The organism is Deinococcus sonorensis KR-87 (assembly GCF_040256395.1).
Lineage (GTDB): Bacteria > Deinococcota > Deinococci > Deinococcales > Deinococcaceae > Deinococcus > Deinococcus sonorensis.
On the sequence record NZ_CP158300.1, the window covers coordinates 113976 to 229318 of the forward strand.

General features: G+C 68.8%; 96 protein-coding genes (2 of these 96 cut by a window edge). 48 read left to right on the top strand and 48 right to left on the bottom strand.

Annotation, left to right across the window (positions count from 1 at the left end; all coding sequences use genetic code 11):
- Positions 1-560, top strand: partial view of a hypothetical protein gene (locus ABOD76_RS20680; protein ID WP_350245602.1) — the 3' portion only. It extends 232 nt beyond the left edge of the window; 560 of the gene's 792 nt are visible here — the last part of the coding sequence; its start codon lies beyond the left edge, outside the window; it ends in the stop codon at positions 558-560.
- Between the two features lie 532 nt (positions 561-1092).
- Here ABOD76_RS20680 and ABOD76_RS20685 read toward each other — a convergent pair.
- Both ABOD76_RS20685 and ABOD76_RS20690 read right to left on the bottom strand, forming a co-directional pair.
- Complete coding sequence (locus ABOD76_RS20685) at positions 1093-1500, bottom strand: hypothetical protein (RefSeq protein WP_350245603.1); 408 nt, start codon at positions 1498-1500, stop codon at positions 1093-1095.
- On the bottom strand, positions 1497-1760 hold the full coding sequence (locus ABOD76_RS20690; RefSeq protein ID WP_350245604.1) for a hypothetical protein: 264 nt from the start codon (positions 1758-1760) through the stop codon (positions 1497-1499). Before ABOD76_RS20690 ends, ABOD76_RS20685 begins: the two co-directional genes overlap by 4 nt.
- A gap of 500 nt (positions 1761-2260) precedes the next feature.
- On the opposite strand from ABOD76_RS20690, the gene ABOD76_RS20695 reads away from it, so the two are divergent.
- Genes ABOD76_RS20695 through ABOD76_RS20705 form a run of 3 tightly spaced genes read left to right on the top strand, consistent with a single transcriptional unit; the run spans position 2261 to position 9967 of the window.
- On the top strand, positions 2261-3664 hold the full coding sequence (locus ABOD76_RS20695) for a hypothetical protein (RefSeq protein ID WP_350245605.1): 1404 nt from the start codon (positions 2261-2263) through the stop codon (positions 3662-3664).
- Positions 3657-7043, top strand: a complete 3387-nt coding sequence (locus tag ABOD76_RS20700) for a hypothetical protein (protein WP_350245606.1) — start codon at positions 3657-3659, stop codon at positions 7041-7043. Before ABOD76_RS20695 ends, ABOD76_RS20700 begins: the two co-directional genes overlap by 8 nt.
- Before the next feature lie 56 nt (positions 7044-7099).
- Complete coding sequence (locus ABOD76_RS20705) at positions 7100-9967, top strand: RNaseH domain-containing protein (protein ID WP_350245607.1); 2868 nt, start codon at positions 7100-7102, stop codon at positions 9965-9967.
- 63 nt (positions 9968-10030) lie between these two features.
- Here ABOD76_RS20705 and ABOD76_RS20710 read toward each other — a convergent pair whose 3' ends face one another.
- The 3 genes from ABOD76_RS20710 to ABOD76_RS20720 all read right to left on the bottom strand — a co-directional run bounded on the left by ABOD76_RS20710 (position 10031) and on the right by ABOD76_RS20720 (position 12466).
- The gene (locus ABOD76_RS20710) at positions 10031-10618 is read right to left on the bottom strand and encodes a hypothetical protein (protein ID WP_350245608.1); all 588 of its coding nucleotides are present in this window, start codon (positions 10616-10618) and stop codon (positions 10031-10033) included.
- 848 nt (positions 10619-11466) lie between these two features.
- The gene (locus ABOD76_RS20715; RefSeq protein ID WP_350245609.1) at positions 11467-11814 is read right to left on the bottom strand and encodes a hypothetical protein; all 348 of its coding nucleotides are present in this window, start codon (positions 11812-11814) and stop codon (positions 11467-11469) included.
- Between the two features lie 241 nt (positions 11815-12055).
- Positions 12056-12466, bottom strand: a complete 411-nt coding sequence (locus ABOD76_RS20720) for a hypothetical protein (RefSeq protein WP_350245610.1) — start codon at positions 12464-12466, stop codon at positions 12056-12058.
- A gap of 554 nt (positions 12467-13020) precedes the next feature.
- Between ABOD76_RS20720 and ABOD76_RS20725 the strand changes: the two genes are divergently transcribed.
- The 3 genes from ABOD76_RS20725 (at position 13021) to ABOD76_RS20735 (ending at position 16352) form a co-directional block, all read left to right on the top strand.
- Positions 13021-14013 (top strand): hypothetical protein, encoded by a 993-nt coding sequence (locus ABOD76_RS20725; protein WP_350245611.1) that lies wholly within the window; start codon positions 13021-13023, stop codon positions 14011-14013.
- A gap of 369 nt (positions 14014-14382) precedes the next feature.
- Entirely contained in the window at positions 14383-15477 is a 1095-nt protein-coding gene (locus ABOD76_RS20730) for a zinc ribbon domain-containing protein (RefSeq protein WP_350245612.1), read from the top strand.
- Positions 15474-16352, top strand: a complete 879-nt coding sequence (locus ABOD76_RS20735) for a phage NrS-1 polymerase family protein (RefSeq protein ID WP_350245613.1) — start codon at positions 15474-15476, stop codon at positions 16350-16352. Before ABOD76_RS20730 ends, ABOD76_RS20735 begins: the two co-directional genes overlap by 4 nt.
- Here the strand turns inward: ABOD76_RS20735 and ABOD76_RS20740 are convergent.
- Positions 16274-16699, bottom strand: coding sequence for a hypothetical protein (locus tag ABOD76_RS20740; RefSeq protein WP_350245614.1), 426 nt, complete (start codon positions 16697-16699; stop codon positions 16274-16276). The two genes, ABOD76_RS20735 and ABOD76_RS20740, sit on opposite strands and share 79 nt — an antisense overlap.
- A gap of 60 nt (positions 16700-16759) precedes the next feature.
- Here ABOD76_RS20740 and ABOD76_RS20745 point away from each other — a divergent pair, with 60 nt between their 5' ends.
- Both ABOD76_RS20745 and ABOD76_RS20750 read left to right on the top strand, forming a co-directional pair.
- Positions 16760-18064: a hypothetical protein gene (locus tag ABOD76_RS20745; RefSeq protein WP_350245615.1), complete on the top strand. Its 1305-nt coding sequence runs from the start codon at positions 16760-16762 to the stop codon at positions 18062-18064.
- Positions 18061-18735: a hypothetical protein gene (locus ABOD76_RS20750; protein WP_350245616.1), complete on the top strand. Its 675-nt coding sequence runs from the start codon at positions 18061-18063 to the stop codon at positions 18733-18735. The genes ABOD76_RS20745 and ABOD76_RS20750 overlap by 4 nt, the downstream gene beginning before the upstream one ends.
- A 3-nt stretch (positions 18736-18738) precedes the next feature.
- Here the strand turns inward: ABOD76_RS20750 and ABOD76_RS20755 are convergent, their stop codons facing one another.
- From ABOD76_RS20755 to ABOD76_RS20765, 3 genes are all read right to left on the bottom strand, one after another.
- Positions 18739-19422, bottom strand: coding sequence for a hypothetical protein (locus ABOD76_RS20755; RefSeq protein WP_350245617.1), 684 nt, complete (start codon positions 19420-19422; stop codon positions 18739-18741).
- Complete coding sequence (locus ABOD76_RS20760; RefSeq protein WP_350245618.1) at positions 19406-20020, bottom strand: hypothetical protein; 615 nt, start codon at positions 20018-20020, stop codon at positions 19406-19408. The genes ABOD76_RS20755 and ABOD76_RS20760 overlap by 17 nt, the downstream gene beginning before the upstream one ends.
- Positions 20021-20123: 103 nt before the next feature.
- Complete coding sequence (locus ABOD76_RS20765) at positions 20124-23621, bottom strand: class I SAM-dependent DNA methyltransferase (RefSeq protein WP_350245619.1); 3498 nt, start codon at positions 23619-23621, stop codon at positions 20124-20126.
- Positions 23622-24359: 738 nt separating this feature from the next.
- Here ABOD76_RS20765 and ABOD76_RS20770 point away from each other — a divergent pair.
- The 3 genes from ABOD76_RS20770 (at position 24360) to ABOD76_RS20780 (ending at position 25920) form a co-directional block, all read left to right on the top strand.
- On the top strand, positions 24360-24569 hold the full coding sequence (locus ABOD76_RS20770; RefSeq protein WP_350245620.1) for a helix-turn-helix domain-containing protein: 210 nt from the start codon (positions 24360-24362) through the stop codon (positions 24567-24569).
- 62 nt (positions 24570-24631) lie between these two features.
- Positions 24632-24760 carry a hypothetical protein gene (locus ABOD76_RS20775; RefSeq protein WP_350245621.1) on the top strand — a complete coding sequence of 43 codons (129 nt, stop codon included), beginning with the start codon at positions 24632-24634 and terminating at the stop codon, positions 24758-24760.
- A gap of 62 nt (positions 24761-24822) precedes the next feature.
- A complete protein-coding gene (locus ABOD76_RS20780) occupies positions 24823-25920 on the top strand; it encodes a tyrosine-type recombinase/integrase (RefSeq protein ID WP_350245622.1) in 1098 nt (365 codons plus the stop codon).
- A 107-nt stretch (positions 25921-26027) separates the two neighbouring features.
- On the opposite strand, the gene ABOD76_RS20785 is transcribed toward ABOD76_RS20780, so the two are convergent.
- From ABOD76_RS20785 to ABOD76_RS20805, 5 genes are read right to left on the bottom strand one after another with little or no spacing between them, the layout of a single operon-like run.
- On the bottom strand, positions 26028-27563 hold the full coding sequence (locus tag ABOD76_RS20785) for an ABC transporter substrate-binding protein (protein WP_350245623.1): 1536 nt from the start codon (positions 27561-27563) through the stop codon (positions 26028-26030).
- A 41-nt stretch (positions 27564-27604) separates the two neighbouring features.
- The gene (locus ABOD76_RS20790; protein WP_350245624.1) at positions 27605-28474 is read right to left on the bottom strand and encodes an ABC transporter permease; all 870 of its coding nucleotides are present in this window, start codon (positions 28472-28474) and stop codon (positions 27605-27607) included.
- Positions 28471-29424 (bottom strand): ABC transporter permease, encoded by a 954-nt coding sequence (locus ABOD76_RS20795; protein WP_350245625.1) that lies wholly within the window; start codon positions 29422-29424, stop codon positions 28471-28473. The genes ABOD76_RS20790 and ABOD76_RS20795 overlap by 4 nt, the downstream gene beginning before the upstream one ends.
- Positions 29421-29699, bottom strand: coding sequence for a cupin domain-containing protein (locus ABOD76_RS20800; protein ID WP_350245626.1), 279 nt, complete (start codon positions 29697-29699; stop codon positions 29421-29423). The genes ABOD76_RS20795 and ABOD76_RS20800 overlap by 4 nt, the downstream gene beginning before the upstream one ends.
- Before the next feature lie 31 nt (positions 29700-29730).
- The gene (locus tag ABOD76_RS20805) at positions 29731-30273 is read right to left on the bottom strand and encodes a helix-turn-helix domain-containing protein (protein WP_350245627.1); all 543 of its coding nucleotides are present in this window, start codon (positions 30271-30273) and stop codon (positions 29731-29733) included.
- A 141-nt stretch (positions 30274-30414) separates the two neighbouring features.
- On the opposite strand from ABOD76_RS20805, the gene ABOD76_RS20810 reads away from it, so the two are divergent.
- On the top strand, positions 30415-31242 hold the full coding sequence (locus ABOD76_RS20810) for an SDR family NAD(P)-dependent oxidoreductase (protein WP_350245628.1): 828 nt from the start codon (positions 30415-30417) through the stop codon (positions 31240-31242).
- A gap of 256 nt (positions 31243-31498) precedes the next feature.
- Entirely contained in the window at positions 31499-33340 is a 1842-nt protein-coding gene (locus ABOD76_RS20815; protein ID WP_350245629.1) for a glycoside hydrolase family 3 protein, read from the top strand.
- A gap of 171 nt (positions 33341-33511) precedes the next feature.
- On the opposite strand, the gene ABOD76_RS20820 is transcribed toward ABOD76_RS20815, so the two are convergent.
- The gene (locus ABOD76_RS20820) at positions 33512-34660 is read right to left on the bottom strand and encodes an acyl-CoA dehydrogenase family protein (protein WP_350245630.1); all 1149 of its coding nucleotides are present in this window, start codon (positions 34658-34660) and stop codon (positions 33512-33514) included.
- A 132-nt stretch (positions 34661-34792) separates the two neighbouring features.
- Here ABOD76_RS20820 and ABOD76_RS20825 point away from each other — a divergent pair, with 132 nt between their 5' ends.
- Positions 34793-37780 (top strand): ATP-binding protein, encoded by a 2988-nt coding sequence (locus tag ABOD76_RS20825; RefSeq protein WP_350245631.1) that lies wholly within the window; start codon positions 34793-34795, stop codon positions 37778-37780.
- A gap of 52 nt (positions 37781-37832) precedes the next feature.
- Here ABOD76_RS20825 and ABOD76_RS20830 read toward each other — a convergent pair whose 3' ends face one another.
- Entirely contained in the window at positions 37833-39689 is a 1857-nt protein-coding gene (locus tag ABOD76_RS20830) for an ABC transporter ATP-binding protein (protein ID WP_350245632.1), read from the bottom strand.
- A 121-nt stretch (positions 39690-39810) separates the two neighbouring features.
- Here ABOD76_RS20830 and ABOD76_RS20835 point away from each other — a divergent pair, with 121 nt between their 5' ends.
- Both ABOD76_RS20835 and ABOD76_RS20840 read left to right on the top strand, forming a co-directional pair.
- Positions 39811-40914 (top strand): EAL domain-containing protein, encoded by a 1104-nt coding sequence (locus ABOD76_RS20835; protein WP_350245633.1) that lies wholly within the window; start codon positions 39811-39813, stop codon positions 40912-40914.
- 82 nt (positions 40915-40996) lie between these two features.
- Positions 40997-42037 (top strand): alcohol dehydrogenase catalytic domain-containing protein, encoded by a 1041-nt coding sequence (locus tag ABOD76_RS20840; RefSeq protein WP_350245634.1) that lies wholly within the window; start codon positions 40997-40999, stop codon positions 42035-42037.
- A gap of 6 nt (positions 42038-42043) precedes the next feature.
- Here the strand turns inward: ABOD76_RS20840 and ABOD76_RS20845 are convergent, their stop codons facing one another.
- Entirely contained in the window at positions 42044-43057 is a 1014-nt protein-coding gene (locus tag ABOD76_RS20845) for a LacI family DNA-binding transcriptional regulator (protein ID WP_350245635.1), read from the bottom strand.
- A 67-nt stretch (positions 43058-43124) separates the two neighbouring features.
- On the bottom strand, positions 43125-44060 hold the full coding sequence (locus ABOD76_RS20850) for an FRG domain-containing protein (RefSeq protein WP_350245636.1): 936 nt from the start codon (positions 44058-44060) through the stop codon (positions 43125-43127).
- Between the two features lie 271 nt (positions 44061-44331).
- Between ABOD76_RS20850 and ABOD76_RS20855 the strand changes: the two genes are divergently transcribed.
- The 7 genes from ABOD76_RS20855 (at position 44332) to ABOD76_RS20885 (ending at position 51959) form a co-directional block, all read left to right on the top strand.
- A complete protein-coding gene (locus ABOD76_RS20855; RefSeq protein ID WP_350245637.1) occupies positions 44332-45978 on the top strand; it encodes a ribulokinase in 1647 nt (548 codons plus the stop codon).
- Entirely contained in the window at positions 45975-46673 is a 699-nt protein-coding gene (locus ABOD76_RS20860; RefSeq protein ID WP_350245638.1) for an L-ribulose-5-phosphate 4-epimerase, read from the top strand. Before ABOD76_RS20855 ends, ABOD76_RS20860 begins: the two co-directional genes overlap by 4 nt.
- Positions 46670-48178 (top strand): L-arabinose isomerase, encoded by a 1509-nt coding sequence (araA, locus tag ABOD76_RS20865; RefSeq protein WP_350245639.1) that lies wholly within the window; start codon positions 46670-46672, stop codon positions 48176-48178. Before ABOD76_RS20860 ends, araA begins: the two co-directional genes overlap by 4 nt.
- A 42-nt stretch (positions 48179-48220) precedes the next feature.
- A complete protein-coding gene (locus ABOD76_RS20870; RefSeq protein WP_350245640.1) occupies positions 48221-49303 on the top strand; it encodes an aldose epimerase family protein in 1083 nt (360 codons plus the stop codon).
- 160 nt (positions 49304-49463) lie between these two features.
- Positions 49464-50675, top strand: coding sequence for a S8 family peptidase (locus ABOD76_RS20875; RefSeq protein ID WP_350245641.1), 1212 nt, complete (start codon positions 49464-49466; stop codon positions 50673-50675).
- Between the two features lie 96 nt (positions 50676-50771).
- Positions 50772-51002, top strand: coding sequence for a hypothetical protein (locus ABOD76_RS20880; protein ID WP_350245642.1), 231 nt, complete (start codon positions 50772-50774; stop codon positions 51000-51002).
- A gap of 57 nt (positions 51003-51059) precedes the next feature.
- Complete coding sequence (locus ABOD76_RS20885) at positions 51060-51959, top strand: diacylglycerol/lipid kinase family protein (protein WP_350245643.1); 900 nt, start codon at positions 51060-51062, stop codon at positions 51957-51959.
- Positions 51960-51969: 10 nt separating this feature from the next.
- Here the strand turns inward: ABOD76_RS20885 and ABOD76_RS20890 are convergent, their stop codons facing one another.
- The 3 genes from ABOD76_RS20890 to ABOD76_RS20900 are packed head-to-tail and all read right to left on the bottom strand — an operon-like array spanning position 51970 to position 54726.
- Positions 51970-53166 carry a zinc-dependent alcohol dehydrogenase gene (locus ABOD76_RS20890; RefSeq protein WP_350245644.1) on the bottom strand — a complete coding sequence of 399 codons (1197 nt, stop codon included), beginning with the start codon at positions 53164-53166 and terminating at the stop codon, positions 51970-51972.
- The gene (locus tag ABOD76_RS20895; RefSeq protein WP_350245645.1) at positions 53163-53873 is read right to left on the bottom strand and encodes an SRPBCC family protein; all 711 of its coding nucleotides are present in this window, start codon (positions 53871-53873) and stop codon (positions 53163-53165) included. The genes ABOD76_RS20890 and ABOD76_RS20895 overlap by 4 nt, the downstream gene beginning before the upstream one ends.
- Positions 53866-54726 (bottom strand): SDR family oxidoreductase, encoded by an 861-nt coding sequence (locus ABOD76_RS20900; protein WP_350245646.1) that lies wholly within the window; start codon positions 54724-54726, stop codon positions 53866-53868. The genes ABOD76_RS20895 and ABOD76_RS20900 overlap by 8 nt, the downstream gene beginning before the upstream one ends.
- A 195-nt stretch (positions 54727-54921) precedes the next feature.
- Between ABOD76_RS20900 and ABOD76_RS20905 the strand changes: the two genes are divergently transcribed.
- The 6 genes from ABOD76_RS20905 (at position 54922) to ABOD76_RS20930 (ending at position 61708) form a co-directional block, all read left to right on the top strand.
- Entirely contained in the window at positions 54922-55920 is a 999-nt protein-coding gene (locus tag ABOD76_RS20905) for an SDR family NAD(P)-dependent oxidoreductase (protein WP_350245647.1), read from the top strand.
- A 62-nt stretch (positions 55921-55982) separates the two neighbouring features.
- Positions 55983-56975 carry a Gfo/Idh/MocA family protein gene (locus ABOD76_RS20910; RefSeq protein WP_350245692.1) on the top strand — a complete coding sequence of 331 codons (993 nt, stop codon included), beginning with the start codon at positions 55983-55985 and terminating at the stop codon, positions 56973-56975.
- Between the two features lie 141 nt (positions 56976-57116).
- On the top strand, positions 57117-58319 hold the full coding sequence (locus tag ABOD76_RS20915) for a sensor histidine kinase (protein WP_350245648.1): 1203 nt from the start codon (positions 57117-57119) through the stop codon (positions 58317-58319).
- Between the two features lie 90 nt (positions 58320-58409).
- Positions 58410-58994 carry a biliverdin-producing heme oxygenase gene (locus tag ABOD76_RS20920; RefSeq protein WP_350245649.1) on the top strand — a complete coding sequence of 195 codons (585 nt, stop codon included), beginning with the start codon at positions 58410-58412 and terminating at the stop codon, positions 58992-58994.
- Positions 58987-61275 carry an ATP-binding protein gene (locus ABOD76_RS20925; RefSeq protein ID WP_350245650.1) on the top strand — a complete coding sequence of 763 codons (2289 nt, stop codon included), beginning with the start codon at positions 58987-58989 and terminating at the stop codon, positions 61273-61275. Before ABOD76_RS20920 ends, ABOD76_RS20925 begins: the two co-directional genes overlap by 8 nt.
- Entirely contained in the window at positions 61268-61708 is a 441-nt protein-coding gene (locus ABOD76_RS20930; RefSeq protein ID WP_350245651.1) for a response regulator, read from the top strand. The genes ABOD76_RS20925 and ABOD76_RS20930 overlap by 8 nt, the downstream gene beginning before the upstream one ends.
- Positions 61709-61768: 60 nt before the next feature.
- Here ABOD76_RS20930 and nikC read toward each other — a convergent pair whose 3' ends face one another.
- The 3 genes from nikC to ABOD76_RS20945 form a co-directional block, all read right to left on the bottom strand.
- A complete protein-coding gene (nikC, locus tag ABOD76_RS20935; protein WP_350245652.1) occupies positions 61769-62623 on the bottom strand; it encodes a nickel transporter permease in 855 nt (284 codons plus the stop codon).
- A complete protein-coding gene (locus ABOD76_RS20940; RefSeq protein WP_350245693.1) occupies positions 62620-63627 on the bottom strand; it encodes an ABC transporter permease in 1008 nt (335 codons plus the stop codon). Before ABOD76_RS20940 ends, nikC begins: the two co-directional genes overlap by 4 nt.
- A gap of 83 nt (positions 63628-63710) precedes the next feature.
- Complete coding sequence (locus tag ABOD76_RS20945; RefSeq protein ID WP_350245653.1) at positions 63711-65324, bottom strand: ABC transporter substrate-binding protein; 1614 nt, start codon at positions 65322-65324, stop codon at positions 63711-63713.
- Positions 65325-65539: 215 nt separating this feature from the next.
- Here ABOD76_RS20945 and ABOD76_RS20950 point away from each other — a divergent pair, with 215 nt between their 5' ends.
- Positions 65540-67492 (top strand): S9 family peptidase, encoded by a 1953-nt coding sequence (locus ABOD76_RS20950; protein ID WP_350245654.1) that lies wholly within the window; start codon positions 65540-65542, stop codon positions 67490-67492.
- A 7-nt stretch (positions 67493-67499) separates the two neighbouring features.
- Here the strand turns inward: ABOD76_RS20950 and xylB are convergent, their stop codons facing one another.
- From xylB to ABOD76_RS20970, 4 genes are all read right to left on the bottom strand, one after another.
- A complete protein-coding gene (xylB, locus tag ABOD76_RS20955; protein WP_350245655.1) occupies positions 67500-68966 on the bottom strand; it encodes a xylulokinase in 1467 nt (488 codons plus the stop codon).
- Between the two features lies 1 nt (position 68967).
- On the bottom strand, positions 68968-70134 hold the full coding sequence (gene xylA, locus ABOD76_RS20960) for a xylose isomerase (RefSeq protein ID WP_350245656.1): 1167 nt from the start codon (positions 70132-70134) through the stop codon (positions 68968-68970).
- Between the two features lie 112 nt (positions 70135-70246).
- The gene (locus ABOD76_RS20965; protein WP_350245657.1) at positions 70247-71269 is read right to left on the bottom strand and encodes a LacI family DNA-binding transcriptional regulator; all 1023 of its coding nucleotides are present in this window, start codon (positions 71267-71269) and stop codon (positions 70247-70249) included.
- Positions 71270-71300: 31 nt separating this feature from the next.
- A complete protein-coding gene (locus ABOD76_RS20970; RefSeq protein WP_350245658.1) occupies positions 71301-72629 on the bottom strand; it encodes a hypothetical protein in 1329 nt (442 codons plus the stop codon).
- Between the two features lie 658 nt (positions 72630-73287).
- Here ABOD76_RS20970 and ABOD76_RS20975 point away from each other — a divergent pair.
- Positions 73288-74706, top strand: a complete 1419-nt coding sequence (locus ABOD76_RS20975; RefSeq protein WP_350245659.1) for a replication initiator protein A — start codon at positions 73288-73290, stop codon at positions 74704-74706.
- Positions 74707-74713: 7 nt separating this feature from the next.
- On the opposite strand, the gene ABOD76_RS20980 is transcribed toward ABOD76_RS20975, so the two are convergent.
- Both ABOD76_RS20980 and ABOD76_RS20985 read right to left on the bottom strand, forming a co-directional pair.
- Entirely contained in the window at positions 74714-75082 is a 369-nt protein-coding gene (locus ABOD76_RS20980) for a hypothetical protein (protein ID WP_350245660.1), read from the bottom strand.
- Positions 75079-75723, bottom strand: coding sequence for a ParA family protein (locus ABOD76_RS20985; protein ID WP_350245661.1), 645 nt, complete (start codon positions 75721-75723; stop codon positions 75079-75081). The genes ABOD76_RS20980 and ABOD76_RS20985 overlap by 4 nt, the downstream gene beginning before the upstream one ends.
- 227 nt (positions 75724-75950) lie before the next feature.
- On the opposite strand from ABOD76_RS20985, the gene ABOD76_RS20990 reads away from it, so the two are divergent.
- Positions 75951-77162 (top strand): zinc-dependent alcohol dehydrogenase, encoded by a 1212-nt coding sequence (locus ABOD76_RS20990; RefSeq protein WP_350245662.1) that lies wholly within the window; start codon positions 75951-75953, stop codon positions 77160-77162.
- A gap of 90 nt (positions 77163-77252) precedes the next feature.
- Here the strand turns inward: ABOD76_RS20990 and ABOD76_RS20995 are convergent, their stop codons facing one another.
- From ABOD76_RS20995 to ABOD76_RS21020, 6 genes are all read right to left on the bottom strand, one after another.
- On the bottom strand, positions 77253-78695 hold the full coding sequence (locus ABOD76_RS20995; protein ID WP_350245663.1) for a hypothetical protein: 1443 nt from the start codon (positions 78693-78695) through the stop codon (positions 77253-77255).
- Between the two features lie 91 nt (positions 78696-78786).
- The gene (gene rhaS, locus ABOD76_RS21000; protein WP_350245664.1) at positions 78787-79788 is read right to left on the bottom strand and encodes a rhamnose ABC transporter substrate-binding protein; all 1002 of its coding nucleotides are present in this window, start codon (positions 79786-79788) and stop codon (positions 78787-78789) included.
- Between the two features lie 59 nt (positions 79789-79847).
- Positions 79848-80840 (bottom strand): ABC transporter permease, encoded by a 993-nt coding sequence (locus ABOD76_RS21005; RefSeq protein ID WP_350245665.1) that lies wholly within the window; start codon positions 80838-80840, stop codon positions 79848-79850.
- Positions 80837-81859, bottom strand: a complete 1023-nt coding sequence (locus ABOD76_RS21010; protein ID WP_350245666.1) for an ABC transporter permease — start codon at positions 81857-81859, stop codon at positions 80837-80839. The genes ABOD76_RS21005 and ABOD76_RS21010 overlap by 4 nt, the downstream gene beginning before the upstream one ends.
- Entirely contained in the window at positions 81856-83397 is a 1542-nt protein-coding gene (locus ABOD76_RS21015; RefSeq protein WP_350245667.1) for a sugar ABC transporter ATP-binding protein, read from the bottom strand. The genes ABOD76_RS21010 and ABOD76_RS21015 overlap by 4 nt, the downstream gene beginning before the upstream one ends.
- A complete protein-coding gene (locus tag ABOD76_RS21020) occupies positions 83390-83731 on the bottom strand; it encodes an L-rhamnose mutarotase (protein WP_350245668.1) in 342 nt (113 codons plus the stop codon). The genes ABOD76_RS21015 and ABOD76_RS21020 overlap by 8 nt, the downstream gene beginning before the upstream one ends.
- Before the next feature lie 166 nt (positions 83732-83897).
- On the opposite strand from ABOD76_RS21020, the gene ABOD76_RS21025 reads away from it, so the two are divergent.
- The 9 genes from ABOD76_RS21025 (at position 83898) to ABOD76_RS21065 (ending at position 94017) form a co-directional block, all read left to right on the top strand.
- Positions 83898-84674 carry a DeoR/GlpR family DNA-binding transcription regulator gene (locus ABOD76_RS21025; protein WP_350245669.1) on the top strand — a complete coding sequence of 259 codons (777 nt, stop codon included), beginning with the start codon at positions 83898-83900 and terminating at the stop codon, positions 84672-84674.
- A gap of 15 nt (positions 84675-84689) precedes the next feature.
- A complete protein-coding gene (gene rhaI / locus ABOD76_RS21030; RefSeq protein WP_350245670.1) occupies positions 84690-85901 on the top strand; it encodes an L-rhamnose isomerase in 1212 nt (403 codons plus the stop codon).
- A 32-nt stretch (positions 85902-85933) separates the two neighbouring features.
- The gene (locus ABOD76_RS21035; protein WP_350245671.1) at positions 85934-88021 is read left to right on the top strand and encodes a bifunctional aldolase/short-chain dehydrogenase; all 2088 of its coding nucleotides are present in this window, start codon (positions 85934-85936) and stop codon (positions 88019-88021) included.
- Positions 88011-89441, top strand: a complete 1431-nt coding sequence (locus ABOD76_RS21040) for a rhamnulokinase (RefSeq protein WP_350245672.1) — start codon at positions 88011-88013, stop codon at positions 89439-89441. Before ABOD76_RS21035 ends, ABOD76_RS21040 begins: the two co-directional genes overlap by 11 nt.
- Positions 89442-89485: 44 nt before the next feature.
- Positions 89486-90223, top strand: coding sequence for a (Fe-S)-binding protein (locus tag ABOD76_RS21045; RefSeq protein WP_350245673.1), 738 nt, complete (start codon positions 89486-89488; stop codon positions 90221-90223).
- Positions 90224-90291: 68 nt separating this feature from the next.
- Entirely contained in the window at positions 90292-91647 is a 1356-nt protein-coding gene (locus ABOD76_RS21050) for a lactate utilization protein B (RefSeq protein ID WP_433961780.1), read from the top strand.
- Positions 91644-92273, top strand: a complete 630-nt coding sequence (locus ABOD76_RS21055) for a LutC/YkgG family protein (RefSeq protein ID WP_350245675.1) — start codon at positions 91644-91646, stop codon at positions 92271-92273. Before ABOD76_RS21050 ends, ABOD76_RS21055 begins: the two co-directional genes overlap by 4 nt.
- A gap of 105 nt (positions 92274-92378) precedes the next feature.
- Complete coding sequence (locus ABOD76_RS21060) at positions 92379-92669, top strand: hypothetical protein (RefSeq protein WP_350245676.1); 291 nt, start codon at positions 92379-92381, stop codon at positions 92667-92669.
- Between the two features lie 115 nt (positions 92670-92784).
- Positions 92785-94017: a sugar efflux transporter gene (locus ABOD76_RS21065; protein WP_350245677.1), complete on the top strand. Its 1233-nt coding sequence runs from the start codon at positions 92785-92787 to the stop codon at positions 94015-94017.
- Between the two features lie 599 nt (positions 94018-94616).
- On the opposite strand, the gene ABOD76_RS21070 is transcribed toward ABOD76_RS21065, so the two are convergent.
- Together ABOD76_RS21070 and ABOD76_RS21075 are read right to left on the bottom strand one after the other, a co-directional pair.
- Positions 94617-95594, bottom strand: coding sequence for an acetylxylan esterase (locus ABOD76_RS21070; protein WP_350245678.1), 978 nt, complete (start codon positions 95592-95594; stop codon positions 94617-94619).
- 54 nt (positions 95595-95648) lie between these two features.
- Complete coding sequence (locus ABOD76_RS21075) at positions 95649-96923, bottom strand: lipopolysaccharide biosynthesis protein (protein WP_350245679.1); 1275 nt, start codon at positions 96921-96923, stop codon at positions 95649-95651.
- A 363-nt stretch (positions 96924-97286) separates the two neighbouring features.
- Between ABOD76_RS21075 and ABOD76_RS21080 the strand changes: the two genes are divergently transcribed.
- The 6 genes from ABOD76_RS21080 to ABOD76_RS21105 are packed head-to-tail and all read left to right on the top strand — an operon-like array spanning position 97287 to position 103237.
- Positions 97287-98561 (top strand): 3-dehydroquinate synthase, encoded by a 1275-nt coding sequence (locus ABOD76_RS21080; protein ID WP_350245680.1) that lies wholly within the window; start codon positions 97287-97289, stop codon positions 98559-98561.
- Complete coding sequence (locus ABOD76_RS21085; protein WP_350245681.1) at positions 98534-98854, top strand: hypothetical protein; 321 nt, start codon at positions 98534-98536, stop codon at positions 98852-98854. The genes ABOD76_RS21080 and ABOD76_RS21085 overlap by 28 nt, the downstream gene beginning before the upstream one ends.
- Positions 98851-99693, top strand: a complete 843-nt coding sequence (locus ABOD76_RS21090) for a TatD family hydrolase (RefSeq protein WP_350245682.1) — start codon at positions 98851-98853, stop codon at positions 99691-99693. Before ABOD76_RS21085 ends, ABOD76_RS21090 begins: the two co-directional genes overlap by 4 nt.
- Before the next feature lie 3 nt (positions 99694-99696).
- Complete coding sequence (eboE, locus tag ABOD76_RS21095; RefSeq protein ID WP_350245683.1) at positions 99697-100902, top strand: metabolite traffic protein EboE; 1206 nt, start codon at positions 99697-99699, stop codon at positions 100900-100902.
- Entirely contained in the window at positions 100892-101791 is a 900-nt protein-coding gene (locus ABOD76_RS21100) for a UbiA family prenyltransferase (RefSeq protein ID WP_350245684.1), read from the top strand. The genes eboE and ABOD76_RS21100 overlap by 11 nt, the downstream gene beginning before the upstream one ends.
- 39 nt (positions 101792-101830) lie before the next feature.
- The gene (locus tag ABOD76_RS21105; protein ID WP_350245694.1) at positions 101831-103237 is read left to right on the top strand and encodes an alkaline phosphatase family protein; all 1407 of its coding nucleotides are present in this window, start codon (positions 101831-101833) and stop codon (positions 103235-103237) included.
- Positions 103238-103306: 69 nt separating this feature from the next.
- Here ABOD76_RS21105 and ABOD76_RS21110 read toward each other — a convergent pair whose 3' ends face one another.
- The 10 genes from ABOD76_RS21110 to ABOD76_RS21155 form a co-directional block, all read right to left on the bottom strand.
- Positions 103307-103750 carry a hypothetical protein gene (locus ABOD76_RS21110; protein ID WP_350245695.1) on the bottom strand — a complete coding sequence of 148 codons (444 nt, stop codon included), beginning with the start codon at positions 103748-103750 and terminating at the stop codon, positions 103307-103309.
- Positions 103751-104061: 311 nt separating this feature from the next.
- On the bottom strand, positions 104062-104961 hold the full coding sequence (locus ABOD76_RS21115; RefSeq protein ID WP_350245685.1) for a carbohydrate kinase family protein: 900 nt from the start codon (positions 104959-104961) through the stop codon (positions 104062-104064).
- Positions 104958-106265: a four-carbon acid sugar kinase family protein gene (locus tag ABOD76_RS21120; RefSeq protein ID WP_350245686.1), complete on the bottom strand. Its 1308-nt coding sequence runs from the start codon at positions 106263-106265 to the stop codon at positions 104958-104960. Before ABOD76_RS21120 ends, ABOD76_RS21115 begins: the two co-directional genes overlap by 4 nt.
- Positions 106262-106957, bottom strand: coding sequence for a class II aldolase/adducin family protein (locus ABOD76_RS21125; RefSeq protein WP_350245696.1), 696 nt, complete (start codon positions 106955-106957; stop codon positions 106262-106264). The genes ABOD76_RS21120 and ABOD76_RS21125 overlap by 4 nt, the downstream gene beginning before the upstream one ends.
- Entirely contained in the window at positions 106957-108264 is a 1308-nt protein-coding gene (locus ABOD76_RS21130; protein ID WP_350245687.1) for an amylo-alpha-1,6-glucosidase, read from the bottom strand. The genes ABOD76_RS21125 and ABOD76_RS21130 overlap by 1 nt, the downstream gene beginning before the upstream one ends.
- Positions 108261-109643, bottom strand: a complete 1383-nt coding sequence (locus ABOD76_RS21135; protein WP_350245688.1) for a beta-N-acetylglucosaminidase domain-containing protein — start codon at positions 109641-109643, stop codon at positions 108261-108263. The genes ABOD76_RS21130 and ABOD76_RS21135 overlap by 4 nt, the downstream gene beginning before the upstream one ends.
- The gene (locus tag ABOD76_RS21140) at positions 109633-111390 is read right to left on the bottom strand and encodes an MBL fold metallo-hydrolase (RefSeq protein ID WP_350245689.1); all 1758 of its coding nucleotides are present in this window, start codon (positions 111388-111390) and stop codon (positions 109633-109635) included. Before ABOD76_RS21140 ends, ABOD76_RS21135 begins: the two co-directional genes overlap by 11 nt.
- A 67-nt stretch (positions 111391-111457) precedes the next feature.
- On the bottom strand, positions 111458-112096 hold the full coding sequence (locus tag ABOD76_RS21145; RefSeq protein ID WP_350245340.1) for a DUF624 domain-containing protein: 639 nt from the start codon (positions 112094-112096) through the stop codon (positions 111458-111460).
- On the bottom strand, positions 112093-114435 hold the full coding sequence (locus ABOD76_RS21150) for a glycoside hydrolase family 2 protein (protein ID WP_350245341.1): 2343 nt from the start codon (positions 114433-114435) through the stop codon (positions 112093-112095). Before ABOD76_RS21150 ends, ABOD76_RS21145 begins: the two co-directional genes overlap by 4 nt.
- A 172-nt stretch (positions 114436-114607) precedes the next feature.
- Positions 114608-115343, bottom strand: partial view of a class II fructose-bisphosphate aldolase gene (locus tag ABOD76_RS21155; protein ID WP_350245342.1) — the 3' portion only. Its footprint extends 173 nt past the window's final position; the window shows 736 of its 909 coding nt (coding positions 174-909); the start codon falls outside the window, past its right edge — the gene reads right to left on this strand; it ends in the stop codon at positions 114608-114610.

Here is a 115343-nt window from a genome sequence, read left to right on the forward strand (position 1 = left end):
CGTTGGGAGAAATCGCCTTCGGCCATTTGACGGATTGGAATGGCGCCTTCTACCGGCCTGGTGTCCTGTTCAGGGTCCAGCTCGAGACGCCTGATCCTGCCTGGCAGGAGAAGGTCAAGGCCGTCCTTGCTGAGGGCGGTGTGACGAATCAGGCATTCGTGACTGATCTGATGTTCTCGCGCGCCACTCCAAAACGAGAAGTCATCACCTACAACGAGCTGAAGTTTGCCAGCCGGACTGAGGTGCGCATCGCGCAGGAGCTTGAGCGGAGAGGTGTGTTGTTCTTCCCCCTGGCGATCGCCGTGAAGGCGAAAACGGGCATACTCCACGAGGATCACCGCGAGGTTGACTTCCTGGTCTGCCAGAACGGTGTGTTCGGGATCCTGGAGATTTCAGGTCCCGCGCACACCGGGCGGTACGAGAAAGATGCCGAGAAGGCGAATTGGTTTAGAGAGGAAGGCATCCTGTGCGTTCAGCATTACACTGCTGAGAACGCCTGGGATAACACGACAGCGGTTATCGACAACTTCCTCGGGATCCTCGCTCAACACAAGCGGTGATTTGCAAAGCCATCGCGGCGCGACACTAGACTGCCGGCATGACGCTCTGGCATATCGAGACAACAGTTGAGGACGGTCCCCCCTGCGGTGACTGCGGCGGGCCAACGAAGATTCTGCGCGAGCCGAGGCAGCCCGATCAGCACTGCTGCATGTCTATGAGCCTGCCACCCTGCCGGGGAACCGAAGGCAACGAGGAGTTGCGCGCAAAAATCATTCGGCTCAGCGGTCTACTAGGTCGCTAGTCGATCCCTAATGCTGACCGGGTGCGCTGCTGCCGACGATGCGCTTCTGGTCCGCCCGGTGTGCTTACTCCCGTAGCTTCTCGGCACATCTCTCTTCTCTGACAACCTGTTGTGCCTGCCCGATGAGGCAGTTCTCTGCTGTGGTCAGGCTGAGCGCCTTTGCGACGCGCTTCAGCGTGTACTCCGCCCGCTCCTGTAGGACGGTTTCCGTGTCCGAGTACTGCCAGCGGGTCACGCGGGACCTCTCAGGTTCATAGCATAACTGCAAGCGCGACGCTGTGCGGGACGTATCACTGTTGCCCGGCGAGCGCCTCGGCCACGCCTGGCGCAAGTTCGAAGACGTGTCGGCCGAGGACACCTCCGCCGGACCAACCGCTGATCAACATGAGCTCCCCGTCCACCAACCGGAGGTCCAGGTACCCGCCGAAACGGTTGTGCGCCTCGATCAGAGACTGGCCGTAGTTCGGGCCCTCAACCCTCCATCCGCTCGGTTCTGCGGCCCGCTGCATCGCTTCTGCCAGCATCGCCCAGCGCTCAGCCCGACCATCAGGCGAGGAGAGCAGGCGCATCTCCAGTTCCAGCTCCGCCGTGAGTGCCGTGGTGATGGCCGTGCGAGCGCGGCGCTCCACACGCGGGAGGTCTTCCACAGCAAGGTCAACCTCGGTCGGCTGACGGTACCGGCGTGTGCGTATGGTCATACGTCCTCCCGCGGAACGCCGACCCAAGTACCATGCACGCTATTCGCTCGGGCCGCCAGCGTGAACCGCTGGCCTGACAGCATCCAGCTGAGGCGCTCGCCGAACAGCATCACGGTCGGTACCGCCCGCGCCCGGAGCTCATCGTCGGCGGCCATCAGCATCTTGCCGTGCAGATCGAGCAGCGCACGTGAGGTAACAGCGCAGTTCAGCCGGTGGCGCAGGCTGGCCGCAATGCGCTGGGCCTGGTTGCAGCGCTTCATGCTGCCTCACACAGGCCCTGTTGAAGCTCGGCGGCAAATTCCTCGAGGCGCAGCCAGACGTGCGCGCGCCAGGGCCGGAGCGGGCAGACCCACCAGGCCGAGCGGCTCCAGCGGTGCGCAATCATCTGCAGCGTGCCTGGGGCGGCATCGCGGATGGCCTGTTCTGTTCACGATTGAATCATGACAAGAGAATACATCTGACACGTACCGTAGAGCTTGACCTCCCAGTGCACGTTCAGCGATGGGTACACGAGATATGGGTTGTTTCCCCCACCGGCGTGCCGCTGACCACGGCGCGGGGTGACCGAGGCTGGTCAGTAGGTGCGCCAGTTGCAACTCACCCCGTTTTCGTTTTTGCCTTGAGTTCATCATCTGACGCCTTTCTCGCAGGTGCGACCGTGGAGGTGTCAAGCTGACACCCCTCATCGCGTATACCTTTCTTTTACACCTGAAGCGTCAAAACATTTGACACGCAAGACGTAAGTGTTTACGCTGGCGGTGTGCCTCTGCCTCCGGATCTGCCCAGCTGGCGCTCGACCCTGTCCGCCGCCCTGACCCGCGCTGAGGCGCTGGCCGCCGAACACCGCCTGCACATGCCGACCGAACGCCTTGCCCGCGACTGGCGCGCCGCCGACCTGCTCACCAAAGACGGACGGCAGTTCACCGGCCGTAACATCCTCGAACTGCTGCGCATCCGCCAGCTGCGCGAACAGGACCTACCGCTGCCGCTGATCCAGCAGGACCTGAAAACGAAAACCGACGAGGCCCTCTGGGACGCCCTGACCGGCGAAGCGCACTCCGCCCCCCCGCTGGCGGGCAGCGAAGCGTTCATCGACGAAACTGCCCGGCTGCTCGCCGCCGGGCTGCTGCGGCAGTTCAAGAACACCCAGAACGGATTGATCGTCGGCATCATCAGTGAGCTGCCGCGCGAACTCCGCCAGGCGCAAACCTGGCTGGCCCGGCTGGCCCTGCGCGCCGGCGAGGAAGACCGCTTCGCCGCGGTGCACCCGCTGATCCACATGTGCACCCGCCCGATGGGCGAGTGGGCCCCCGCACCGCTCGCCCATCACCCTGCGTACCGCGACCTGGTGCTCGTCGACCCGGACTACCTCGTCCCGACCGAGGAGTGCGACGCGCTCGCCGCCCAGGGCGGCCGGGTCGACGACCTGATCGAATCGAGGCTCCACCGCGCGCTGATGGACGCGCTGAGCACCCTGCCGGGCGACGAGCAGGCGGGGGCATACACCCTGATCCGGCGTTTCATCGCCGAGCAGCCGCTCGCCACCGCCGAGGAACTGCGGACACTGCTGCTCGACCCGCACCTGAACGCCCCGCTGAAAAGCCTGATCCACCAGTGCTACGAGCCGGTGCACCCCAGCGAACGCCGCGGGCCGCTGGTGGTCCGCTGCGCCTACTGCCGCGGGCCGATGCATCCGGATGGCCGCTGCCGCCTGGCGAGCTGCCGCGCCGCGCACCGCATCCCGAAGGCCGGCCCGGGCGTGCCGGCCGACACCGCCCGCGTCGCCCGGCCGGAACTGCTGCGCTACTGGGCTGACCCGGCCCTCGAGGAACTGCGCGTCTACCGTGAACTCACCGATTCCGGGCTGCGGGACGTGACGCTCTACCCGCACCTGGACCGCTGCGACGTCTCGGTCGGCGAGCACACCGGCGTGGACGTCAAAGACCACGCCAACCCCGCCCGGCTGGCCAAGACCCTGAGTGACAGCATCGGCGGGCTGAGCCACTACCGCCGGCGGATCCTGGCGGTGGCCGACCGCCGAGCCCGCGAGGACCAGTACATCGACCGGCTGGTGGAGAACCTCAGCGCCTCCACCCGCAGAACGCTGACGGTGCTCAGCGTCACCGACACCATTGCGCTCATCAAGGGAGCCCCGAATGCCTGAGCCGCGCCGCACCGCCCGTCCGACCGCGGTTCAGACCCATCGCAGAACCACGCAGGCCGCATCCTCCACCTCCGGGTTCTTCACCGGCTGGAACGGACAGGAACGCGTCCAGTGGGCCTGCACCCTGCTTGAGCAGCTCGGCGAGACCACCCTCGAAACGCTGCCGCTGCTGCTGTCCGGCATGCGCGTCACCGAACGCACCGTCCAGGCCCAGGGGCACGAGACCGCCTTGCGCAACCTCCGGCGCCGGACCGGGCACCTGCTCACCCCGCGCGCGGTGCGGGTGGCCGTCAAGGCGTTCCTGCGGGCAGTGGACAACGGCACCGCCGAGGCGTCGTTCCGCATCCATCCCGGCGATCTGAGCTTCACCCGCATTCCCGGGCACGAAGCGCGGATCGAAGAAGCCAGGACCATGCTGCACGCCCCGCCCGACCGCCCGCGCCAGAGTCTCAGTGTCGCCCCGCTCGGGGACCTGACCGCCCGGCTTCGGCACCGCACCGACCCTATCGACATTCCCCTTCGCCTGACGGACCTAGATCTGGAGCTGCCAAAGCAGCACGACCTGGAACGCACACCCACCCGGAATCTCACCGTCACCGTGGCGGAACTCGAAGCCACCGCCGACCGGCTCGACCTGCTCGACCAGGCGCCCGAGGCCACCTGGGACCGTGAGCACTGGCGGTCGCGCCTCGACAAGGTGATCAGCCTGCAGCGCGTGACGCCCGGCGGCCTCGCGCATACCGACACGCTCGATCTCACCGGATTGCAGCACCTGATCGGCCTGCCCGGCGCCGGCAAGACCACCCTGATCACCCTGCTGTGCGCCACCCTCGCGGCGCGGGGCCAGCGGGTGTCGGTGTTCTTCACCAGCATCGAAGTCGCCCGCGAGTACCTCGACCGGCTGCGCAACTACAACGTCGGCGCAGCGATGCTCGTCGGGCGCAGCGAAAGCACCCACCGCAAGCACGGCGAACGCCTCGCCGAGCTGATTGCCGCCGAAGGCAATGGCGGCTTCGGCCACACCATGGGCGCGGCGGACCTCTTCGCGCAGACCTGCCCGCTGCCGGCGTTCGCCGTGAACGAAAACGACGCCTGGGCCCGCTGGGCCCCGGAGGACGCCCCGCCGTGCGAGCACATCTACCGCCAGACCGAAAAGGGCAACACGGTCCAGCACCTGTGCCCGGTGTGGAGCCGCTGCGGGCGCATGAAAAACCACCGCGAGCTGGTCACCGCCAGCGTCTGGCTCGGCCACGTGCGCAGCGCCGACACGCCCGTCCCGGCACACACCACGCCCGAGCGGCTGCAGTACTTCGAGCTGATCGCCCGCACCTTCGACCTGGTGATCTTCGATGAGGTCGACGAGACGCAGAAGAAGCTCGACGAGCTCGGCGCGAACAGCCTGAAGCTCGGCGGCAGCCCCGACAGCATCCACGCCGAAGCGCAGAAGGTGACCACCCGCGCCTTGAACGGCAATCCGGCCGTCACCGACCGCCGGATGTACACCCACGCGCACGCCGCGAACAACTTCGAACGCCACCTGATCCGGCTGCACGAGGAGATCAGCACCTTCGAAGACCGCCACCAGGAAGACCTCAGCCTGGCGCTCGAGAACCGGCTGCTGACCACCAACTTCCTGATCCGCGTGGCGCTCAAGCACTTCAAGATCCACGCCAGCAGCGACCGCCGCAGCGGCATCTACGCCTTCTTCGACGGCGCGCTGTACGCCGCATACAACCCGGACCGGCCCCCGCCCTGCCCGGCGGTCGAAGACGCGCTGGGCCTCACGCGTGAGGAACTCCAGCAACGCTGGACCGCCCTGGTCGGCGCCCTGGGGCTGTACTGGACGCAGATGCAGCGCACCGACGACATCGAAGACGAGATGGACGCGGTCGCCGTGCAGTTCGCCCTGCTGCTCGCCCCGGAGCACCAGGCAGTGCTCGCCCCGATCGCCCGGCTGGCCGTCGCGGTCGGCTTCTCCATCGCTGCGTACCAGGAGCTGGTGCGGGCCACCCGCGCGCTCGCCGGGCACGACATCCTCCAGCAGGCGGTGCGCGCCAAGGCCAGTGCGGACCTCGACCTGATGGTCCCGCGGAACCTGCTCGGCACCTTCAGCAGCGTGCTGTACCGCCGCAAGGCCGAGGGCATCGGCTTCGACATCGAGTACCTGGTGCTCGACAGCACCCCAAGGATGCTGCTGCAGCGCCTGCACGAGGAAGGCACGAACGTGCTGCTGACGAGCGCCACCTCCTGGCTGCCGGACGCCTCGGCCTACCACGTGAACGTCCCGCCGAGTTACGTGCTGCGCCCGAAAGCGCAGGACAACACCCGCATCACCCTGAAATTCCGGCCGGTCACCGACCCGCAGCGAAACGAACCGGTGCGCATCAGCGGCACCGGCGTGCACATGAACGCCAACCTCCGGACGGTCGTGCGGGACCTCGCCCGGCCCGACCAGGGCGGCGGCCTGAGCAAACTCGAGCTGTCCATCCGCGCCAGCCGCACCGCGAACGGCCGCACCCGCAAGGCGGCTTTGATCGTCAACTCGTACGATCAGGTCACCGAAGTGATCCGCGAGATCGCCCGGGTCAACCCGAAGCTCGCCGAGCGCGCCCGTGGGGTGCAGCGCGCCAAACCGGACGCCGCTCCGCCCGGCGAGCGCTACGTGCTGCGCGGGCAGGTCGAAAGCCTCGGGCATCAGGACGACGTGGACGTGATCGTCTTCCCGGTCACCGCCCTGGGCCGCGGGGTGAACATCGTCTTCCACACCGACGACAAGGACGATACGGACAATGGCGTGGCCGCGATCGGCACGCTGTACTTCCTGATCCGCCCGCACCCGGTGGTCGGGGACCTGACCCTGATGCTCTCGCGCATCGCCCGCGACACCGAAGCGTTCGACCAGAGCAGCGCCGCCGGGCAGACGCTCGAAGCGCTCAGCGCCGCCCAGCGCCGCGCCCGGGGTGAGTTGTTCGGCAGCGTCATGCGCCTGCTGGCCCGGCCGATGAGCGCCAGCATGCTGCCGTCGGAGTTTGTGCGGCCGTTCGCGGCGAACCTGCTGATCCCGGTGGTGCAGACGATCGGCCGCGCCATCCGCCGCAGCCAGCCGGCTGAAGTGCACTTCGTCGACGCCGCCTGGGCGCCGAAAAGTGCCGCGGGGCAGACGGACGATGAGCGCAGCAGCGTGCTCGTCGGCATGCAACACCTGCTGCGCTCGCTGGTCGGTTCGACCGACCCGGGCCAGCGGGACATCTTCCAGGCGCTGTACGGCCCGTTCGCCGACGCGTTCGCGGACATCGACGGCCTCGGACCCGGCGGGGGCCTCGCCCCCGAGGACGACGAAGACGACCGCTACCTCAGCGGGTTCGACGACGAAGGCTGAACCGCCCGCTGCCAGACGCCCCACCCACGCTCCCCTTCCCGCACCCTGGAGGCCCCATGCCGAAACGCACCGCCACGCCCGCCGCACCTGTCGTCCTGAAGCCCATGGCCTTCGCCTTCGAGCACACCCAAGGGCAGATTCACCTCGCCACCGAAGTCGCCTGGACACCGGAAGCGCACATGCTGGTGAAGTCGATGAGCAGCGACCTGTACACGACGCAGAAGAAAAACCTGCCGACCCAGGACCTGCGGATGACCCTGCAGATCCGCGATGCAGGCGTGATCCGCACCGACACCTCGCTCGGCACGAAAGACAGCAGCACCGTGGCGTTCACCCGCACAGACGTAACCGGAGCCACCGCCGCGGCGAACGCGGCCGCCGCCGACTGGGCCCTGGGGACCCTCATGCCGCTGGTTGAGCCACCGGACCCGCAGGGGAAGCTGATGCCCGGGCGCGCCTCGGAACTGCGCAAGCTGGCATTGAACGGAAAGGCCATGCGGGCCAGAGAGGAACGCATGGCGGTGCTGTCCTGGGAGACCAACCGGCAGACCGGGACCGCGAAAGTGCCGTACGGCAGCCGGCAGTACGCCGCGCTCGCCGATCACGTCGCTGACCTGATCGAAGGGCACGAGATCTACCCGGGGCGCGGCCCGATGCGCCGCGCCATCCGCCGGGACCTCACCTCAAACGAGGTGGACCTGATGACCGACGTGATCACCCTGCCGCACGAGCGCGGGTACGACGTGCGCTTCAGCCTGGGCCTGACAGTCAGCGTCGAAACGTACCCCGGCCGGAAGCTGCCGATCATCAAGCTGCACCACCGGAAGTTCGTCTGGGCCCGCACGCCCACCGCCGGGCGCGAGAAACTCAGCGGGTACGTGCTGCCCGGTAGGGAAGCGCGGGCGCTGCGGTTCGAGCTGAGCAAGGACCTTGAACTCGGCCGGGACTATGCCCTGCTTGCGGACACCTACGGCCTGCCGAACCTCACCAGCGCTCAGCACCTCGCGATGACCGGCGTGTACGGCGAGCACTGGGTGATGATCACCCACAAAAACGGCCGGGCCGAGACCGAAGCGGCCATGACCGGCGTGACGGACCTGGACCGCCGTGACTCGTTCGCCCGCGTGGCTGATCTGGTGGCGCCGTTCGGCTTAACGCCCTGGACCGGCCTGCAGCGGATCGAGACCACCTCCCGCAGCGAAACGGACCTCGACGGCGGCTGGGCCGGTGCGTTCGGAACGAAGAAGAAAAAGGTCAAGTCGAAGAAGGCCCCGTCCCTGTTCGGCGAACCGGCGGAGACGGACACCACGCCCGAAGCGGTCGATCCGAAAAAAGCCGCGACGGCGCTGAGGACCCAGCAGGACAAGCTCAGTGAATGGGCCACGCGGATGCAGGCGAACATCGATGCGCATTACGGCGGCACGCACCAGATCGTGATTGCCTACGGCAAGAACCTTCACGATCAGGCCGCTGAGGCGGAACGGATCCTGCGGACCGTGCTGAAATCCGGCGCAACCATCCTCCTCAAGCGTCTGCCCGACGCGGTGCACGGTCGGATGAGGGACCTCCCGGGCGAGGAGCTGTCCAAACCCGGCGAACGGGCGAAGGTGCGCGCCCAGGCCTGGAAGCCGTTCATCGACATCCTCAATGCCCACCAGAAAGCCCACCCTGAAGCACCGATTCAGAGCGTGCTGATCCTCGCGGACCGCTGGTACGACGGAGTGCACGACGACGTGATCAACAAACGCGTCGCCCGCACCACCCTGAACGCCGCGCTCGGCGTGACGGTGCAGTACCTGCTGCCGATCCGCACCCGCCGCGGCACCAGCGTCCCAGACGAGGACGCCATGAATGACTTCCGAATGCGCACCATGAACGCCTGGCGGGACCTGGCCTGGAAGGGCCTCGGGAAGATGGACGGCATCGAAGAGAAATCCAGAGAGCTGATCGGCACCGCCGACCGGCCGGTGCTGGGCCTCGGCATCATCCGCGTGAACCGCAAGAAGCGCAACAAGAACGACGCGAGCTTCGTGCCGTACGCCATCGAACTCGACCCGGTCACCGGGGCGTGCTCCGGCGCGGTGCTGCTCGGCAAGGGCGACAGCGATCCCACGCCCACCGCGTTCCTGCCGCTGCCGCAGCTGCTCCGCGCGCTCAGCGAATACGGCCCAAGCATCCTCGCACGCGAAAAGAAAGCGTCCGAGACCAACAAGGCCCGGCAGGCGGCCACGCAGAAGTTCATGGCGAATATCCTGATCGAACGCACCAAGGTCCACCCGAGGCTGATCGTGCTCGCCGACGCCGAAACGCTGAACGGCAACTGGTCGTGGCTCAACGACGCGAACGTCAACCCGAACGACATCACCCTCGCCGGGCAGGACCACTTCGAAGGCAACTGCCCGGACGCGGCGTTCATCCGCATCCGCCAGGACGTCTCCCCGAAAGTCGTGCGCGACGCCCCGAAAGTCCGGATCATCGAAAACGGTGTGGAAGTCCCGGCGGCCGTGTGGAGTGACGCGGACCTGTACCGCGTGACCGACGCGAGCGACGACCTCCAGACGTACCTGTCGTTCGGCTCGAAGATCATCCAGCGGCCCCGCGGCATCAGCTCTCACCGGCCGGTGCAGGAAGCCGGGGCGAGCGAACCGCGCGGCCCGTACCTCGACGCGTACCAGACGCCCAACCCGATCGACGTAACCGTCATCCGTTCGGGCGGCCTGGACCCGGACGACCTGGCCCGCTTCGTCGAAGCGCTGCGGCGTGAATTCGCGCACTTCGGCAGCTGGATCATCGCGCCCGGACCGCTGCACTTCGCGTCGGCCCTCAAGGAGTACATTCCCGACTACGACCTGAGCGACGAGGACGAAGAGGCGGCGCAGGACCAGGAAGACACCTTCGACCCTGGAAGCGACCGGCTGTTCTGAGAACAACAGGCAGGACGCCAGCGACACTCGCTGGCGTCCTGCTGCCCGGTGAACTCGGGGGATTCAGGGACGCTGGTCGCTGAAGGTCAGCTGCGGGCGCGGGCCCAGGGTCGCGCCGGTCAGGGTGACGCCCGGCCAGGGCATGACCCTGGGGTATTCGAGCGTGAGAGAGCTGATGCGGCTGCCCCTGCTGACCTTCAGGTACACGTAGCTCCACGTCGGTCGGACGCACAGCACCGTCTCGGCGCAGTGCACCGACTCCCAGCCCTGAACGGTCACCTGCTGCCGCCCGACGTTCCGCGTTTCTCCGCGCTTTAGCGTGTCCTGCTGGCCAGCGGGTCGTCCCTCCGGCTGATCGGTCAAGGTTACGTGGTCGGGCGTCATCCGGACGACGCCGAGTCCCGACCACGGCTGAGGCGGCAGCGGGTCTAGGCTCACGACCGCCATCCGGGTGGTGGACCCGTCCTGAAGCCGCACCTCGGCCACCACATCGCTGATGCAGTTCTCGGTGGGTCCGCAGCGGTGGTCCTCCACCCGCAGGACCGTCATGACCAGGCCGCCCAGGCGGCCGGTTTCTCCCTCCCGCAGGGTGACCTGGGCGGCGCGCACGAGGGTAGTCAGAAGGAACGCGGCCAGGAGCAGGAAGCGCATGAACCCACTCTACAAGGCCGGCCTTCCATGCCCAGGCGGGGGTATCGATGAACTTGGGGGATCGCACGATGACTCGGTGAACGCGGCCGTTCCCCGACACGTCACCCGTACCCTGAAGCTGAGGCACCGCACTGCCGGCCTCGACCGCTCCGTACCAAGGCGAACTGCAGGGCGTGACCGCGTCAGGCGGGTAAGCGCAGACCTACGCTGGACGGGCAAGACGAAGAAGACTCAACCATTGGCCGTTGGTTCATTCCAACCCATGCCGAAATCAATAGAGGCACTTCGGAACGTTCTGAAGGCCCTCGGATTGGAAGTTCACCTGCAGATGAAGACCACCTGGGACGTCAGCCTCGCCGGGCGCATCCAGCGCGTCACCAGCAGCGCATGAGGGCAAGACGCCTTGCCCTGAATGGCGTGCGACCCGGGTTCTTCCGGCCAGGGTGACGTGATCGGTCTTCCCTACCCGGCAGGGATGACTTGGACCGTCACGCCGTGACGCCCGACCCGTTCCGCGTACCCGGCGCCGATGTCCGGTCAGAGCACCTGCGCGGTGGAGAACGCCAACGGGCAGGTCCGTGGCACGCACCAGAAGATGTACTGCAGCTCCGTCAGCCGCTGCCGGTCTTACTTCGCCGGCAGGCGCGTCAACACCAGATGCATCCGCGCGTCCAGAGAAAGGTCCGCGCCCACCGCGTCGAGTACTCGCCACACCCACAGCCGGGCCGGAGGGAGAGCGGCGTTACGTAGCGTGTCCGTGGTGATCGGCTTGCGCTACAGTCGCACCTGCAGACATTCAGGCACTTCTGTTCAACGCTATCCACGTGGCCGCGGGGACGGCGGGCACCTCACTTCGGAGCGGCAGGGATCACGCAGGTTCCAAGGTACAGCTGCACCAGCGCGTTCAGACGCTCAGCGTCACCGGTGTACAGAGCCGCGAGCAGCGGCGACTTCGCCAGCGCTTGCGCCTGCAGGGCGTTGGGAATCGCCTGTTGATTCAGACGCGCCAGATTGTCGGCAATCACCTTTCGGCTGTCCTTAAGGTCGCTCCGCGCCAACGCGATCTCGGAGAACAGCCTCTTGCAATAATCCGATTCCGACACCCTCGGCTGCGCCAGCGCGTCGGGGCTGGTCAGGCTGGCCGGAACGGCTAGCAGAGCGGCGAACAGCAGCATCTGAGCGGTGCGCATGAGCATATCGTCCTCCTGAATCCGCAGAGAAGCGCCGCGAGGAGCCTGTTCCCCACATCCAGGCGATCAGCGCGCCCACGCGGCAACCGGAGAGGCACGTTCAGCAAACACCCGGCGACGCCTGTGCCGCCTGAGTTTCATGAAGGCAAGCTTCATTCAGTTCGGCCCTTTCGTTAGCGTCGCCGATGGGGCAGCGCAGACGAAAGGTCACGCCGCACCGGCGCGCTCCCTCAAGCCCTGCGGGACTTCAGTAGCCGTTGTCGAACGGCTGCGCGTCCATGTATGTGGCGAACGGCACGTCGGAGGTGCTCGTCACGTGCATCACGTACCCGTTCGGGAAAGGCAGGTTCGATCCGGCATTGAGCCATTCGATGCCGCCAACCACGTCCATCGGCGTCTGATGCGCGCAGTCCGGGCCATACGCGGCGACCAAGGCCGGGTACGAATTGACCTCGTAGCCGTACACCCCGAACAGGTTGCCGCGGGTGCTGCCGAGCGTGTCCACGGTAATCCAGGCCTCGCCGTGCGCGGGCAGGAAGAAGGTGGTGCAGGCGTAGTTGAGTGTGGCCTCGGTGACCGGAACAGCCGGGACCGCTGGGGCAGTGACCGTCTGCGGGGCCTTGACCTGGTTGCCGCTGGTGTACGTCACGGCGAGCACGAGCTCATGCACCCCGAGGGTGGCGGGAACGTACGAGGTGCTCCAGCCGCCTGAGCGGCGCCGGGCCGCCCGTCTTCAACAGGCATATCAGGGCGCGCAGCCCGCGTTTCCGCAGCGCGGCGCTTTCGCGCCAGTCTTCCAGGTAGCACCGTCTCAGCCTGAAGCAGCTCGAGTGGCAGCAGGTCCAGGGGCTCGAACACCAGCCACGGCAGCGCTTCACGGCGCTCGAGCTTCTCAGCGCCAGCAGCGTCTGGCACTCAAGACGGCCATCGAGGCAACAGCACCGCGTCCGTAGCATCGAAGTGATGCCGCCGTTTCCCGTCACACCAGCCCCGTACCAACCGACGCCACGTCGGGGTGGTCTGCGCTGCATGACGGGTGGGTGGCGGCATCGCGGTAAACGGCGGCCAGTGCGCCTGCATCACAAGCTGGCCGCAGCGCGCGAGGAACCCGGCTGAAGCTGCCCGACCGAACCGCAGGCTTCCGCCTGTACGCCACGTCCACCGTCCCGACCATCAGTCCGACCTGCCATCACGAGGTCGGAGGGGAAGCTGTTGCCAACAATCACCCGCAAAACCCAGCGTTACAAACGGCTGCCCTGGCTGCTTCCGGACGACACGGTCGTCCCCGACGCCTGCTGGGACAGCCACGGAAACCGGTTGATGCGGGCCAAGCATGGCTTTCCCACCCTGGCCCGGGCGATGTCGGCATGCTTCGACCCGAAAACCGGGACGCTGGACATGGTCTCGCTCCTGTTCGAACACCTGGACCTGCAGGACGGAAATCCGTGGCTTCCCGATCACAACCGCGCGGCCCGGGCGGATCTCAACGATTTCGCAGAATTTCTGCGGCAGGAGGGGAAGCAGCCAGGCGTGCCGATGCTGCTCAACCTGGAACGGCAGGCGGGAGGTCACGGGACGCTCCACGACCATGGGCAAGCACCCGGGTGGGTGGGTCGGCTCATCGTCAAGCACCTGGGCGAGGACGCGATCTTCACGGCGAGTTCCGGGCGGCGCGTGTGGATCGGAGAGGTCAGGCCTCTTGATGGCGGCAAGGAGATCGGCGACCTCTGGACGTACGAGCAGAAGGTCGCCGATGCCGACGCGATCTGCTGGCAAGGCCGCAAGGCGAAGGACTGGCGTGCCGGGCAGAGGCGCTCGATGAAGCGGCGGCAGGAAGCCTGCGATGCCCGTCGGAACGAAGGTCTGTTTCGCCTGCCGTCGACGCGCATCAAAATCGACCTACCGGTGTTGCCTCGGCTCACTTCCCGCCAATTGCGCGCCTTGCGGCGGGTATTGCGCGGCAGTGCGCCAGCCATACCCGCAAGGAACTTTATCGCCTACCTGGACGCCGTGGCCGATTGGTCCGAAGGCCGCGTCCAGCCGCTGGTGATCACCCTGCTCGCGCTGGCGCTGCCCCTCCTGGGAAGCAGCCAGCGCCGAGCCGATGAGGCTTTCATACGCATGCCAAGCAGACCATCTGCCAGGGGTGGCAGGCGTGCGCCAGCACATCGAAGGCGGGTGGGTCGGGCACGGGAGCCGCCCTGAAGCGGCGGCCGTCGCCGCGCCGCACGTCCGAACGTCACCGCTCACCCTGGCCTGGAGGTTCCCAATGTAGTTCCTGTGGCTCCGCCCGAAACTCGGCAGCACCCACCCGTCCTACCCCTGCGGGTAGGACGGGTGGGTGCTGCCGATCGGACCGGACCGGTACGGTCTGGTCCGGTTCGGGCGGAGCCGCATCAGGGCAAGATGCCTTGCCCTGATGTGCTCACGCCGAAGCCACCCTGGCATCGTGACTCTCCAGACGTACCGCGCCAGGGGTAAACCACGTCCAGGACGCTGCAGACAAGCTGCAAGAACACAGAACAGGGTTTGAATCACCAGAGAAAGCCCACAGGTGCTTCGAGGAGCTCAACCATGCAGCCACAGACCTACATCCTGCCCATCGACCGCTCCGCCAACCCCGTCATTGAGCGGTGGGTCAAAGACGGGCAGCTGCGCGCCACGGACGAGCAGTTGCCCGGCACCAACGGCCGCGTCTACGCCCTCTCGCCCGCCCTTCTGTCCACCGTCTGCGCCGCCGACGACTTCCACCTCAACGTCGGCCGGGAGCGCATCGGGGTGCCCATCTACCGGATGCCCGAGTGGGAATACTCGTCAATCGTACGGGCCTCCGACACCTTCCATCAGCACCGGATCGCTCACCTGATTCAACCGCTGCTGGTGAGTCAGCAGGTGTTCCAGGCCGACCGCTGGATCGCGAATGTGATCGACGCCGTAGCGGGCGCGCCGCTCGTCGGCCCGCAGCCCCTGACCGTCGGTGAGCAATGGTCGGACGATGGCCGATTCGTCCCGGAGGCGACCCGGCTGATCCGCCGCCACGCCTTCTGGATGCTTCAGCTCGGCTTTGAGCTGCCGCCGACCCGGGATCTGGACGGTCATGGCTTGGTCCTCGGCATCGACGTCGGGCTGCGCCCGCTGGTGACGGTGGCGCTTGAAGGCGACGGCAGCTGGGCCACCGGCGGAATCGTCCGGTTCACGCCGGCCATCTGGCGGCAGCTTTCGGTCGCGGCGATAGCGGCCGGAGTCGACACGGTACTGGTCAAGCGGACGGCTCGGTTGCTCCGCTATTCGGCAGCCCGAGAGTTGATCGAGGAAGGGTTCCTGGTCCCGGTGGCGCAGACGGCGCGGGCGGTCGTGGCCGAGCGGCTGAACTACGCCGGCTTCGAACGGCACATCGTCCGTCAGATGCGCGAGGAGGCCATCCGCGACTTCCTGACCGCCTGGCTTCCCCAGCGGCTGCACGCCTGGGGCATCCAGTTCGTCCCAACGGATCCTGCCTTCACGTCCCGCGACTGCAGCCGCATCGGTTGCAATCACCGCAATCACCCCAGTGAAGAGGAAGAGCGAATCGAGATCTTCGTGTGCGAGCTCTGCGGGCACTCCATGAACATCCACGCCAACGCGGCGCTGAACATCCTGCGGCGCGGGTTGCCGGAAGTCCGCGGATGATCGACAGATCAGACCGCGATCCCTGGGCCTCCCTGCCCGCCGAGATCCGGGAGCTGACCTGCTGGCTCCCCTGGGTGGCGAGGCGCAGGGCAAATTCGAAGGTAGCGAAAATCCCGGTCCGGCGGCTCGGCCGCAGTCTGTATCCGGTCCGACCGACCGACCCTGATGCATGGTTGACCCACCAGGCCGCTCTGGACGAAGTCACCACCGGTCGGGCCAGCGGGATCGGCGTGTGTCTGCCCACGGGGATGTGCGTGCTGGACGTCGACGACGTGCTGATCAATGGCAGGCCTAGCCCCGAGATGCGCGCTCTGGTGGACGACGCCGCAAGCTGGACCGAGCTGTCGCCCAGCGGGCAGGGCCTGCATCTCTGGTTTTGCGCGCCGCAGGGCCTGCGACCAACACGTTCAGACGGCCTTGAACTGTTGACCTGCGGGCAGTACGTCACGGTGACCGGCATGCCGCTTCCGGGATCAGGGTGCGACCTCCAGCCGCTCCCACCGGCCCTGCAGGAACGCTTCGCGGAACGGCGACCAGTTTTCCCCCCTCGTTCAGTTCCGGTCCAGGCCATCGATGGAGACGACGCCGTCGCCCGCCACCTGCAGTCGGCCATCGAGCGTCAGCCGCGATTCCGCCAGCTCTTCCGTGACGGTGACACCTCCGCCTATGACAGTCACAGCGAAGCCGACCTCGCCCTGTGTCAGATGCTCCGCCGGCTGGTCGGACCAGACCTGGACATGATCGACCTGTGGTTTCGCCGGTCAGCCCTCGTCAGGGCGAAGTGGCTGGACGACGGTTACCGAGAGCGCACGATCGCGCTCACGCTGAGAAGTGGATGGACCGGCAGCCCTCCCCGCAACTCGGACTCGGCGTGACGAGGCGGCAACCGCGGCCACCTCGACCGGCGCCCGCGGCGCGACACCGTCAGTGCGATCATCAGGCCACAGACAAATCCGCAGTGCGCGAGGAGTGCCGGCTCAAGCAGCGGACGTAGCCCGACCAACACGGCGGCAGCCAGCGTCAACATCAGCAGAACAAGGCGGACCATCTGGCGGACCGGCTCGCCCCGCGCAGACAGTCGGGTGCCTGCCTCGTGGCCGAGCACACTCAGGCCGCCGAGGGCCAGGGTGAAAAGCACGTTGTGCCACAGCATCAGGCTCCAGACCAGCACGGCCAGCAGGAGCAGACCGAACAGCAGCCGCAGGAACGCAAACACTGACACACTTCACTGTACCGCGGGCAGCAGCACCGGGCCGTCAACAACGGGTCGGGAGAATAAATTATGCTCACCAAGCCGTTCGTCACTGTCATGATCCTGCTGCTGCTGCTGGCGTACCTCGGAGCGCTGGCGGTCAGCACAGCTCACCTGAGTCAGCTCTACGCCCTCTTCAATGCCGAGTTGCCGTACTGGGTCTCCATCGGCCTGGCCGTGGCGCTCGAGGCCGTCGCCTTCTTGTTTTCGATCATCAGCACGTCACTGGGCCGCCGGGCCGGTCCCTGGGCCGCCTGGGCCAGCACCTCGGCCCTGCTGCTGGTGTGGGGCGGCAACGGCTACGCCATGCGGCTCGCCGCACCGACACAGCCCCTGGCAGTGGTCCTCGCCGCGTCCTGCTTCGTACCGGTTTGTACCCTGTTCGCGGGCAAAGTGCTCGGCGGACTGTTCGGGCTGCTCGACGAGCTCAACGGGGAAAAGGTAGAGGTGACGAGGCACAGGGTTTCGGCGCCGATCACATCGGCAGCACTGACTCGACCGGAGTTGGGTGGGCCAGTGGTCGTTCGGAACCTCATAGACATAGATCGAAGCGCATTGCAGCAGGGGGGCGAGCGCCGGTCACCGACGCCGGTCGAGGTCACACTGCCGGTCGGTCCGCAAGCCGACGACCGTACCGCGACTGCAACCCGCAGGGAGCCTGACACGGCGCCGGCACGACTGGCGCAGGATCTGTCAGCGCCTTCGGTCGACACACCTTCGCAACCATTGGCCCGTCTGGACGCTGCCCCGCTCGACGTGCCGTCCCTCGACCATCCGGCATCGGTCCCCGAATCCGGGCACGCACCCTCCCATTCGGTCCCCGAATCTTCTCAGTCTGCAGCGGTGCGTGCGTCCCATCAGCCAAAAAAGATCTTGGACGTCGCAGGCGTCGGGGAACTCTCCGATCAGGCCATCCAGCGGGTGGGGCTGAGCCGCGAGGCGCTCAGCAATCTGGCCCAGCTCGTGCAGCTCGGGCAGCCGCCGACGACTCGGGCCAGACTGCTGAGCGCCGAGCAGGCCGTGCTGACGTGGGCCTATGTGACCGCCGGGACCAACCAGGACGCGAATGTCACCGTCAGCAAGACCGCACTGGCGGCAGAACTCGGCCTGGATAACAAAGAGTGGGTCGTGCGAGACGTCGCAAAGTCCGTCAAGACTATCCTGACGGCGTTCGGCAAGTCGTCCGTTGTCAATCCAGGATCAGCAAAAACGCCTCATGTGCAGGTGGCAGGCCAGCAGGGGAATCGACCTGAAGCTGGTCCTGGAGGCGATTCTTCCCTCCCGAGTTCTAAACTGCCGATGTCAACTTCGCCGAGCGGGTCGGAGGAACCATGAAGATGGCGCTGACGACCCGCCAGCAGAAAAAGGAGGTCAATCGGCTGCTGGCCGGGGAGCGGATCATGACGCTGGAGCAACTGACCCGGCTCGGCCTGCAGCGCGGGGTGGCGGCGATGGATCTGACGCTCGAGCTCCGGACGCTGCCGCTGAACCGGTCTCCGAAGCTGCTGGAGCGGACCTTCGTCGCGCTGAAGTACGAGACGCTGTACCGCCAGCCGACGCCGAAGTTGAAGCACCTTGCCCTGCTGGCCGAGGGAGCACGGCTCGTCGGGGTATCCCCGAGTGACTGGCGTGAGGTGACCACGCACGGGTCGGGGGCGACCCCCGACGCAGTCTGGATTCGGGGGCCGAGCGGGGCGGGGCTGGACTGGGCGCTGGAGGTCGACACCACCTATGGATGGGACAGGGTGGCGACCAAGTTCGGGGACTTCGGTCCCCGAGGGTTCCGGGTGCCCGGCCGTTCGGGGTCGGCGGCGCCCCTCGGGTACCGGGGGGTGGTGTGGATCGTGACCAACCGTCATCGGCAGGCCCGGGTCGGTCGCTGGCTTTACCGGGCTGGGTTCAGTGTGGCACCTCCCGGTCGGCCGCTGCCGCTGGGGGTGTCGGCATTCCGCTGGTCGGGGTCGGGCCAGACCCTGGAGGTGTGGGTGGTGTGCGCTCTGCTGTAGCGTTCAGCGCTTCGCTTTCTTCGGAACCTGAAGCTGTACGGTCAGCAGGGGCGGCAGCGGCAGCGGCCACCCGTCCAGCAGGTGACCCGGGCGGTGCTGGATCCAGTGGTCGGCGTTGAGCTCCTGGCTGAGCGTCCGGTACGCCTCCGGATCCTGAGCCCCGACGATGAGCGGTCCGACGTATGGCAGGTGCAGGGCGATGTGGTCCCTGAGTGTTCGGCGGACATCACCTTCGTCGGGATCCGGGACCGCGGCGAGGCACAGGCACGCTCCGGCATCGGGACGGTCACGTAACACCCGGGCAGAGAGAGGCGCCGCAAGGAGCCCGGGGGGGCGCATGTACACCGCGTCGGGGAGACGCTGGCTGTCCAGGCGCCAGCGGTGAAAGGTGAAGTCCACTGCCTCCAGCTGGGCGCGCAGCATGGCCACCGCGAGCACCTGACCGAGTTCACGCGGCGTGGTCGCCTCGCAGGCATCCCAGACGCCGTGGGGAGCGGCGGCGTTGATCCCGACCGCCCGACCGACCGCCGTGTCGACCTGGCGGAGCATGCCGGCGCGGACCAGCCGGCGGCGAAGCACCGGGTCTGGAGCGGTCAGGCCAGTCAACGGCAGCAGCTTCCGGTCTTGCGCCACGTCCAGCAGCGCGGTTTCATCCAGGCTGAGGCGCGGATCAGCGGGCATGGTCATCCTGAAAGGGCAGCCGCAGCACGAGGGCGCGCTGCCCTTTCGGCCCCTGGTGCTTCTCGAGCCGTTTGAGGCACCTGGGATCGAGCGTGCCGACGATGAGGTGGTAGGCTCCGTCCTTCAGCAGCCGGTGTGTCTGGAGCAGGTCTCGGGCGCGGCCGCGGGAGATCCCGCCTCCAGAGATCGTCGAGACCACCAGGGCTGGCACCCGCGCCTGAGTCAAGCCGAGCAGTGTGCCGGGCACCTGCATCGTCATGGCTGTCGGCACTCCCCACCGTTCACCCGGGCTGGCCAGCTCGGACTGCCCTTTGACCTGGTAGCGGCCGATTGCGCCGCCCTGCGCCTCGAGCCACAACCTGAGGGTGGCCGAGCTGGCCGCGTCTGTTACCGTCCCGGGACCATGAACACTCCAGGTCCCGGAGACTGCGCAGGGATGGAGGGTGTAACACGGTCCAATCAGCGTGTGCGTGATGGTCAGTTCGTTCTGAGCGAGCAGGTCCCTGGCAATGAGGCGTTCGTAGTCCGTGAGCACCTGATCGGGGAGAGCGAAGTACTCACAGTGCAGCCGGAGCACGCCATATTCTTCGTCGGAGGTTGGCATGCCTGAGTCTACGAAGGCACTGTTTACGCCCCGAGCGGTCAAGCTCGCAAGAAAAGCAACACGAGGAGGGGGCTTGTAGGGCAGCCGGGCAGGGAGATCGGGGTTAAGCGGTGTACCCACCATGTGCCGGAACTTCCCGGGCCTGCCCGAGAAATACCAGGGTTTCCAGCAGTTCTTCGGCCCGGCCTTCGCCCACGCCTTTGAAACTCCGGGCGACCTGCTGCACTGTGAGGGGCCGCGCGGCGCTCCGCAGCAGCTGGCGCACCACCCGCGACTGTTCGGCCAGCCGCAGCGGGAAGGCCGGGATCTGCTCAGCCGCCACCGGCAGCACCGCCACTTCCAGGCCCAGCCCCTCCTGCACTACGCTCCCGGGGTTCTGGTACGCCGGGCGCAGCCACTGCACGATGTCCTTGCGCTCTCCGGCAGCCCGCTGCTCGTTCAACGCCATTAGATTGCTGAGCAGCTGCTGCGTGGAGAGCGTCCCGGTCCAGCCGTAGGCGGCTGCTACCAGTTCGTCCAGTTCGTCGTGAAGCCTCTTCAATAGAGTGACCAGCCCCCGATCATGGACGTCCTGCTCTTTCTTGCTGAGAGGCTCACCCGCCCGAAGTCGTTCCAAGACGTTGTACAGGTCCGTCATCCCCAAGTCAGGGTGCAGGGCCAGTCGGGCTTTGCGGTGATCGTCAAGGGCCTGTGCCTTCTCACGGATGGCCGCTTTCTGGCTGGATGTTGCCGCCGGGAAAGGAAAGGTCTCAAAGCAACGGGTCTTGTTGTAGCGAGGGTCGTTTCCTACACCGAGTCGACTGCCTTGGGCCATCGCCCAGACGACATGAGTCCGGCTACTCAGCACTCCGAGTACGTATGCGTCCTCATCCGCAACGACCACCAGCATGTTGTCAGGCAGCACGCTGGCGTCCAAGAACTGGAAGAACCGATGTTTGCTGGTCTCCACGGTGGCGATGTAACGCGGCAAACCGAACAGCTGATTTCTCAGCTTCGGATTTGTCTCACCGAACAGCCACCAGTTCGCCTTTCGACTCGCCCTTTTATTCTGATCTCGCTCAGGTTTCACGGCCAGCAACAGGTGCTGAAAGACTTCTGGGAAGCGTTCCCGCACTTCAGCTTCGGTGAGCCCGAACAGATCAATGACCATGACGTTCCGACACTGTGAAGTCAGGTCGCGGCCGTTGCGGTAGTGGCGTATGTGCCGCTCCAGCCCCGGAATTCGGCCCAGCCCAAGTTGCGTCGCCTGTCCCGGGGTGATGATGAAGCCACTCCCGAACAGTTGCACGCCGCGGTTACTGAGGTTTTCGTTGGCCCGAAGTTCGACAGCAGCAGTCAGGTCCGTTCCCACCGTAAGGTCGGGATTGATACGCCCGGTCTCCTCAACGACGACCACGGTGTACTCGCCGTTCTCACTGACCCTTTCTTCGATCACCCTCTCGATCAGCCCGTCCCGCTGACCGCGTTCCACTACTGTCATGGCAATGCGCACGGCGGCCCCGTCGGACTCGTCTACCCACGGGTGATCCGGCACGGCGTACACCAAGCTCAGCCCCATGCCGGTCAGCCGCTCCTCGACCACGCGACGGTTGAAGGTCTGCTTGATGCTGTTGGTGGTCACGAAGCCGAACCGCCTCAGGCCTGCCTTCTGGCTACGGCCGAGATCCAGGGCGGCAGCGGCCTTATGCCACCAGTACATCACGAAGTCGCTGCTGTCCGGCACGCCGGGTACTCTTTTGCTCTGCTTGTAGGTGGCGCGGAGGGCCTCGACGTAGCCACTGCCTAGGGTTTCGCGCATTGGCCCGGCCCCGATAAAGGGCGGGTTGCCGACGATGAAAGACGCCTCCGGCCACAGGGCCCGGGATGGTTGCAGGTATTCCATGTCGGGCACCAGGGCGTTCAGGTCCGGCACGCTATGGCCACTGGCAGGGTCGATGGTCCGGGTGACCCCGTCCCAGTGGGTGAGCTTCTTTCCCCGGTCGTCCTTGCGGATCCGAGTCTGACGGTAGCTCAACACCGCGTCGGTTTGGCGGATGTTCTTCAGCGCTTTGAGAATCGGTTCAGGCGGCGCGGGCTTCTGGTGGGTGCGGGCGTAGATCTGCAGGTAGCCGATCCACAGCACCAGGCTCGCGACGCTGGCAGCGCGGTCGTTGATCTCCAGGCCCAGGAAGTTCTCGGGGCTGACGTCGATCAGCTGAGGCTGACCACCCAGGCTCAGCAGGACCTCCTGCGCTTCAGACTCCAGGCGTTTGATCAGTTCCATGCTGACGTACAGAAAGTTACCTGTTCCACAGGCTGGATCCAGCACCCTGACCTGCCGCAACCCGGCTAGAAACGCTTCGACCTTGCCGACGGCCTTGAGCCTCGCATTCTGATCGGCTTCAACGCTCTCGCCCGCCGATTCCAGGTCGCGTTGCACCTCGACGAGAACACCGCGCCAGTCCTCACGCAGCGGCTCCATCACTACCCGGTTCACCAGCCGCTCGACGTAAGCGCGTGGGGTGTAGTGCGCCCCGAGGCGGTGCCGTTCACGGACGTCCAAGGCGCGCTCGACCAGCGTGCCGAAGATGCTGGGCTCGACCTCGCTCCAGTCCGATTCAGCTGCGTGGATCAGGAGGTCCAGCTGCTCGGCAGTCACGGGCAGCACCTCAGGGTTCTCGAACAGACCGCCGTTAAATTTCAGGATCTTCGACCGCAGAAAGGCACTGAGGCCACCGCTGGCCATGGCCTCCCAGAGTTCCTTCATCAGCGGCACGAAGTTCTCCGGTGTATTCTTCACGCTCTTCAGCGCCTTGGTGAACTCTCCCCTGGGAATCAGGTCCATGTCTTCGGCGAACATGGTGAAGATCATCCGCATTAAAAAGGTGCTGACCTGCTCGGCAGTGAAGCTCGGCTGCCCGTCGGCGGTGCGTGAAGCTTCCAGGCTTTTGCCGATTTCAGCCAGCCAGGTGGTTACCTTCCGGGTGACGCGGGCGGCGTGGCGCGACGGGTCGAGGCTTTGCGGGTCGAGCCAGATGGTCCGCAGCCGCTCCCGCACCTCCGCTTTCTCGAGATCGGCCAGCGGAATGCGGTGGTTCCGGGCGGTGGGGAACGGCAAGTAGGTGCCTCCGGAGCGCGAGAACTCACTGTAGACCTCGATCACGTGTCCGACATCCACGACCAGGATGAACGGCGGGCGACCTTCATCTACGGGCAGAAAGCGAACATAGGCTTCGGCCTGCTCCTTGGCCCGCACCATGCTGGTGTCCCAGGTCTTCGTCCCGCGCACCCCATGGCCGCGCTTCTTGCGTGGGGCCTTGCCGGTGCTGGTGCGCGCTGCGTTCACGCTGGCCTCCTCGGCCTCGACGCCCTGCTTGGTTTCCAGCACGAAGCTGCCCTGACGGTACAGGTCCAGGAAGCGGCTGGTGTGGCTGCCGTCCGTAAAGACCTCCTGCACCTCGCGCTCGAAGACGTAAGTACCTTTGCCAGACGAGGTGGAGGGGTCAGGCCGGGGCACGCCGAGCAGCTCGCATAGTTCGATCAGGAACGACGCGTAGTTGGCCCGCTCGCTGCCACCGGAAGCTTTCCAGCGTTGAATGAAAGTGTGAGGGTCGGTGGACAAGGTGGGTCTAGGCTAGCGCAGCGAGGGAAGCGCGATCTGTGCAGTTACCGCCCTGTGCAGGTGCATCAGTCTTTCTCCATCAGGTTCGACAGGGCCAAGTCAGCTCCCGGAGGGCGACCTGTGAACATGGTCAGGTCTGCTGGATGCCGCGGTAGGATCAGGGTGTACGAAAATTCAGGAGGTCGAGATGGCTGACAAGAAGACGAGTCCGAAAGCTGCCACCGCCGCATCCGCTGTGCTCCGTGATGGTCGCACGGGCCCGAAATCCAAGACTGCTGCCGCCAGTGCGTTGGCACAGACCGGACCGGCTAAGAAGGCGCCTGCGAAGAAAGCAGCGAAGAAGTAGGCGGTTCCTCGCTGGAGATGCGCCCGGGCACTTGCCCGGGCGCTCTGTTGCTTACTGGTTGGACGTGGCGCCAGAAACAAAATCCTGCCGTCGCTGAACTGAAGGTTAAGCTGACCGCCGAACCCGGCATCAGCTACCTCACGCAGGTCATGCCTGGTCCGGCCGGCACCACGGCCATCTGCACCAGGGCGTACGCACTGCGCCGCTGATCCTTGCGGCACGCCAAGCACGATAAGACATCCCCCTTTCGAGGGGGCTTTTTCATGCTCGTCAATACCTTGAATCTGGATGCATGGCGCTGCGTCACCACCTACCTGTTGACAGCGGGATAGGTTGCAGGCATGGATAACACACCGATCGATTCAGCGCCTTAGGCGCACAGGAGCAACACCATGTCAGAGCAGCAACAGATTCACCCCGACTTCTTGACGGTCCCGCAGGTGGCCCGTCGACTGCAGCTGGGCAGGAACACCGTGTACGGCCTGATCCGTACCCGGAGCATCCCGAGTGTCCGCATCGGCCGCAGCATCCGCATCAGCCGCCCCGTGCTGGAACGCTGGTTGGCACAGGTCGATGGCCAGCTGGTCGAGGTCGGGCAGTGACCCGGAGCATGGATGGGTCAGGCAGCGTCTACGCGCTGCCCGACGGCCGGTACAGGTACCGCGTGACCATCACCGACGGTGGCCGCCGGTACCGGATCGTCCGCCCGGTGGTCAACACCGCGCAGGAGGCTGAGGCGGGCCTCCTGCAGGCCCGGGAGCGCGGCACTCTCAGCCCGCTGGCGGCGCAGTGACGCGGCGCGCGAATGGTGAAGGCGGCATTGCCAGGCTGCCGGACGGCCGGTTCCGGTATCGCATGACCATCGTCGACAGTGGCCACCGCCGCCGAATCGTGGGTCCGGTCGTTACCACGAAGCAGGAGGCCGAGGCAGGCCTCCTGCAGGCCCGGGCGGCCCGGGAGCGTGGGACGCTCAGCCCCCCGACCGTCATCACGTTCGGGGAGTGGATCGACCACTGGCGGGACCAGCACGCACCGACCGTGGCTACCAGCACCGCGGGGGTGGTACGCGACTACCTCAGCATCTACGTCGACGAACCGATCCGCCGGGTCAGGCTCCAGGCGGTGACGGTGCAGGTCCTGCGTCAGTTGGACGCCCGCCTGGTCTCGCGTGGCCTGGCCGTATCGACCCGCAGCAAGATCATGGGCCTGGTCCGGGCGGCGCTCCGCCTGGCGGTGGAAGACGGGTTGATCCTCAGCACCCCTGGCGACCTGGTGAAGGTTAAACAGACGGCGATCGATCTCATGCGCGTCGACAAAAAGAGGGCACTGACGCCGGAGGAGGTGCGTCGGCTGTTTGCGGCGGCTGACGGCCACTGGTTGGAGGTGATGGTGACCATCCTGTTCGCCTTGGGTCTCCGGCGCGGGGAGGCGCTCGGCCTGCGGTGGAGCGATATCAACTGGAAGTCCGGCACCGTGCGGATCGAGCAGCAGCTCCGCATGTCGGCTGGTCAAGCCGAGCTGGCGCCGCTGAAGACGAAGTCGTCCCGCCGGACCCTGGGGATGGACAGCTTTCTTCGGGCGGCCCTGATCCGCCAGCAGGAGCGGCAGGCGGAGTGGAAGGCCGCCTGTGGGGTGTTGTGGACGGACAGCGGCCTAGTGATCACTACCGAGACCGGCCACTGGGTCGACCCGCGGGTGCCAAACCGGGTGTTCGGCCTCCTGGCCCGGGAGGCCGGCATCAAGCGCCTGTCGACGCACAGCGGGCGGCACACCAACATCTCCGGTCAGATCGCGGCCGGTGTCCCGATCGCGGTGGTGGCAGCCAGGGCCGGACATCGGGACGGCACGGTCACGGCAAAGGCGTACATCACGGTGATGCAGGATCAGATTCGGGCCGGAGGGTTCGACCTCGGTGGCTACCTCGGCCATCAACTCGATCAGGATCCAAAATAAACCTCATTGGTACACACAGTGGCACAACCTCCGTTTCAAACGGATGATAGACAGCAGAAAGCGCCCTCTCACAGGGCGCTTTCTGCTTGTCCTATCGGCTGGGCGGACTACTTCAGCCAGGTGGTCCGCAGGCCCAGGTAGCTGGTGTTCGGGTAGTGCTGGTAACCCTGCACGCGCGTGCCGGCCGCCTCGTACTGGGTGCTGGAGTACAGGAAGACCATCGGGCTCTGGTCCACCAGCCGCTTCTGCACCTGAGCGTAGATGGTTTTGCGGGCTGCCGGGTCGCTGGTCTGCCGGCCCTGGTCCAGCAGCTTGTCGAGGGTGGCGTCCTTGAAGTTGGTCAGGTTGCCGCCGCTGTCGGAGGCGAAAGGGGTGTACAGGTAGTCGTCCGGGTCGCCCTGCCCGCTCTCGCCCAGGATGGTCGCCATGTAGTTCTTCTTCAGGATGTCCGGCAGGTACACGCTCCACTCCAGCGCCGTGATGTTGACCTTGATGCCCAGCGGGGCCAGCTGCGCCTGGATGATCTCGGCGGGCGCCCGCAGGAAGTCGTAGGTGCTGGTCACCTTCAGCTCCAGCGTGAAGCCGTTGGGGTAGCCGGCCGCGGTGAGCAGCGCCTTGGCCTTGGCGAGGTCCGGCTTGCCGTAGCTGGGGTCGGGCGCGGCGTAGTAGCTGCCGTTGGGGAGGGTGGTGCCGCGCGCGGGCAGGCCGCCCGCTCCCAGCAGCGCCACGTCCACGATCTCCTGGTTGTTGACGGCGTACGCGATGGCACGGCGCACCCGGGCGTCGGTCAGCGGCTTCTGGTTCACGTTGAAGAACAGCGCGCGGTAGTTGGCGCTGGGGCCGCCCAGCACCCGCACCTGCGCGTTGCCCTGCAGCGTCTTGATGTCGGTGGACGGCACGTACTCGATCCAGTCCACCGTGCCGGTCCGCAGCGCCGTGACGCGGGCGGTGGCGTCCGGCAGGTAGCTGTAGGTGATGCCGTCCAGGTACGGGAGCTTGTTGCCCTTGGCGTCGCGGCCCCAGAAGTTCGGGTTGCGCTTGAGCACCATGCGCGTCTGCGGCAGGTACTCGCTGAACATGAAGGGACCGGTACCCACCGGTTTGGTGTTGAGGGTGGTGGCCGCTTCCTTCGGCACGATCACGTTCAGGCTGAAGGCCAGCTTGCTCAGGAGCGGCGAGTACGGCTTGCTGAGCGTGATGACCACCGTCTGCTTGGTGGGGGCGGTCACGCTCTTGACCAGCTCGAAGTCGCCGCTGCGGGGTGACTTGGTGGCCGGGTCCTTGATGCGGTTGATCGAGTACACCACGTCGCTGGCCTCCAGCGCACGGCCGTTGTGAAACTTCACGCCGCTGCGCAGCGTGAAGGTCCAGGTCAGGCCGTCCTTGCTGGCGGTCCAGCGGGTGGCCAGCGACGGCACGATTTTGCCGCTGCTGTCGAACGCCACCAGCGTGTCGTAGACGTTCTCCAGCTGGTTGCGGGTGGAGGTGGCCTCGGTGACGTGCGGGTCCAGGCCCACCGGGTCGGCCTGCATCCCGGCGCGCAGGATGCCGCCGCTGGTCTGGGCGTAGGCGGTGACCGGCACGGTCAGGCCCAGGGCGAGGCTTACGAGGACGGCGGTGCTCAGGGTACGGGACTGCTTCATGGGTTCCCTCCAGCGCGCCCAGACGCGGGCGCAGATGCGGATTAACGGTTCAGGCGCGGGTCCAGGGCGTCGCGCAGCGCGTCGCCCAGCAGGTTGAAGCCCAGCACGGTCAGCATGATGGCCAGGCCGGGGCTGATGGACATCCAGGGATTGGTTTCCAGAAACGGGCGGCCGTCGGCGATCATCTGGCCCCAGGCGGGGGCGGGCGGCTGGGTGCCGAGGCCCAGAAAGCTGAGCGCCGCCTCCGCCAGGATCGCGTAGGCCAGCCGCAGCGTGATCTCGACCAGCACCGGTCCGGCCGCGTTGGGCAGCACGTGCCGCCACAGCAGCCGCCGGTCGGTGGCGCCCAGCGCGGTGCTGGCCTCCACGTACATCGCGTCGCGGGTGCGCAGCACCGCCGCCCGCACCACCCGGGTGAAGGGGGCAGCGTAGGCCACCGCGATGGCCAGCGTCAGGTTCCAGAAGCCGCCGCCCAGGAACGCCAGCAGGGCGATGGCCAGCAGCACCGCTGGGAACGCCAGGAAGATGTCGGTGACGCGCATGATGACGGTGTCGACCCAGCCGAGGTAGTACCCGGCCAGCGCCCCCAGACTGCCGCCCACCGCCAGCGCCAGCGCCACGCTGATAGCGCTGACCGACAGGCTGATGCGGCTGCCGTAGATCACGCGCGACAGCAGGTCGCGGCCGTACAGGTCGGTGCCGAGCAGGTGGCGCAGGCTCGGCCCCTGCATCCGGTCGACCGGCATGTACCCCACCGGGTCGTAGGGCGCCAGATGCGGGGCCAGCAGCGACGCGGCCACCACCAGCACCGTGAGCAGCAGCCCGATCACGCCCCCGGGCGAGCGGAAGAACAGCCGGGCGGCGCGGCGGGCCGGGGACTGCACCCGGGCCGGCCGGGCCAGCACCGTCACGAGAACACCACCCGGCGGTCAATCAGCAGGTACAGCACGTCCACCAGCACGTTCACCAGCACAAAGCTCACGGCGATGAACAGCACCGCCCCCTGGACCACCGGGTAGTCGCGCAGGTTGATCCCTTCCAGCGCGTAGCGGCCCACGCCCGGCAGCCCGAAGATCTGCTCGATGATCACCGCGCCGCCCAGCAGGCTGCCTACCTGCAGGCCCACCACCGTCACCACCGGGATCAGGGCGTTGCGCATGGCGTGGCGGTACACCACCACCCGCTCGCGCAGCCCTTTGGCACGGGCAGTGCGGACATAATCCTGACCCAGCACCTCCAGCAGACTGGCGCGCACGATGCGGGTCACGGCGGCGGCCAGCCCCAGGCTCAGCGCCAGCGACGGCAGGAACAAGGAGCGCAGGTTCTGGCCCAGCGACTCGGGCAGCGGCACAAAGCCGTTCGGCGGAAACACCCGCCACGTCAGGCTGAGCAGCAGAATCAGCAGCAGCGCCAGCCAGAACTCTGGCGCGGCCAGCCCGATCAGCACGAAGCTGCTCGACAGCACGTCGGCGGCCTTGCCCCGGTTCAGGGCAGCCGTGACGCCCAGCGGCACCCCGATCAGTAGGGCCATCAGCAGCGCCAGCACCGTCAGTTCCAAAGTGACCGGAAAGCGCAGCATCAGGTCAGTGAAGACCGGGCGCGCGGTGCGCAGGCTGACGCCCAGGTCACCGTGCAGCAGCGCACCAAGCCACGTCCCGAACTGCACCGGAATCGGCTGGTCCAGCCCGAACAGCCGCCGCATCTCGGCCTGCTGCTCGGGGCTGACGTTGCCTTCCAGCCCGATCAGGTTGGTGACCACGTCGCCCGGCACCAGCCGGATCAGCGCAAAGACCAGCACGCTGACGCCGAAGGCTGCAAACAGCGCCAGCAGCAGCCTGCGGGCCAGCCAGCCGGCGCTCATCGGCGCTCCAGCAGCAGGTAGCTGAGCGTCACCTCCTCCAGCACCACCGCGCGGTGCCGCTCGCCGGCCGGGATGAAGGTCACGTCGCCGGCCGCGAGCTCGTACTCCCGCCCGCCGCTGACCGCGCGCATCCGGCCGGTGTGGATGAACGACACCTCGTCCTGCTCGTGCTCGGTTTCCGGCAGCTCGGTGCCGGCGGGAAAGCTCAGCCGCCCGAAGGTGGCCGGCAGGTGCTGAAAGCGGCGCTGGTCGTCATGAACGTTGAGCAGTTCCATGGGCCCTCCAGAACAGCAGAAGTGGAGCGAACTACAGCAGCTTGGGGGTGCCGACCCACAGGATCACCGTTTCGGACCCGCTGGGATTGGCCCAGGCGTGCGGGGTGGTGCTGGCGTGCTGGGCGCTGTCCCCGGGATGGAGCGTGTGCCGGTCCTCGCCCACCTGCAACTGCAGGGCACCCTGCAGCACGTACAGAAATTCCTCGCCCAGGTGGGTGGTCAGCGGCGAGCTGAACCCCGCCTCGACGTGGATCATCATCGGTTCCAGTTCCAACCCCTGGCCCCGGCCCGCCAGACTCTTGATGCGGAACGGAATCTCCTGCACGCTCAGGTAGGTATCGTCGGTGCGGCGCACCACCACCGCCTGATGCTCGGGATCGGAGATGAAGTAGTTCAGGCTGACGCCCAGAGCGCGGGCGATGCCGGCCAGTGAGGTGACGGTCGGATTGGCCTGGTTGCGTTCCAGCTGCGAGAGGTACGGGACAGACAGACCACAGGTCTCGCTGACGTCCCGGAGGGTCAGCGACAGTTGACGGCGACGGGCGCGAATGCGGGAGCCGAGCTGCAGAGCCACCACCCCTCCACCTGCGTCCTGCGCCGCGAGGCGGCCGGGATCAGGTGGCTCAACCTTAGTTAACTTTTTCTGAAATGTCAAAATTTTTCTGACACCTGCCAGGAGCCCTCTGACGCCGCCGCATCGCTTAGAGTGAGCGGCATGACCCAATCAGCAAGTCTGCGCACGCCCGACCCCGCCGGCACGCTGTCCGGCCGGGTGGTTCTGGTGACCGGCGCCGCCAGCGGCATCGGCCGCGCGATTGCCCTCACGGCGGGCGCGGCGGGCGCCCGGGTGGTGGTGTCGGACCAGCAGCCGCAGGGCCAGGACACGGCCGACCTGCTGCAGCAGCAGGGACACCCGGCGATCTTCGTGCCGTGCGACGTGGCCGACCCGCAGGCGGTGGAGCGGCTGGTGCAGGCGGCGGTGGCCGAATACGGTCAGCTGGACGTGCTGGTGAACAATGCCGGCATCGCGGGCGGCGGGGTACTGGCCCATGAGCTGGGCATCGACGCCTGGGATCGGGTGCTGGCCGTCAACCTGCGCGGCCCCTTCCTGTGCGCCCGCGCCGCCCTGCCGCACCTGATGGCCTCGCGCGGGGCGATGGTCAACATCGCCTCCACCTACGGCCTGATCGGGGCGCCGCTGTCGGCCGCGTACTGCGCGTCCAAGGGCGGGGTGGTGAACCTGACCCGTCAGCTGGCGGTGGATTACGGCCCGCACGGGGTGCGGGTGAATGCCGTGTGCCCCGGCTACATCGACACCGACATGGGCGGTCACCGGGCCCGACTGGAGCCGGCGCAGCGGGAGGCGGCCCAGGCGCGGCGCGAACGCAATGCGGCCCGCCAGCCTTTGGGACGGCAGGCCCAGCCGGAAGAGGTGGCGCGGGTGGTGGCCTTCCTGGCGTCGGACGCGGCCTCCTTTATGACCGGCGCCATTGTGACGGTGGATGGGGGCTGCACCGCGACGTTCAACCACGGCGACAGCTGAGCGCAGCCAGCGCCGGCGCAGAGCCATTGACAGCGCTCCCACGGGTCGGTACTTTAACGGTAAAGATAAGCCGGTCGTCCACGGTGGGTCAGCCTGCGCCGGGTGGCGGGTGTGCCCGCCGTCCATGGTCCGGCCCGAATGATCACCTCTTCCGACTGCCGCCGGTTCCGGAAACAGAGCCGGGGCACCGTCCCTGACCGGCGCCCGCACCTCGCCCTGCGCCGTCCGCCCCGCCCTCTTTCCCAGGAGCCCGACCATGACCCAGACCCCACCGATCGCGCCGCAGCGTCCGCTGCTCGACCCCGACGGCCAGCAGTTCGTGGAGCAGCTGCTCGCCCGCATGACGCTCGACGAGAAGATCGGCCAGATGACCCAGCCGGAGAAGAACAGCGTCAAACCCGGCGACGTGGCGCGGCTGGCGCTCGGCTCGGTGCTGAGCGGCGGCGGCGGCAACCCGGACCCCAACACACCGGAGCACTGGCGCGAGATGGTGCTGGGGTTCCGGCGCGAGGCGCGGCAGTCGCGGCTGGGCATTCCGCTGATCTACGGGGTGGACGCGGTGCACGGCCACAACAATCTGCACGGCGCCACCATCTTCCCGCACAACATCGGGCTGGGCGCCGCCCGCAACCCGGACCTGGTGCGGCGCATCGGGCGGGCCACCGCGCGGGAAGTGGTGGCCACCGGGGTGCGCTGGGACTTCGCCCCGGCTGTCAGCATTCCGCAGGACATCCGCTGGGGCCGCAGCTACGAGGGCTACAGCCAGAATACCGAGGTGGTGGCGGAACTCGCCTGCGCCTACATTGAGGGGCTGCGCGGCGAGGCGTGGCACAGCCGCGTAAGCGTGCTGCCGAGCGTGAAGCACTTCGTGGCGGACGCGGCCACCACCTGGGGCAGCAGCACCCGGGTGGACCGCCAGCAGCTGGAACTGGACCGCACGCTGGCCATCTCGCAGGTGGGCGAGCAGTTCATGCAGTTGCTGGACCTGGGCGCGTGGCAGAGTGACCAGGGCAACAGCGAGATCGACGAGGCCACGCTGCGCCGGGTGCACCTGCCGCCCTATCAGGCGGCCATCGAGGCGGGCGCCATGAACGTGATGGCGTCCTACAGCAGCTGGCAGGGCCTCAAGATGCACGGGCACCGCTACCTGCTCACCGAGGTGCTGAAGGGTGAGCTGGGCTTCCAGGGCTTCGTGGTGAGCGACTGGGAGGGCATCCAGCAGGTGCACCCGGACTTCCGCGAGAGCGTGGTGCGCTCGGTCAACGCCGGCATCGACATGGTGATGGTGCCGTTCGACTACGAGGGCTTCATCTCTACGCTGCGCGAGGCGGTGGAGGCCGGCGACGTGAGCGCCGAGCGCATTGACGACGCGGCGCGGCGCATCCTGAGCGTCAAGTACGCGCTGGGGCTGTTCGAGGACGACGACGAGCCGGCCGTGCCGCTGGACGAGGTGGGCTGCGCCGAGCACCGTGAGCTGGCGCGCGAAGCGGTGCGGCAGACGCTGGTGCTGCTGAAGAACGAGGGAGGCGCGCTTCCGCTGGACCCGGGGGCGGAACTGCTGGTGGCCGGCGCGGCTGCCGACGACGTGGGCGCGCAGTGCGGCGGCTGGACCATCAGCTGGATGGGCGGGCACGGCGACGTGACGCCCGGCACCAGCCTGCTGGCCGGGCTGCGCGCGGCCGCCAGCGACCCCGCTCAGGTTCACTACGCGCCGGACGGCCGGGTGGACCGCCGCTACCGCTCGGCCCTGGTGGTGATCGCGGAGGAACCCTACGCCGAGGGCATGGGTGACCGCAGCTCGCTGGCGCTGACCGAGGAGCAGCGGGCGCTGCTGACGCGGGTGCGGGCGCAGGCCGAGCAGATGACAGTGCTGCTGCTGTCCGGCCGCCCGAACATCGTCAGTGAGGAGCTGCCGTCCTGGGACGCCTTTGTGGCCGCCTGGCTGCCCGGCAGCGAGGGCCAGGGCGTTGCCGACGTGCTGTTCGGCCAGTTCCCGTTCAGCGGACGGCTCGAATACACCTGGCCGCGCTCGAACGACGACCTGGTGGCCCCCGCCGACCCGCTGTTCCGCCCGGGCGACGAACTGACCACCGGCTGAGCCCGCTCTGGGCAAGGCCCTCTGCTCTCCCCGGCCCTCCTCACCTTCCTCTGCCCAAAGACATCAGGGTCGCGGAGCCCCCCGCTCCGCGACCTTGAGGTCAGCATGCATGAGGGGTCGTGAAACCGCTGTGCATGACGGCCGGGTGCCGTGCAGCCGCTTTCCCTGCCTTTAGAGGTTCAGGGCGGCGCGGCCCAGCAGGGTGTGGCCCTGATCGTCGCCGGGCGGGTGGGTCAGGCCCGCGCGGGCGTCCCGGAACAGCCGTTCCAGCGGCAGCGCGGCGGTCAGCGCCGCGCCACCCGCCGCCCGCAGCGCCAGATCCGTGACCTGCACCGCCGCGTTGGTGCACAACAGCTTGGCGCCCGCCAGCTGAGGCAGCAGGCGCTCACGCTCCTGTGGCGCCCCCGCCCACCCCTGGGTCGCCGCGTGCAGCACCGAGCGCGCGCCCAGCAGGGTCAGCTGCATCTGCCCGACCGTCTGCTGGATGCGGGGCAGGGTAGCGATCGGCGCGCCGAGGGCGGTCGGCACCCGCTGGTGCGCGTAGGTCACCAGCGCGTCCAGCGCGGCCTGCCCCACGCCGAGATACGTGGCGGCCACCGCCGTCCAGAACCACCCGCCGCCCAGCGGGTTGGGCGCGGCCGGCCGCACCGCATGGCTGTCCGGCACCCACACCCGGTCCAGCTGCACGTCGTCGGACGCGCTGCCGCGCAGCGCCAGGCTGCCCTCCCAGGTGGGCAGGACCCGCACGCCCTCCCGGTCAGCCGGAATCACGAAGCGCCACACCTCGTCTGCGGGGGTGGCGGCCGTCACCACCAGATAATCCAGCGCGCTGGAGCCGGTGCTCCAGGTCTTGCGGCCGGTGACCCGCCAGCCGCCCGGCACCGGCTCGGCCCGGGTGGCGGGCAGGCCTCCGCGCGAAGGGCTGCCCAGTTCCGGTTCGCTGGCCAGCGAGTTGCTGAGCGCGCCGCGCTGCACGCTCGCCCGGGCCAGTTCCGCGTACAGCGGCTCAGGCAGGCCGCCCTGCTCTCCCAGACTTCCCAGCAGGTGGGCGTTCATGGCCGCCACCAGCGCCAGCGAAGCGTCGGCGCGGCCCAGCCGTTCCTGCTGCACGGCAAATTCGTACAGGCTCGCGCCCAGCCCGCCCAGCCGCTGCGGCACCGTCAGGGCCGGGTAGCCGCTCTCGCGCAGCGCCTGCACCCCCGCCTCAGACAGTCGGCCGTTCCGGTCCGCGTGGGCGGCCTGGGCAGCGAAGACTTCGGCCAGGCGCCCGGTCAGCGCGTTGAGGTGGTCCTGGCGGGTGGCCTGCTCGGTGCTGGTCATCGTGGTGCAGTGTACGGTGCCGACCGGTGCGGAAGGGTTGCCCGCGTTACCCATCCGGCGTGTGAGGTGGTTCCGGTCCTGGAGGTCCGCACAGGATCTACTATGGAACGTGTTCTTCAAGACTGAGCGATCATGACCACCCCTGACCCGCTGACGCGCCACGAGTATCAGGCCCTGCTGGATGACCTGCTCGATCCGCTGTTCGTGCTGGACCGCCGCTGGCGGTACGTGCTGGTCAACCGGCAGGCGGAGCGTGTGCTGGGGGTGCCGGCCGCGGAACTGCGCGGGCAGGTGATCTGGGACGTGATGACCGACCTGCAGGGCACCGAGCTGGAGCGGCTGCTGCGTCAGGCGGCCCTCAGCCGCAGCCGGGTGGAGGCGGAGGTGTATTACGCGCCGCTGCGCATCTGGGTGGAATTGCGGGTGCTGCCCAGCCTGGACGGGCTGGCCGTGCAGTTCCGGGACGTCACCGGCCGCCACGTGGACGCCGAACAGCGCGATCAGCTGCTGCATCTGGCCCAGCTGCTGAGCACCGTCACCGACGCGAACACCGCCCTGGACACCGCCCTGCGGCTGGGATTGCCGCTGACCGGAGCGTGCAGCGGAACAGTGCTGGCGCTGGACCCGGACAGCGGTCAGCCGACCCTGTGGCTGACCACCGGCACCGTCGATCCGGCCACGGCCCGGGCCGAGTGGGACCCGGCCGACCCGGAGCTGCACGGCCCGCTGATGCAGGCGCTGCACGGCGGTCAGGCGCAGTACTACCGCAGCAGCGACCTGAAAGCGCATCCGTATCTGACCCGGCACAAGGCGAGCCGCACCCGTGCGGTGGCGGCGCTGCCGCTGGGCCTGGAGCAGCCGTGTCAGCTGGTGCTGAGCTTCGACTCGGACCGGGTGTTCAGCGAACCGGAGCGCCACGTGCTGACCTCGCTGGCCGATCAGCTGACCCAGACGCTCCGCCGGGTGCAGCTGTTCCAGGCGGAGTCGGCGGCCCGTGAGCAGGCGCAGGCGAGCGAGGCGCGCTACCGCGCCCTGGTGCGCAGCCTGCCGCAACAGGTCTGGATTGCCAACCGCACCGGCATCAACGTCTCCACCAGCGAGTGGTGGCAGGCCCTGACCGGGCAGCTGCTGGTGGACGCGGTGGGAGCAGACGGCTGGGGCTGGCTGGAACGGGTGCATCCCGACGACCGCGACCGGGTGCGCCACGCCTGGAAGGTGGCGCTGCGCAGCCTCAAACCGTACCGGCAGGAGTACCGGGTGCAGACGGTGGGTGGCGAGTACCGCGATTACGAGGCGCGCGGCCTGCCCCGATTGGACGAACAGGGCCGCGCCGCCGAATGGGTCGGCACCGTTGACGACATCACCGACCGCAAGGCGGGCGAACGTGCCCTGCAGCAGACCACCGCTCAGCTGGAGCAGCAGGTGCACGAGCGGACCCGGGCGCTGCAGGAGGAAACGGACGCGCTGGACGCCTTCGTGCGCTTCACGGCCCTCTCCAGCCACGCCGTCAGCGTGCCGGAACTCGCGCAGCTGGCGGTGGACGTGCTGCAGGCCACCCTGGACCATGTCTGCGCCGGGTACTACCTGCCGGACATGCAGCAGGAGGGCCGCTGGGACATGCTGCCGATCCATGGCGCCCGGCCCGGTCGGCGGCTCCCGCAGACGCTGCACGACGTGCCGGTGCCGGAGCCCAGCAGCCCCCCCACGGTGCTGGAGCAGTGGCAACCGCTGGAAGGTGGGCCGGCCTTCGGGGCCGCCGCGTTCTATCCGCATCTGGTGCAGGGGGTGCCGAGCGGCATCCTGAGCGTGGCGTCCACCCGCGCCCAGCCGCTCAGCGAACGCCAGCAGGCGATCTTTCGGGCGGTGGGGCGCAGCATGGGGCTGGCGCTGGAACGCAGCGCGGCCACCCGGGTGCTGGTGGCGCAGCAGCAGGCGCTGGAGGCGTTCGCGCTGCTGGCCCGCGACCTCGCCTTCGAGCCGGACCCGTACCAGCTGGTGCGGCGCGCCCAGGAGATCGTGCTCCAGATGCTGCCGGAAGGCTACGGGGTGTACTTCGAGCCGGACGGCGGGACGTGGCAGCTGAACGCCCAGACCGGCACGATGGGCGACTCGCGGCTTCAGCAGGCGGTGCTGGACGGCCTGCCGTTCGAGCAGACCGGCAACCTGTATCAACCGTGGCACAGCGGGGAACCACTGTTTCAGGACAGCTACGACCACGGCACCGATCAGCTGGCCGAAGTCACCGCGCACATCGGGGCCACCGCCACCCTGCCGGTGATGGTCAACGGCCGACCGCGTGGGGTCTTTGCCATCTGTCTGTTCCGGCAGCACCGCTGGGACAGCACTGAACGCGCGATGCTCGGCACGGCGGTGCGGCAGCTGGCGCTGGCGCTGGAGCGCTCGGAGGCGGCCCGGCAGCAGCAGCACCAGCAGCGTCAGCTGGAGGCGGCCAACCGCGAGCTGGAAGCCTTCAGCTACAGCGTGTCGCACGACCTGCGGGCGCCGCTGCGCCACATCATCGGCTTCCTGGGCCTGCTGAAGCGCTCGCTGGGCAGCAGCCTGAGTGACCGCAGCACCCACCTGCTGTCGGTGACGGAGCAGGCCGCGCAGCACATGAATACCCTGATTGAGGAGCTGCTGGTGTTCGCCCGCACCGCCCGCGAACCGCTGTCACTGCGGACCGTCCGACTGGACCAGCTGGTGAAGGACGTGCAGGCCCAGCTGCGGCGGGACACGCAGGGGCGGGTGGTGCGGTGGGAGGTGGGGGCGCTGCCGGAAGTGCAGGCGGACCCGACGCTGCTGCGGCAGGTGCTGATGAATCTGCTGTCCAACGCCCTCAAGTACTCGCAACCCCGTGCCGAGGCGGTCATCACGGTATGGGCCGAGCCGGGCGAGCACGGCTGGGTGATCTCGGTGCAGGACAACGGGGTGGGCTTCGACCCGAAGTACCGCGAGCGGCTGTTCGGGGTGTTCCAGCGGCTGCATCCGGCAAGCGAGTTCGAGGGGGTGGGCATCGGGCTGGCGAACGTGCAGCGCATCGTGCAGCGGCACGGGGGGCAGGTGTGGGCCGAGTCGCAGCTGGGCCAGGGCGCCACCTTCCGCTTCTCTCTCCCCGCCTGACGGGGCGTGTCCACAGGTCAGCGTGGTCCAGACAGAAGCGCTCTGATGAGCTTCAGCTGACGCTGGGGCCTGCGGGTTCCCGGGCCTCCTCGCGGTAGCCGCTGGCCTGCAGGGTGTACAGCTGGGCGTAGGTGCCGCCACGGGCCAGCAGCTCCTGATGCGAGCCGGATTCACTGATCACGCCGCCCTGCAGCACCACGATGTGATCGGCCAGCCGGACGGTGGAGAAGCGGTGCGAGATGATCACGGTGATGCGGCTCTGCGCCTGCTCGCGCAGCCGCGACACCGTCTCGAACTCGGCGTTGGCGTCCAGGGCGGCGGTCGGCTCGTCGAACACCAGCACCGAGGCGTCGCGGTGGTACAGCCGCGCCAGCGCCAGCCGCTGCCACTGCCCACCGGACAGCTGCCGGCCCCCGCTGAACATGCGGCCCAGCATCGTGTCGTAGCCGTCCGGCAGCGAGCGCAGGAACTCGTCGGCACCCGCGCGGGCACCCGCCTGCTCCACCGCCGCGTCCTCCGAGGCGCCCAGCACCACGTTCTCGCGGGCGGTCATCTGGTACTGCCCGAAGTCCTGGAAGATGATGCTCATCTCCCGCTGCACGCTGCGGGCACTGAAGCGGCTGGCGTCCTGGCCGTTCAGCAGGATGCGGCCGCCGGTCGGCTCGAAGAGGCGGGTCAGCAGCTTGACGATGGTGGTCTTGCCGGCCCCGTTCTCGCCCACCAGCGCCAGCGCCTCGCCCCGGTGCACCGTGAAGGTCACGCCGTTCAGCACCTGGCGCTCGGTCAACGGATAGTGGAAGCTCACGTCCTGAAACTCGATGGTCTCGATCGGGGCGTCCCACACCTCACCCGCGTCCAGATCGCGGGTCGGCAGCTCCAGGAACTCGAAGAGGTTGCGGATGTACAGCAGGTTCTGGTACACGCCGCTCACCCCGGTCAGCAGCGTGCCGAATTGCCCCTGCACCTGAGAGATGCCCAGCGCGAACAGCGAGAAGTCGCCGACCGTGATCTGGCCGCGCGCCGCCCGCGCCAGCACGCTGAGCGTCGCCACGCCCACCAGCAGCGCGGAGAACAGTGAGGCCGCGCTGCTCCACGCGTTGCGCTTCTGCACCAGCGGCACCAGCTGAGATCGGAACTGGCGGTAGTACTGCTGCCAGCGCTCCAGCAGGTACGGCTCGAAGTGAAAGAGGCGCACCTCCTTGACCAGCGAGTCGCTGGTCAGCACCGAACCCAGATAGTTCTGGATGCGGGCGTCCTGGGTGCGGCGGCGCAGCATCCGATAGTTCTCGGCCCCGAAGCGGTTCTGGATGATCACGCCCGGGATGCTGGCCAGCAGCACCAGCGGCAGCACCAGCGGGCCCAGCCGGGCCATCAGCGCCCCGATGGACACCAGCGTGATCAGCGCCTGCGCCAGCGAGATCAGCTGGGTCAGCACGCCCAGCGGACGCACGCCCACCTCGCGGTAGGCATTCTGCAGGCTGTCGTAGGTCTCGGCATCCTCGAAGCGCTCCACCTCCAGGCCCACCGCCTTGCGCAGAATTTTCAGCGTGATCAGGTTCTGCAGGCTGTCGCCCAGCAGCTCGCGCGAGGTGTTCTGCAGGCTGCCCAGCACGCTCCCGAGTGCCCCGATGCCCACCTGCAGCGCCAGCAGCAGCACCAGGTGGCCATAGCCGCCCGCCTGGGCCAGCCGCCCGGTGGTCGCCTCCCCCACCCCGTCGATCAGCAGCTTGGTGGCCCAGAGGGTCGCCGCCGGCAGAAAAGCGGCCAGCAGGCTGAGCAGCAGCAGCGCTGCCGTGTGGCCGGGACTGCTGGCCCACACCAGCGCCACGGTCGCCCGCAGGTCACGCAGCTGAATTCGCCAGCCGGGGGAGGTGGGCGGCGGGCCGGGGCGGAGGGGAGCCTGCATCATTGGAGGCCCAGTCTGCCGCATGTGGTGAGCGCGATGTGTGGATCTGGCCGCCCTTTACCCGGCGCCCAGCCGGACCGGGCGTCGGATCTCTGTCAGAGCCGGGCCGTTACACTGAACCTGAATGCATCCCGATGCCGACCAGCACCCGTTGCAGAACTCAGGGGCGTCCTCCGCCCGGTGCGACTGCCACGCCCTGAAGCACCCGACGGGCGTCCAGCCCACCGGGCTGGCCGTGCATGCCCACGGAGAGCACCTGAGGCGCAGACTGCGGCTGGCCCTGGTCGCCCATGACCTGAACGCCGCCGAACAGTACGGCGACCTGATCGTGCCGCGCAGCGCCTTCGACCGGCTGGAGGTGCTGCTGGCCGCCTTCTCCGGCACCGAGCGCCTGGAGCTGATGGCCGCCCCCTGGGACGGAGCGCGGCTCGATCCCTGGCAGCTGGCCCCGCTGGAGCAGTGGGCGCGGCGGCTGCAGAGCGACTGGTTCCCGGCGGCGGCGGAGCAGCTGGTGTTTCACCTGCAGCCGGTGGTGCAGCTGCAGGGCGGCCAGGTCTACGGCTACGAGGCGCTGGTGCGGGCCAACTGGCAGGGCGAGCTGCTCGGGGCCGGCACGCTGCTGCAGGCCGCCACCGCCCACAACCAGACGCGCGCCTTCGACGCCCTGGCACGGCGCGGCGCCATCCGTCAGGCCTATCCGCAGCTGGAGCCGGACCAGCAGCTATTCATCAACTTCGCGCCGGGCGTGATCTACAACCCCGACATCTGCCTGACCAGCACCTTCGACACCTGCCGCGAGGTGGGCGCCGACTTCTCCCGGCTGGTGTTTGAGGTGACCGAGAGCGAAGCCTTCCCGGACCTGCGGCTGCTGCGCCGCATTCTGGAGCGCTACCGCGCGGAGGGAGCACAGGTGGCGCTGGATGACCTGGGGGCGGGGCACACCAGCCTCAGCTACCTCGCCGAGCTGCAGCCGGACCTGGTGAAGCTGGACCGCGCCCTGATCCACGGGCTGCACGGCGCCGACCACCGCGTCCCGCTGGTCACGGCCCTGATCCGGTACGCCCACGACCTGGGCATCCGGGTGGTGGCCGAGGGCATCGAGACCGGGAACGAACTGCAGCTGGTGCGCGAACTGGGTGCCGACTATGGCCAGGGGTATTTCCTGGGCCGGCCGGAAGCCCAGACCCGGCAAGTCTTGGCGCAGGCCGCTGGCTATCTGGTCAGCTGAGTAGCTTGCCATTTGACGGGCGGCCCTGCGCAGGGCTACGCTGTGAACGTTCACATTCCTGTTTGCAGCGAGGTGCTCTCCCATGACCAGTCCAGCCACCCCCCACCAGGCCGCCGTCCTGACCGGCCCCGGCACCTTCCAGCTGACCACCCGTGACCACCCGGCCCCCGGCCCCGGTGAGGTGCAGATCCAGATCCGCAGCGTGGGCGTGTGCGGCTCCGACATTCACATGTATCAGGACGGCCGCATCGGGGACACGGTGATTCAGGCGCCGCTGGTGCTGGGGCACGAGTTCATGGGCGTGGTGGTGGAGGCAGGGGCCGGACTGCAGGACGGCGACGACCGGCCGCTGCAGGTGGGCGACCGGGTGGCGGTGGAACCGCACGTGGCGTGCGGACACTGCCGCGAGTGCCGCGAGGGGCACCCAAATCTGTGCCTGCACCACACCTTCATGGGCGTGTATCCGCGTGACGGCGCGCTTCAGCAGTACCTGAACGTACCGGCCCACAACTGCTTCGTGCTGCCGCCCGAGATCACCGACGCGGGCGGAGCGATGCTGGAGCCGCTGGGGGTGGCGCTGCACGCCGTGCGGCTGGGCCACGTCCGGGTGGGCGACCGGGCGGCAGTAGTGGGGGCTGGCCCCATCGGCCTGCTGATCGTGGCGCTGCTGCGGCTGGCCGGCGTGACAGCTCTGCACGTGACCGAGCCGCTGGCTTGGCGGCGCGACCTCGCCGTGGAACTGGGCGCCACCAGTGCCGAAGCCGGATACACCCCGGACCATGACACCCGCTACGACGTGGTGTTCGAGGCCGGCTGGGCCGACCGCTCGGTGCAGGACGCCGCACTGCTGGCCCGGCCTGGGGCGCGGGTGGTGCTGGTGGGCATTCCCGGCGACGACCGGCTGACCGTGCAGCACGCGCTGGCGCGGCGCAAGGGCCTGTCCCTGGTCTTCTCGCGCCGCATGAGCCACACCTACCCCGAAACGATCCGGCTGGTGGCCGGCGGCATGGTGGACGTGGACCGGCTGGTGAGCGACGTCTACCCGCTCGCAGAAGTTCAGCAGGCCTTCGAGCGCCACGCCGGCTATCAGCCGGGCGTGATCAAGGTGATGGTGCAGTTGTAACGCCGCTCAGCGCGGGGGGGCGGTGGAGTCGCGCAGCACCAGCTGCGGCTGGAACACGAAGTGGCGCGGCACCTCCTGCGGCCGGCCGATCAGCCGGATCAGCTCATCCAGCCCCTTTCGCCCCAGCAGCCCGAAGTTCTGGTTGATGGTGGTGAGCGGCGGGTCAAAGTAGGCGGCCTCCGGGGTGTCGTCGAAGCCCACCACCGAGACGTCCCGCGGCACCGTGCGGCCGGCCTGCCGCAAGGCCATCATTGCCCCTAGCGCCATCTGATCGTTGGCCGCGAAGACGGCCGTGAAGTCCAGCCCGGCGTCCAGCGCCTGCCGGGCCGCCTGATGGCCGCTGCGGGCGCTCCAGTCGCCCAGCTGCCGGGGCAGCGGCGGCAGGCCGTGGCGCTCCAGCACGCTGAGGTAGCCCTGGTACCGCAGTTCGGCGTCGCTCCACTCGCCGGGGCCGCCGATGTGCAGGATGCGGCGGTGGCCCAGCGACGCCAGGTGCTCGGTGGCGAGCGCGCCGCCCTCGAACTGATCGATGCTGACGGTCGTGCCGGCCACGTCCGCCGCCGCGTCGATCAGGATGTACGGCACGCTGGTCCCGATGCCCTTCACGATGTCGTGGGCGTCGTAGGGGGTCAGCAGCACCATGCCGTCCACCCCGAACTGCTGCAGCCGCGCCACCGCGGTCAGCATCTCCTGTTCCTCGAAGTGACGCAGGGTGGTGAGCAGCGTTTCGTAGCCGTGGGCGCGCGCGCTGTGCTCCACGTTCCGCACGATCTGGGCCGGGCCGTACTGGTCCGTGCCGTGACCGATCACCCCAATCAGCTGCGAGCGCCGGGTCACCAGTCCCTTGGCCAGGATGCTGGGCCGGTAGTTCATCTCCTCAATCGCCTGCATCACGCGGGCGCGGGTCTGCTCCGCCACGCTGGCATGGTTGTTGATGACGCGGGAGACGGTCTGGTACGAGACGCCGGACCGCTTGGCCACGTCGTGAATGGTGACGCTGCGGTCAGCTGATCTGGGCATGGGAGTCCTCTGGCGTGAAGGTCGGCATGGGGCGTGCGCCTAGCGTAGCGCGTCGGCAGGGCCTGCGTCACTCTGACTCAGCGGCCTCCATTTCCTCATCATGTGAACGCTCTCTGTCCGGCTCCGGCACCTCGGCCTCCGAGTAGTAGAGCCGCAGCCAGCGGGCCAGCCCGCCCAGCCCGGGGAACAGGGTGCGCTCATTGACGTTCGCCTGATCCAGATGGTCGCGGACCTGCCACTTCAGGGACGCGGGAATGATGATCTTGCGGTGCAGCTGCGACGACGCCTGCAGCCACTCATCCCAGCGGGCGGTGGGGTCCGAGAGCAGGCCGAACAGCGCGTACTGTTGCACGATGCGCTCGTCCAGCGAGGGCGGCTCGAAGAACATCAGGAACGGGTCCGGGGCCAGCTGTTCCAGCGTCGTGAGCGCCAGCGGGGTGAATCGGCGGTCCGACCCCGCGTGGTCAACCGCCTGCTGCAGCAGTTCCACCGTGAACACATCGGACCCCTCCTCCCGCAACAGCTGTTGCAGCCGCGCCGGCAGCCGCTGGTTGGTGAGCTGGTGGTTGACCATCCAGATGGCGCCGTCATGGTCGTAGTGCTGGTGGTCACGGGTGGCAAAATGCAGCGCCACCAGCGGAGAAAAGGTGAAGTCCAGCAGCCGGGTGGGCAGGCCGTGGTGCTGGCCCACCGCCAGCCAGTCCCACAGCGAGTCGTCGGCAGACGGGCGGTTGCGGGCGTACTTGCGGAAGTTGCGCAGCAGGTGCCGCTCGTTGGCGCGCAGGTCGCCGCCTAACCCCTGCAGCGAGGTGCGGAGCGTGAAGGCGGCGTCGTGGCCACCATGAAACACATACGGCGAGCGGTGCCGATGCAGCACCGGGTTCCAGGCCTCACCGAACAGCATGTCGAGCAGCTCGCCCCACGACTGCGGCACCCAGACTTCCTGACCCGGCCCGTCCCCGTTCACCGGTTGACCGCCCCTCCCCTGCTCGTCCTGCCCCATGGTCGCAGTGTTCCTGAAGGGCGGGCTCAGGGCCGGAGAATGGCCTCAAGGCAGCTTGAGCCATCCGACAGCCCACCACTGAAGCAGCTCAACCGGCCTTCATGTGAGGCGTGACGCGGAGGTTGACAGCGAGGAAGCGCTGCTCTTAAAATGTGACCGTTCACAGATACACCCTTGCCGTGTATGCCCAGGCTCCCCACTGGGATGACCCTGCTATGCCGCCGCACGATCCCTGAATGAAATCTCGCCTGAATTGACTGGAGCCTGAAGGATGCCTGAGCAGTATACCGTCGGAGTGGATTTCGGCACCGAATCGGGCCGCGCCGTGGTGGTGCGGCTGCGCGACGGTGCGGCGCTGGGCGAGGCCGTCAGCCCCTACCGGCATGCCGTGATGGAGCGGACGCTGCCGGACGGCACGCCGCTGGGCAAGGACTGGGCGCTCCAGCACCCCCAGGACTATCTGGACGTCTTCAGGGAGGCGGTGCCGGAGGCGCTGGCGCTCTCAGGCGTGCAGCCGGACGAGGTGGTGGGCATCGGCATCGACTTCACCGCCTGCACCCCGCTGCCGGTCCGTGCCGACGGCACCCCGCTGTGCTTTCTGCCGGAGTACGCCTCGCAGCCGCACGCCTGGGTCAAGCTCTGGAAGCACCACGCGGCGCAGCCACAGGCGGACCGCATCAACGCCCTGGCCGAGCAGCGTAGTGAGGGCTGGCTGCCGCGCTACGGCGGCAAGATCAGCAGCGAGTGGTTCTTTGCCAAGGCCCTGCAGATCCTGGAGGAGGCCCCGGAGGTCTACGCCGCGACCGAGCGGTTCATTGAGGCGGCCGACTGGGTGGTGTGGCAGCTGTGCGGGGTGGAGACGCGCAACGCCTGCACCGCCGGGTACAAGGCCATCTACCAGGACGGCCAGTACCCCACCCCCGAGTACTTCGCCGCGCTGAACCCCGGCTTTGCCGACGTGGTTCAGACGCGCCTGGGGCACGACCTGGCCCCGCTGGGCGGCCGGGCCGGCGGCCTCACCGAACAGGCCGCCGCCTGGACCGGCCTGAAGCCCGGCACGGCGGTGGCGGTGGCGAACGTGGACGCGCACGTGGCGGTGCCGGCGGCGGGCGTGGTGGAACCGGGCCGGATGGTGGCGATCATGGGCACCAGCACCTGCCACATCCTGCTGGGCGAGACGCTGCGCGAGGTGCCGGGCATGTGCGGGGTGGTGCCGGACGGAGTCGTGCCGGGCCTGTACGGCTACGAGGCGGGTCAGAGCGGGGTGGGCGACATCTTCGCGTGGCTGGTGCGTCACGCGGTGCCACCCGAGTACCACCAGCGGGCCGAGGCGGAGGGGCTCAGCCTGCACCAGCTGCTGGAGCGCGAGGCGGCGGGCCAGCGGCCCGGCGAGCACGGCCTGATGGTGCTGGACTGGATCGGGGGCAACCGCAGCGTGCTGGTGGACGCCGACCTGAGCGGCGTGATCCTGGGGCTGACACTCAGCACCCGCGCACCGGACCTCTACCGCGCCATGATCGAAGCCACCGCCTATGGCACCCGGCTGATCATCGAGACCTTTGAGCAGAGCGGCGTGCCGGTGAACGAGCTGGTGATCAGCGGCGGCCTCAAGAAGAACCGCATGCTGATGCAGATCTACGCCGACGTGACCGGCCGCCCGCTGAGCGTGCTGGACGCCGAGCAGGGCCCGGCGCTCGGCAGCGCCATGCACGCGGCGGTGGCAGCTGGGGCGTACCCGGACATCCAGGCGGCGGCCCGCTGCATGGGCAAGGTGCAGCGCGGGGTCTACCATCCCAACCCGGAGCATCAGCCGGTCTATGACCAGCTGTACCGCGAGTACCGCGAACTGCACGATTACTTCGGCCGGGGTGCCAACGAGGTGATGCACCGGCTGCGGCGCCTGAGGAGGGCCGAATGAACCATCCGGACGTGCGTGAGGAGCTGCACCGGCTGCATCTGGAGCTGCCGAGGAACGGCCTGGTGACCTGGACCAGCGGCAACATCAGCGCGCGGGTGGACGGCGGCCTGCTGATCAAGCCGAGCGGCGTGACCTTCGAGGCCCTGACGCCGGAGGGCATGGTCCACACCGACCTGGACGCGCGGGTGCTGAACAGCGACCTGAGCCCGTCCTCCGACACGGCCACCCACGCCTACATCTACCGCGAGCTGCCGCAGGTGGGCGGCATCGTGCACACCCACAGCCCCTACGCCACCGCCTGGGCCGCCACCGGCCAGGACATCCCCTGCGTGCTGACCGCCATGGCCGACGAGTTCGGTGGGCCGGTGCCCTGCGGCGGCTTCGCGCTGATCGGCGGCGAGCAGATCGGGGCAGAGGTGGTGCGGGTGCTGCGCGGGCACCGCTCACCGGCCATCATCCTGCAGAGTCACGGGGTCTTCACCATCGGGCGTACCCCTGCCGCCGCGCTCAAGGCCGCCGTGATGGTCGAGGACGTGGCCCGCACCGTGGCGCTGGCTTTCCAGCTCGCGGCGGCCACCGGCACACCGGTGTTGCCAATTGCCCCGGCGGACATCGACCAGCTCTACGACCGCTACACCAACGTCTACGGGCAGCGTCCTGCGCCCGCCACTCCCAACGCCGAGGTTCGCCCATGAAGCAGCTCCGTACTCCCCAGCTCTGGTTCGTCTGCGGTTCCCAGCACCTCTACGGCGAGGGGCCGCTGCGCGAGGTGGCAGACCACGCCCGCGAGATCGCCTCGGCGCTGAACGCCAGCCCGGAACTGCCCCTGGAGGTGGTCAGCAAGGGTGTCCTGACCACCCCGGACGAGATCCGGGCGCTGTGCCTGCAGGCCAACGCCGACCCGGACTGCGCCGGGCTGATCCTGTGGATGCACACCTTCAGCCCCTCCAAGATGTGGATCGGCGGGCTGAGCCAGCTGCGCCAGCCGTTCTGCCACCTGCACACCCAGTACGCCCGCGACCTGCCCTGGGACAGCATCGACATGGATTACATGAACCTCAACCAGTCGGCGCACGGCGACCGGGAGGCGGGGTTCCTGCACACCCGGCTGCGGCTGGAGCGCAAGGTCGTGGTGGGCCACTGGGCCGACCTGGAGGTGCAGCAGCGCCTGGGCGTGTGGTCTCGGGCGGCGTGGGCGTGGCACGACGGGCAGGGCGCCCGCTTCGTGCGCTTCGGTGACAACATGCGGCAGGTGGCGGTCACCGAGGGTGACAAGGTCAGCGCCGAGATCCGCTTCGGGTACAGCGTCAACACCCACGGCATCTCGGAACTGGCCGAGCGGGTGGACGCGGCCAGCGACGCCGACGTACAGGCGCTGATCCAGACGTACCTGAGCGAGTACGAGGTGGCCCCGGAGCTGCAGCCGGGTGGCGAGCGGCACGCCTCGCTGCTGGACGGCGCCCGTATCGAGCTGGGCCTGCGCTCGTTTCTGGAGGAAGGCGGCTACAAGGGCTACACCGACACCTTCGAGGACCTGCACGGCCTGAAGCAGCTGCCGGGGCTGGCCACCCAACGGCTGATGGCCGAGGGCTACGGCTTCGGCGGTGAGGGCGACTGGAAGACGGCGGCGCTGGTGCGGGCCATGAAGGTGATGGCGCACGGGCTGCCGGGCGGCACCAGCTTCATGGAGGACTACACCTACCACCTCGCGCCGGGGCAGCATCAGGTGCTCGGCTCGCACATGCTGGAGATCTGCCCCAGCATCGCTGCCGCGAAGCCAAGGCTGGAGGTGCACCCGCTGGGCATCGGCGGGAAGGAGGACCCGGTGCGGCTGGTGTTCGATGCTCAGCTGGGAGCAGCCATCAACGTGTCGCTGGTGGACCTGGGCAGCCGCTTCCGGGTGATCGTGAACGAGGTCGAGTCGGTCGGGCACCCGGACCTGCCGAAGCTGCCGGTGGCTCGGGCCGTGTGGGAGTGCCAGCCGGACTTCAAGACTGCCTGCGCTGCCTGGATCTACGCCGGAGGCGCGCACCACACCGGGTACAGCACCAGCCTCACCGCGGAGCACATCGAGGACTTTGCGGCCATCGCGGGGGTAGAACTGGCGGTCATTGACGCCGGCACCCAGCTGCGGGCCTTCCGTCAGGAGCTGCGCCTGAATGACCTGTACTATGTGCTGGCCCAGGGCCTGCGCGCATAGTGCGGGCCGTTCTCCCCGCCCCGTTTCTGATGTGAGGTCCGCATGACACAGTCCACCCCGACCCTGCCGGTTGCCCGGCCCTGGGGCCAGACCGACGACGGCACTCCGGTCACGCTCTACACCCTCCGCGCCGGACAGCTGGAAGTGCAGATCACCGATTACGGCGGACGCCTGGTCAGTGTGCGTGCTCCGGACCGGCAGGGCCAGCTGGATGAAGTCTCGCTCGGCAGCAACGACCTGGAGCCGTACCTGCACCACCCGGAGGCGCGCTACTTCGGAGCGCTGATCGGGCGGTACGGCAACCGCATCGCGGACGGCCGCTTCGAGTTGGATGGCCAGTCGGTTCAGCTGGAACTCAACAACCCGCCGAACGCGCTGCATGGCGGCAGCGGCGGCTTCCACGCCCGGGTCTGGAACGCCACGCCGGGTCTGAGCGCCGAAGGCCCGACCCTGCGGCTGCAGCGCCGCAGCGAGGACGGTGAGGACGGCTACCCGGGAGCGCTGGACGTGGAGGTGACCTACACCGTCACCGCCGACAACGCCCTGCACATCGCGTACCGGGCCAGCGCCGAGGCCCCCACCGTCCTGAACCTCACCAACCACACCTACTGGAACCTCAGCGGCGCGCAGCTCGACAGCATTCTGGACCACACGCTGCAGCTGGAATCCGACCGCTACACGCCGGTCAGCGCGGTGCTGATTCCTACTGGTGAGCTGGCTGAGGTGGACGGCACCCCGATGGACTTCCGCACCCCGCACACGCTGGGCGAGCGCATTGACGCGCCGTTCGATCAGCTGCAGCACGCGGGCGGCTACGACCACAACTTCGTGCTGCGCGGCCAGGACGGCACGCTGCAGCCGGCCGCCGTGCTGCACGACCCGCGCAGCGGCCGGGTCATGACCGTGGAGACCACCGAGCCGGGGATGCAGGTCTACAGCGGCAACTTTCAGGACGGCAGCCTGAGCGGGTATCACCAGCGGCCCTACGCCTACCGGACCGCCGTGTGCCTGGAAACTCAGCACTACCCGGATTCCCCGAACCAGCCGCAGTTTCCCAGCACCCGCCTCGACCCGGGCCAGGCCTGGACCTCGCACACCGTCTACCGCTTCTCCACCCAGGACTGACGCCCCCAGCACACCCGCCCGACCTGACTGCAGGTTCCGGGCGGGTGTGCCTGTTCTCCATCTGACGCAGGTTGAATTTTCATCCGTATTCTGCTGAGGGCGTATACAATCGTACACGTGCACCGGGCCAGAGGCCAGCCGGCGTCACCAGGAGGACGACATGACCCAGGCGGAGGCCGTCTTGCAGGACAACCCGCAGTACATCGTGGTGTTCCATACCCCTGACCGCCAGAATCTGGACGTGCTCGCACAGGTGCTGGAGGTGCCGCAGGACCCCACGCCGAACGTCAGGAGCCGGGCATCCCGTCAGGTGCTGCACAGCCGCAACGGGGTGCACGCCCGCATCTATACCCGGCTGGCGGTGGCGGTGGCCAACCTGACGCCGCCGCAGCGTGAACGGCTGGCGGCCCATCCGGCGGTACGGTCGGTGGCGCGCAACCAGCGCCGCAGTCTGCCGCCCCAGCTGATCGAGGTGCGCGGACAACCGGAGACCGGCCCACCCGAGCCGGAGCCGCTCAACCGGGCGCTGGAACAGCTGGGGCTGGACCCGCTGCACCAGCCCTGGACCGGCCGTCACGTCAAGGTGGCGGTGCTGGATACCGGCGTGGACCTGCAGCACCCGGACCTGAGCGTGCTGCCCGGCAACGCCGTGAGCTTCGTGCCGGACGAGCCGGACCCGCAGGACCAGAACGGCCACGGCACCCACTGCGCGGGCGTGATTGCGGGCCGGGCGTACCCGCAGGGGGGCTTCCGCTACGGGGTGGCGCCGGACGCCGAACTGCTGATCGGCAAGGTGCTCAACCGGTACGGCCAGGGCTATGACGACCAGATCCTGGACGCCATCGACTGGGCCGTGGATCAGGGCGCGCACATCATCTCGCTGAGCCTCGGCAGCGCCCGGGCGCCGGGTCAGCCGGCCAGCGCCCCGTATGAACAGGTGGCCGCCACCCTGCTGCAGCAGGGCGTGCTGCTGGTGGCGGCCGCCGGCAACGAGAGTCAGCGGCCCCGGCTGGTGGCCCCGGTCGGCAATCCGGCGGCCTGCCCCTCCATTCTGGCGGTGGCGGCGATTGACGGCGCCGATCAGGTGGCCGCCTTCAGCAGCGGTGATGTGGACGGCATCGGCCGGGTGGACCTCGCCGCGCCGGGCGTGGGCATCTACTCGGCGTGGCCGGGCGGCGGCCACCGCCGGCTGTCGGGCACCAGCATGGCCACTCCGCACGTGGCCGGGGTGCTGGCGATGTTCCGGGAACGGTCGCCCGCCGCCAGCGGCCCCGAGCTGTGGACACAGCTGTGTGCCGCCGCCCGTCCGCTGCCACTGCCCGCGGGCGACGTGGGCGCGGGGGCCGTGCAGGTGCCGACCGGGCCACCGTAAACGCCGGGGCCCCCTGCCATCCGACAAGCCAATTTGTCGGATAGTTCACATGGCACCTCCTGAGAGCCGCTAAGCTGAGCTCAGGAGGCAGGTCCTGTGCTGCAGAAAGTGCATATCACCCTGACCACGTCGGCCCGGCAGTCCGCCCAGTCCCGGCAGGAGGTGCTGCGCCGCCTTCAGGCCATCAGCGACCTGCACGACATCAACGCCCGCCGACTGGACCGCTACGGCGTCCTGAGCGGCGTGGTCAGCGCTGACCTGGTGCCCCGCCTGCAGGTGGACGGCGTGGCGTCGGTGGACCTGGACCAATTGCAGCGCGCGCTGTAAGCTCCGTCCCCGCAGGCCGGGCCGCATAATGAAGGCCATGCCCGGAGCTGCCTGCCCTTGACCGACCCCCTGCGCCTGATCATCAACACGCAGTCCCGCCGGGGCCGCGCCCAGCTGAGCACTGCCGTCCATGCCCTGAAAGTCAATGGGGTGGAGGTGGACCTGCTGGCCGCCACCAGCCCGGCCGAGTCGGACGCCGCCCTGCGTGCGGCGGTGGAGCGTGGGGCCGCCAGCGTGATCGTGGGTGGGGGCGACGGCACCCTGTCGCACGCCGCACAGGTGCTGGCCCACACCGGCACGGCGCTGGGGGTGCTGCCGCTCGGCACCGGCAACACCTTCGCGCGCAGTGTGGGCGTGCCGCTGGACCTCGCGGGCGCGGCGCGGGTGATTGCGGCCGGCCACCGCACCCGCATCGACGTGGGGCGGGTGAACGGCCGGGCGTTTCTGAACAGCGCGGCCATGGGCGTCTCGGCCCACATCGCCCAGGCGCTGACGCCCGAGCTGAAGCGGCGGATGGGGCTGCTGGCGTGGCCGCTGGTGGGCTTCCAGGTGCTGCGCAGCCATCAGGCGCTGCAGCTGGAGCTGCAGCTGCCCCAGGAGCAGCGCCGCGTCCGCACCCATCAGCTGCTGGTGGCGAACGGGCGGTACGTGGCCGGGCCGCTGGTGGCCGCGCCGGACGCCTCGGTGCAGGACCACCGGCTGGACGTGCTGGCGCTGGGCGGCAACCGCCTGCGCAGCCTGCTGCGGGCCGGGCTGGGCTGGGCCACCCTGGGCAGCGACCGCAGCCAGAGCACCCTGCGGCTGGAAACCCAGCGGCTGTGCGTCATCAACCAGAACGGGCCCACCGCCGTCAGCGTGGACGGTGAGATCATCGAAGCGGCGCGGCTGGACCTGTCGGTCGAGCCGCGCGCGCTGTGGGTGCTGGTACCGCCCGGCTTCGACCCCCAGACGGTCTAGAGGCCGGGGTTCAGTCGGCCGCCTGCGGCTCCTTCCAGGGGTCCAGCACCACCTTGATGCAGTGGTCCTGCTTGTCCCGGAAGGTCTGGTACAGCTGCGGCGCGTCGTCCAGGCCGGCCCGGTGGGTGATCACGAAGCTCGGGTCGATGTCGCCGCCCTGGATGTGCCGCATCAGCGGGTCCAGGAAGCGGTGGGTGTGCGTCTGACCCATCCGGAAGATCAGGCCCTTGGCAAAAGCCGCGCCCATCGGCATCTTGTCCACCAGACCGCCGTACACGCCCGGCATGCTGACGGTCCCGCCCTTGGCGCAGCTCATGATCGCCCACCGGAGCGCCGTGATGCGGTCAAAGGTCAGCCGCAGCCGCTGCTTGGCAGTGTCCATCAGCGCGCCCGGCCCGTGCCCGTGCGCCTCCAGCCCCACCGCGTCGATCACGTGGTCCGGGCCGCGCCCGCCGGTCATCTCGTGCAGCGCCACCAGCACATCGGTCTGCTCGTAGTTGATGGTCTCGGCGCCGCCGTCCTCGGCCATCTTGAGCCGCGCCGGAATGCGGTCCACCACGATCACCTTGGCCGCCCCCAGCATCAGGGCGCTGCGGGCCGCGAACTGGCCCACCGGCCCGGCCCCGAACACCGCCACCACGTCCCGGTCGCGCTGGATGCCGCAGTTCACGGCCGCCTGATAGCCGGTCGGGAAGATGTCGGTCAGGAACAGCACCTGCTCGTCCCGCATGCCCGAATCGACCTTGTACGGCCCCACGTCCGCGAACGGCACCCGCACGAACTGCGCCTGACCGCCTGCGTATCCGCCGTACATATGCGAGTACCCGAACAGCCCGGCCCCGCTGACCGCCCCGTACAGCGCCTCGGCCATACGGTGGTTGGGGTTGCTGTTGTCGCAGGCCGAGTACAGCCCGCGTTTGCACGGATCGCACACGCCGCAGGCGATGTTGAACGGCACGATCACCCGGTCGCCCACCTTCAGCTTGCGCACGGCCGAGCCGACCTCCACCACCTCGCCCATGAACTCGTGGCCCAGGATGTCGCCCTTCTCCATCGAGGGAATCACCCCGTCCAGCAGGTGCAGGTCCGAGCCGCAGATGGCGGTGCTGCTCACCCGCACGATGGCGTCGGTGGGGAGCAGCAGCGTGGGGTCCGGCACCGTCTCGATGCCCACCTTGCCGGTGCCCTGCCAGATCAGGGCCTTCATACCCGCGCCTCGCCGGCGTGCTGCGCCCGGCCGCTGCTCTGCCCCTTGGCGGTGGGAATGAAGCCCAGCTCCATCAGCCACTTCAGGCGCATCAGGTCGTCTCTGGCCTGCTGGGACGGTTCCTCGCTCAGCATCCGGGCCAGGATCGCGCCCATGGTGCCGCCCGGCGCGCGGTACTGGAAGTGCGCCAGCACCTCGGTGCCGCGGTTGCCCGGCGCGGGCCGGAACTGCACTTCGCCCTGGTTCTCGATGGTGCTGCCCGGCAGCGAGCGCCACGCCAGCCGCTGCCCTGGCTCGTCGGCCGTGATCTCGGCGTCCCAGCTGACCGGACCCACCGGCCCCTTGGCGACCCAGTGCGAGCGCTGCTCGTCCTGCACCTCTACCCGCTCCAGGTGCTCCATGAAAGTGGGCAGACCCTCCAGGTTGCGCCACATCCGGTACACCTCGTCGGCCGGCTTGCCGATGGTGACCGCTTCACGCACCCGGATCTCGCCCTGCCCGTCCGGCCGGATCTTGAGGGCGCGGGCCAGCGGGTTGCGGCCGGTCAGGGCCATCACGGTCATGGCCCCGCCGGTGCCGGCCAGGCTGACCTTGCGGGCGCGGCCGCCGCGCGCGCCCAGCAGCATCAGCCCGGCGCCCAGCACGCCCAGGACGGCGCGCTCGGTGACGCCCATGTTGGGGGCCGTTTCCCGGCGGTCCTCAGCCATTGACGACCTCTCCTCCGTTCGGGTGCAGCACCTGACCGCTGATGTAGCTCGAGTCGTCGGAGGCCAGGAACACGTAGCAGGGGGCCACCTCGCTCGGCTGACCGGGGCGCTTCATCGGCACGTCGGCCCCGAAGCTCGCCACCTTGTCGGGCGGGAAGGTGCTGGGAATCAGCGGGGTCCAGATCGGGCCGGGGGCCACCGCGTTCACCCGGATGCCCTGCTCCACCAGATTGCCGGACAGCGAGCGGGTGAACGCCACGATGGCGCCCTTGGTGGACGCGTAGTCCAGCAGGCTGGGGCTGCCCTTGTAGTTGGTGACCGAGGTGGTGTTGATGATGGTGGCACCCGACTTCAGGTGCGGCAGGGCGGCCTTGACCAGGAAGAACTGCCCGTAGATGTTGCTGCGGAAGGTGCGTTCCAGCTGCTGCTCGCTGATGTCGGTGATCTCCTCCTGCGGGTGCTGCTCGGCGGCGTTGTTGACCAGCACGTCCAGGTGCCCGAGCTGCTGCACCACGGCCTCGACGGTCTGCTGGCAGAACTGCTCGTCGCCCACGTCGCCTGCGAAGGTCACGCAGCGGCGGCCCTCGGCCTCCACCAGCCGTTTGGTCTCCTGGGCGTCGTCGCCCTCCTCCAGGTAGATGATCGCCACGTCCGCGCCTTCCCGCGCGTAATGCACCGCCACCGCCCGGCCGATGCCGCTGTCCCCGCCGGTGATCAGCGCGACCTTGCCTTCCAGCTTGCCCGCCGCCCGGTAGTTCGGCTTGATGTACTCGGGCTTCGGGTTCATGTCGGACTCGCGGCCCGGCTGCTGGTCCTGGTGCTGCGCGGGCATGGTCTGCTCTTTGTCAGTCATGGTGCAATTGCACCCTGCATCACCAGGTGGGAAGGCAGGGCAGCCCACCATCTTCACGCTTCTCCAAGCGGGTATAAAGCTGGGTGAAGCCCGGCAGCGTCACATGACAGTCCGGTGGCGTCGCCGCGCTCAAGCCTTGAGTCCAGCTGAAGGCCTCCACACCGGCCACACGCGGCGACGCGGTACAAGGGACCCATGCGCCTGACCCGGATCTTCTCCACCCCGCTGCTGTTCGCCGCCGGAGCCTGGCTGCTCCGCCCCCTTTTTGCGCCTGCGCCGCTGGACCTGCAGGGGCAGGTGGTGCTGATCACCGGCGGCTCGCGTGGGCTGGGGCTGCTGCTGGCCCGTGAGTTTGCGGCGGCCGGGGCGCGGCTGGCCCTGCTGGCCCGCGACCACACCGAACTGGCCGAGGCCCGCACCCTGCTGGCCCCCACCCCGGTGCTGCTGCTGCCCGCCGACGTGACCGACCCGCAGCAGGCGGAGGAGGCGGTGCGGGCCACCATCCAGCACTACGGGCAGCTGGACGTGCTGGTGAACAACGCCGGCATCATTCAGGTGGGCCCGGCGGAGAACCTGCCGCTCAGCGCCTACCACGAGGCCATGGACATCAACTACTTCGGGCCGCTGCACATGATGCGGGCGGCGCGCCGCGAGCTGAGCCGGCGTCGGGGGCGCATCCTGAACATCAGCAGCATCGGCGGACAGATTCCGGTGCCGCACCTGAGCAGCTACGTTGCCAGCAAGTTCGCCTTCGGCGGGCTCTCCGAATCGCTGCACACCGAGTACGCCCGGCAGGGTATCCACATCACCACCGCCTATCCGGGCCTGATGCGCACCGGCAGCCCCCGGCAGGCGCAGGTGGGCGGAAACCATCGCCTGGAATACGGCTGGTTCTCGGTGCTGGACAACGCGCCACTGATCTCCCAGGACGCCCAGCAGGCGGCTCAGGAGATGGTCGCGGCCCTGCGGCGCGGTCAGCCGCGGGTGGTGGCGGGCCTGGCCGCGCGGGTGGCCACCCGCGCCTACACCCTGGCGCCGGTGCTGATCACGCCGCTGCTGACGCTGACGGCCCGCCTGCTGCCCCGGTCGGCCCGCACCCAGGCGCTGAAGTCCGGCGACCAGAGCGAGTCGGCCATCACCCGGCGGCTGGGCGCCAAGCAGAAGGCCGAGGCCGCCCTCAACCAGCGCCGGTGAGCCGCTGGCCGCTGGTGCCGGCGGGCCGTCCGGTGCGGGCGGTGCTGGTGGGCTGCGGGGGCATGAGCGCGGAGTGGCTGCGCTGCGCCGAGCGCGTGGAGGGGCTGGAGGTGGTGGGGCTGGTGGACCTCCACGAACCGGCCGCCCGCGCCCGTCAGCAGGAATTCCATCTCGACCACGCCGTGGTGAGCCATGACCTGGACGCGGTGCTGCAGGCCACCCGCCCCGACATCGTGTTCGACTGCACGGTGCCGGAAGCGCACCACGACACGGCCCTGACCAGTTTCCAGCACGGGGTCAGCGTGCTGGGCGAGAAGCCGCTGGCCGACACGCTGCCGCGCGCGCGCGCAATGGTGCAGGCCGCCCAGGACAGCGGGCTGCTGCACGCCGTGGTCCAGAACCGCCGCTATAACCAGAACATCCGCCGGGTGCAGCAGTTCGTGCAGAGCGGGCAGCTGGGGACCCTCACCACCCTCAATGCCGACTTCTACATCGGCGCCCATTTCGGCGGCTTCCGGGACCAGATGGAGCACGTGCTGCTGCTGGACATGGCCATCCACACCTTCGACGCGGCCCGGCTGATCTCCGGGCAGAATCCGCTGAGCGTGGTCTGCCACGAGTGGAACCCGCCGGGCTCGTGGTACCGGCAGGGAGCGAGCGCGGTCGCCATCTTCGAGCTGAGCGGCGGGGTGGTGTTCACCTACCGGGGCAGCTGGGCCGCGGAGGGCGCCCCCACCAGCTGGGAGGGCGACTGGCGGGTGGTGGGCACCCACGGCACCATCCGCTGGGACGGTGGCGACCAGCCCACCGCCAGCGTGGTGCGCCGCAGCGGGGGCTTTCTGTCGGAGCTGGAGGAACGCGAGCTGCCGCCCGCTGCCCCGGGCGCCCGGACCGGCGGGCACGAGGGCGTGATCCGAGACGCCGTGCGGGCACTCCGGAGCGGCACCGAACCCGAAACGGTCAGCCACGATAATCTCCACAGCCTCGCGATGGTGCTGGCGGCCATCCAGAGCGCAACAGAAGGCCGGCGCGTCCCGGTTGACGGCGGAAGCTGACGCGTTTCTCGGTTGATTCTGAACGCCAGGGCCGAACACTCATTCGGGCTTCAGGAGGCGTCAATTGTTGGTTGGTGTTGCAGTCGTGTGACACGCGCCGCACGTACACTGAACTGTGAACCACCGGACCCTTCATCCTACATGACCTATTCCGACCACACCAACGCTTCGCACCTGCCCCGGACCTCGCTGCCGCTGGATGTCATCCAGGCGGTCCTGGACAGTGTGGACGACACCATGGCGCTGGTCGGACCGGACGGTGAGATTCTGGCGGTCAACCATCCGTGGCAGGAGTTCATGTCACAGAACCATGGCGAGCAGCTGTCGTGTGGCGTCGGAGCCAACTACCTGCAGGTCTGCGAGGGGGCCAGCGGCCCGAACGCCGCCGAGGGCCTGCCGGTGGGACGCGCCCTTGCCAGCGTGCTGAACGGTAGCGTGCCTCACTTCGAGATGGAGTACCCGTGTCACGGCCCTGCCCTCGACCGCTGGTTTGTGGTCCGCATTCGGCCACTGCAGCATGGCACCGAGCGGTACGCGCTGGTGACGCACCTGGACGTGACGGCGCGCTGGCTGACCGCCCAGCGCCGCAGCGATCTGGATGTGGAGGTGGCGCACGAGGTGCAGCTGCGCACCCGCAACCTCCAGGCGGAGAACGACGAGCTCGACAGCTTTGTGGGGGCCGTCTCGCACGACCTGAGAACGCCGCTGCGGCACCTGCAGGGCTTCCTGGGCCTGCTGCGGCAGCGGCTGGAACCGCGCGGGCTGGCCGAGGAGGACCTGCGGCTGCTGGACGTGCTGAGTGCGTCATCGCTGCGCCTGAACCGCATGCTGGACGAGCTGCTGGCCCTGGCGCGGGTGTCCCGTCAGGCGCTCTCGTTCCATCAGGTCAACCTCTCGGAGGTGATCCGCGACGCCTGGGGCAACCTGACGCCCGAACTTCAGGACCGGGAGGTGGACTGGCAGTGCGGCGAGCTGCCCCGGGTCTACGGGGAGCCGGAGCTGCTGCGGCTGGCCTTCGAGAACCTGCTGAACAATGCGCTGAAGTACACGGCCGGTCAGCCGGTGGCCTGCATCCAGGTGTCGTGCGAGCTCGGCATCAGCGAGGCGGTGATCGCCGTGCACGACAACGGGGTGGGCTTCGATCCGCGCTACGCCTCGCGGCTGTTCGGGGCGTTCCAGCGGCTGCACAGCGACCGCGAGTTCTCCGGCGTGGGGATGGGTCTGGCCAACGTCAAGCGCATCGTGCAGCGGCACGGGGGCCGGGTCTGGGCCGAGGCGCAGCCGGGCAGGGGCGCCACCTTCTTCCTGGCGCTGCCGCTGCAGCCGCCTCCGGGGCCCGGATAACGCGTCGGCACATCACGCCTCACGTTACCAATCGGGGGGCGCCACAGCTGCTAGCCTGAGGCACGGCTTCAGGAAGTCGTTTCTTTTCTCATGATGCTTCCCCTTCTGAAAGCCCACACCCAGGACCTGCACCAGCGCGTCGAACAGCTGCTCGCCATCATGGCCGACCCGCTGCCGGCCGAGCTCTATCACCAGCAGCTGCGCCAGCTGTACCGGCTGTACAACCCGCTGGAAGCCCGGCTCTCGGCGCTGCCGCTCCCGGACGCGCTCGGCTGGCCCGGGCGGCTGAAAGCCCCGCTGCTGGAACAGGACCTGAGCGTCCTGCGGCTCTCTGTGCCGGACCCGCTGCCGGCCGCGGCTCTGCCCGAGCTGCCGAGCGTGGCCCACGCGCTGGGCTGCCTGTACGTGCTGGAAGGCTCCACCCTGGGCGGCCAGCTGATCGGCCGTCATCTGAGCCGCCAGCTGCAGCTGACCGCCGAGCACGGCGCCGCCTTCTTCAACAGCTATGGCGTGCGGGTCGGGCCGATGTGGAAGGCGTTCGGGCAGGTGCTGGAGCAGCACGCGGCCGAGCACGGCGGGCAGGCGGAGATGCTGACCGGCGCGCTGCAGACCTTTCACGCCTTCGAATCCGTCCTGATGGACGCCCCCATTCCCGCCGGAGCCGCCGATGACTGATGCCGACCTGCTGTCCCCGCAGTACCTGGGTGGCCCCACCGTGGACACCACCAACTGCGAGCGTGAACCGATCCACATCCCCGGCTCGGTGCAGCCGCACGGGGTGCTGCTGGTGCTGTCCCATGACCTGACGATCCTCCAGGCGAGCGCCAACGCCCGCACCCTGCTGGGGCTGGACCCCGACGAACTGCTGGGTCAGCCGCTGGGTCACGTGGCCGAGCAGCGCGAGGTGCAGGCGCTGCGGCGCTTTCTGGACAGCGGCGGCTACGCGGGCGGACAGTTCACGTCCACCCTGCGCTTCGGCCCGCGCCGCGAGCTGGACGCCACGGTGCAGCGCTCCGGCGACCGACTGCTGCTGGAACTGGAGCCGCGCGACCCGGACACCTCGTCCGAGTTCTACCACGTGATCAAGAACGCGCTCTCGGCGCTGGAAACGGCCCCGGACCTGGCCAGCCTGACCCAAAGGGCTGCCGAGCAGGTGCGCGCCCTGACCGGCTTTGACCGGGTGATGATCTACCGCTTTGCCCCGGATGACAGCGGGCTGGTGATCGCGGAGGCGAAGCAGCCGGAGCTGCACCCCTTCCTGGGTCACCGCTTCCCGGAGTCGGACATTCCCCGGCAGGCGCGCGCGCTGTACGTGCAGCACCTGATCCGGCTGACCGCCGACGTCAACGCGGCCCCGGCCCCGCTGGTCCCGGTGCTGGACCCGGAGAGCGGCCAGCCGGTCAACCTGGGCGGCGCAGTGCTGCGCAGCACCAGCCCGGTGCACCTGCAGTACCTGCGGAACATGGGGGTCGGCTCCAGCCTGTCAGTGTCGATCGTGCAGGACGGCCGGCTGTGGGGCCTGATCTCCTGTCATCACACCACCGGGCGCGTGATCTCGCAGCCCACCCGTTCGGCGCTGGAGTTCCTGGCCCGGGTGCTGAACCTGCAGGTCAAGGCCAAGCTGGAACAGGAGATCGCCCAGTTCCGGCAGCAGCGCCAGGAGGTGCAGCGCCGCATCGCGGACCGGCTGTCGTCCTCGCTGACCCCGCTGCAGACGCTGGCCGAGCCGGACCTGGGGTTGATGACGCTGCTCGACTGCGGCGGCCTGGCGATGCACTTCGATGGTCAGCTGCAGCTGATGGGCCAGACCCCCGCGCCGGAGCAGGTCATGGCGCTGATTCAGTGGCTGCGGGAGCAGCCGAATGACCTGTATGCCACCGACGCGCTCAGCAGCGAGTGGCCGCCGGCCGAGGCGGACGAGCGGGTCGCCAGCGGTCTGCTGGCCATCAGCGTGTCGGGTGGCTGGCAGGAGGCGCTGCTGTGGTTCCGTCCGGAGCTCCCTCAGACGGTGGCGTGGGGGGGCGACCCCACCAAGCCGGTGGAGCGGGCCGCCGACGGCAGCGCCCAGCTGACGCCGCGCCACTCCTTCGACACCTACATCCAGCAGGTGCGGGGGCGCTCCGAGCCGTGGCACCAGGGCGAGATCGCGGAGGCGCAGGACCTGCGGCGGGCGCTGACCAGCGCGGTGGGCGAGCGGCTCACGATGCTGCGCAGCCTCAACGATCAGCTGGGCCGCGCCAATGACCGCCTGAACCGCGCCAACACGGAGTGGCGCGAGTACGCGTTCGTGATGTCGCATGACCTGCAGGAACCGCTGCGGCTGATCTCCAACTTCCTGGAGCTGTTCGGGGTGCGCTTCGGTGGTCAGCTGGACGCCAGCGCCGAGAAGATGATCGAGTTCACGCTGGGCGAGGCTGAACGGCTGCGCTCGCTGATCCGCGACCTGTACAGCTATACCGAGCTGAGCGCCGGAGCCCCGCCGCGCCGCGCCGAGGTGGACCTGAACGCGGTGCTGCAGCAGCTTCAGAGGGAACTGGCGGCGGCCATCGCCTCCAGCGGCGCGCGCATCACGGTGGACCCGCTGCCCCAGGTGCAGGGCAACGCCGCGCGGCTGCAGCAGGCGCTGTGTCACCTGCTGGACAACGCCATCAAGTTCAGCCGCCCCGACACCCCGCTGGTGCATGTCAGCGCCAAGCGGGTGACGGAAGGCTGGGCCATCCGGGTGCACGACCAGGGACCCGGCATCGCGCCGGAGTACCACGACAAGATCTTCACGGTGTTCCAGCGGCTGGGCAAGCGCGAGGACTCGGTCGGCAACGGCATCGGGCTGGCCATCGCCCGCAAGATCGCCGAGCTGCACGGCGGCAGCCTGAGCGTGTCGTCCGGGGTCGGGCACGGCTCCACCTTCACGCTCACCTTGCCGGACGACCAGCCGTCCCCGGGGCCGCATGTCTGAGCGCAGCGCGGTCGAGATTCTGCTGGTCGAGGACAACCCGGCCGACGTGTTCCTGACCGAGGCCGCCTTTGAGGCGGCCGGGGTGGCGGTGCAGCTGCATCTGGCCCGCGACGGGGTGGAGGCGCTGGATCTGCTGACCCCGCCCGGCGGGGACGGCCCCGGCCTGTCGCCGCGGCTGGTGCTCCTGGACCTGAACATGCCGCGCAAGAACGGCTTCGAAGTGCTGAATGCCCTGAAGGCCAACGACCAGACCCGGCACCTGCCGGTGGTGATCCTGACCACCTCTGCCGCCCAGAGTGACGTGGAGCGCTGCTACCAGCTGCAGGCCAACGCCTACGTCACCAAACCGAGCGGCCTGGACGAGTTCATCGAGTTTATCCGGGTGCTGGAACGCTACTGGCTGCAGGTGGTGCGGCTGCCCGAACCAGTCTGAGCAGCAACACAACCCCACGTGTATACCTGTACACATGTAGGGTTGTGTTGTGTCTTGCCCTCATCGTCCTCTGGGGTCCAGCACGTCGCGCAGGCCGTCTCCGATCAGGTTGAAGGCCAGTACCGTGAACAGAATGGCCAGGGCCGGGGCGCTGGACGCCCAGGGCGCCTGGGCAATGTAGTTGCGCGTTTCCGAGACCATGGCGCCCCACTCCGGGGTGGGCGGCTGCGCCCCGAAACCGATGAACCCCAGCCCGGCGGCCGTCAGGATGGCGCTGCCCACGTCGAAGCTCGCCTGGATCAGCAGCGGCGCCACGCTGTTGGGCAGCAGGTGCCGCAGGGCCACCCGAGAGGGCGAGCTGCCGAGTGCCTGCGCCGCCTGGATAAACTCCTGCTCGCGCAGGGCCAGCACCTGGGCGCGGATCAGCCGGGCGTAGGTGGGCCACGACACCAGCGCCACCGCGATCATCACGTTGATCAGGTTGGGCCCCAGCGCTGCCGAGATCGCCATCGCCAGGATCAGGCTGGGAAACGCCAGGAAGATGTCGGTCAGGCGCATCAGCGCCTCGTCCCACCAGCCGCGCAGCAGCCCCGCCATCAGCCCGATCACCGAGCCGATCAGCAGGGAGGCCAGCATCACGCTGACGCCCAGCCCCAGCGACAGCCGGGCCCCGTTCATGGTGCGCGACAGCACGTCGCGGCCCAGCTGATCGGTGCCGAAGGGGTGGGCGGCGGAGGGGGGCCGCAGCCGCAGGTCGAGGTTCTGGGCCAGCGGGCTGCCGAGCAGCGGTGGCAGCAGCAGCGCGCACAGCAGCAGAATGGCCAGCATCACCAGCCCGGTCAGGGCGCCGGGGTTGCGCAGCAGCCGGCGTGGGGTGGAGCGCCGGTCGTTCAGCCAGGTGGTCCGGGCCGTCATGAGAAGCTGATCCTGGGGTCGAGGGTCACGTACAGCAGGTCCACCAGCAGGTTCACCAGCGAGTAGGCCAGCCCGGCCACCAGCGTCACGCCCATCACCGCCGGGAAGTCCAGGCTGACGGCCGAACTGGTGGCGTAGCTGCCGATGCCCGGCCACGAGAAGATGGTCTCGGTCAGCACCGCGCCGGTCAGCAGGCTGCCGAACAGGCTGCCCAGCACCGTCAGGATCGGCAGGGCGGCGTTGCGCAGGGCATGCTTCCAGATCACCCGCTGCCCGTTCAGGCCCTTGGACCGCGCCGTGCGGATGTAGTCCTGGCCCAGCACCTCCAGCATGGCGCTTCTGGTCATGCGGGTCAGCAGCGCCGCCGAGAAGGCGCCCAGCACCAGCCCCGGCAGAATCAGGTGCCGCAGCGCGTCCACGAACACCTCACCGTCGTGGGCCAGCAGCGCGTCCACCGTCACCAGCCCGCTGTGGACCGGCGGCGCGAGGCTGTACGCGTCGATGCGGCCCGGCCCCGGCAACCAGCCGAGCCGCTCGTGGAAGATGTTCAGCGCCAGGATCGCCAGCCAGTACACCGGGGTGGCCCCGCCCACCAGCGCGAAGATGCGCGCCAGCAGGTCCGGCGGCCGGTTGTGGCGCAGCGCCGCCAGCATGCCGAGCGGCAGGCCGATGATCAGCGCGAACACCACCGCCACCAGCGTCAGCTCCAGGGTGGCCGGAAAGAACTGCCGCAGGTCGGCCGCAATGCCGCTCTGGGTGCGCAGCGAAGTGCCCAGGTCACCCTGGGCCAGCCGCTCCATGTAGACCGCGTACTGCACCACCATCGGCTTGTCCAGGCCGTTGCGCACCCGGAAGTCCTGAAGCTGCTGCTCACGGGCGTTGTTGCCGAGCGCCGCTGCCGCCGGGTCCGCCGGGACCACGTGTGAGATCACAAAGGCCGCCAGCGTGACGCCCCACAGCACAAACAGCATCAGGGCCAGGCGCCGGAGTATGTAGATGAGCAGAAAGGTGCCTCCTTGACCTCAGCGGGGCCGGTCTCCGGAGCCGCAGGCACCCGCCCGCGCTCCGGCCACCCGGCCCCGGCCGCTTACTTCTTGCTGATCTTCTCGAACTGCACGTCGCCGTTGGCGTTACGCACAAAGCCCAGCACCGACGCGCTCGCCACCACCGGCTTGTACGGCTGGTACAGGATGGCGTAGGGGCCTTCCTTGACCATCAGCTCGGTCAGCTGCTTGTACAGCGCCACCCGCTTGGACTGGTCCACCTCGACGGCCGCCGACTGCGCCAGCTTGCTCGCCTGCGCATTGTTCCAGCTGTTGCGCCACGCCAGCGAGTGGGCGTTGTAGTCGGCCAGCGGGGTGCCGTTGCCGTCCGCGTCGGGGTAGTCGGGGCTCCAGGCCACCTGGATCAGCGGCGCCTTCTGGGCGCGGTAGGTGGTCAGCAGCTCAGCGTTGACCATCTGCTTGATGTTGGCGCGGATGCCCACCTTGGCCAGGTCCGACTGGACCTTGGCAGCCAGGTCCTGGCACGGCACGCCGCCGGAACACGAGCCGGTGCTGACCAGGAAGTCCACGTCAAAGCCGTTGGGCTTGCCGGCCGCCGCCAGCAGCGCCTTGGCTTTGGCCGGGTCGTAGGCGTAGGGCGTGGCGGTATTGGACCCGGCCAGCCCCAAAGGAATGATGGTCTGCACCTTGCGCCCCAGGCCCTGCAGCAGGCTCTTGATGATGCCGTCCTGGTCAATGGCGTACCGCACCGCCTCGCGCACGCGGGGATCCTCGAACGGCGAGCCCTTGGCCGAGTTCATGCCCAGGTAGGCCATCTGGAAGGTGCTGGTCTTGAGCGCCTTGAGCTTGGGGTTGCTCTGCGCGGCCTTGAAGGCGTCCGGGGTGTAGTCCCAGGCCACGTCGATCTCGCCACTGTTCAGAGCGGTCTGCTGCGCCGACGATTCCAGCATGTAGCGCAGGATCACCCGCTTGATATTGATGGAGCGGCGGAACGCCTTGGGGTTGGCGTCCAGCGCCACCTGTGCACTGCGGTCCCAGCGGTTCAGCACGAACGGCCCGGAACCGGCGCTGTGATCGCGCAGCCAGGCAGAGCCGAAGTCGCCGTTCTGCTCGTGCGCCTTGGCCTCGGTGCTGTCGATGATGCCGCCCACGTTGAAGGTCAGCAGCGCCAGCACGATGTTGGGGTTGGCGGTCTTGGGAATGTTGAACACCACGGTGGTAGGGTTGGGGGCCGTCACCGACCCGACCTTCAAGTTCGCCACGTCGGTCAGCAGGAAGCTGCTGGGCGTCTTGAGCGAGATCACCCGGTTCATCGAGTACACCACGTCGGCCGACGTGACCGGCCGGCCGGTGGAGAAGGTGGCGGGCCGCAGCGTGAAGGTGATCTGTGACCCGGTGGCGGTGGGCGTGACCTTCCAGCTGCTGGCGAGCCGGGGCCGCACCTTGCTCAGGTCGTTGCCCTCAAAGCCCACCAGGGTGTCGTAGAGGTTGCCGGTGATCAGCGAGCCGGTGAATTCGTAGGACACGCCGGGGTCGAGGGTGATCAGGTCCGAGAAGTCGCCGCCGATGACCAGCGTGCTCTGGCGGGCCGACTCGGCAGCGGCCATCGGCAGGCTGAGCGCCAGGGCGGCAGCCAGCAGCCGGCCGGCGAGACGCGAGGGACGGACGGAACCGGACGCCGGGATCAGTCGCTTCATGCTTCAACTCCTTGGGAACGCGCGGACGGGAAGCCGCACAAGGGACCTTCGTGGAACCGCCTGAAGTGCGCCGGGCCTGAGCTGATCTCAAGGGAGCCCTCATCAGCCCCTTAAGTAGGCTTACCCTAGGTGTTCGGCAAAAGGGTGTCAAGCGGGCCGCCGCTGCCGCTCCCGGCGCCGGCCCACGGTGGTACGCTGGCCCGCAAGGAGCCACTATGAGCGAACCCGAACAGACCGTATTTCCCTACGGGGCTTGGCCGTCTCCGCTGACCCCGGACGCCATCACGGCCGGCACGGTCGGCCTGGGGGGGATCGCCGTGGACGGCCCGGACGTGTACTGGCTGGAAGAGCGGCCCAGCGAGGCCGGACGCAGCGTGCTGGTGCGACGCACCCCGGACGGCGCCGTGACGGACGTGACCCCGGCCCCCTCCAACGTCCGCACGCGGGTTCATGAGTACGGCGGGCGCTGCTACGTGGTGCAGGACGGCACCGTGTCCTTCAGCAGCTTCACCGACGACCGGCTGTACCGGCTGGCCCCGGGCCAGGAGCCGGAGCCGCTCACCCCGCCCCTGGACGTGCGCTACGCCAACCCCACACCCGATCTCCAGCGTCAGCGGTTGATCGTGGTGCGCGAGGACCACCGCTCCGGCGACCACGACCCGGGCAACGCGCTGGTGGCCGTCTCCGTGGGGGAAGCGAACCCGGAGGGTGGCACGGTGCTCGCGAGCGGCGCGGATTTTTACGCCGCGCCCCGGCTCAGCCCGGACGGCACCCGGCTGGCCTGGGTGGAATGGGACCATCCGAACATGCCCTGGGACGACACCCGGCTGATGCTGGCGAGCGTCGAGCCGGACGGGTCGCTGACCGCGCCGCAGTGCGTGGCGGGCGGCCCGGGCGAGTCGGTGGCCGAGCCGCGCTGGTCGCCCGGCGGGGTGCTGCACTTCGTGTCGGACCGGAGCGGCTGGTGGAACCTGTACCGGCTCAGGAGCGGCGTGGCCGAAGCGCTGTACCCGATGGAGGCGGAATTCACCCGTCCGCACTGGGTGTTCGGCGTGGCTCAGTACACCTTCCTTCAGGAGGAGCAGCTGGTCTGCGCCTACGACCAGGGGGGCCGCACCCAGCTGGCCCGGCTGGAACACCAGGACGGCCGCTGGGTGCTGCTGCCACTGCTCGTGCCATTTACGGACGCGTCCTCGCTGCAGGCGATGAACGGGGCGGTGGTGCTGCTGGCCGGCGCTCCGGACCGCGCGCCATGCATCGCGCGCGTCACCCTGGGGGGCGAGGTGGAGGTGCTGCGCGAGTCGGCCCGCTTCCCGCTGAGCGCAGACGACATCAGCGTGCCGGAGGCGGTGGAGGTGCCCACCGAGGACGGTCAGTTTGTGCACGCCTTCCTGTACCGGCCGCGCAACCGGCGGGCCCAGGGGCCGCTGGGCGAACGGCCCCCGCTGCTGGTGATCAGCCACGGCGGGCCCACCGGCGCCACCACGGCGGTGCTGGACCCGGCCGTGCAGTTCTGGACCACCCGGGGGTTTGCGGTGCTGGACGTGAACTACAGCGGTTCCACCGGCTTCGGACGGGCCTACCGCGAGCGCCTGAAGGGCCAGTGGGGGGTGCTGGACGTGCAGGACTGCGTGAGCGCGGCCCAGTACGTGGCGGCGCGCGGCGACGCCGACCCCGAACGGCTGGCCATCACCGGCGGCAGCGCAGGCGGCTACACCACGCTGTGTGCGCTGACCTTCCACGACGTCTTCGCGGCCGGGGCCAGCCACTACGGGGTCAGCGACGTGGAAGCGCTGGCCCAGGAAACGCACAAGTTCGAGAGCCGCTACCTGGACAGCCTGATCGGCCCGTATCCGCAGGACCGGGCCCGCTACGAGGCGCGCTCACCGATTCACTTCACCGGTCAGCTGCGCCGCCCGGTGGTGTTCTTCCAGGGCCTGGACGACCGGGTGGTGCCGCCCAATCAGGCGCGCACGATGTACGAGGCGGTGCGGGCCCAGGGGCTCCCCACGGCCCTGCTGGAGTTCCCCGGCGAGGGCCACGGCTTCCGGCGGGCCGAGAACATCCGGGCGGCGCTGGAAGGAGAACTGCAGTTCTACGGCCAGGTGTTCGGCTTCACGCCGCCGGGCCTGAGCACCACGCTGGAGATCGTGAACGTCGACCGCTGAGGGCCGGTCAGCCCTCAGCCCAGAGCCGACGGTACGCCTGCTGGTAAGCCACCCTCGCGGTGCCGGAGTCCAGGTTCCGTACCGTTTCCTCTCCCTCCGGACGCAGGGCCTCCATCGCCGCCTCCAGGTCCGGGTACAGCCCGGCTGCCGGCATCGCCAGAATGGCCGCGCCGTCCGCAGCGCCCGGCTCGCGGGCGCTGCGCTGCACCTCCAGGCCGAGTGCGCCGCCCACCAGGCCCAGCCAGAAGTCGCTGCGGGCGCCGCCGCCGGTGGACAGCAGCCGCTGCACCTGCGAGAGCGGCCGCATCACGTCGTAGGTGTCGGCCAGCGCGAAGGCCGTGGCTTCCAGCAGGCTGCGGGTCAGCTCCGCGCGGCCGGTGGCCAGGCTCAGTCCGGTCCAGGAGCCGCGCAGGTCGGCGCGCATGTGCGGGCTGCGTTCGCCACTCAGGTACGGCAGGAAGGTGACGCCGCCCGCGCCCGGCCCGGCACTCTGGGCTTCCTCCAGCAGCGCCGCGAAGCCCGTCTCCGGGGCCAGCCGGTCATGCAGCCACTGCAACGCGCCCGCCGCCGCCAGCGTGACGCCCAGCAGGTGATAACTGCCGTCGGCATGGGCGAACAGGTGCACCCGTCCCTGCGGGTCCGGGGTGGGCTCGGTGAGTGGCGCGAACACCACACCGCTGGTGCCCAGGCTCAGGCTGCCGACCTCCGGCCGCCGGGCCGACAGCCCCAGCGCCACCCCCGCCGCCGCATTGTCCCCCCCGCCCGCCACCACCGGCAGGCCGGCCGGCAGCCCCGTCTGGGCTGCCAGATCGGCCTTCAGTCGTCCGCTGACCGCCCAGCTGTCCAGCACCTGCGGAAACAGACTGGCCGGCAGTTCCAGCGCGTCCAGCACGCCCTCGTCCCAGGCGCGGGTCGTCAGATTCAAGGCGCCCACGCCGGAGGCGTCGCTGGCCTCGGTGTGCATCTGGCCAGTCAGGAGATAGCCCAGGTAGTCCTTGGGCAGCAGCGCGTGGCGCACCCGCGCGAAGGTCTCCGGCTCAGCCTGCCGCAGCCACAACAGCTTGGGCAACTGGAAGCCCGGCACCGCCCGGTTGCCGGTGCGGGCGATCAGCTCGCTGCGGGGAAGGCGCCGTTCGAGTTCCTCTACCGCCTCCCCGGTCCGGCCATCGTTCCAGAGCGGCGCGGGGCGCAGCGGCTCACCGTGGGCATCCAGCGCCGTCAGGCCATGCATCTGCCCGCTGAGGCCCAGCGCCAGCGGTGTGTGACCGCCGGCCCGCAGCTGCGTCGCCACCTCCGAGAGCGCCTGCATGGTCGCCTGGGCCCAGTCCTGGGGCCGCTGCTCGGTCCAGCCGGGCTGAGGGGTCAGCAGCGGGTAGCTGTGGGTGGCGTGCGCCAGCGTCTCCCCCGCCGCTGTCAGCGCCACCACCTTCACGCCGCTGGTGCCCAGGTCCAGGCCCAGCGTGACCTCCGCCACGTCAGCGCACCCCGAGCAGCAGTTCCATGGTCAGCTGGTCCAGCTGTTCCAGCCCCGGTCCACGCGCGCCCAGGGCAACCCGGTCAAAGGCATGGGCCTTGAGCGCTGCCGCGTTCTCCGGGCTGAATCGGGTGGCCGCCTCACCCACCCCGGCGTCCTGGACCCGGTAGGCCTGGAGCGCGGCCTGGATTTCCGCGTCCTCGTCCCACTGCCGGGCCTTCTCCTTCAGGATCAGGTAGGTCCTCATGCAGCCGCGCGCGAAGGCCCACACCCCCGCCTCGTCCTCGGTGCGCAGCGCGTGCGCGTCGAAGTGCCGCATGCCGGTGTAGCCGCTGTCCTCCAGCAGCTTGACCGTGAAGAAGGCGCCCTTGGGATTCTCGGCCCCGAACCGCAGGTCCTGGTCGAAGCGGCCCATCTTCTGGTCGTTCAGGTCGATATGGAACAGCTTGCCCGCGTCGATGGCCTGCGCGATGGCATGCGGGAAGCTCAGGCCGGCCATCGTCTCGTGCGCGAACTCCGGATTCACGCCGAACAGCTCCGGGCGGGCCAGTGTGGCGATGAAGCCCAGCGCGCTGCCCACGGTGGGCAGGAAAATGTCGCCCCGCGGCTCGTTGGGCTTGGGTTCCAGCGCAAATCGGTAGCCGTAGCCCTGAGACTCGCTGTACTCGGCCAGATAGTTCAGGCTGTCGCGGAACCAGCCGAGCGCGTCCAGCAGTTTGCCGCTGCCGTCCACCTCGGTGCCTTCCCGGCCACCCCAGAACACGTAGGTCTCGGCCCCCAGCTCGGCCCCGAGGTCCATCGAGGCCATGGTCTTCTGCAGCGCGTAGGCGCGCACGCGGGCGTCGGCGCTGGTGAAGGCCCCGTCCTTGAAGGCCGGATCGCCGAACAGGTTGGTGGTGGCCATCGGGACCTTCAGGCCGTGGTCCGAGAGCGCCTGCTTGAACTCACGGACGATGCGGTCGCGCTCGGCAGCGGTCGCGTCAATCGGCACCAGGTCGTTGTCGTGGAGGTTGACGCCGTAAACGCCCAGTTCCGCCAGCTTCTGCACGATGTAGGGCGCGCTCAGCGGCTCCCGAGTAGGGCCGCCGAAGGGGTCGCGGCCGACGTTGCCGACAGTCCAGAGGCCAAAGGTGAAACGGTCGTCCGGGGTGGGGGTGTACGGTGCCATATGCGCTCCTGTGCCGGCAGCGGAAGGGAACGCTGCCCTCATCCGCGTCCAGAGAAATCGATTTCGTATGCTGGAAGTATACCCCAGACGTCGCCGAAGGCAAGCGTGGCCCTCATCGGGGGGCGGTACTGCGGCGCACCACCAGCCGGGTCGGCACCAGCAGCCGCTCCGGCGGGTGGCCGGCCAGCCGGGCCAGCAGCGTTACCACGCCCTGGGCCGCCATCTCGGCGGCCGGGTGGTACACGGTGGTCAGCCCACCCGCAATGAACTCTGCCCCCACCATGTCGTCAAACCCCACCAGCGACACGTCCTGCGGCACTCTCAACCCCGCCACGTTCAGGGTCCGGGCCACCGCCGCCGCTGCCAGATCGGTCTCCGCCACCACCGCCGTGCAGCCACCTTCCACCAGGCTCACCAGCCGCCCGGACGCATGGGTGCGCTGGATCCCGCCGCCCAGCCCCGCCGCCCGCATCGCATCCTGGTACCCCTGCTCACGCAGGGCAAAGTGTTCCGGCCCCTCCCGGCCGGCGCCGTAATACACGATCTGCTGATGGCCCAGGCGCAACAGGTGCTCGGTCGCCAGTCGCGTGCCGCCCCGGTGATCGGCGTCCACATGGCCCACCGCGTCCGGGGTCTGCTGGGTCCAGAGGGCCACCAGCGGCAGCCGCTGCGGGTCCAGGTGATCGAGCAGCTGATGCGGGCGCAGCGGATCACGACTGACCAACAACCCATCGATGCGGCCGTCCAGAAACCGAGCCGCCTCGCCTTCCGGACCTTCCGGATACACCACCAGCGCCGGCACGCCGTGCTGCCGCGCCGCCTCACCCAGCCCCGCCAGAATGGCGCCGTCAAAGGTGCGGCGCAGCGCGGCAGCAGCGTTCAGCTCACCTAGTTCACCGACCGGCTCCGACGGCGAGGTGGCCGCCAGCACCACCCCCAGCTGCCCGGTGCGCCCGGTCCTGAGATTGCGGGCTGCCGCGTCCGGCACGTAGCCGAGTTCCAGCGCCACCCGCCGCACCCGCTCGGCGGTGGCGGCGTTGATCGCGTAGGCCACCTCCTGACCAGTCAGGACCTTGGAGACGGTGGCCGGACTCACGCCCGCCGCCGTCGCCACGTCCTTGATCTTGAGCTTCACCGTCACCTCCCCCGGCGGCCGGCCCGCAGCGTCAGGGCAGCGCCTTGAACTGGACCCGCACGAACGAACGCGGCGGCAGCACCAGCTGGGATGGGTTCAGGCGCAACAGCGGCGCTTCCTGATCCACCGTCTCGGCCGTGAAGCCCTTGGCTCCGGTCGCTTGCCAGCCGGTCAGCGACAGCGAGACCGGCACCGGCTCGGTGGCGGTATTGATGAGGATGGTGGTCAGCGTCCGATCCTGCTGCGCCGCATGGACCCAGAGCCGGTCATCGTCCGTCTGCAGCAGCAGCGCCTGGCCCTGAAAGTGCGTCAGTTCACGCATGGCGTAGTAACTCGGGCGCGGAATGCCGCTCAGGTCCAGCAGCCCGTGGTTGCCGGTGGCCTGCAGCGCGAAATAGGTGGCCACCTGGGCGCCCCCCTCCGCCAGCCTCAGGGTGGCTTCGGCGGCCCACAGGCCCGCCACCTGATCCGACAGGTGGCGCGCGCGGTTGGTGTTCCAGGACAGGCTGTATTCGGTCACGCCGGTCTGCACGGTGCGGGTGTGCCCCAGCGGGTTCGCCTGGGGGTCGCGCAGAAGCTGCTGGTAGTGCGCCAGATCGTCCGACACCCGCTTCACGCTGGCCAGCGCGGCCTCGTCACTGAGGGTCCCGTTGTCCGGATACTCGTGCCAGGTCAGCAGGTCCACCACGTCGCCGCACAGCCGGATGAACTGCTCCACCCAGGGGCCCGGCTGGCTGGTGGCTGGCCCGGCGATCAGGGCGTGCGGGTCCACCTGCAGGATGGCGGCGCGCTGATCGCGGAAGGCCCCGCAGTACTTCTCGGGGGTCCACGAGGGATCGCCCCGGTGCTCGGCGTACAGGTCCGGCTCGTTGCCGATCTCCCAATAACGCACCGGCAGGCCCTGGGCCAGAGTCACCCGGACCGCGGCCGCCGCGTCGGCCGGCTGGTTGTGCGAATCCGGTTTGAGCGCGAAGAGGCGGGTCTGCACCAGCAGTGGCGGTTTGCCCAACATGGTCCAGTTGCTCTTGAGCGGCACAAAGCTGGCCTCGGTCAGGTCCTGCTCGTCACCCACATTTCCACCGGGAAACCGCAGCAGGCTTGGCCGCAGGACATTCAGCGCGTCACGCGCCTCCACTACCGGCATCCAGTTGCCCAGGTTGTAGCCCTCCAGGCTGCCGGCCGCCAGCGGTACAGGTGGCCGGTTGGAGGCCAGTTGCACCGTGGCTGCCTCACCGAGCCCCACCACGCCCATCAGCAGGGCGAGCGGCAGCCAGCGGTAGACGGCACAGACCACCCCAGAGAGGTGCGCGCTCGTTCCTTGCCGCTTCGGGAACGGCCGGGAATCCATCGAATTGTTCATCGGCACAGCATACCTGTTCACGCCTCCGAGACCGGGCGATTCGCACGGACAGGAAGGAGCGGCAGAACTGATCTGACGTCTGTCCCGGGTATCGGCATACTTGGGCCATTTGCGTGACGGGTATCGGCATACTTGGGCCATTCGGGGTATCGGCATACTTGGGCCGTTCCCAGCGTTTTTCCCTGCTGGCGCTCTTTTTAAGGTTCACCTGAAGGTGTGGAAAACCGTCCTCAGCCCTGTATCGGCATACTTGGACCGTTTTGGGGTCCAACTATCGGCATACTTGGGCCATTTGGCTCAGGAACTATCGGCATACTTGGGCCGTTCCGGCTGAACAGCCACTTATACCCTCGGCATACTTGGGCCGTGGCTATCGGCATACTTGGGCCATTTGACCTGAAAACTATCGGCATACTTGGGCCATTTGGTCACCCGTGCATCGGCATACTTGGGCCATCTGAAGGCTGAACTATCGGTATACTTGGGCCAAATGGCCCGGAGAGTATCGGCATACTTGGGCCGTTTGCAGACTTTTTCCCCGTTCTGGCGCGACTCTGCACTTTCTGCTTGTTGTTGACATTCAATATCTTTTAGAGCTTTAAAAGAAATAACAACCAAAAAAACAAAACACGGCGGATCGGGTAAACTGCAGGGCATCATGCGCCGGTCCGCTTCGCCCCCGCCACCATCCAGCGCGCCGCGTGCGCTGGAACGTTTCGATGAGGCCAATGTGGCGCGGCTAGGTCTCATCAGCATTCAGGAGCGGATTCCGGACGGCCACAACAGCTGGAGTGTGGAGTTCACAGTCGAAGGGCGTCCGGCACGCCTGAGTTGCGACGCCCTGCCCAAACATGGGGGTGTGCCTCACGGCCTGGACAATGATGTGAGTCTGGCGCTGATCACGCTGTTCATGGAGGACGGCAGTCCTCAGGACGGCACCTTCAGCACCTCGGCGTATCAGATCCTCACCGTGATCGGGCTGGACACCAGCGGCCACTATTACCGGGCGCTCAAGGAGAGTCTGGACCGGCTGACCACCGCGACCTACACGGCCAGCGAAGCGTGGCGCAAGCCGGACGGCCGCTGGACAACCGTCAAGTTCCGCTACATCGACCGGCTGGAGTACACCAGCGATGATGACCGGCTCAGTCTGACGGGGGGCAGCATCCTGCGCATCACCCTGGCCCGCGAAATCGTGCACTCCATCCGCGCCCAGCACATCAAGCCGCTTGACCTGACGTTCCTGACCAGCCTGCAGCGGCCGCTGACCCGCGCGCTGTACCGGTTGCTGGACGCTCAGCGGCGTCAGCCGGAGAGCCTGACCGTCCTGAGCATCGACACCAACATCATCGAATGGGCCAAAGCCTGCAAGATCGTGGACCTCAAACCGGCCAAGATCAAGCGGACGCTGGACGGTGCCCATGAAGAATTGTTGCAGCGCGGGTACCTCAGGCAGGTGAGCTACACCGGGCGAGGTACCAAACAGGTGATCTCCTACCAGTTTGCCCATGAGGTGACGAGTATTCCCGACCCGGAACTGGTCGGTCAGCTCACAGCCTTCGGGGTCACGCCCGGGATGGCCCGCTCGCTGGCCCAGCAGTACCCGGAGGAGCGACTGCTGGAACGGATCGAGCGGTTCCGGGGCATGGTCGCGCGCGGCTATTCTCCGCGCAGCCGCGCCGCCATGCTGGTGGATGTCATTCGGGACGAAGAGGGCAAGTACGCCGATCCTGAAGGCTTTGTGACCGCCGACCAGCGCCAGCGCAGCGAACAGCAACGCCTGCAGAGTGAGCGCCTGTTACAGCAGCGACTCGATGAGGAGGACGAGCGGCGCAGCGAGCAGTACGCGGCCCTGACGCCGCAGGCCCGCGCTGAGCAGGCGCTCAAGACGGTCTCACTGATGTTGGGACGCCGGCTGACCGTCTCGATGCTGGCCGCCCTGCGCGACCTGGTGCTGCGGGGCGAACTGGACGGAGCAGACCTGGTGAAACGCACGACCCGCGCCGCGATGGACCTGAAGCTCGAGGACCTGTCGGCCGAGCTGACCGAACTGGTCCGCAGCCGCTACGACCTGTAGCAGGCACTCAGCCGCTGCGGCGTTCGCGGCGCACGGCCCGCAGTTCTTCGAGCCAGCGCTCCTGGCTGTCCTGATCGCGCAGCACCACCCGCATGGCGGCCTCGAGCGCCTCGTCCACATTGATGCGCGTGAGCTTCAGCTGATCTGCCGCGTCCAGAAGGGCGCGGGTCAGTTCCCGGTGGAGGCTGAGGGGGACCCGACCGGCCAGAGTCTTGACCTCTCCGCGAGGAGCGACGTCCTCCTGAATCGTCGGCTGCCCCTTGCCGGCGCTGAGAGGGGCCTCTGAGGGCTCGGGAACCGGTGGGGTGGGGTCTAGGGGCTGTTCACTCTGCCGGGCCGCCCTGAGGCTGGCAAGGGCGTTTTTTACATCGTTCACGCTGAACCTCCTGCAATCCGGCTGATGAGTTCGGTGGTGGCGGTCTGGTAGTCACGCCAGCACCGCTGTGCCACGTCACCCCGGATGTCCCGCACCAGCAGTGCTGCGTTGGACGCGTCGCGGAAGGCCTCGCTGATCCGGATGCTGGCGCGCATCACCGGTACGCCCAGTTCACTCAGCCCTTTCCGGGCGTTGAGATCCTTCATGCCGCCGGGGCGCACCATGGTCAGCAGCGCGGTGTAGCGGGCCGTGTCAATGCCGCCCGCCCTGAGCACCTCGGCCGTCTGGGCAGCGCCATCCAGTCCGTTGATGTCCGGGCTTGTGGGCAGGAGCACGAGGTCGCTGGTCTGGGCATATTCGATCAGCTTGCCGTTCTCCACACCACCTTCGGTATCGAGCACCACGGCGTCATACATGCTGACGCCCCGGGCCAGCGCGGTAATAGGAATGACCGGGTACGGGAGGTGTCCGCCTCTGGCCCAGGCGGTGGCTGTGCGGATCCGGTCTCCGTCTGCCAGAACGACACGCTGGCCAGCCAGTGCCAGATGGGCGGCCAAGTGAACGGCAGAGGTGGTCTTCCCCACTCCCCCTTTAAGACTGGCCACGCTGATCACCAGTGGCCCCGTAGTTGGCGTGCTCATCGGAGCAACGATACTACATGTGTACAAAAATGTAAATTAAAACATTTGCACACATGTGTACAATTTTGACTGATTACATACCCACAAAGGTGTACACCCAGTATCCTCAAATCGTAACGCCGCCATCACACCTACCCTTCACTTGAGGATGGAGTCACGGCAGGCTCACCTGGGCTGCTTAGCCTCGGTGCAGCCGCGTGCCGATCTGGGCACGCTGGGGAGGGTACATGAAAGCAGTGGTCTGGCAGGCTGTAGGAGATATTCGACTTCAGGACGTTCCGGAACCCGAGCTGCAGGAGCCGACCGACGCCATCGTGCGGCTGACGGCCAGCGCCATCTGCGGCACCGACCTGCATTTCATCCGGGGCACCATGAGCGACATGGTGCCGGGCACCATCCTTGGGCACGAGGGTGTGGGGGTGGTGGAGAAAGTGGGAAGCGAGGTGCGGAATTTCCAGCCGGGCGACCGGGTGGTCATTCCGTCCACCATCTCCTGCGGTGTCTGTCTGCCTTGCCGTGAGGGCAACACCGCACAGTGCGACAATGCCAATCCGAATGGACCGACCGCCGGCACCGCGTTCTACGGCGGCCCCAAGGACTCAGGCCCCTTCAACGGGCTGCAGGCGGAAAAGGCGCGCATTGCCTACGCCCACAGCAGCCTGGTGCGCTTGCCCGACACCGTCAGTGACGACCAGGCGCTCCTCCTGTCTGACATCTTTCCGACCGCGTACTTTGGCGCTGATCTGGCCGGTGTGCGCGTGGGCAGCAGCGTGGCCATCTTCGGGTGCGGCCCGGTGGGGCAGTTCGCGATCATCAGCGCGCGGCTGATGGGGGCGACCCGCATCATTGCGGTGGACCGGGTGCCGGACCGGCTGGAGATGGCTCGGCAGAACGGAGCCGAGGTCATCAACTTCGAGGAAGAGGATCCGGTTGCCGTGATTCAGCAGCTCACAGACAAGCACGGCGTGGACTGCGTCATCGATGTGGTGGGGGTGGACGCCCAGCACGCCCATACCGGCCCGGCAAAACCGGATGCCGAGGAGGAGCAGCAGGATCAGGAGACGGTCCAGAAGACTGCCCCGGACGCCGATCCGCATGACGGTCATTGGGTTCCGGGCGACGCCCCGACTCAGGTGCTTCAGTGGAGCCTGGAAGTGGTCAAGAAGGGCGGCCAGATTGGCATTATCGGGGTGTACCCTCCCAACCTGAACACCTACCCGATCGGGAAGGCCATGAACAAGAACGTGACCCTGCGGATGGGCAACTGCAACCACCGCGCGTACATCCCGCGCCTGGTGGATCTTGTGGCCTCAGGTGTGGTGGATCCGACCCGCGTGCTGACCCGGCAGGAACCGCTGACGGACGTGATCTCGGCGTACGAGGCGTTTGATCAGCGTCAGCCGGGCTGGATCAAGGTCGAACTCGAGCCTGCTCAGTAACGAGTGAAGTGTGTACAGCCCCGCGTGTACACGGGGCTGTTTCATCGTGTACAAATTTACAAACATGTACACATATTCGCATGTTTGTCCTTAACAGATCTGCACCACGTCCAGTTCCAGCAGAGCTCCGAGCTTCTGCAGGTGACTGGCCAGGTGCCCCACGCCGATGGCACAGTGGTGCGCCGGTCCCCGGGCATTCCAGTCCTCGACGAATTTCCGTGCGCCGGTCGGAAAGCGGTAGCGGCTGTTGGTATTGCCGATCTCCAGCGTCGGACCTGGGACGCTCTCGCCCTCAGCCACCAGGAGCCGCACCTGGCTGGCCCGCTCCACCACCGAGAGCAGGGTGACCGGACCGTGCTGCACACTCATCTCCACGCTCAGCCCCCGGCCCACCTTGCCGTGATACACCTGCAGCGGCCTCACCTTGGTCCGGCCCTGGGCGATGCGGGGATGGCCGGGGCCATCGTGGCCCATCAGCACCACGTCGTCTTGGAGGTCCAGGGCGTAGTACTCGGTGAACGAGCCACCCGCCCCAAAACTGTCCATGATCTTCATGGCCTGCGCGTTCTTGACCTCGTACTCGCCGGCCACCGGCACCCCCTGGGCGGTGAGGCGCGAGCAGCCCAGGATCACGCTGCTGATCACGTCCTCGTTCTCACTGCCGGGCGCGCCTTCGGCGTAATAGGCCAGCGAGCCCAGCTGATGCCGCGCCACCAGCCGGTCCAGCGCCACGCTGGTGCGGGCCGCCCGTTCCAGCTCCTGCGGGTCACAGTCCAGCTGCACCTCGAACTCATCGTGGAAGTCCTGCACCCGGGCTGCCGCCTCCGCTGCCGTCACCTCGCGCCGCAGCTGGGCCAGCTCGTCCACCTCCATGATCTCGATGTGTCCTCCGAAGCTGATCGCCTGCAGCGTCAGGTCGCTGTAGATGTCCAGCATGCCGTTGTAGTACCGGCCCATCACGCCCAGCCGGTTGTGCCTCATGATGTGGGCCACCCGCGCCGCCTCGATCCAGCCGTCGACCTCCTGCCAGACGTGCGGGTCGCCGTGCAGCACCCCCGTCACCTGATGAAAAGGCAGGCGCGCCCGTCGGAACACGTTGGCGATCTCCGGGACCGGACACGCCGCGCAGTAGGCGAGCCACTCGCCGGTCATGCGGGTGCGGTCGCCCAGCGCGTTGAAACGGGCATAGTCAATGGCCGCCTCCGGTTGCAGGTTCAGGATGATCACTGGCACCCCGGCCCGCTGCACCACCGGCAGCACGGTGCTGGACACGGCGTAGGTGGTGACGTACAGGAAGATCAGGTCCACGTCGGCCCGGCGGAAGTCATGGCCCGCCTGCATGGCCTTCTGCGGGGTATCGATCAGGCCCAGGTTGACGATCTCCACGCCCGGCCGGGCCAGCCGCTGTTCCACCTCGGTCACGTAGCCCTTCAGGCGCTCCTCCAGGCCCTCGAACTGTGGCCAGTAGGTGTCCAGCCCGATGCCGAACAGGCCAATGCGGAACGGGTAGGTGGTGTGAGCCGGCTGGGTCATGGATGTGCCTCCTTGAAGTGAATAGACGCAGGCCCGCCCGGACAGCACACGGGACGGGCCTGCCGGCAGGGGCGAGCAGCGCCCCGCGGCTTCAGAAGTTGAACTTGTCGATGTTGGCCTTGTCGAAGGTGGTGGGCGGGCCTAGCACCACCTCGCCGTTCTTGCCGACCGTGTACTTGCCGAGCTTGCCGGCGGTGAAGGTGTCGCCCTCCTTGCCGGTGATCTGATTGCTGGCCAGCGCGGCGGCGGCGTAGGCGGCCAGGTAGCCCAGGTCGGCGGGGTTCCACAGCTGGAAGGCCGTGACGGTGCCGTCCTTGACGAACTGGCGCATCTGGTTGGGGGTGCCTAGGCCGGTCAGCACCACCTTGCCCTTGCTGGGGCTGGTGCTGAGGTACCGCGCGCCGGCCGAGATGCCCACCGTGGTGGGCGAGATCACGCCCTTCAGGTTCGGGTACGCCTGGATCAGGCCCTGCATTTCGGTGAACGACTTCTGGTCGTCGTCGTTGCCGTAGGCGATCTTTACCAGCCGCATGTTCTTGTACTTGGGCAGCTTCAGCTCCTCCTGCATCCACTTGATCCAGGTGTTCTGGTTGGTGGCGTTGGGGGTGGCCGAGAGGATGGCGATGTCGCCGGTGTAGTTGATCAGCTTGCCGAGCAGCTGCACCTGGGCCCGGCCGATGCCCTCCGAGTTGGCCTGGTTGATGAAGATGTTGCGGCCCTCGGGCGCGGTGTCCGAGTCGAAGGTCACGACCTTCGTGCCGCCCTGCATGGCCCGCTTCAGGTACGGCACCAGAGCGTTGGCGTCGTTGGCGGCGATCACGATGGCGTCCTGCTTCTGGGCGATCAGGGTGTTGATGTAGCTGACCTGACTGCTGGCCCCGGCGTCGGACGGCCCCACCGCCTTGCCCACGCCCCCGAATTCCTTGATGGCGGCCAGGCCCCCGTTGTCGGCGATCACCTCGTAGGGATTGTTGATCTGCTTGGGCAGAAAGGCGATCTTCAGGCCCTTCTTAAGGGCCGGCTGGGCCAGGGCCACAGCCCCGATGCCGAGCGTGACGGTGAGGGCGGACAGAGCGAATGCGCGGTGCTTCATAGGAACCTCCAGGGACAGGAGAAGGACGGGCAGGAGAGCGGGGGAGAGGGCGCGGCAGGTCAGCTCACGGCGTCCCCCACGGGGCGCACGGCGCGCCGTTCGCGGGCCGCCCGCAGCCGGGCCAGCAGGTTGGGCACCAGCACCGAGCCGATCAGCAGCAGGCCCGTGACGATGGTCAGAATTTCGTTCGAGACGTCCACGATGGTCAGGGCGCCGTTGATGATGCCGATCAGAAAGACGGCCGCCACCGCGCCCACCACGCTGCCGCGCCCGCCGAAGATGCTCACGCCGCCCAGCAGCACCGCCGCGATCACCCCGAGTTCCAGGCCGGTGCCGTTGTCGCCGCGCGCGCTGGAGAAACGGAAGGTATACACAATGCCGGCCAGGGCCGCCATCAGCCCCGACATGACGAACAGCAGCAGCTTGATGCGCTCCACCTGTACCCCGGCGAAGCGGGCGGCCATGCTGTTGGCCCCGATGGCGTACAGCCGGCGGCCAAAGGCGGTGGCGTGCAGCAGGACGGCGGTCAGGACCGCCAGCACGGCGAAGAGCGCCATCGGAATCGGGATGGCCGTACCGGGGACCGTGCCGAAGCCCAGATTTGTGTAGAACGGCGGGAAGTCCGCGATGGCCCGGTCGCCCAGCAGCGCGTAGGCCAGCCCCCGGTACAGCGCCAGCGTGCCGATGGTGACGGCCAGACTCGGCAGCCCCAGCCGGGTGACCAGCAGGCCGTTGAGCAGCCCGGCCAGCCCGCCCGCCAGGAAGGTGAGCAGGATCGCCAGCGGCATCGGCACGTGCGCGGCCCACAGGGTGCCGAGCAGCGCGCTGGCCAGCCCCAGAATGCTCGCCACCGACAGGTCGATCTCGGCCACGATGATGATCAGGGTCATGGTGAGCGCCATCAGCGCGATCTCGCTGAAGTTGGCGGTCAGGAACGACAGGTTGGAGGCGGTCAGGAAGTCCGGCGACAGCAGCGCGCCGCCCAGCAGCGCCAGCACCACCAGCGCCAGAATGGTGGCCTCCCAGCCGAGCAGGCCTCGAACGCTCTTCATTTGGGGCCTCCCTGCAGCCGCCGGGCGGTGCGCCGCGACAGCACAATGTCCACGCTGATGGCCAGCAGCAGCAACGCGCCCTGGATGGCCTGCTGGTAGAAGGCCGGGGCCCGCAGCGTCACCAGCGCCGAGCCGATCACGCCCAGCAGCAGCGCCCCGATGCCGGCCCCGGCGATGGTGCCCACGCCGCCGTTGATGCTGACGCCGCCCACCACCGCTGCCGCGATCACCTGCAACTCCAGCCCCGACCCGGCGCTGGCGTCCACCGTGCCGTAGCGGGCCAGGTACAGCACCCCGGCCAGCCCGGCGATGGCGCCGCTCAGCACGAAGCCGGTCAACGTCCGGCGCTGCACCCGGATGCCGGCCAGCACCGCCGCCTCCTGATTGCTGCCGATGGCGTAGTACTCGCGCCCGCCCCGGTAGCTGCCCAGGTAGACGGCGAAGCCCACCATCACCAGCAGCACCAGCAGCACCAGATTCGGGACGCCCAACACGCTGCCGGTGGCGAAGTTCAGGAAGCTGGGCGGCAGGTTGGCGGCGTTGATCTGGCCGCCATGCACGATGGCGTAGTCGGCGCCGCGGTACACGTACAGCGTGCCGAGGGTGGCGACCAGCGCCGGCACCCGTCCGTAGGCGACCAGCAGGCCGTTGATGGTACCGGCCACCGCGCCGAGCAGCAGACCGAACAGCAGGGCTAGCGGCAGCGGCAGGCTCGGCTGCGCCACGAACAGCGCGCCGCTCAGGAAGGCGCTCAGGCCCACCACGCTGCTCACGCTCAGGTCCACGTGGCGCATCAGCAGCACCACCGTCTGGCCCACCACCACCAGTCCGATGATCGCCACGTTCAGCAGCAGGTCGCGGACGCTGCCCACGCTCAGGAAGCGCGGATTGATGGCCGTGGTCACGCCCATCAGCACCGCCAGCAGCAGCACCAGGCTCAACTCGCGGGCGCGCAGCAGCTGCTGCACCGGGTTGGCCCTCGCCGCCGAGGCCGGCACTTCGCTGGGGCTGGCGGTCATGCGGCACCGCCCAGGTCCTGGCTGCGCTGGCCGGTCGCCAGCCACATCACCGCTTCCTCGCTGGCCTGCTCGCGGCTCAGCTCGCCCACCAGCCGGCCCTCGCGCATCACCAGGATGCGGTCGGCCATGCCCAGCACCTCCGGCAGGTCGGAGCTGATCATCAGCACCGCCAGTCCGGCGGCGGCCAGCTCGGCCAGCACCCGGTGCACCTCGGCCTTGGCGCCCACGTCAATGCCGCGGGTGGGTTCGTCCACGATCAGCACGGCCGGTCCGGTGGCCAGCCACTTGGCCAGCACCACCTTCTGCTGGTTGCCGCCCGACAGGCTGCTGACCGGGTCCGACAGCCGGTGCGCCTTGAGCTGCAGCTGCGAGGTCCACTGCTGCGCGCTGCGGTCCTCGGCGGCCCGGTCCATCAGCAGGCCCCGGCCCAGCCGGTTCAGGATGGCGAGGTTGGCGTTTCGCTCGATGGACAGCTCCATCACCAGGCCCTGCTGGCGGCGGTCCTCCGGCACCAGCCCCAGGCCGGCGCGCATCGCGAGGCGCGGCTGCAGGGGGGGAATGGTGTGGCCGTTCACCTGCACCGAGCCGTGCTCGCGCGGGTCAATGCCGAACACCGCGCGCGCCACCTCACTGCGGCCAGCCCCCACCAGCCCGGCCAGCCCCACGATCTCACCCCGGCGCACCGTGAAACTCACATCGTCGAACATGCCCGGCTGCGACAGGCCGCTCACCTTGAGGGCCACCTCGCCCGGCTGCGTCTGGGCGTGCGGGTACAGCTCACCCAGGTCGCGGCCCACCATCTGCCGCACCACGCTGCCGGGCGTGTAGTCGCCGATCACGCCGGCGCTCACCCACTGCCCGTCGCGCATGATCGTGACGCGCTGGCACTCGGCGAACACCTCCTCCAACCGGTGCGTGATGAACAGAATGGCGGCGCCGCGCGCCCGCAGGCTGCGCACCACCCGGAACAGCCGTTCGGTTTCCTGCAGCGTCAGGGCGGCGGTCGGCTCGTCCATGATCAGCACCTGCGCGTTCAGCGACAGCGCCTTGGCGATCTCCACGATCTGCTGGTCGGCGATGCTCAGGCCGCGCACCAGCCGGGCCGGGTCCAGCGCCACGCCCAGCTCCTGCAGAATGCCGGCCACCTGCCGCTGCATGGTCCGTTTGTCGATGCGGCCGAGCCGCGTGGCCGGCTGACGGCCCATCAGCACGTTTTCGGCCACGGTCAGGTCCGGGAAGAGGGTCGGCTCCTGGTAGATGATCGCCACGCCGGCCGCCCGCGCCTCGCCGGGACCACGGAACACGACCGGCTGGCCGCCGATCTGCAGCTCACCCGCGTCGGCCTGATGCACGCCCGCCAGGATCTTGACCAGGGTGCTCTTGCCGGCCCCGTTCTCGCCCAGCAGCGCGTGCGCCTCGCCGGGATACAGCTCCAGGCTGACGTTCCGGAGGGCCTGCACCGGCCCAAAGCGTTTGCTGGCCCCGCTCAGCGTCAGGCGGGGAACGTTCACAGCGGTGCCCGGACGCGCCTCAGTCAAGGTGAAACACCTCCTCTAGCTGCAGAAAGCCCTCGTCTGGCGCCAGACCGTCCAGGGCCTCAAAGTACGGGGCCATGTCGGCCTGCCAGCGGCTGTTCACCTCGCGCCGGGCCATGCCTTCGCGCGCCGCCTCCAGGCTGGGCGTCTCGAAGTAGCCGACCAGCAGGCCGTCAGGGCGCAGGAACAGCGAGTAGTTGTGCCAGCCGGTGTCGTGTAGCGCGGCGAGCATGTCGGGCCAGACGGCCCGGTGACGCTCCCGGTACGCCTCCAGCCGGTCGGGCCGGACCTGAAGCAGAAAGCAGACCCGTGTGAGGGGTGTAGACGGTACAGACATACGCCTCCGGGCGGTGGAATGTGCGGTTCGAGCTGGCAGACACGGCGCCTCACCGGCACCGGGTCCACCCAGCAGGCTGGTTGTGGGTCCTGGGTTTATTGAACTGCACAACACAAAAAAATGCAAGCTCTTGTCAGTTCGTGTTCGTTTGGTGTTAGATTGTGGCATGGTCACAGAAATAGTGGCGCTCCAGTCGGGGCGTCAACAGGACATCCTGCGGCGGGCCCTGCGTGACCGGGTGGTGCGCGTCAAGGACCTGGCCGCCGAATTCGGGGTCCACGAGATGACGGTTCGCCGCGACCTGGACGCCCTGTGCGAGCAGGGCAAACTGGAGCGGGTGCACGGGGGAGCACGCCTGCCGGAGCGCGGCAGCGAGGAGCTGTCCCACCAGCTGCGGGCCGGTCAGCACGTGGAGGCCAAGGAACGCATCGCGCGCGCCGCCCTGGCGCTGATCCAGGACGGCGACACGGTGGCGCTGGACGCCAGCACCACCAGCCTCGCGCTGGCGCGGCTGCTGCCCAGCAAACAGGTGCAGGCCATCGCCTGCAGCCTGGACACCGCCAACGTGCTGGCAGCGGGCGGGGTGCCGTTCCTGCTGGTGGGCGGCAACTTCCACGTGCCGGCGCGCAGTTTCGTGGGCGCCTTCTTCATGGACACCATGAGCCGGCTGCATCCGGACCGGGTGTTCTTCTCGGCCAAGGCCTACACGCCGGAGACCGGCTTCACCGACCCGCACCTGCCGGAGGTGGGCGCCAAGCAGACGCTGATCCGCTCGGGTGGCAGCGCGGTCGCGCTGCTTGACAGCAGCAAGCTGGGCCGCCGGGCGCTCGCCACCATCGCCACCCACGCCGACATCCAGACCTTCATCACCGAAACCGAGCCGCCCGAAGCCATCCGCGCCCAGCTGGAAGCCGACGACATCCAGCTGATCGTGGCCGGCTGAAGTGCAGAGGACCCTATGACATCAGACCAGACCGAGCTGTTCGCCGCCCTCAGCCGCCAGCGCATCGAGACGCCCTCCTGGGGCTATGGCAACAGCGGCACCCGCTTCAAGACCTTCGCGTGGCCCGGCGCAGCCCGCACCATTCATGAAAAGCTGGACGACGCCGCCGAGGTGCAGCGCCTGACCGGCATCGCGCCGAGCGTAGCGCTGCACATCCCCTGGGACGAGGTGGAGGACTACACGGCGCTCCGCCGCTACGCCGAAGGGCTGGGCCTGAGCATCGGGGCCATCAACCCCAACGTGTTCCAGAACGACCGCTACCGGCTGGGCAGCGTGACCAGCCCGGACCGACAGACGCGCGAGCAGGCCCTTCAGCACCTGCTGCACTGCGTGGACGTGATGCGCCAGACCGGCAGCCGGGACCTGTCGCTGTGGTTCGCGGACGGGACCAACTACGCCGGTCAGGACGACCTGCGCAGCCGTAAGCACCGCATGCGCGAGGCGCTGCAGCAGGTGCACGGCGCCCTGCCGGACGGCGCGCGCATGCTGGTGGAGTACAAGCTGTTCGAGCCGGCCTTCTACGCCACCGACCTCTTTGACTGGGGCGCGGCGTATGCGCACTGCCTCGCGGTGGGCGAGAAGGCGCAGGTGCTGGTGGACCTGGGGCACCACGCGCCGGGCGTGAACATCGAGCAGATCGTGGCGTTCCTGCTGGACGAGGGGCGGCTGGGCGGGTTCCACTTCAACGCGCGCCGGTACGCCGACGACGACCTGATCGTGGGCAGCAGCAACCCCTTCGAGCTGTTCTGCATCTACGCCGAGCTGGTGGCGGCCGAGCGCAGCAGCGACGCGCAGACCCGCGCCGCCGCCGAGGGCGTGGCCTACATGATCGACCAGAGCCACAACATCGAGCCGAAGGTGGAGGCGATGCTGCAGAGCGTCCTGAACTGCCAGGAGGCGTACGCCAAGGCCCTGCTGATCGACCGGGACCTGCTCGCCGAGGCGCAGGCGGCCGGCGACGTGCTGGGCGCCCACCGCGTCCTGACCGACGCCTTCCGCACCGACGTGCGCCCGCTGCTGCAGGGCTGGCGCGAGGAACGCGGGCTGCCGCAGGACCCGATCCGCGCTCACCGGGAAAGCGGCCACCAGCAGCGGGTCGCGGAGCTGCGCGGCACCGTCGCCGGGGGCGGCGGCTACCCGGAAGAACCCGTCCCGACCCCCGTCTGACTCCGCCCCGTCCACCTGCCAAGAGGAGCGCCATGACCACTGAACCGCACACCCGGACCATCATTGAAGACCGCTGGAACGACGCCGAGGCCCCGAGCGGCGACGGCCTCGCCTCGCTGGCCTACCGCTCGCGGCTGCTGGGCGCCGACCGGCGGCTGGTGAACATCTACGGCGGCAACACCAGCACCAAGAGCGTGGAGCAGGACCATCTGGGCCGCGAGGTCACGGTGCTGTGGGTCAAGGGGTCCGGGAGTGACATCGCCAGCATCAGCGAGCGGGGTTTTGCCGGCCTGAAGCTCGACGAGGTGCTGCCGCTGTTTGAGCGCCCCAGCATGAGCGACGAGGAGATGACCGCCTACCTCGACCGCACGGCCTTTGAGGTCGGGCGGCCCCGGCAGAGCATCGAGACGCTGCTGCACGCCTTTGTGCCGGCCAAACACGTAGACCACACCCACCCGGACGCGATCATCGCCATCGCCTGCACCCCGAATGGTCCGGAGATCATGCGCGAGATCTACGGCGAGCGGGCCGCCTGGGTGGACTACATCCGCCCCGGCTTCACGCTCTCACAGCAGATCGGGGCGGCGGTGCGCGACAACCCCGGCCTGGAGTGCGTGGTGATGGGCAAGCACGGGCTGGTGACCTGGGGCGACACCTCGAAGGAGACGTACCAGCGCACCCTCAGCATCATCCGGGAGGCGCAGGTGTACCTGGACGCCCATCCGGAGGCGCAGCCGTTCGGTGGCGCGCGGGTGGCGACAGTACCGGACGCCGACCGGTCGGCGCTGCTGGCCCGCCTGCTGCCGGTGCTGCGCGGGGCCATGAAGGGCGAGCGGCCGGTGATCCTGAGCGTGGACCACAGCCCGGAGGTGCTGGCCTTCGTGAACTCGCAGGCTGCTGCTCAGCTGTCCCAGGTGGGCGCGGCCTGCCCGGACCATCTGGTGCACACCAAGCGGGTGCCGCTGTATCTGGACTGGGCACCGGAGCAGGGCGAGGAGGCGCTGGTACAGGCCGCGCAGCAGGGCGTGGACCAGTTCCGCAGCGACTATGCCCGCTACTTCGAGGAGAACCGCAGCGAGGGCGACGTGATGTTCGCGCCGAGCCCCAGGGTGGTGCTGATTCCCGGCCTGGGCATGGTGACCAGCGGCCCCGACGCGATGGGGGCGGAGGTGTCGCGGCAGCTGTACGTGCGGGCCATCCAGGTGATGAAGAGCGCCAGCGCCCTGGGCGGCTTCGTGAGCCTCTCGGCGGCAGAGAGCTACGCCATCGAGTACTGGCCGCTGGAGCTGTACAAACTGAGCCTCAAGCCGGCCCCGAAGGTCCTGGACGGCCATGTGGCGCTGGTGACCGGCGCGGCCAGCGGCATCGGCCGGGCCATCGCGCGGCGGCTGGCCCAGGACGGCGCCCACCTGGTGATCGCGGACCTGAACGAAGGCGGGGGCGCCGAGGTGGCAACCGAACTGGTGCAGGCACGCGGCTTCCGGCGCGCCATCAGCGTGGGCATGAACGTCACCGAGGAAGCGCAGGTGCAGGCGGCCTACACAGCGGCGATCCTGGCGTACGGGGGCGTGGACATGGTGGTCAACAACGCCGGCATCGCCAGCAGCGCCCCCATCGAGGACACCTCGCTGGAGATGTGGGACCGCAACCAGAGCATCCTGTCCACGGGGTACTTCCTGGTGGCCCGCGAGGCCTTCCGGGTGATGAAGCGGCAGGGCACCGGCGGCAACCTGGTGTTCATCGGCAGCAAGAACAGCGTGGCGGCCGGCAAGAACGCGGCGGCCTACAGCGCGGCCAAGGCCGCCGAGCTGCATCTGGCGCGCTGTCTGGCCGAGGAAGGGGGCGCGGCGGGCATCCGGGTCAATTCGGTGCTGCCGGACGGCATCCTGGCGGGGAGCGCCATCTGGGACGGCCGCTGGCGGGCCGAGCGGGCCGCCACCTACGGCATCGCCCCGGACGAGCTGGAAGCGTTCTACCGCAACCGCACCACCCTCAAGGTCAATGTGTTCCCGGAAGACATCGCCGAGGCAGTGGCGTACTTCGGGTCGCCGGCCGCCAGCAAGACCACCGGCGGCGTGCTCACGGTGGACGGAGGCGTGCCCACCGCGTATGTGCGCTGAGCTCACGCGTCATGTGGCGGTGGACCTGGGCGCCAGCAGCGGCCGGGTGGCGCTGGGTACCGTGCAGGACGGCCGGCTGGAGGTGGAGATCCTGCACCGGTTCCCTAACGGCGGGGTGCCGGTGCAGGGCCGGCTGTACTGGGACGTGCTGGGCCTGTGGCGCGAGGTGCTGCGTGGCCTGAGTCTCGCCGCGCAGCACGGCCCGGTCAGCAGCGTGGGCGTCAACTCCTGGGCGGTGGACTACGCCCTGCTGGACCGCGACGGCGAGCTGATGGGCGGGGTTCGGCACTACCGCGACCCGCGCACCGAGAGTCAGATGGAGCGAGCCTTCGGGCGGCTGCCCCGCGAGCAACTCTATCAGCGCACCGGCATCCAGTTCCTGCCGTTCAACACGGCGTATCAGCTGCGCTCGGAACCCCAGCAGCGGTTGGAGCAGGCCGCCACGGTGCTGCTGCTGCCGGACCTGCTGCACCACTGGCTGGGCGGCCCGCCGGTGGCGGAGATCAGCAACGCCAGCACCACCCAGCTGTATGACCCGCAGGCTCGGGCGTGGGCGCTGGACGTGCTGGAAGGCTTAGAGCTTCCGGCGCGGCTGCTGCCCCGGCTGGTTGAGCCCGGCACGGTCCTGGGGCCGCTCTCCGCTGAGGTGGCGCGCGAGACCGGCCTGAGCGGCGCGCAGGTGGTGGCCCCGGCCACCCACGACACAGCCTCCGCCGTGGCGGCCGTCCCGGCACAGGGCGAGGACTGGGCCTATGTGTCGTCCGGCACATGGTCGCTGGTGGGCCTGGAGGTGCCGGAGCCGGTCATCACGCCGGAGAGCCTGCATCACAATCTCACCAACGAGGCGGGGGTGGCCGGCACCACCCGGCTGCTCAAGAACGTGATGGGCCTGTGGATGGTGCAGGAGTGCTGCCGCGCGTGGGGCCGCACCGATTTCGCCGAGCTGTACGCCGAGGCCGGGCAGGTCGCGCCGGGCGGCCCGCAGCTGGACCCGGACGACCCGCGCTTCCTGCCGGCAGGCCTGGACATGCCGGAGCGCATTCAGGCTGTCTGCCGCGAGCGTGGCCAGCCGGTGCCGGACGGCCAGGCGGCGGTGGTGCGCTGCATCCTCGATAGCCTGGCCCGGCGCACCGCCGAGGTGCTCTCGGTGCTGGAGCGGGTGTCGGGCCGCACCGTCAGCACGGTGCACGTGGTGGGCGGCGGCTCGCAGATCGGCCTGCTCAACCAGCTGATCGCGGACGCGTCCGGGCGGCGCGTGCTGGCCGGGCCGGTGGAGGCCACCCTGCTCGGGAACCTGCTGGTGCAGGCGCAGGCCATGGGCGCGGTCCCGACCGGACACCTGCGTGCCGTGGTCCGGGCTTCTGTGGAGCTGACCGAATACCTGCCCCACTCACATCCACAGGCGGCGTCCGCGCTGTAGGAAAAGGAATCCATGACCTCCACCCCGCACCTTGGTTGCTGCCCATGACCATCGACCTGTTTCTTACCTGCCTGAATGACGCCCTGTTTCCCCGGACCGGTCTGGCGATGGTGTCGCTGCTGGAGCGGCTGGGCCACACGGTTCGCTTCAACGAGGCCCAGACCTGCTGCGGCCAGATGCACTTCAACACCGGCTACCAGCCGGAGGCGCTGACCCTGGTCCGCAAGTTTGTGCACGACTTCCGGGACGCCGAGGTGATCGTGGCGCCCAGCGGATCGTGTGTGGCCTTCGTGCGCGACCTGTACCCGAAGGCCGCCGAGTGGGCCGGAGACGAGCAGCTGCTGGACGAGGTGCGCCGGCTGGGCGAGCGCACCTTTGAGCTCTCGGAATTTCTGGTGAACGTGCTGGGCGTGGAGGACGTGGGGGCAGCCTACCCGCACCGCGTCACCTACCATCCCACCTGTCACGCGGCCCGGCTGCTGCGGGTCGGCGACGCGCCGCTGCGGCTGCTGCGCCGGGTGCGCGGCCTGCAGCTGGTGGAGTTGCCGGCCGCGGAGCAGTGCTGCGGCTTTGGCGGTACCTTCAGCGTCAAGAACCCGGAAACCAGCACCGCCATGCTGGCCGACAAGGTGCAGCACGTGATGGACACCGGCGCGGAAGTCTGCACCGCCGGGGACAACAGCTGCCTGATGCACATCGGCGGCGGGCTGAGCCGCCTGCAGAGCGGGACCGGCGTGGTGCATCTGGCCGAGATCCTGGCCAGCACCGGGGCCGCGTCGTGAGCGCCGGGGGCATACGGCCCGCCCGGCCGTTTCCGGAAGCGGCCCGTGAGACGCTGCAGGACCACCAGATGCGCCGCAACCTGCGCCACGCCACCACCACCATCCGGGAGAAACGCGAGCGCGCGGTGGCGGAGGTGCCGGACTGGGAGCGGCTGCGTGACCGGGGAGCGGCCATCAAGGACGCGACGCTCTCGGACCTGGCCGAGCAGCTGCTGACCCTGGAGGCCAGCGTGACCCGCGCGGGCGGTACGGTCCACTGGGCCAGGGACGCCGAGGAAGCGCGGACCATCGTGGCCGATCTGGTGCAGGGTCACGGTTCAGACGAGGTCATCAAGGTCAAGAGCATCGCCACCGACGAGATCGAGTTGAATGCGGCGCTGGAGCAGCGCGGCATTCACGTCACCGAGACGGATCTGGCCGAGCTGATCGTGCAGCTGGCCGGCGACACGCCCAGCCACATTCTGGTGCCGGCCATCCACAAGAACCGCGCCGAAATCCGCGCCCTGTTCCAGCGGACGCTCGGGGCCGAACTCGACACCGACGAGCCGGCGCGCCTCGCCGAGGTGGCCCGGCTGTACCTGCGCGAAAAGTTCCTGACCACCCGCGTGGCGGTGTCGGGCGCCAACTTCGCGGTGGCCGAGAGTGGGACCGTGTGTGTGGTCGAGTCGGAGGGCAACGGCCGGATGTGCGTCACGCTGCCGGAGGTGCTGATCACGGTGATGGGCATCGAAAAGGTGCTGCCGCGCTGGGCCGACATCGCGCCCTTCCTGCAGCTGCTTCCCCGCAGCAGCACCGCCGAGCGCATGAACCCCTACACCAGCTTCTGGAGCGGCGTGACCCCGGGGGACGGGCCCCAGGCGTTTCATCTGGTGCTGCTGGACGCGGGCCGCACCGACGTGCTGGCGGACCCGGTGGGCCGTCAGACGCTGCGCTGCATCCGCTGCTCGGCGTGCCTGAACGTCTGTCCTGTGTACGAGCGGACAGGTGGACACGCGTACGGCAGTGTGTACCCGGGACCGATCGGGGCGATCCTGACGCCGCAACTGCTTCACTTGGAGAACGACAACGCCAACACGCTGCCGTGGGCCAGCAGCCTGTGTGGCGCGTGCTACGACGCCTGTCCGGTCAAGATCAACATTCCGGAGGTGCTGATCTCGCTGCGCGGTCAGGTGACGGCGGCCAAACCGCTGGACGTGGAGGGCGTGGCCATGAAGACCGCCGCCTGGCTCTTTGCCGAGCCGCACCGCTTCGAGGGGGCCATCCGGCTGGCGCGGCTGGGACAGGGGCCGCTGGTGAAACATGGGGCCATCCACGCCCTGCCGGGGTTGCTGGGCGGCTGGACGGGCACCCGCGACCTGCCGGCCCTGCCGCCGAAGAGCTTCCGCGAGCTGTGGCGCGACCGTGTGAACGGAGAGCAGGCATGAGCGGCGAGGCGAGGCTGGAAATCCTGAGCCGCATCTACCGGGCACAGGTGGCTCCGGCGGCCGCGGTGCCGTTCGCCGCGCCGCTGCCCAGCCGCCCGCAGGCGGAGGTGGTGCAGCAGTTTGCCGAGTACGCTGCCGAGTACCGCGCACACGTACAGCGGGTCAGTGAAGGGGAACTGGCGGAACGGATTCTCACGCTGTTGACCGGCCGGCGGGTGCTGGTGCCGGAGGGGCTGCCGGAAGCCTGGTGGACCCGCCTGGACGCCGTCACCGATGCGGGCCAGAGCCACCGGGACCTGAGCCGCTGTGAGGCGGTGCTGACCACCTGCGCAGCAGCGATCGCGGAAACCGGCACGGTGGTGCTGGACCACGGCCCCGGTCAGGGGCGGCGGGCGCTGACACTGATTCCCGACCTCCACGTGTGCGTGGTGCGGGCTACCCAGGTGGTGGATTCGGTGGCGGAGGCGGTTCAGCGGCTGGAGGACAGCGTGCGCGCGGGCCGGCCACTCACCTGGATCAGCGGACCCAGCGCCACCAGCGACATCGAACTCAGCCGGGTGGAGGGCGTCCACGGTCCCCGCCGGCTGCACCTGCTGCTGCTTGAAGATGGGCAGGCGCACGACTGACTAGAGTTGTTCAGTTGTACACATGTTCGTTTGCCTGCACGTTCTCTGCTCGGACGCTAAAGCCGATCTCAAGCGCAGATCCGGCTCGGGCGGGCAGACTGGGGTATGGATATTCAGGCACAGATCGAGCGCGCAGGTTTTCCGCCCGGAGTTCAGGTGAGCAGTTACACCGAGCCGGACCTGAATGTGGGCGGCACCGTGTTCCGGATCATGCGGCGCGAAGCGGGGGTCAAGTACGGCCTGGAGATCGTCCTGACGGCTGAGGCGATTGAGCGGTACGGCGAGGGCCCCACCATCGCCACCGTGCTGCACGAACTGCGGCGGCACGCGGAAGAGGGGCTCCCGGCCGTAGAGCCGGGCCAGGAATATGAACGTCTGGTCTTTACCGGCGACTGACCGGCCGGGTCCGCCGGAGCGGATATGATTCAGGACGTTGTTCGCCGGGCTGTCCTCTGCGCTGTGCCGCAGGGCGGCCCGCCCGTTTTGCCCTTTCGTGTCAGGAGTCTCAGGCATGCAGTGGAAGTCATTTGTCGCCCTCGGACGCCTGCCCAACTTTTTTGGCTACATGCTGGCGGTCCTGATGCTGGGGCTGGCCCTGTCGTTCGCTGCGCCCTATCTGTCCCTGTTCGGGGCCGACGAGGTGGGCATGTCCCCGCTGGCCCTCGGCCTCTTCATGACCTGCACCAGCGTCAGCAGCATCGTGATCAGCACCCGGCTGGGCCGCTGGTCTGATCGCCGGGCCAGCCGCCGTCCGCTGGTACTGCTCGCCATCGTGGCGGCGGGGGTGGGCTACCTGCTGTTCTCAGTGACGCGCAACTACCTGCTGCTGTTGGTGATTTCCAGCGTGTTTCTGGGCACCGGCGCGGCGGCGTTTCCACAGCTGTTCGCGCTGGCCCGCGCCCAGATCGGCAGCGGCACACTTGGCGACCAGGCCAGCGCGCTGCTCAGGTCGGTGTTCTCACTGGCCTGGGTGGGCGGACCAGGTATCGGGGCGCTCCTGCTGGCCGGCGGCGGGTTCCGGGGGCTGTACCTGGGGACCGCCGCATGTTTTGCGGTGGCCGCGGTGCCGGTCCTGCTCGCCCGGGTCGGGCAGACTCCGCAGGCGGGTGGTCGAGCTGAGCCGGTGATGCTGGAAGGGGCGCCACCGGCCCGCCCGGTGTGGCTGGTGGCGCTCAGCTTTGTGCTGTACGGCACGTCCATGTCGATGGGCGCCATCAGCCTGCCGATTCACGTCACCCACGCCCTGCATGGCACCACTGCAAACGTGGGTTTCCTGGTGGGGCTGTGCGCGTTAGCCGAGATTCCGATCATGCTGGCCTTCGTGCTGTTCCCGCGCCGGGTGCAGAACGAGCGCCTGATTGTGCTGGGCTTCGGACTGTTCGTGCTGTACTTCGTGCTGGTGTATGTCGCGCCGGGCATGGGCCTGCTGATCGTGGCTCAGCTGGTGCGGGCGGTGGTGATCGGCATCGCGGCGTGTCTGGGCATGGCGTACTTCCAGGACCTGATGCCGGGACGTTTCGGGGCCGCCACCACCCTGTTCGCCAACACCACCAATGCCGGTTCCATGCTGGCCGGCCTGATCACCGGTGTGGTGGCGCAGGCGTTCGGGTACCACGCGGTGTTTCTGGTGTGCGCGGTGCTGTCCATCACCTCCTGGGGCCTGCTGCTGGCGGTGCGGCGCGGCTTCAATGTTCAGCCGAAGCAGGCCGCGCAGCTGTTTCGCCGCCGCTCACGGGGCACGTGAAGGGAGGTCAAGAGACCGCCAGAGCCTGGCTAGGGCATGGCCGCAGGGTGCAGGCCGGATGGTCTTACACCCCCAGCAAAACAATGTATCCATTTGAGGAAGCCGTACCAGCCTCACCGATCTTCCTAAGGCAGTGCAAGGGTCCGTCAGCCTGCTCTTGAGGAACTGCACACATTGAACGAGATAGCCACCGATGAGGAGCACGTGATGGAAGCGAGGTCATAGCGGTTCAGGAACTGGGCCCTTGCCGTGTCGGCCCAGTTGCCAAAAAAGATGCGTTCAGACCGAGCAACGGTGCACAGACCACTAATCGTTCTGTGTCACTGCTCAAACGGAATATTCCGAACGACCATTTTGGGGACGGACGCCTTGCCAGCTGAAGATGCACCCGGCTGATTGGAGAACTTTTTCCGCTACAGCTCCCAGCAGATCGTGCAGGGAAAACCGTTATATCGGGCGCGCTTCGGTTCACCTGATGCGTTTTTTGGGGCGATAAGACACGGCTCAGGCCTCAGGTTTGGCTGAGCCTGGGGTCCGCCTGCGGGCAGAGGAGGCGAGGAATCATTTACCGGCCCTCTGGCCCGTCGCCTACGAGATGCTTAGCCGTTCAGCGGTAGCACTTGGTTCAGGAAGGCCAGCTTTTGACGGTCCTGATGCGCCTGTCCGCCTTCGTGCCGATTGAACGGATACACCTCAATGGCTTTCGGGCCGGCGTAGTGGTTGTACGCAGCGTACACGGTGCTGGGCGGACAGATGTCGTCCATCAGGCCCACACTGAAGAGTGCCGGCGCCTGAGCCCGCCTCGCGAACTGAAGGCCGTCGAAGTAACGCAATGTCTGTGCGGCCCGCCCGGCCTGGTCGCGGTGGATTCGCAGGTACTGCGCGATCTCGCCGTAGGGGAGACTATCGGTGATGCGGATTGCCCGCTCGAAGTGGCACAGGAACGGCACATCCGGCAGGCAGGCCGCCACATCCGGCACCAGCCCGCTGGCCGCCAGCGCCAGCCCACCACCCTGACTTCCCCCGGTGACTGCGACCCGTGCCGGATCGATGGCCGGATGCTGCCGGGCGGCCGCAATGGCCAACGCCGCGTCGGTGTAGACGCGCCGGTAGTAGTACTGCTGCCGGTCCTGGATGCCCTGGGTCATAAACCCCGGCAGATGCGGTTCCCCGCCCCCACTGCGGTCGGCGGTGTCCCCGGTGCGCCAGGCGCTGCCCTGACCGCGCGTGTCCATGATGAAGTGGGCGTAGCCGGCGCTGGCATACAGGAGCCACTCGTGCGGCTGGCCGCGCCCGCCCCCGTACCCGATGTACTCGACCACACACGGCAGCGGGCCGCGCCGCTGCCGTGGCAGCACCAGCCAGCCCCGGACCGGGTCGCCGCCATAACCGCTGAAGGTCACGTCCAGCACCTCCAGCAGCGACAGCGGCGTGTCGGTCGGCTCAAAGCGCGCCGGGCCGGCCAGCGCCCTGGCCTGGGTCAGCGTCTCGTCCCAGAAGGCCTGGAAGTCGGCGGGCTCGTGGGGGTCCGGAAGATACCGTTCCAGCTCATCCAGAGGCAGATCGAAGTGGGCCACCCTTCAGCTATACCGCCGCGGCGCTGTGCGGCACAAGCCCGGCGCGCCGGCCGTTCAGGTCGCGGGCTTTTCCAGCGCGTCGGCTCGAACGGGCTGCCGCAAGGCGTGGGCCACGATCAGCACGCTGCCGACCAGCTGCACCAGCGAGCCGATCAGGGCGCTGAGCGCTGCCCCGGTCAGGCCCAGACGCGGCACCAGCAGCCAGCCGCTGAGCGCCAACACCGCCGTCACCACCACAAACAGCGGCAGCTGCTCAAAGAAGCGACGGGCGGCGGTGGTGGCGAAGCCGGAGGCGGCGGCCACGTAGCCCACCGCGCCGCTCACCGCCAGCCACACGAAGCTGGCCTGCTCGTGGGCGTACACCGGTCCGTACACCAGCCGCAGCAGCGGCTGCCCGGCCACCACCGCCACCAGGATCAACCCGGTGCCCAGCCCGGCGGTGATCACGCCAAACTGGAGGGCGAGCTTCAGGAAGCCGCGCACGTTCCCGCTGGCATACGCCCGCGACAGCCGCACGGTCAGCACGGTGCCGAGCGCGTTCACCACCACACTACCAGCCAATGGGATGTACACCAGTGCCCCGTAGAGACCCAGGTTGGCCTGGCCCATCATGTGCTCCACGAACAGGCGCGGCAGCGCCGCACCCAGGGAGATCAGGCCCATCACCAGGCCCAGCGGCCAGCTGACCCGCAACAGACTGCGCAGCGCCGGGCCGGTCAGCTGCGCGCGGGCGTCCGCGCCCAGCTTGCGTGCCCGGGGCCAGTCCAGCAGCAGCAGTACCAGCCCGTTGGCGATGGCGAGCCCGGCCGCCGCCGCCGCCACGTTGTGCGTCAGGCGGTAGCCCACCAGCAGAAACCCCAGTCCGAACAGCCCGCGCAGCAGCGTGGCGCCCGACACCCAGTCCAGGCGTTCTGAGCGCTGCATCAGGCCGTACAGCACGTCGCTGATCCCCTCGAAGGTCTTGGCGAGGCCCAGCCAGAGCAGCGCGCCGGTGGCCTCCGGGTACACGACCGACAGCACGCCGCACGACACGAGTGCCAGCGCCATGCCCAGCAGCCGCAGCCGCAGGTAGCTGGAAAACGGATGCTGCTGGCGGGCGTCCGTGGCCTGGACGCTGCGCAGTTGCAGGCCCATCAGCAGAAAGACCGGGGCGGTGAGGGCCAGGGCCAGGGTGATTAGGCCCACGTCGGCGGGGGTGCCCATGCGGGCCAGGCCCGCCACCATGCCCCACTGGGCGGCGGCGTACACGGCGTTGCCGGCGAAAGTCCAGGCGGCGCTGGTTCGCAGGCTCATGGGAGTGGCGCGGGTCGGTGAGGTTGGTAGGGTCATAGGAAGGGGATGCAGCAATAACGAAGAGGTGATGAGGTCGGTGGTGGAAGGTTCGCCCGAGTGTAGGGTGGCCCGCAGCTGCCTGGATGCTGGGAATGTGGCTGCGGGCTCACCCCTCATTCAGCCAGCATGAATACACCCTCAACATGATAGGGGGGTACGGCCGGGCAAAACCGGAAAGGCCGAACCCCTGAGACCAATCATGATGCAGAAGCCTGACGCCAAATTTACCCGCCTCCCCGCTGCCCGAACGTAAAAATGCCGCGTTGCCCACGCTGACATGCAGACGCCACGCATTTACGTTTACGACCCTGGACGGCAGGGGTTACGAAAGTTTTACCCCGAAGACCCTACCCTGGGCAGGTGAAAACGGAACTTCAAGGGTCAACGGTTCGCCCTGGAAGCCTCGCCGCCCAGCTGGACAGTGCGCCTTCCCCGTCCTCCCGTACCATTCAGCAGCAGGTGGTGGTCACGTTCCGCTACCCGGTGCAGTTCACGCGCGGCCTGTTCGATCCAGCCAACCGCACGCTGCTGGATGCGCTGCCACTGCAGGACCGCCCGGCCCGGCTGCTCTTCGTGCTGGATGACGGCTTCGTGGCCCAGCATCCAGCGCTGCAAGGCCAGATCGAGCGGTACGTGGCCCAGCATGCGTCGCGCCTGGAACTGGCCGGCCCGCTGCTGAGCGTCCCTGGCGGCGAGGCGGTCAAGCATGACCCGGCGCAGGTGGACACCGTGCGCGAGGCCATCAACCGGGGCGGCATTGACCGCCACAGCTACGTGGTCGTGGTGGGGGGTGGCGCGGTCATCGACATGGCCGGGTACGCGGCGGCCACCGCCCACCGGGGCGTGCGGCTGATCCGCATTCCCACCACGGTGCTGTCGCAGAACGACAGCGCCGTGGGCGTCAAGAACAGCGTCAACCGGTACGGCAAGAAGAACTGGCTTGGCACGTTCGCCCCGCCGTTCGCCGTGCTGAACGACCTGGACTTCCTGGTGACCCTGCCGGACCGCGACTGGCTCGGCGGCCTCAGCGAGGCGGTCAAGGTGGCGTTGCTCAAGGACCCAGCCTTCTTCCGTGAGCTGGAGGCCGGGGCACCGGCGCTCAGAGACCGGAACCTGGACGCGATGGACCGCGCGGTGTACCGCTGCGCTGAGCTCCACCTGCAGCACATCGCTGGGAGCGGCGACGCCTTCGAGCAGGGCTCTTCGCGCCCGCTGGATTTCGGCCACTGGGCGGCCCACAAGCTGGAGGCGCTCACCCACTACGAGCTGCGCCACGGCGAGGCCGTCGCCATCGGGATTGCCCTCGACAGCACCTACAGCTTCCTGGCGGGCCTGCTGCCGGAAGCGGACTGGCAGCGGATCATCCGGCTGTTCCAGACCCTCGGGCTCGCCACCTTTCACCCACGCCTGCTCGATCATCTGGACGACCCGGCGCACCCCGCCGGCGTGCTGGCCGGCCTGAACGAGTTCCGCGAGCACCTGGGCGGCGTACTCACCATCATGCTGCTGCGCAGCGTCGGTCAGCCGCTCGAGGTGCACGACATGCAGCTGGACCTGCTGCGGCAGGCCATCCTGCGGCTTCAGACCCTGTCCAAGGAGGAGACCTCATGGCCTACGCCAACACCTGTCCACTGAGCCAGCGTCAGCTGCTCGACGAATTCTTCATGGAGCACCGCGCCCAGGTGCTGGCCATCGCAGCCTTCCTGGACCGACTCGACCGTTCGGTGGACCGCAACGCCGAGGACGACTTCCGGCTGCGGGCCCTGCGGCAGACGCTGAACGTGCTGCTGGAGGAGGGGCCGGAACGTGCCCATCGGGTGCAGCTGCTGCTCAGCGACCACACCAGCGAGCTGCTGGAGGTGCGCGACCAGCAGGGCGCGAATGGCGCGCCGCTGCGTCAGGCGATGCAGGACGGAGGCGAACAATGAACTACATCGACCTGCACGCGCACATGATCTCGCGCAGCACCGACGACTACCACCGCATGGCCCTGACCGGCTGCCTGGCCGTCACCGAGCCGGCCTTCTGGTCCGGCCGCGACCGGCTGGGAGCGCTGGCCTTCGCCGACTACTTCGATCACCTGACCACCTTCGAGCCGGCGCGCGCCCAGCAGTACGGCATCCAGCACTACGCGTGGCTGTGTCTGAACCCCAAGGAGGGCGAGGACCGCGAGCTGGCCAGAGAAGTGCTGGCGCTGATCCCGGACTTTCTGGACCGGCCCACCGTGCTGGGCATCGGCGAAATCGGCCTGAACCGCGTGACGCGCAACGAACTGGCCACCTTCGTGGACCACGTGGAACTGGCTCTGGAGCATCATCAGCTGATTCACGTGCACACGCCGCACCTGGAAGACAAGTACAAGGGCACCCGCGTGATCGTGGAGACGCTGGCGAAGGATGGCCGCATCGACCCGGCCCGCGTAATGATCGACCACGCTGAGGAGCACACGGCCCCGCTGATTCTGGAGCACGGCTTCTGGACGGGCTTCACGCTGTACCCCAAAACCAAGGCCAGTCCGGCCCGGGCGCTCGACATGATCGAGATGTACGGCCACGAGCGCATCTGTGTCGCGTCGGCGTGTGACTGGGGCCCCAGCGACCCGGTGGCGATCCCGGAGTTCGTGCTGGAAGCGCGGCGGCGCGGCCACGACGAGGCGGGCATCCAGCGCATCGTGCTGCACAACCCGCAGGCCTTCCTCTCGCAGTCGCCGAAGTTCCGGCTGAAGCTGCCGGAGGGGACCGCCCCCCGCGCCCTGGCGGCGGACTGAGCCATGCAGCTGTCCTCAGACCTGCATCTGACGTACTGCACCAACATCCACCCGTCCAGCGGGATGGAGGAGGTGCTGGAGAATCTGGAGCGCTACGCCGTGCCGCTCAAGGCGCGGCTGTCGCCGGACGCGCCGTTCGGCATCGGGCTGCGGCTGAGCGGTGCCGAGAGCCTGGAGTTGCTGTCCGGCGAGCAGCTGGAGCGGTTCCGCAGCTTTCTGGAGCAGCGCGGCCTGTACGTGTTCACCATGAACGGCTTTCCGTACGGCCCCTTTCACGGCCAGCCGGTCAAGGACGACGTGCACGCCCCGGACTGGCGCGACGATGAGCGGGTGGCCTACACGCTGCGCCTGATCCGCATCCTGTCGGCGCTGCTGCCGGCTGGCCAGGAGGGCGGCATCAGCACCAGCCCACTGTCGTACAAGGGCTGGCTGCACGGCGAGAGTGTGCCGGCCCTGACCACCCTGCTGGTCGGCAACGTGGTGGAGGTGGTGACGGAGCTGGCGCGGCTGCGGCAGCGCACCGGCCAGCTGATTCACCTGGACATCGAGCCGGAACCGGACGGTCTGCTGGAAACCAGCGCCGAGCTTGCCGAGTTCTTCAGCGGTCCGCTGATGGGGGAGGGGGCGCGGCGGCTGGCCCAGGCCCTGGGCGTGAGCGTGGCCGAGGCGCAGGCGTGCTTCCGGGCGCACGTGCAGGTGTGTTTCGACACCTGCCACGTGGCGGTGGCCCACGAGGACGTGCGCACCGCGCTGCGCCGCTACCGCGAGGCGGGGCTGAGCATCGGCAAGGTGCAGATCAGCTCGGCGCTGCGGCTGACGATGCCGCAGGGCGATGAGCAGCGCCGGGCGCTGGCTGCCACCCTGGCGCCCTTCAGCGAGTCCACCTACCTGCATCAGGTGATTGCCCGCACCGTGGACGGCAGCACCGTGCAGTTCCCGGACCTGCCGCAGGCGCTGCCGTACCTGCCGGACGCCCGGCTGGAGGAGTGGCGCATTCACTTCCACGTGCCGGTGTTCGTGGAGAGTTTCGGGGTGCTGGACTCCACACAGGCGGCGATCCTCGATACCCTCGCGGCGCTGCGTGAGCAGCCGTTCACCCGCCACCTGGAAATCGAGACCTACACCTGGGACGTGCTGCCCGAGGGGCTGAAACTGCCGCTGCTCGACAGCATCGAACGCGAGTACCGCTGGGTGCGTCATGTCCTCTAGCGCCGTGCCGCTGCCGGCTCAGCGCTTCCGGGCGCACCTGTCGCTGGCGCGCATCAGCAACAGCCCGACGGTGGCGAGCAACGTGCTGGCCGGCGCGGCGCTGGCCGGCAGTACGGGCCTGAGCGGACGCACCGTGCTGCTGATGCTCAGCATGGTGCTGTTTTATACCGCCGGCATGTACCTCAACGACCTGCTGGACCTGGACATCGACCGCCGGGAACGCCCGGAACGGCCCCTCCCGTCCGGGACGGTGCCGCTGCCGGAAGCGTGGGCCGTGACCGGCGTGCTGTTCGTCGGCGGGCTGGCGCTGCTGGCCACCCAGGGCCTCACGGCGCTGCTGAGCGGCCTGGGGCTGGCGGCCCTGATCGTGGTGTACGACGCGTGGCACAAACGCAATCCGCTGAGCCCGCTGCTGATGGCCGGCACCCGCGTGCTGGTGTACGTGACCGCCTTCCTGGCGCTGGCCGGCACGGCCGCCGGGCCGCTGCTGCTGTGGGCGCTGCTGATGGGCGGCTACATCATGGGCCTGACCTACATCGCCAAGACCGAGAACCGCAGCGGGCTGGCGCGCGGATGGCCGGCGGCGCTGGTGCTGCTGCCCGCCGCCGTGTTCGTGGTCAGCCTGTTCCGGTCCGCTGGAAGTCAGCCGCTGGTGCTCAGTGCGCTGCTGCTGCTGGCCTTCGTGGGCTGGGCCATCTACAGCATGGGCTTCGTGTACCGCCCGGAGCGGCGCAACATCGGCCGGGCGGTGGGCAGCCTGATCGCGGGCGTGTCGCTGCTGGACGCCCTGGTGCTGCTGGCCAGCGGCGCCCACCTGGGGCCGGTGCTGCTGGCCGTGGCCGCCTTCGCGCTGACCGTGTACTGGCAGCGCCACATCAAGGGCACCTGAGCCCCCCCGTTTTTCTGCAAAGGAAGCAACATGACCCCCCTGACCCGTACCGCCGTTCTGAACATCGTGGGCCTGAGCCCCAGCCTGCTGGGCAGCAACCTGCCGCGCATCACCCGCTACGCCGAAGCTGGCCGGATGGTCCCGGTGGGCGAGGTGCTCCCGGCCGTGACCTGCAGCGTGCAGGCCACCTACCTCACCGGCAAGTGGCCCAGCGAGCACGGCATCGTGGGCAACGGCTGGCTGTTCCGCGACGAGTGCGAGGTGAAGTTCTGGCGCCAGAGCAACCAGCTGGTGCAGCAGCCGAAGCTGTGGGAAGTGGCGCGCGAACTGGACCCGGAGTTCAGCTGCGCCAACCTGTTCTGGTGGTACAACATGAACTCCACCGTGGACTACGCGGTGACGCCGCGCCCGATGTACCCGTCGGACGGCCGCAAGATTCCGGACATCTACACCTGGCCGCCCGAACTGCGCGGCCAGCTGAACGACGAGCTCGGCGAGTTTCCGCTGTTCGAGTTCTGGGGGCCCAACGCCTCCATCCGCTCCAGCGACTGGATCGCGCAGAGCGCGAAGCGGCTGGAACTGCAGCACAGCCCGACCCTGTCGCTGGTGTACCTGCCGCACCTGGATTACGGGCTGCAGAAATACGGCCCGGAGCACCCCAAGATGGCCCGCGAGCTGCAGGACATCGACCGGGTGGTGGGTGAGCTGCTGGACTTCTACGCTGAGTGCGGCGTACAGGTGGTGCTGCTCTCCGAGTACGGCATCGAGCGCGCGTGGCGGCCGATTCACATCAACCGGATGTTCCGCGAGGCGGGCATGATCGCGGTGCGCGAGGAACTGGGCCGTGAACTGCTGGATGCCGGCATGAGCGAGGCGTTCGCGGTGGCGGACCATCAGGTGGCGCACGTGTATGTCCGGGATCCCCAGCGGCTGGCCGAGGTGAAGGCCATGCTGGAACAGCTGCCGGGGGTGGGCGAGGTGCTGGACGAGGCGGGCAAGCGCCGCCACCACCTGGACCACGACCGGGCTGGTGATCTGGTGGTGGTGGCCGAACCGGGCGCATGGTTCACCTACTACTACTGGCTGGATGACGACCGTGCGCCGGACTTCGCCCGCACCGTCGAAATCCACAAGAAGCCCGGCTACGACCCGGCCGAGCTGTTCATGGATCCGCACAGTCCGGCCAAGTTGAAGGCGGCCCGTGCATTGGCCAAGAAGAAGCTGGGCTTCCGTTACCTGATGGACGTGATCGGCCTGGACGCCACCGTGGTGCGCGGCTCGCATGGGCGGCTGACCGGTGACCCGCAGCGTGGCCCGCTGCTGATCTCGCCGCATGCGGACCTGCTCCCACCGGGCCAGCTCGGTCCCACCGAGGTGTTCAGCGTGCTGCTGCGTCACCTGCAGCGCAGCGTGGCCGAGCCGGCCCGCGAGCTGACCCGGGCTTAAACGCCACGGCGGATCAGGAACAGCAGAGAGGGCCAGACCACAGCGGTCTGGCCCTCTCTGCTGTCCGGCTTACTTCTTGCTGGCGCGCTTGGGAGCGGGCTTGCTCTGCTTGGCACGGCTCTTGCCAAGGGCCTGACCCTTGTCGAAGCTGGCGCCCATCTTGCGGCGGGTCTCCTCGGCCAGCGCCTTGAAGTCCACCACGCCCGCCTGAATATTCTCCAGGGTCGGCTTCGGGGCGGCGCCGCGCCGGCCGCTGGCCATCTCGCGGTTCACGTTGGCGAACCATTCTTCAACAGCCGGCGTCACTTCAATGACCATGTCGCGCGCGGTCTTACGGTAGCTGTCCTCTGAACCGCGGCGCTTGAATTCTTTGGGCAACTCAAAACGTTCCGGCAGGTCCGCCGCATCAATGTCGCCCTCCCGCACAGCGTTGCGCAGCTGCTTCACAAAGGTGTCGCTGCGTTGTGGATTGGTCAGGCGCTCTACATACTCACTCAACTTGGCATAAGGCATGGCAACAATCATAGACCATCAATTGCACAATGGTGCAAGATGCCCCACAGAGGGGCAGTTATTTCAAGGTTTCAAGCATGACCTTCTGGAAGCTGGTCTTCCGCACAGCCGACCGCCGGTGAAACAAATTGTGCAGGTCCCTGCACGTCCAGCGTGTACAGAACGATGTGGATTTCGAAGCCGAGTGTGATTTGGGCGGACGAACCGGCGATCGTGCGGGCGTTCCAAAGGACCTGGAGCGAATGCAAAGTTTCAGGCGGAAGGATTGATGGCCTACCCATCCTGAAATGATTCAGACTCTGATCCGCGTGTCAACCCTGCGGGTCTTGCATGATCTGCAGAACGTCGGAGTGAGAGGGGGCGTGCGCGCCGGCCACCGTGCACGCGGCGGCGGCAGCGGCCAGCGCAAAGCCGAGCTGCCGCCGTGCCGGCCACTCCGGATGCTGCAGCCGGACGCTCAGCAGTGCCGCGATGCTGGCGTCCCCCGCACCTACCGTGTCGGCCACCTTTACCGGATAGCCGGGATGATGCAGGTCCAGGTCCGGACCAAGCAGGCGCGCGCCTGCCGACCCCAGGGTCAGCAGCACGGTCACGGCCGGATGGATGGACCGGATGTGGGCGAGTGCCTGATCGGTGCCGAGGTCCGGAAGCAGGCCGCCCAGGTCTTCCTCCGAGACCTTCAGCACGTCGGTGAGCGGCAGGTAGGCCACGAACGCCTCCCGGTACGCCTCCGCCAGCTGCGCCCGGTAGTTGGGGTCGTAGACGACCGTGAGCCCCCGCGCCCGCGCCGTCTGCGCCTGCTGGAGAAACGCGGCGCGGGCCGGCTCCCGCACCAGGGTGATGCCTCCGAAGTAGGCGGCCCGTGCCCCGTCCCAGGCGGCCGGCGGCACGTCGCCGAACTGACTGTCGGCCGCCTGGGCCGCGTAGAAGGCGTAGAGCGCCGGATGCGCCCGGTGAATCACCGCAAGGGCCGTGGGCGCGCTGACCCGTTGCACGAAGCTCAGGTCCAGCCCCGCTGCCTGTCCCTCGGCCGCCAGCCGCTGCCCGAACGGGTCGTCGCTGAGCGCGCCCACGAACGGGGCGGACAGGCCCAGCCGCGCCAGGCAGCGGGCCACGGTCCAGGCGCTGCCCCCAGCCCGGGCCTGCCAGTGGTCGCCACCGGCCGGCACCAGATCGATGACCGCGCCGCCGAACGCCAGCACCCGCGTCACAGCGGGGCCTCCGGCTGCCGGAGGTGCCGGATGGCCAGCTCCAGAAAATCGGGCGGGCCGAAGGAACCGCTTTTCAGAATCACCAGCAGGCCCTGGTCCGGGGCGTAGCTGCTGGGCAGGCCCGGAGCCAGTTCCTGCACCACCACCGTGTGGGTGATGCCGAACGCGCGGGTGAGCGCGGCCGAGGTGTCGCCACCCAGCGCCACCAGCTTCTGCGTGCCGGTCTGGCGGGCGGCGCGCTCGGCGGCTCCGGCCAGCACGCTCGACACCCGCTGACTCACCTGCAGCGCGTCCAGCCCGAGCTGCTGTCCGGCGGCGCGGGTCTGCTGCACCTGTTCCGGGGTGTTGGGAGAGCGCAGCAGCACCGTGCCGTGCTCCTCAATGCTGGCCTGAGCCAGGGCCGCGAGCTCCCGGATGGCCTGCTCCGGGTCCTGCAGGGCCAGATCCACGTTTAGTTGATGCACCGTGCCTCCGTGGTCCTGATAGTGCTGCACCTGGGCGCGCGACTGCGGCATCACCGAGGCGGCGATCATCAGCACCCGCTCCGGCTGCGCCCAGGAGGCTCCCTCCAGCGGGCGGAACGGGGCCGGCGCGGGCCAGAAGGCCGGGAGTTCCTCCGCCAGTCCGCTGGACCCCAGGAACACCGTCTCGCCGGACAGCGCGCCGGCCAGCACCCGCAGGTCCTCCTGCGTTTCCGCGTCGGCCAGCAGGTAGCCGGTGCCGCTGCGCTCCTGGGCCATCCGCTCCGCGCGCACCGCCTCCGGTCCCTGCCGCACCGTCTCGAGGGCCAGACCCGCCACCGGCCGAGCGGTCTGCTGGCCCAGATCCAGGATCAGGTTCACCTCCCGGCGTGGATGCACCGGGTCCTGGCCGAACTCGCTGTCCGGCAGCGCCACGCCCCACACGAAGTGGTCGCCGTGCCGGGTGCTGCGCCCGTTCCTGGGGAAGGCGGCGACCGCCACCCCGAAGTCCACGCCCAGCGTCCCGAGCATCGCGTCGAATTCGGCGCCCACGTTGCCCCGGAACACCGAACAGGTCTTCTTCCAGTACGCCTGACCGCCCGCCTGTTGCAGCGCCCGGGTGGCCCGCACTACCCGCCCGGCCGCCTCGTCAGGCGGCAGAAACCGCGAATCGGTGTCGATAATCAGCACATCGGTCCGCTCGTGGCGGAAACGGTCGGCCAGGGCTTCCCAGTCCGCCTGCTGCGACACGATCCGGACGGCGTACCCGTGCTTGGCCAGCAGCGCCCCGATGTCGCCGGCGCCGGTGATGTCGTCGGCCACCACGCCCAGGCGGGGCGTCATGCCTGCCACCCCCGCACGTCCGGCAGCAGCCGGGGACGTTGCTCGCCGGGCCGGATCCGGGCCCCGTGGCCGGCACGGGCGTTGGCCTCGGTCAGCTCCTCGTCACTCAGCACCCGCGCCTGGCCGTGCGAGGCGAGCCACACCCGCACGTTCTGCTCCAGCTCCTCCAGAATGTCGCGCGCCTCCTCCAGCCCGCGCCCCCAGGTGATCACCCCGTGATTCTGCAGCAGCAGGGCGTTCACGTCCCGGCAGGTGCGGCCCACCGCTTCGGCCAGCACCGGGGCGCCCGGCGGCAGGTAGGGAAGCAGCGGCACCCGGCCTACCCGGGTCACGGCGTAGCTGGAATGCACCGGCAGCACGTTGCCCCCCTCGGTCGGCGCGGCCAGACACGACAGGGCCAGCGAGTCGGGCGCGTGCAGGTGCAGCACCGCCTGCACCTCCGGCCGCGCCCGGTAGATGGCGGCGTGGAAGGCCGCTTCCTTGGACGGTGCCGGGCCGTTCACCCGCCCGCCCTGCAGGTCACACTCCGCAAACTCCTCGGGTCGCTGCCGCGAGAAGGCGGTGTTGGTGGCGCTCACCAGAAAGCCGTCGCTCTCTCGATGGCTCAGGTTGCCGCCGCTGCTGCTCGTCAGGCCCATGCGGTACAGGTCGCGCGCCTCCTCGGCCAGCCGGGCGGCCAGGGCCGCGGCCATCACCAGCCCTCGTCCGGGCCGAAGCCAGGGCAGTTGCCGCGCTGCACGCACTCGTGGGCATACACGAACATCGCGGCCGACCAGCTCTGCCCGCGGAAGCCGCTGGGCCGACCGCTCTGCCCGTGGTGCCACTCGTTGAAGTCCCATTCCAGGCCCGGCGTGCGCGACTGCCGGTCCAGCTCGGCCAGCCGCTCCAGCTGCCGGCCCGCCTCGTTCAGCCGGCCCGCCTGCACCAGCGCCGCCACGTAGAATCCGCCGAGAAACGGCCAGATGCCGCCGTTGTGGTAGTGGTCCGGCAGGTTCAGGTTCCGCACCCGGTAGTACTCGCGCCAGTCCTTGTCGCCGGGCCGCACCGGTGGGTACACCGCCCGGACCGGCCACGGCATGTTGATGCCCGCCGACTCGATGTAGTCGAGGATGCGCAGCGCCTGCTGATCGCTGGCCAGCCCGAACAGCACCGCCGCCAGGTTCCCGAAGGTGTCGAAGCGGTCCTCGTAGTCGCGGAAGGCCATGTACGGCAGGTAGTAGGGCCGGTCCTGCAGCACGGTGGTGGTGAGCTGGATCGGGTACAGCCACTCCTTGCGGTGCGTCTCCACCCACCCCAGGTCCTTGTGCACGTCCGGCCCCACCCACAGCAGCGTGTTGACCTTGTAGCGGATGTCCTCGGCGCGCTCCCGGTAGGGCTGGTCGTCCTCGCCCAGCGCCCGGCAGATGGCGGCCATGCTGCGCTGCGCGGCGAACCACAGCACGTTCGGCCACAGGCTGTTGTAGCGGTTGGCGAACAGGTCCGCCCAGTCCATCGCCTCGTGGACCTCCAGCAGCCCGCACTCGTTGCTGTCCTGGTACTCCAGCCAGGTGTAGGCGCGCTGGATGTGCGGCCACATGGACCGCAGCCGCTGGGTGTCGCCGTCCTGCCGCTGCACGTAATCGTTGCCGAGAATGAACCACAGGCTGTTGTCGATGCAGCCGGCGTGCGCGGTGTCCACCACCACCTTGATCTCGTCGTCGCCCACCCGCAGCGCCCCGCCGTGCGCCAGCAGCGCTGGGTCCGGCAGGCCGGTGAAGCCCACGTTGTGCGGAATGTTGCCCAGCCGCGACTGGTAGGCCGCCAGCGTGCGGATGGAGCGGCGGGCCACCTCGGGACCTTCCGGGTCCCGGCACAGCATCAGGCCCAGCGAACTGATCATGCTGTCGCGCGCCCAGACCTGCCGGTAGGCGCTGCTGGAGCCGAGCAGCCCGATGCTGCTGCCGTTGGCCAGCACCGTGCGCTCCGCGATGGGCCGGCCGGTGTCGGCCAGGGCACTCACGGCGTGGCCCCTGCCTGCGCCTCGGCCGCCCACACGCAGCGGCGCGCGAAGGTGTCGAAGGTGTCGCCGGCCACCCAGTGAAAGTTCTCCCTCACCAGGGCCAGTTCGTCCAGCACCGCTTCACGTGCCTGCGGGTCCTGCGGGTGGTCCAGCGCCGCCAGCCCCAGGCGGGCCACCCGGGCCCAGCCGGCCAGCTTGGCGGTCCAGGGGGCCACGTTCTGGAGCAGCAGGGGGTCGTGCAGCCGCGCCAGCGTGTCCGCGTGCTGATGCATGGCCTCCACCGCCTCCCGCAGCGGCGCCTCGTCCGGCGCCCCGGCCTCGGCCGCCTCCGCTGGCCGGCCCGGCACGTCCGGCCCGGCGGCGGGTGGTGGCCCGCCGCGCGCCGCCCAGAAACGGTCAATGGCCGGCCAGAGCGGATGCTCAAGCGCCGCCGGGCCACTGGTCAGCGGGGTGCGGCGCGCCAGGTCCGCCAGGAACACCAGCGCCTGGGCCTCCTCCGGGCTGTGGGTGGAGCGCTGGGCGGCCTGCCGCAGCGCCTGGGCCGGGTCGTACCCGGCCGGGTCCCGCAGATAGTCGGCGGTGGTCCGCATCGCCACCTCGCTGGCCGCACTCAGCGCTCCGGCCGCCGCGAAGTACCCGCTGCAGGCCGCGGGCAGGTCCGGGTCGCGGCCCGTCAGCGCCGCGATGTGCAGGTCGTACTGCATGTCCAGGTCGTTGACCGGGAAGTTGTCCCACACCACCACCGGCCGGCGCAGCACCTCCGCCACCCGGCGCAGTTCCGCCGCGCCGATCGCCGGGCTGCACACCTCCTGGCCGGTCCAGAACACCAGCACCCGGGGGTCCAGGCCGGCGCCCAGTGCCCACAGGTACGCCGAGTTGCCGGCGCCGTGGTACTCGGTCGGGCAGAAGTAGAATTCGCCCTCCGGGTCCAGGTGCGGAAGCAGCTGATGCACCAGCCAGACCTGAGCGCGCGCCAGATCCGGGAACACGCCCGCGTCCTCGCCGTGCTCGAAGCGGCTGGGCAGGTCGTCGAGCAGCAGCGCGAACGACCGGATGCCGCAGGCCTGCGCCGCCTGAAGCTTGCTGAGCAGCACCTCCAGGTGCCCTGGGTCGCTGTAGCGGAAGGCCAGGGCGCTCAGCCCGAAGATCAGCTCCACCCCCACTTCCCGGGCGTGGGTGGCCAGCCGCTCGAACTGCCGCCACTCGACGTGGGTGTACGGCTCCTGCCAGCGGTTGCGGTGAATGGTGTCGTTCTTGGGGGCGTAGAGGTAGCGGTTGAAGCCCACCTCCTGCATGAAGTCCAGCATGCGGTGCCGTTCGTCCCATGACCAGGGGCGGCCATAGAACGCTTCCAGCACACCGCGTCGCTCAGCGGTCATGTGTGTCTCCTGTCTTGTTCGGGCGAATGGTGGCGTGGGTGTGCTGCCCCGGCTCGCCGGGCGGGCCGCGCAGCTCGAAGTGGATGCGGCTCCCGGCCGGGCCGCACGGCTGGAAGGTCAGGGTCCGCACCGCGTGGGTCGGCACCTGCACCGGATGACGGCCCGCCGGCCCCGCCTCGCCCGACACCCGCACCTCACCGGAAAACTCGCTGTCGGTGGGGTTCTCGATGGTGAGCGTCACCGGCTGGCCGCACTCCACCGTGATCGGTTCAGCATGGATGATCAGGCGGGTGGTGTGCGGCTGGAGCGCCTGATGCAGCCGCTGCAGCTCCTGACCGCGCGCGAGCAGCCGGTCGAAGTGCTCGGCGGTCGGCTCCACCGGCCCGGTGTGACCGCCCAGGATCAGGTCCGGCTGGAGCTGGCGGTACAGCTCGGCGCTGCGGACGTAGTCGCCCTCGCGGAACAGGTTCGGATAGGTGTAGGGCATGCCCAGGCCGTCCCCGTCCGCGTACTGGTCGCCCCCGAACAAGGCGCGTTCTCCATCCGCCTCGACCAGCAGGGCGCAGGCGTAGCGGGTGTGGCCGGTCAGCTCATGGGGCGTGATCACAAATTCCTCCCAGTGAAGCGGCTGGCCCAGCGGCAGCCGGCGGTCGGCCGGTACCGGCTCGAACCACAGGCACGGCAGCCGGTAGCGCTCCGGGTGGGCCAGCACGTCGCTGACGTTCTCCGGCACCCACACCTCGGCGCCGTAGGCCTCGCGGAGCAGCGGAATGCCGGCGACGTGGTCGTCATGAAAGTGGGTGGGGATCACCGCATCGATCTGCCGGACCCCGTGGCGCGCCATCAGCGTGGGCAGGGTGTACAGCCACGGGCGGCGCGACTCGGCGTCGGTGGCGCTCGGCTGTCCGAAGCAGAAGTCGTAGCCGTAGTCGATCAGCAGGGCGTGGCCGCTGCGCGAGCGCAGCACGTACGAGTGCGCCACGCTGGTGCGGTTCCACAGCAGCCACGGGCGCAGCTCCACGTACGGCTTCTCCCGCAGCTCCAGCAGCCGGGTGTTGTGCCGCCGGAGGTGCAGCAGCCCCATCAGGGCCTTCGCCGTGTCACCGAGCGCGCTGGAAGGCATCGGCTCGCCGTGGGCGGGCAGCACCAGGTCTGGGTGCTGATCGGCCAGGTCCAGCAGCGACAGCACCGTGCCGGGCACTCCCTCCGCGCCGTGATAGGTCCACTGGGTGGCCGCCAGCCGGCTGACCTGACCGGGGGCGTACAGCAGATCGCCGGTAAACGCCAGCCGCGCGCCCGGCAGGTCCAGCAGCAGTGACACGGCGGCCGGCGTGGGACCGGGGGTGGGCCGCACCGTGAAGGCCAGCGCTCCGAAGCGGTGCGTGTGATACTCGCGCAGCGGACGGGTGTTCACCGCCGCCGGAACGGTCCAGGTGCGCGGCCTCGCCTCGTAGTTGTTCGGCTGGTCCGCCTGCCGGAGGTACGGTTCCGGGTGCTCCAGGCTGGCGCGCTCGCCTTCCGGGGCGTACACGGGGATGCCGAGCTGCACGGCCCGTGCGGCCCCGGCGGCGGTGTCGCGGTGGTGGTGGGTGAGCAGCACCGCCATGACCGGCGGCAGGCCCTCCGGCAGGGCGTCCAGCACCGAGCCGTCTCCGATGTTCACCAGCACGCTCCCCTCCGGGCCGCCCACCACGTACACGTGGGCCGAGTCGGTGTGCCGGTAGACGCCGGGCCAGACCTGCTTCACCGCGCCTCCAGCGGGCCAGAGAGGAGTGCGCAGGTCGCGCGCGGGAGCAGTCCATGTTGGCGGGGCATCAGGCGGGGGCCGCCGGGTCGGCGGGGTCGTCCAGCGGCTCCGGCAGCGGCTCGAACGGGCGGACCTGCACCGCCGCGAAGGTCAGCGCCACGCTCACCAGCACGATCATGACGAAGGTGCGGGTCAGCAGGCTCAGCAGCACCAGCACCACCGGAACCAGCACGTACAGGTGGGCCGAGACCGGGTGACGCCCCAGGTTCAGCAGGGCGGCCCGCCACGCGCGGAGGTAGGGGAGGCGTTCGACGCTCAGCGCTTCCAGCAGGTAGGGCTGCAGCGCCACGTAGAGCCACGCCAGATAGGCCGCCACCAGTGTCAGGACCGTCTTCCCGAATGGTCCCAGCACCCGCTGCCAGTACACCACGTTGCTGTACAGCACAAACGCCACCAGCGCGGTGGTCAGCAGCCACAGCACGCCCGGCACCACGTTCTGTCGCAGCAGCGGCAGGAAGCGGCGCAGGTCCGGGTCGCGGTCCTGGCGCATGGTGGTGGCGATCAGCGCGTACACGGCCAGGGTGGCGGGTCCGGCCAGCACCACCGTCCAGGCCAGCACCAGCCAGATCAGGTTCAGCCACACCAGCGTGAGCAGGTGGTGCCAGGTGAGGAGCCCCCCTTCCCGGTAGGCCCGCGGTAGCCTCAAGGCGCGCTCCAGTGCAGGTCCAGCGGCAACGTGTTGAGCGCCTGGACCGTCAGCGGCCCGTGGGGACCGACCCACATCACGCCAAGGTGCCGCTGCTCGCCCGGCAGCAGCGAGAAGCCGCTGTCGTCCGGCTCGGCGGCGCCGGGCGGGCCCTCCACGCTGATCCACAGCGCCGTGGTCGTTCCGGTGTTGCGCACCAGCAGCCGGTCTGCCTGCCGCTCCACGCTGAGGGTGGTGTCGCCCAGCGTGGCCAGGGGCGCAAACGGCTGTGGGCGATCGTGGGCCACCCACTGCTCGGTGCGGGTTAGCCGCGTGCCGTCCGGCCCGTGCAGCTCGGCACGCAGCAGGGCCGGCCCGTCCGGGAGCGCCACCGTGAACGGGGCGCCTGCGGCAGGCCAGCCGATGGGGCCGGTCTGGTGATGCACCACGCCGCCATTCAGGTCGTGCAGGGTGACGCTCAGCTGGCCGTGGCCGGGCCGGTCGGCCAGAACCCTGGGCTGCAGCGTCAGTGCTCCCGCAGCAACCGGGCCCGGCAGGCCCGGCAGGCCCAGGTGCAGCGCGACCGGGGCGTTCAGCTCCCGGCAGCGGTAGTACGCCAGCTTGGGGTTCAGGTCGTAATCGATAACACTGGTATTGTGCGCGTTCGGCCACGGCTCGTTGAGCTGCCACACCAGCGCCGCGCTGCACTCGTCCGGCCGGGCCCGGTTGCAGGCCAGCGCGTGCCGCAGCACGTCCGCCTGCACCGCCTGGGTCAGCCGCACGTAGCGGCCCAGGTCCTCGACCGGTCCGAACACCTCCTCAATCCGGTGCCGCATCAGCCACCAGTCGCCGTGGTGCACCACCTGCGGGTTGCGGTCGTCCATCGGCCACACCGGGCCGTCGGTCAGGTAACGGCGCAGTGTGGCCTCGCGTGAGGCGGCCTGACAGCCGAACTCGCTGTGCATCAGGGCGCGGCTCACGCTGTACGGCCGGTAGCTGTCGTGCACGCCCCGGTAGTGCCACGGCCCGTGCACGTCGTGCTGGTCTTGAGGCCGCTCCAGCGAGACCTCGGGCCTCAGGTCGTACTCGGGGCCGCTGGGCGAGGTGGGCACGAACGGCCGGGTCCCGTCGTGTTCCGCAATGATGGCCGCGATGCGGGCGAGGGTCGGCTGGTGCTCACTGGCCGGCTGCCGCTGCTCGTCGGTCAGTTCGTTGCCACCCCCCAGCAGCACCACGCACGGATGATGGCGTGCTCCCCGCACCAGGGCCGGCAGGTCGCGTTCCAGCGCGGCCAGGAATTCAGGGCTGTCCGGCGGCACGTTGTCGCTGCCGCTGCTGCTGAGCGGCATTTCCTGCCAGACCATCAGGCCCAGTTCGTCACAGCGGTCCAGCATCGCCTCGGACGCCAGCCCCCCCACCCCGTTGACCCGCAGCAGGTTGGCATGCGCGGCGTGGGCCAGCTCGACCAGCCGCCGTTCACGGCCCGCCATGCCCTCCCGCCCCGGCAGCAGGTCGGCCGGCACCACGTTGAACCCGCGGGCGTAGAGCGGCTGCCCGTTCACCTGCAGCGTGTAGGGCCGCGCCCCGCGCGCCAGCGAGGCGACATTGTGGACCAGCTGCACCTCGCGCACCCCGAACCGCGTCTCCAGCGGCGCCGCTCCGTCCACCCAGGCCCGCAGACGGTACAGCGGCTGCCCGCCCAGGCCCACCGGCCACCACAGCTCCGGATCAGCGAGCGGAAAGCGGCAGGTCCGCCCCACCACCTGCTGCCGCTCCACCCGGCCATCCGGATGCGTCAGCTCGGCGGTAATGGGGGCCTGCGGGTCGCCGTCCAGCTCCAGCTGAACGTCCACCTCCGCGTGGTGGTGGTCCTCGCGGAGGTGGGTGCGCACGTGCAGGTCGCGCAGGGCGGTGCCCTGGTCACCCAGCAGCGTCACGCCGCGCCACAGGCCCACATGAATCAGCCGGGTCGAGAAGTCCCAGCCGTACCCGTACCGCGGTTTGAGCGTGTGCGTGCGGCTGGTCCGGCCCAGCTGCCCGTCCTCCGGCGGCGGTTCCGCCAGCACCACCGCCAGCAGGTGCTCGGCCCCGACGTCCAGGCCGCTCACGTCGAACCACACCGGGGTATGCGTGCCGGCCAGCGCGCCGAGCCGCTCCCCGTTCAGGTACACCTGACCGCCGTAATCCGAGCCGTCGAAGCGCAGCTGCAGCCGCCGGCACCCGGGCAGCTCCACCCGGAAGGTGCGGCGGTACACCCACTGCCGCGCGCTGACCCATTCGGCCTGCAGGCTGGCCAGGCCAAAATTCGGGTCGCGGATCAGGCCGGCGCGGATCAGGTCGTCGTGGACGCTGCCCGGCACCCGCGCCGGGATCCAGGCGGTGCGGGCGAAGGCCCCGATCGGCTGCTCCAGCTCCGTGTGCAGCCGCAGGAACCGCCACGCCTCGCTGACGGTCCCGGCCAGCTGCCAGCGGCCGCCCAGGTCCTGATGGAACGGCGGGGGGACTCAGCATCCGGCATTCGCACCTTCCCGCTCAGTGGACCCGCTCCGCCCGACCGGCCGAGCGGACGAAATTCTGAATCTTGTCGCGCGCCTCGGCTTCGACCGCGCTCAGCCCCCGGGCCAGCAGGGCCGGGTCCTGGGCGTCCAGCTCGGCGCTGGTCATGCGCTTCAGGCCGCCCATGGCTGCCAGCAGCGCGTTCTCCAGGTCGGTGGCGACGTTCATCTTGCTGATGCCGCCGCCCGGCAGCTCGATGGCCCGGTGGACCGTCGCGGCCGGCAGGCCGCTGCCGCCGTGCAGCACCAGCAGCGTGTCGGGCAACAGCCGCCGGATGGCCGCCAGGCGGTCGAAGTCGATCTTGGGGTCGCGCACCATATACACGCCGTGTGCGGTCCCGATCGAGACGGCCAGCACGTCGCAGCCGGTGCGCTCCACGAACTGCTGCGCCTCCTCCGGCACCGTGTAGAGTGCCTCGTCCCCTTCGGTTTCCAGCTGGTCGGTGGTGGTGAGGCGGCCGAGTTCCGCTTCCACGCTCACGCCGCGGGCGTGGGCGTACTCCACCACCTGCCGGGTCTGCTTCACGTTCTCCTCGAAGGGCTGGGCGCTCGCGTCGATCATCACGCTGCTGAACCCCGCCTCGATGGCGCCGTGAATCACGCCCGTGTCCCAGCTGTGGTCCAGGTGCAGGGCCAGCGGCACGGTGGCGTGCAGCTCGCGCATTGCCTGCTCCACCGCGTCGCGGAAGTCGCGCGGGGTCAGCTGAAACCAG

Coding starts and splice junctions, on each gene's coding strand:
- xylA (WP_350245656.1), bottom strand. CDS start 70,134: ATGGCACCGTACACCCCCACCCCGGACGACCGTTTCACCTTTGGCCTC.
- ABOD76_RS21100 (WP_350245684.1), top strand. CDS start 100,892: ATGTCCTCTAGCGCCGTGCCGCTGCCGGCTCAGCGCTTCCGGGCGCAC.
- ABOD76_RS21050 (WP_433961780.1), top strand. CDS start 90,292: ATGCGCCGCAACCTGCGCCACGCCACCACCACCATCCGGGAGAAACGC.
- ABOD76_RS20705 (WP_350245607.1), top strand. CDS start 7,100: ATGCCGAAACGCACCGCCACGCCCGCCGCACCTGTCGTCCTGAAGCCC.
- ABOD76_RS21065 (WP_350245677.1), top strand. CDS start 92,785: ATGCAGTGGAAGTCATTTGTCGCCCTCGGACGCCTGCCCAACTTTTTT.
- ABOD76_RS21020 (WP_350245668.1), bottom strand. CDS start 83,731: ATGTCTGTACCGTCTACACCCCTCACACGGGTCTGCTTTCTGCTTCAG.
- ABOD76_RS20860 (WP_350245638.1), top strand. CDS start 45,975: ATGAACCATCCGGACGTGCGTGAGGAGCTGCACCGGCTGCATCTGGAG.
- ABOD76_RS21035 (WP_350245671.1), top strand. CDS start 85,934: ATGACCACTGAACCGCACACCCGGACCATCATTGAAGACCGCTGGAAC.
- ABOD76_RS20700 (WP_350245606.1), top strand. CDS start 3,657: ATGCCTGAGCCGCGCCGCACCGCCCGTCCGACCGCGGTTCAGACCCAT.
- eboE (WP_350245683.1), top strand. CDS start 99,697: ATGCAGCTGTCCTCAGACCTGCATCTGACGTACTGCACCAACATCCAC.
- ABOD76_RS20930 (WP_350245651.1), top strand. CDS start 61,268: ATGTCTGAGCGCAGCGCGGTCGAGATTCTGCTGGTCGAGGACAACCCG.
- ABOD76_RS20920 (WP_350245649.1), top strand. CDS start 58,410: ATGATGCTTCCCCTTCTGAAAGCCCACACCCAGGACCTGCACCAGCGC.
- ABOD76_RS20990 (WP_350245662.1), top strand. CDS start 75,951: ATGAAAGCAGTGGTCTGGCAGGCTGTAGGAGATATTCGACTTCAGGAC.
- ABOD76_RS21010 (WP_350245666.1), bottom strand. CDS start 81,859: ATGACCGCCAGCCCCAGCGAAGTGCCGGCCTCGGCGGCGAGGGCCAAC.
- ABOD76_RS20925 (WP_350245650.1), top strand. CDS start 58,987: ATGACTGATGCCGACCTGCTGTCCCCGCAGTACCTGGGTGGCCCCACC.
- ABOD76_RS20780 (WP_350245622.1), top strand. CDS start 24,823: ATGACCATCGTCGACAGTGGCCACCGCCGCCGAATCGTGGGTCCGGTC.
- ABOD76_RS21110 (WP_350245695.1), bottom strand. CDS start 103,750: ATGCCTTATGCCAAGTTGAGTGAGTATGTAGAGCGCCTGACCAATCCA.
- ABOD76_RS20970 (WP_350245658.1), bottom strand. CDS start 72,629: ATGAACAATTCGATGGATTCCCGGCCGTTCCCGAAGCGGCAAGGAACG.
- ABOD76_RS20715 (WP_350245609.1), bottom strand. CDS start 11,814: ATGCTCATGCGCACCGCTCAGATGCTGCTGTTCGCCGCTCTGCTAGCC.
- ABOD76_RS21060 (WP_350245676.1), top strand. CDS start 92,379: ATGGATATTCAGGCACAGATCGAGCGCGCAGGTTTTCCGCCCGGAGTT.
- ABOD76_RS21055 (WP_350245675.1), top strand. CDS start 91,644: ATGAGCGGCGAGGCGAGGCTGGAAATCCTGAGCCGCATCTACCGGGCA.
- rhaS (WP_350245664.1), bottom strand. CDS start 79,788: ATGAAGCACCGCGCATTCGCTCTGTCCGCCCTCACCGTCACGCTCGGC.
- ABOD76_RS21125 (WP_350245696.1), bottom strand. CDS start 106,957: ATGGCCGCGGCCCTGGCCGCCCGGCTGGCCGAGGAGGCGCGCGACCTG.
- araA (WP_350245639.1), top strand. CDS start 46,670: ATGAAGCAGCTCCGTACTCCCCAGCTCTGGTTCGTCTGCGGTTCCCAG.
- ABOD76_RS20710 (WP_350245608.1), bottom strand. CDS start 10,618: ATGCGCTTCCTGCTCCTGGCCGCGTTCCTTCTGACTACCCTCGTGCGC.
- ABOD76_RS21120 (WP_350245686.1), bottom strand. CDS start 106,265: ATGACGCCCCGCCTGGGCGTGGTGGCCGACGACATCACCGGCGCCGGC.
- ABOD76_RS20945 (WP_350245653.1), bottom strand. CDS start 65,324: ATGAAGCGACTGATCCCGGCGTCCGGTTCCGTCCGTCCCTCGCGTCTC.
- ABOD76_RS20745 (WP_350245615.1), top strand. CDS start 16,760: ATGCTCACCAAGCCGTTCGTCACTGTCATGATCCTGCTGCTGCTGCTG.
- ABOD76_RS20795 (WP_350245625.1), bottom strand. CDS start 29,424: ATGAGCGCCGGCTGGCTGGCCCGCAGGCTGCTGCTGGCGCTGTTTGCA.
- ABOD76_RS20755 (WP_350245617.1), bottom strand. CDS start 19,422: ATGACCATGCCCGCTGATCCGCGCCTCAGCCTGGATGAAACCGCGCTG.
- ABOD76_RS20685 (WP_350245603.1), bottom strand. CDS start 1,500: ATGACCATACGCACACGCCGGTACCGTCAGCCGACCGAGGTTGACCTT.
- ABOD76_RS20905 (WP_350245647.1), top strand. CDS start 54,922: ATGCGCCTGACCCGGATCTTCTCCACCCCGCTGCTGTTCGCCGCCGGA.
- ABOD76_RS20850 (WP_350245636.1), bottom strand. CDS start 44,060: ATGGGGCAGGACGAGCAGGGGAGGGGCGGTCAACCGGTGAACGGGGAC.
- ABOD76_RS20830 (WP_350245632.1), bottom strand. CDS start 39,689: ATGATGCAGGCTCCCCTCCGCCCCGGCCCGCCGCCCACCTCCCCCGGC.
- nikC (WP_350245652.1), bottom strand. CDS start 62,623: ATGACGGCCCGGACCACCTGGCTGAACGACCGGCGCTCCACCCCACGC.
- ABOD76_RS20800 (WP_350245626.1), bottom strand. CDS start 29,699: ATGGAACTGCTCAACGTTCATGACGACCAGCGCCGCTTTCAGCACCTG.
- ABOD76_RS21090 (WP_350245682.1), top strand. CDS start 98,851: ATGAACTACATCGACCTGCACGCGCACATGATCTCGCGCAGCACCGAC.
- ABOD76_RS20760 (WP_350245618.1), bottom strand. CDS start 20,020: ATGCCAACCTCCGACGAAGAATATGGCGTGCTCCGGCTGCACTGTGAG.
- ABOD76_RS20890 (WP_350245644.1), bottom strand. CDS start 53,166: ATGAAGGCCCTGATCTGGCAGGGCACCGGCAAGGTGGGCATCGAGACG.
- ABOD76_RS21005 (WP_350245665.1), bottom strand. CDS start 80,840: ATGAAGAGCGTTCGAGGCCTGCTCGGCTGGGAGGCCACCATTCTGGCG.
- ABOD76_RS20815 (WP_350245629.1), top strand. CDS start 31,499: ATGACCCAGACCCCACCGATCGCGCCGCAGCGTCCGCTGCTCGACCCC.
- ABOD76_RS20690 (WP_350245604.1), bottom strand. CDS start 1,760: ATGAAGCGCTGCAACCAGGCCCAGCGCATTGCGGCCAGCCTGCGCCAC.
- ABOD76_RS21135 (WP_350245688.1), bottom strand. CDS start 109,643: ATGACCGCTGAGCGACGCGGTGTGCTGGAAGCGTTCTATGGCCGCCCC.
- ABOD76_RS20870 (WP_350245640.1), top strand. CDS start 48,221: ATGACACAGTCCACCCCGACCCTGCCGGTTGCCCGGCCCTGGGGCCAG.
- ABOD76_RS20785 (WP_350245623.1), bottom strand. CDS start 27,563: ATGAAGCAGTCCCGTACCCTGAGCACCGCCGTCCTCGTAAGCCTCGCC.
- ABOD76_RS20770 (WP_350245620.1), top strand. CDS start 24,360: ATGTCAGAGCAGCAACAGATTCACCCCGACTTCTTGACGGTCCCGCAG.
- ABOD76_RS20735 (WP_350245613.1), top strand. CDS start 15,474: ATGATCGACAGATCAGACCGCGATCCCTGGGCCTCCCTGCCCGCCGAG.
- ABOD76_RS20855 (WP_350245637.1), top strand. CDS start 44,332: ATGCCTGAGCAGTATACCGTCGGAGTGGATTTCGGCACCGAATCGGGC.
- ABOD76_RS20730 (WP_350245612.1), top strand. CDS start 14,383: ATGCAGCCACAGACCTACATCCTGCCCATCGACCGCTCCGCCAACCCC.
- ABOD76_RS21025 (WP_350245669.1), top strand. CDS start 83,898: ATGGTCACAGAAATAGTGGCGCTCCAGTCGGGGCGTCAACAGGACATC.
- ABOD76_RS20910 (WP_350245692.1), top strand. CDS start 55,983: ATGAGCGCGGAGTGGCTGCGCTGCGCCGAGCGCGTGGAGGGGCTGGAG.
- ABOD76_RS20915 (WP_350245648.1), top strand. CDS start 57,117: ATGACCTATTCCGACCACACCAACGCTTCGCACCTGCCCCGGACCTCG.
- ABOD76_RS20875 (WP_350245641.1), top strand. CDS start 49,464: ATGACCCAGGCGGAGGCCGTCTTGCAGGACAACCCGCAGTACATCGTG.
- ABOD76_RS20835 (WP_350245633.1), top strand. CDS start 39,811: ATGCATCCCGATGCCGACCAGCACCCGTTGCAGAACTCAGGGGCGTCC.
- ABOD76_RS20950 (WP_350245654.1), top strand. CDS start 65,540: ATGAGCGAACCCGAACAGACCGTATTTCCCTACGGGGCTTGGCCGTCT.
- ABOD76_RS20825 (WP_350245631.1), top strand. CDS start 34,793: ATGACCACCCCTGACCCGCTGACGCGCCACGAGTATCAGGCCCTGCTG.
- ABOD76_RS20995 (WP_350245663.1), bottom strand. CDS start 78,695: ATGACCCAGCCGGCTCACACCACCTACCCGTTCCGCATTGGCCTGTTC.
- ABOD76_RS20975 (WP_350245659.1), top strand. CDS start 73,288: ATGCGCCGGTCCGCTTCGCCCCCGCCACCATCCAGCGCGCCGCGTGCG.
- rhaI (WP_350245670.1), top strand. CDS start 84,690: ATGACATCAGACCAGACCGAGCTGTTCGCCGCCCTCAGCCGCCAGCGC.
- ABOD76_RS21075 (WP_350245679.1), bottom strand. CDS start 96,923: ATGACCCTACCAACCTCACCGACCCGCGCCACTCCCATGAGCCTGCGA.
- ABOD76_RS21045 (WP_350245673.1), top strand. CDS start 89,486: ATGACCATCGACCTGTTTCTTACCTGCCTGAATGACGCCCTGTTTCCC.
- ABOD76_RS20750 (WP_350245616.1), top strand. CDS start 18,061: ATGAAGATGGCGCTGACGACCCGCCAGCAGAAAAAGGAGGTCAATCGG.
- ABOD76_RS20845 (WP_350245635.1), bottom strand. CDS start 43,057: ATGCCCAGATCAGCTGACCGCAGCGTCACCATTCACGACGTGGCCAAG.
- ABOD76_RS20810 (WP_350245628.1), top strand. CDS start 30,415: ATGACCCAATCAGCAAGTCTGCGCACGCCCGACCCCGCCGGCACGCTG.
- ABOD76_RS20900 (WP_350245646.1), bottom strand. CDS start 54,726: ATGACTGACAAAGAGCAGACCATGCCCGCGCAGCACCAGGACCAGCAG.
- ABOD76_RS20985 (WP_350245661.1), bottom strand. CDS start 75,723: ATGAGCACGCCAACTACGGGGCCACTGGTGATCAGCGTGGCCAGTCTT.
- ABOD76_RS21040 (WP_350245672.1), top strand. CDS start 88,011: ATGTGCGCTGAGCTCACGCGTCATGTGGCGGTGGACCTGGGCGCCAGC.
- ABOD76_RS20840 (WP_350245634.1), top strand. CDS start 40,997: ATGACCAGTCCAGCCACCCCCCACCAGGCCGCCGTCCTGACCGGCCCC.
- ABOD76_RS20895 (WP_350245645.1), bottom strand. CDS start 53,873: ATGGCTGAGGACCGCCGGGAAACGGCCCCCAACATGGGCGTCACCGAG.
- ABOD76_RS20820 (WP_350245630.1), bottom strand. CDS start 34,660: ATGACCAGCACCGAGCAGGCCACCCGCCAGGACCACCTCAACGCGCTG.
- ABOD76_RS21085 (WP_350245681.1), top strand. CDS start 98,534: ATGGCCTACGCCAACACCTGTCCACTGAGCCAGCGTCAGCTGCTCGAC.